79 protein-coding genes, 2 tRNA genes and 2 pseudogenes are annotated in these 103,459 nt (G+C 46.5%); 11 read left to right on the forward strand and 72 right to left on the reverse strand.

The features are described from left to right. From AC4EVX_RS04500 to AC4EVX_RS04800, 61 genes are all read right to left on the reverse strand, one after another. On the reverse strand, nt 1-233 hold a 233-nt coding region (locus AC4EVX_RS04500; RefSeq protein ID WP_490159660.1), incomplete at its 3' end, for a hypothetical protein. Next, on the reverse strand, nt 226-747 hold the full coding sequence (locus tag AC4EVX_RS04505) for a hypothetical protein (RefSeq protein ID WP_490159661.1): 522 nt from the start codon (nt 745-747) through the stop codon (nt 226-228). The genes AC4EVX_RS04505 and AC4EVX_RS04500, both read right to left, overlap by 8 nt. 454 nt (nt 748-1,201) lie before the next feature. Beyond that, nucleotides 1,202-2,491, reverse strand: a complete 1,290-nt coding sequence (locus AC4EVX_RS04510; RefSeq protein WP_490159662.1) for an IS110 family RNA-guided transposase — start codon at nt 2,489-2,491, stop codon at nt 1,202-1,204. A gap of 107 nt (nt 2,492-2,598) precedes the next feature. Continuing rightward, nucleotides 2,599-3,651, reverse strand: coding sequence for a MerR family transcriptional regulator (locus AC4EVX_RS04515; RefSeq protein WP_490159663.1), 1,053 nt, complete (start codon nt 3,649-3,651; stop codon nt 2,599-2,601). Between the two features lie 326 nt (nt 3,652-3,977). Then, nucleotides 3,978-5,273, reverse strand: a complete 1,296-nt coding sequence (gene eno / locus AC4EVX_RS04520) for a phosphopyruvate hydratase (protein WP_432629732.1) — start codon at nt 5,271-5,273, stop codon at nt 3,978-3,980. A 544-nt stretch (nt 5,274-5,817) separates the two neighbouring features. Beyond that, a complete protein-coding gene (locus AC4EVX_RS04525) occupies nt 5,818-6,477 on the reverse strand; it encodes a DUF1847 domain-containing protein (protein ID WP_490159664.1) in 660 nt (219 codons plus the stop codon). A gap of 331 nt (nt 6,478-6,808) precedes the next feature. Next, the gene (locus AC4EVX_RS04530) at nt 6,809-8,080 is read right to left on the reverse strand and encodes an SLC13 family permease (RefSeq protein WP_490159665.1); all 1,272 of its coding nucleotides are present in this window, start codon (nt 8,078-8,080) and stop codon (nt 6,809-6,811) included. A gap of 219 nt (nt 8,081-8,299) precedes the next feature. Beyond that, on the reverse strand, nt 8,300-9,214 hold the full coding sequence (locus AC4EVX_RS04535) for a LysR family transcriptional regulator (protein WP_490159666.1): 915 nt from the start codon (nt 9,212-9,214) through the stop codon (nt 8,300-8,302). Nucleotides 9,215-9,560: 346 nt separating this feature from the next. Beyond that, nucleotides 9,561-10,412, reverse strand: coding sequence for a hypothetical protein (locus AC4EVX_RS04540; protein ID WP_490159667.1), 852 nt, complete (start codon nt 10,410-10,412; stop codon nt 9,561-9,563). A gap of 129 nt (nt 10,413-10,541) precedes the next feature. After that, nucleotides 10,542-12,194: a protein kinase domain-containing protein gene (locus AC4EVX_RS04545; RefSeq protein ID WP_490159668.1), complete on the reverse strand. Its 1,653-nt coding sequence runs from the start codon at nt 12,192-12,194 to the stop codon at nt 10,542-10,544. Between the two features lie 155 nt (nt 12,195-12,349). After that, a complete protein-coding gene (locus AC4EVX_RS04550) occupies nt 12,350-12,772 on the reverse strand; it encodes a hypothetical protein (RefSeq protein WP_490159669.1) in 423 nt (140 codons plus the stop codon). Nucleotides 12,773-12,777: 5 nt separating this feature from the next. Further along, nucleotides 12,778-14,367: a protein kinase domain-containing protein gene (locus AC4EVX_RS04555; protein ID WP_490159670.1), complete on the reverse strand. Its 1,590-nt coding sequence runs from the start codon at nt 14,365-14,367 to the stop codon at nt 12,778-12,780. A 73-nt stretch (nt 14,368-14,440) separates the two neighbouring features. After that, nucleotides 14,441-15,532 carry a hypothetical protein gene (locus AC4EVX_RS04560; protein WP_490159671.1) on the reverse strand — a complete coding sequence of 364 codons (1,092 nt, stop codon included), beginning with the start codon at nt 15,530-15,532 and terminating at the stop codon, nt 14,441-14,443. Between the two features lie 82 nt (nt 15,533-15,614). Continuing rightward, on the reverse strand, nt 15,615-17,258 hold the full coding sequence (locus tag AC4EVX_RS04565; protein ID WP_308450849.1) for a protein phosphatase 2C domain-containing protein: 1,644 nt from the start codon (nt 17,256-17,258) through the stop codon (nt 15,615-15,617). A 290-nt stretch (nt 17,259-17,548) separates the two neighbouring features. After that, nucleotides 17,549-18,247: a vWA domain-containing protein gene (locus AC4EVX_RS04570; RefSeq protein ID WP_308450850.1), complete on the reverse strand. Its 699-nt coding sequence runs from the start codon at nt 18,245-18,247 to the stop codon at nt 17,549-17,551. A gap of 151 nt (nt 18,248-18,398) precedes the next feature. Further along, the gene (locus AC4EVX_RS04575; RefSeq protein WP_490159672.1) at nt 18,399-20,648 is read right to left on the reverse strand and encodes a hypothetical protein; all 2,250 of its coding nucleotides are present in this window, start codon (nt 20,646-20,648) and stop codon (nt 18,399-18,401) included. 56 nt (nt 20,649-20,704) lie between these two features. Then, a complete protein-coding gene (locus AC4EVX_RS04580; RefSeq protein WP_490159673.1) occupies nt 20,705-21,646 on the reverse strand; it encodes a hypothetical protein in 942 nt (313 codons plus the stop codon). Nucleotides 21,647-21,679: 33 nt separating this feature from the next. Beyond that, the gene (locus AC4EVX_RS04585; protein ID WP_490159674.1) at nt 21,680-22,072 is read right to left on the reverse strand and encodes a barstar family protein; all 393 of its coding nucleotides are present in this window, start codon (nt 22,070-22,072) and stop codon (nt 21,680-21,682) included. Between the two features lie 13 nt (nt 22,073-22,085). Then, nucleotides 22,086-22,682, reverse strand: coding sequence for a ribonuclease domain-containing protein (locus tag AC4EVX_RS04590; protein WP_490159675.1), 597 nt, complete (start codon nt 22,680-22,682; stop codon nt 22,086-22,088). A 103-nt stretch (nt 22,683-22,785) separates the two neighbouring features. Next, entirely contained in the window at nt 22,786-25,950 is a 3,165-nt protein-coding gene (locus AC4EVX_RS04595) for an ATP-binding protein (RefSeq protein WP_490159676.1), read from the reverse strand. Nucleotides 25,951-25,998: 48 nt separating this feature from the next. Continuing rightward, nucleotides 25,999-27,777 carry a hypothetical protein gene (locus AC4EVX_RS04600; protein ID WP_490159677.1) on the reverse strand — a complete coding sequence of 593 codons (1,779 nt, stop codon included), beginning with the start codon at nt 27,775-27,777 and terminating at the stop codon, nt 25,999-26,001. After that, nucleotides 27,774-28,538 carry a transglutaminase domain-containing protein gene (locus tag AC4EVX_RS04605; protein WP_490159678.1) on the reverse strand — a complete coding sequence of 255 codons (765 nt, stop codon included), beginning with the start codon at nt 28,536-28,538 and terminating at the stop codon, nt 27,774-27,776. The genes AC4EVX_RS04600 and AC4EVX_RS04605 overlap by 4 nt, the downstream gene beginning before the upstream one ends. A 70-nt stretch (nt 28,539-28,608) precedes the next feature. Continuing rightward, nucleotides 28,609-29,199 (reverse strand): VTT domain-containing protein, encoded by a 591-nt coding sequence (locus AC4EVX_RS04610; protein ID WP_490159679.1) that lies wholly within the window; start codon nt 29,197-29,199, stop codon nt 28,609-28,611. A 22-nt stretch (nt 29,200-29,221) separates the two neighbouring features. Then, complete coding sequence (locus AC4EVX_RS04615; RefSeq protein WP_490159680.1) at nt 29,222-30,628, reverse strand: protein kinase domain-containing protein; 1,407 nt, start codon at nt 30,626-30,628, stop codon at nt 29,222-29,224. Between the two features lie 68 nt (nt 30,629-30,696). Then, nucleotides 30,697-32,427: a PP2C family serine/threonine-protein phosphatase gene (locus AC4EVX_RS04620; RefSeq protein WP_490159681.1), complete on the reverse strand. Its 1,731-nt coding sequence runs from the start codon at nt 32,425-32,427 to the stop codon at nt 30,697-30,699. A gap of 267 nt (nt 32,428-32,694) precedes the next feature. Continuing rightward, nucleotides 32,695-33,387, reverse strand: a complete 693-nt coding sequence (locus tag AC4EVX_RS04625) for a vWA domain-containing protein (protein WP_308451392.1) — start codon at nt 33,385-33,387, stop codon at nt 32,695-32,697. Nucleotides 33,388-33,816: 429 nt separating this feature from the next. After that, on the reverse strand, nt 33,817-34,458 hold the full coding sequence (locus AC4EVX_RS04630) for a vWA domain-containing protein (protein ID WP_308451391.1): 642 nt from the start codon (nt 34,456-34,458) through the stop codon (nt 33,817-33,819). 260 nt (nt 34,459-34,718) lie between these two features. Next, nucleotides 34,719-34,790 (reverse strand) — tRNA-Arg (locus AC4EVX_RS04635). 184 nt (nt 34,791-34,974) lie between these two features. Then, on the reverse strand, nt 34,975-36,039 hold the full coding sequence (locus tag AC4EVX_RS04640) for a M42 family metallopeptidase (protein WP_490159682.1): 1,065 nt from the start codon (nt 36,037-36,039) through the stop codon (nt 34,975-34,977). 132 nt (nt 36,040-36,171) lie between these two features. Then, the gene (locus AC4EVX_RS04645; protein WP_177977961.1) at nt 36,172-36,942 is read right to left on the reverse strand and encodes a DUF1275 family protein; all 771 of its coding nucleotides are present in this window, start codon (nt 36,940-36,942) and stop codon (nt 36,172-36,174) included. Between the two features lie 102 nt (nt 36,943-37,044). Further along, entirely contained in the window at nt 37,045-37,950 is a 906-nt protein-coding gene (locus tag AC4EVX_RS04650; RefSeq protein ID WP_177977960.1) for a DUF3881 family protein, read from the reverse strand. A 252-nt stretch (nt 37,951-38,202) separates the two neighbouring features. After that, nucleotides 38,203-39,537 (reverse strand): NADP-specific glutamate dehydrogenase, encoded by a 1,335-nt coding sequence (gene gdhA, locus AC4EVX_RS04655; protein WP_177977959.1) that lies wholly within the window; start codon nt 39,535-39,537, stop codon nt 38,203-38,205. Nucleotides 39,538-39,873: 336 nt separating this feature from the next. Further along, nucleotides 39,874-41,793, reverse strand: coding sequence for a ribosomal protection-like ABC-F family protein (gene abc-f / locus AC4EVX_RS04660; protein ID WP_490159683.1), 1,920 nt, complete (start codon nt 41,791-41,793; stop codon nt 39,874-39,876). An 8-nt stretch (nt 41,794-41,801) separates the two neighbouring features. Continuing rightward, nucleotides 41,802-43,430: an ABC-F family ATP-binding cassette domain-containing protein gene (locus tag AC4EVX_RS04665; protein ID WP_177977957.1), complete on the reverse strand. Its 1,629-nt coding sequence runs from the start codon at nt 43,428-43,430 to the stop codon at nt 41,802-41,804. A gap of 171 nt (nt 43,431-43,601) precedes the next feature. Beyond that, the gene (fliB, locus tag AC4EVX_RS04670; protein WP_490159684.1) at nt 43,602-44,945 is read right to left on the reverse strand and encodes a flagellin lysine-N-methylase; all 1,344 of its coding nucleotides are present in this window, start codon (nt 44,943-44,945) and stop codon (nt 43,602-43,604) included. Nucleotides 44,946-45,123: 178 nt separating this feature from the next. After that, the gene (locus tag AC4EVX_RS04675; RefSeq protein ID WP_177977955.1) at nt 45,124-46,110 is read right to left on the reverse strand and encodes a diaminopimelate dehydrogenase; all 987 of its coding nucleotides are present in this window, start codon (nt 46,108-46,110) and stop codon (nt 45,124-45,126) included. 182 nt (nt 46,111-46,292) lie between these two features. After that, the gene (locus AC4EVX_RS04680; protein WP_177977954.1) at nt 46,293-47,060 is read right to left on the reverse strand and encodes an amino acid ABC transporter ATP-binding protein; all 768 of its coding nucleotides are present in this window, start codon (nt 47,058-47,060) and stop codon (nt 46,293-46,295) included. 19 nt (nt 47,061-47,079) lie between these two features. Further along, complete coding sequence (locus AC4EVX_RS04685; RefSeq protein WP_308451012.1) at nt 47,080-47,730, reverse strand: amino acid ABC transporter permease; 651 nt, start codon at nt 47,728-47,730, stop codon at nt 47,080-47,082. 56 nt (nt 47,731-47,786) lie between these two features. Continuing rightward, nucleotides 47,787-48,686 (reverse strand): amino acid ABC transporter substrate-binding protein, encoded by a 900-nt coding sequence (locus AC4EVX_RS04690; RefSeq protein ID WP_490159685.1) that lies wholly within the window; start codon nt 48,684-48,686, stop codon nt 47,787-47,789. A 319-nt stretch (nt 48,687-49,005) separates the two neighbouring features. Continuing rightward, entirely contained in the window at nt 49,006-53,409 is a 4,404-nt protein-coding gene (locus tag AC4EVX_RS04695; protein WP_490159686.1) for a DUF1533 domain-containing protein, read from the reverse strand. A 370-nt stretch (nt 53,410-53,779) separates the two neighbouring features. Continuing rightward, nucleotides 53,780-55,726 carry a PTS mannitol transporter subunit IICBA gene (locus AC4EVX_RS04700; RefSeq protein ID WP_490159687.1) on the reverse strand — a complete coding sequence of 649 codons (1,947 nt, stop codon included), beginning with the start codon at nt 55,724-55,726 and terminating at the stop codon, nt 53,780-53,782. A 46-nt stretch (nt 55,727-55,772) separates the two neighbouring features. Beyond that, entirely contained in the window at nt 55,773-56,534 is a 762-nt protein-coding gene (locus tag AC4EVX_RS04705) for a DeoR/GlpR family DNA-binding transcription regulator (RefSeq protein ID WP_177977949.1), read from the reverse strand. A 51-nt stretch (nt 56,535-56,585) separates the two neighbouring features. Next, nucleotides 56,586-57,857: a zinc-binding dehydrogenase gene (locus AC4EVX_RS04710; RefSeq protein ID WP_308451016.1), complete on the reverse strand. Its 1,272-nt coding sequence runs from the start codon at nt 57,855-57,857 to the stop codon at nt 56,586-56,588. 160 nt (nt 57,858-58,017) lie between these two features. After that, complete coding sequence (pfkB, locus tag AC4EVX_RS04715; protein ID WP_490159688.1) at nt 58,018-58,950, reverse strand: 1-phosphofructokinase; 933 nt, start codon at nt 58,948-58,950, stop codon at nt 58,018-58,020. A 334-nt stretch (nt 58,951-59,284) separates the two neighbouring features. Further along, the gene (locus AC4EVX_RS04720; protein ID WP_177976660.1) at nt 59,285-60,094 is read right to left on the reverse strand and encodes an urease accessory protein UreD; all 810 of its coding nucleotides are present in this window, start codon (nt 60,092-60,094) and stop codon (nt 59,285-59,287) included. Between the two features lie 107 nt (nt 60,095-60,201). Further along, nucleotides 60,202-60,813 carry an urease accessory protein UreG gene (gene ureG / locus AC4EVX_RS04725; protein ID WP_177976661.1) on the reverse strand — a complete coding sequence of 204 codons (612 nt, stop codon included), beginning with the start codon at nt 60,811-60,813 and terminating at the stop codon, nt 60,202-60,204. 364 nt (nt 60,814-61,177) lie between these two features. Further along, nucleotides 61,178-61,969: an urease accessory protein UreF gene (locus AC4EVX_RS04730; RefSeq protein ID WP_177976662.1), complete on the reverse strand. Its 792-nt coding sequence runs from the start codon at nt 61,967-61,969 to the stop codon at nt 61,178-61,180. A 92-nt stretch (nt 61,970-62,061) separates the two neighbouring features. Then, nucleotides 62,062-62,550 (reverse strand): urease accessory protein UreE, encoded by a 489-nt coding sequence (locus AC4EVX_RS04735; protein ID WP_177976663.1) that lies wholly within the window; start codon nt 62,548-62,550, stop codon nt 62,062-62,064. Nucleotides 62,551-62,862: 312 nt separating this feature from the next. Beyond that, nucleotides 62,863-64,581 carry an urease subunit beta gene (gene ureB, locus AC4EVX_RS04740; protein WP_177976664.1) on the reverse strand — a complete coding sequence of 573 codons (1,719 nt, stop codon included), beginning with the start codon at nt 64,579-64,581 and terminating at the stop codon, nt 62,863-62,865. Between the two features lie 26 nt (nt 64,582-64,607). Next, nucleotides 64,608-64,973 carry an urease subunit beta gene (locus AC4EVX_RS04745; protein ID WP_177976665.1) on the reverse strand — a complete coding sequence of 122 codons (366 nt, stop codon included), beginning with the start codon at nt 64,971-64,973 and terminating at the stop codon, nt 64,608-64,610. Then, a complete protein-coding gene (gene ureA / locus AC4EVX_RS04750; protein WP_177976666.1) occupies nt 64,970-65,323 on the reverse strand; it encodes an urease subunit gamma in 354 nt (117 codons plus the stop codon). Before ureA ends, AC4EVX_RS04745 begins: the two co-directional genes overlap by 4 nt. A gap of 36 nt (nt 65,324-65,359) precedes the next feature. Continuing rightward, a complete protein-coding gene (urtE, locus tag AC4EVX_RS04755; protein WP_177976667.1) occupies nt 65,360-66,049 on the reverse strand; it encodes an urea ABC transporter ATP-binding subunit UrtE in 690 nt (229 codons plus the stop codon). A gap of 17 nt (nt 66,050-66,066) precedes the next feature. Next, nucleotides 66,067-66,828, reverse strand: coding sequence for an urea ABC transporter ATP-binding protein UrtD (urtD, locus tag AC4EVX_RS04760; RefSeq protein ID WP_308451022.1), 762 nt, complete (start codon nt 66,826-66,828; stop codon nt 66,067-66,069). A gap of 134 nt (nt 66,829-66,962) precedes the next feature. Further along, the gene (urtC, locus tag AC4EVX_RS04765) at nt 66,963-68,078 is read right to left on the reverse strand and encodes an urea ABC transporter permease subunit UrtC (RefSeq protein WP_490159689.1); all 1,116 of its coding nucleotides are present in this window, start codon (nt 68,076-68,078) and stop codon (nt 66,963-66,965) included. Between the two features lie 147 nt (nt 68,079-68,225). Beyond that, nucleotides 68,226-69,134 carry an urea ABC transporter permease subunit UrtB gene (gene urtB, locus AC4EVX_RS04770; protein WP_177976669.1) on the reverse strand — a complete coding sequence of 303 codons (909 nt, stop codon included), beginning with the start codon at nt 69,132-69,134 and terminating at the stop codon, nt 68,226-68,228. Nucleotides 69,135-69,285: 151 nt separating this feature from the next. After that, the gene (gene urtA, locus AC4EVX_RS04775) at nt 69,286-70,581 is read right to left on the reverse strand and encodes an urea ABC transporter substrate-binding protein (RefSeq protein WP_177976670.1); all 1,296 of its coding nucleotides are present in this window, start codon (nt 70,579-70,581) and stop codon (nt 69,286-69,288) included. Nucleotides 70,582-70,818: 237 nt separating this feature from the next. Then, nucleotides 70,819-71,922: a response regulator gene (locus tag AC4EVX_RS04780; protein WP_177976671.1), complete on the reverse strand. Its 1,104-nt coding sequence runs from the start codon at nt 71,920-71,922 to the stop codon at nt 70,819-70,821. Between the two features lie 187 nt (nt 71,923-72,109). Then, nucleotides 72,110-74,722 (reverse strand): bifunctional acetaldehyde-CoA/alcohol dehydrogenase, encoded by a 2,613-nt coding sequence (gene adhE / locus AC4EVX_RS04785; RefSeq protein ID WP_177976672.1) that lies wholly within the window; start codon nt 74,720-74,722, stop codon nt 72,110-72,112. Nucleotides 74,723-75,165: 443 nt separating this feature from the next. Continuing rightward, nucleotides 75,166-75,681 (reverse strand): DUF4446 family protein, encoded by a 516-nt coding sequence (locus AC4EVX_RS04790; protein WP_177976815.1) that lies wholly within the window; start codon nt 75,679-75,681, stop codon nt 75,166-75,168. 72 nt (nt 75,682-75,753) lie between these two features. Next, nucleotides 75,754-76,818, reverse strand: coding sequence for a ParB/RepB/Spo0J family partition protein (locus tag AC4EVX_RS04795; RefSeq protein ID WP_490159690.1), 1,065 nt, complete (start codon nt 76,816-76,818; stop codon nt 75,754-75,756). After that, nucleotides 76,815-77,585, reverse strand: a complete 771-nt coding sequence (locus AC4EVX_RS04800; RefSeq protein ID WP_177976814.1) for a ParA family protein — start codon at nt 77,583-77,585, stop codon at nt 76,815-76,817. The genes AC4EVX_RS04795 and AC4EVX_RS04800 overlap by 4 nt, the downstream gene beginning before the upstream one ends. A gap of 304 nt (nt 77,586-77,889) precedes the next feature. Here AC4EVX_RS04800 and AC4EVX_RS04805 point away from each other — a divergent pair, with 304 nt between their 5' ends. After that, nucleotides 77,890-78,846 carry an alpha/beta fold hydrolase gene (locus tag AC4EVX_RS04805; RefSeq protein WP_177976813.1) on the forward strand — a complete coding sequence of 319 codons (957 nt, stop codon included), beginning with the start codon at nt 77,890-77,892 and terminating at the stop codon, nt 78,844-78,846. Between the two features lie 130 nt (nt 78,847-78,976). Here the strand turns inward: AC4EVX_RS04805 and AC4EVX_RS04810 are convergent, their stop codons facing one another. Beyond that, nucleotides 78,977-79,345: an Hpt domain-containing protein gene (locus AC4EVX_RS04810; RefSeq protein WP_177976812.1), complete on the reverse strand. Its 369-nt coding sequence runs from the start codon at nt 79,343-79,345 to the stop codon at nt 78,977-78,979. A 5-nt stretch (nt 79,346-79,350) separates the two neighbouring features. Next, entirely contained in the window at nt 79,351-80,895 is a 1,545-nt protein-coding gene (locus AC4EVX_RS04815) for an HD domain-containing phosphohydrolase (RefSeq protein WP_177976811.1), read from the reverse strand. 326 nt (nt 80,896-81,221) lie between these two features. Between AC4EVX_RS04815 and AC4EVX_RS04820 the strand changes: the two genes are divergently transcribed. After that, complete coding sequence (locus AC4EVX_RS04820) at nt 81,222-81,587, forward strand: VOC family protein (RefSeq protein ID WP_177976810.1); 366 nt, start codon at nt 81,222-81,224, stop codon at nt 81,585-81,587. 311 nt (nt 81,588-81,898) lie between these two features. On the opposite strand, the pseudogene AC4EVX_RS04825 reads toward AC4EVX_RS04820, so the two are convergent. The 9 genes and pseudogenes from AC4EVX_RS04825 to rpmH all read right to left on the reverse strand — a co-directional run bounded on the left by AC4EVX_RS04825 (nt 81,899) and on the right by rpmH (nt 91,381). After that, nucleotides 81,899-83,524: pseudogene (locus AC4EVX_RS04825) on the reverse strand (IS1182 family transposase). 139 nt (nt 83,525-83,663) lie between these two features. Beyond that, nucleotides 83,664-84,395 carry a 16S rRNA (guanine(527)-N(7))-methyltransferase RsmG gene (gene rsmG, locus AC4EVX_RS04830; RefSeq protein WP_177977289.1) on the reverse strand — a complete coding sequence of 244 codons (732 nt, stop codon included), beginning with the start codon at nt 84,393-84,395 and terminating at the stop codon, nt 83,664-83,666. A 25-nt stretch (nt 84,396-84,420) separates the two neighbouring features. Next, the gene (gene mnmG, locus AC4EVX_RS04835; protein WP_177977290.1) at nt 84,421-86,334 is read right to left on the reverse strand and encodes a tRNA uridine-5-carboxymethylaminomethyl(34) synthesis enzyme MnmG; all 1,914 of its coding nucleotides are present in this window, start codon (nt 86,332-86,334) and stop codon (nt 84,421-84,423) included. 84 nt (nt 86,335-86,418) lie between these two features. After that, the gene (gene mnmE, locus AC4EVX_RS04840) at nt 86,419-87,804 is read right to left on the reverse strand and encodes a tRNA uridine-5-carboxymethylaminomethyl(34) synthesis GTPase MnmE (protein ID WP_490159691.1); all 1,386 of its coding nucleotides are present in this window, start codon (nt 87,802-87,804) and stop codon (nt 86,419-86,421) included. A gap of 417 nt (nt 87,805-88,221) precedes the next feature. Beyond that, nucleotides 88,222-89,286 (reverse strand): annotated as a pseudogene (gene jag, locus AC4EVX_RS04845) (RNA-binding cell elongation regulator Jag/EloR); the annotation flags it as partial. 14 nt (nt 89,287-89,300) lie between these two features. Then, a complete protein-coding gene (locus AC4EVX_RS04850) occupies nt 89,301-90,611 on the reverse strand; it encodes a YidC/Oxa1 family membrane protein insertase (protein WP_490159692.1) in 1,311 nt (436 codons plus the stop codon). Between the two features lie 19 nt (nt 90,612-90,630). Next, nucleotides 90,631-90,846, reverse strand: coding sequence for a membrane protein insertion efficiency factor YidD (yidD, locus tag AC4EVX_RS04855; protein ID WP_177977293.1), 216 nt, complete (start codon nt 90,844-90,846; stop codon nt 90,631-90,633). 4 nt (nt 90,847-90,850) lie between these two features. Then, on the reverse strand, nt 90,851-91,195 hold the full coding sequence (gene rnpA / locus AC4EVX_RS04860) for a ribonuclease P protein component (RefSeq protein WP_177977294.1): 345 nt from the start codon (nt 91,193-91,195) through the stop codon (nt 90,851-90,853). A gap of 51 nt (nt 91,196-91,246) precedes the next feature. Then, nucleotides 91,247-91,381, reverse strand: a complete 135-nt coding sequence (rpmH, locus tag AC4EVX_RS04865; RefSeq protein ID WP_118532075.1) for a 50S ribosomal protein L34 — start codon at nt 91,379-91,381, stop codon at nt 91,247-91,249. A gap of 961 nt (nt 91,382-92,342) precedes the next feature. On the opposite strand from rpmH, the gene dnaA reads away from it, so the two are divergent. The 9 genes from dnaA to AC4EVX_RS04910 all read left to right on the forward strand — a co-directional run bounded on the left by dnaA (nt 92,343) and on the right by AC4EVX_RS04910 (nt 103,182). Further along, nucleotides 92,343-93,725, forward strand: coding sequence for a chromosomal replication initiator protein DnaA (gene dnaA, locus AC4EVX_RS04870; protein WP_177977295.1), 1,383 nt, complete (start codon nt 92,343-92,345; stop codon nt 93,723-93,725). 370 nt (nt 93,726-94,095) lie between these two features. Further along, on the forward strand, nt 94,096-95,214 hold the full coding sequence (gene dnaN, locus AC4EVX_RS04875; protein WP_177977296.1) for a DNA polymerase III subunit beta: 1,119 nt from the start codon (nt 94,096-94,098) through the stop codon (nt 95,212-95,214). A 337-nt stretch (nt 95,215-95,551) separates the two neighbouring features. After that, nucleotides 95,552-95,761 (forward strand): RNA-binding S4 domain-containing protein, encoded by a 210-nt coding sequence (locus AC4EVX_RS04880; RefSeq protein ID WP_177977297.1) that lies wholly within the window; start codon nt 95,552-95,554, stop codon nt 95,759-95,761. Beyond that, the gene (gene recF, locus AC4EVX_RS04885; RefSeq protein ID WP_490159693.1) at nt 95,758-96,852 is read left to right on the forward strand and encodes a DNA replication/repair protein RecF; all 1,095 of its coding nucleotides are present in this window, start codon (nt 95,758-95,760) and stop codon (nt 96,850-96,852) included. Before AC4EVX_RS04880 ends, recF begins: the two co-directional genes overlap by 4 nt. Nucleotides 96,853-96,935: 83 nt before the next feature. Beyond that, nucleotides 96,936-98,849, forward strand: coding sequence for a DNA topoisomerase (ATP-hydrolyzing) subunit B (gene gyrB, locus AC4EVX_RS04890; RefSeq protein WP_490159694.1), 1,914 nt, complete (start codon nt 96,936-96,938; stop codon nt 98,847-98,849). Between the two features lie 51 nt (nt 98,850-98,900). Then, nucleotides 98,901-101,426, forward strand: a complete 2,526-nt coding sequence (gyrA, locus tag AC4EVX_RS04895; protein ID WP_177977300.1) for a DNA gyrase subunit A — start codon at nt 98,901-98,903, stop codon at nt 101,424-101,426. Then, nucleotides 101,404-102,249 (forward strand): fumarate hydratase, encoded by an 846-nt coding sequence (locus AC4EVX_RS04900; RefSeq protein WP_177977303.1) that lies wholly within the window; start codon nt 101,404-101,406, stop codon nt 102,247-102,249. Before gyrA ends, AC4EVX_RS04900 begins: the two co-directional genes overlap by 23 nt. A 12-nt stretch (nt 102,250-102,261) precedes the next feature. Then, complete coding sequence (locus AC4EVX_RS04905) at nt 102,262-102,810, forward strand: Fe-S-containing hydro-lyase (RefSeq protein ID WP_308451041.1); 549 nt, start codon at nt 102,262-102,264, stop codon at nt 102,808-102,810. 284 nt (nt 102,811-103,094) lie between these two features. After that, nucleotides 103,095-103,182 (forward strand) — tRNA-Ser (locus tag AC4EVX_RS04910). Nucleotides 103,183-103,459: the final 277 nt, after the last annotated feature.

Below are 103,459 nucleotides of genomic sequence, written 5' to 3' on the forward strand. Positions count from 1 at the left end.
GCGCTTTCATCTCGGTCATTGAATGGCCGAGGATTCCCGCTTAGATGTCCTAAAACCGCACCACCTAGAGCCCCGATCGTACCAAATACAACCGTTCCTTTTACTCCCATCTTTCGACCAAACACAATACCGGCATGACTTCCTTTCTTAGCCCCTAAAATGGCACCACCTACGGTACCACATGCCGCTAGACCTCCTAACAAATCAGCATCAACGGATACTCTTCTACTCACAATTATTTCCTCCTTTATGGTGTGTAAAATAGTATTTTACTGCGTCTACTGCATGATTTTTAATGCTTTCATCGATCTGGTTCAAATATGCCGTATATATTATGACGTTAAGGATCATCTTCTCTTCACGCAAAAACATATCAGTGCAACATGTAACAAAATCAGCAACTTTTTTCTGAACAAAACACTGACTGACTTTCAATATTCCAGATTCTGATGTCATAGACTTTATTTCCTGAATAAAGCTAGTAGTTCTATCAATGAATGATAAAAAACTTAAATAATACATACATATTAAAGAAATTTTCTTAGCCGCCCCACTGCCACATTTTCGATCAATTTCAGAAACCATGGAGCTATTTCCCCATAGCAGAATTAAAAACCATACCAATTCCGTATTTTTAATATTATAAAGAGGACTCTGAAAAATGCTACTAAGGAATTCTTCACATATTTTATTTTTTTCATTACGCATTTCCATCGCAACCCCCAAAAGCACACTTTCATCTTCCAACTCTATATTTGCAAAGTCACTATCCTCTCCATATAATCAAGTGTTTTTTTCAATAAATTCAATACTTTTTGATACCTGTCATTGAATAGAACTAAGGTTATGGAGTGATCTTTACCTCATACAGGGCAGATATATAGTAATAATGGGTACACCAAATAAAACGTCATCACTATCCGTCCTAAATGGCCTCGATGTATACCCATCCCTATATGGCAGCTCACCTCTCATGTCCAACAGGATCATCCTCCTTACGGCGGGTCCTCACTTCCTTCGTTCTGCCTGTCCATAACCAGGACGCCAGCTTAGCTTACTTACAGGGTCATGCCCTCTGGAGAAAATTCCTGCCGGCTACCAGCTCATTCTTTGTACTTTCATTACTGATCCAAACACTCCGATTACAGCACCTTTCGGTGGACGCTTCCTGTAATCATTATGGTTGTTCTTTAGTGCTCGCTTATGCAGCCTTTAACTGCTTTCCCTGATGTTGAATATCTTTCAACATCTTTGATGCATCATAACTAATTCCCTTGGTAAGGATCACATGGAATACTCTTATCAGCTTACATGCTACTGCTATCAGTGACTGCATCTTTTTTAATGGATTCTTTTCCCTGGTGGTATAATACCTGTGGATTTCTTTGAATTCTTCATTCTTTCCCACCACCGATATCGCTGCCTCGAAAAGAAGATATCTGAGACGCTTGCGCCCTCTTTTGCTTATCTTTGTCTTTCCGTTGTGCTTACCGGAGCTATCTGACACCAGTTCCAATCCTGCCAGTTTCTGAAGTTCTTTCGTGCTATCGAAGCGCGCGATATCACCGACTTCTGCTATAAAACCAGCTCCTGTTGTTATTCCTATGCCTTTTATTTCAAGCAGCTTATCCGCATACCTGATCTGCTGGCACAGTTCTTTGATCAGGTCATTGACCCGTTCAAGGCGTTTTGTCTGGAGTTCATAATCCTCCATCAGATCCTGTATCTCCATTCTGGCTTCTGTAAGACCTGACTTTAATCCTATGCTCTTCATGGCTGCATTCAGAATCAACATAGCCTTCTTATGCCCATTTCCTCGGAGTTTAGCGTCTTTCCATATCTTTATGATACCTTCCACTCCAACTCTTACTATCTCCTCAGGAGTTGGTGCCTGTTTTAACACCAGCAACCCTCCCTTGGCATCTATGTGTGTATATATTCCCTTATATTCCGGGAAATACACTGCAATCCACTTCTGCAGACGGTTCTTCGCCCTTGTCTGTTCTTCTACAAGCACAAACCGGCGGTTTGACGCATTCCGCAGTTCTGCATATACACCTGTCGGCATATATGAATAAAAATACCGTCCATCCCTTACAAGCCCTGCTATAACACGAGGATCTTTTCTGTCATTTTTAGATGGACTGTTGTCATCTAATTCTTTGGTCTTATGCACATGGTGCGGATTTACCATCACAAACTTTATGTTCTTTTCCCCCATGAACTGCCCAAGATCAAACCAGTAATGACCGGTTGGCTCTATTCCTACCAGCGCCTCTTCAAGTTCTCTTTTCTGCATCAGTTCCACAATCGTATTGTAAAAGTTGTTGAATCCCTCCATAGAGTTTGAAAACGCTACAGGCTTTCTGGTAAGCTCAATGCCTCTCCAGTTAAACGCTCTGAAATAATGCTTTTCACTGCCAACATCAATGCCGACAATCATTGTTGTTTCTTTTACTTGATCAATCTTCTTATTTTGTGTAGAATTCATTTGTAGATACCTTTCTTATTCTGCTCATTTGCTAACTGGCCGGTCAGCAATAACAGTTTAACTTAGGTATCTATTTTTGTAAAATCATTTACTCTCTACACTTTGAATTATACAGGAAGCTTACTCCATTCTTCTTTTGTTTTATTCATATATTCAAAAATCTCTATGGCATATTTAAAGGCATTATTGCGTTCCTCATCAGATGGCCAAATTTGCAATGGCATAATGGAAAGCAAAGATCTTTCTTTTTCTATACTCTCACATCCATTCCAGTACAGGAAATAATCAAATGTTATATTTTTATCGCCAACAACTGTATCAGCTATCAAAGAAAATATATGAAATCCCATTTCACGTATTTCCTTCTCTGAATTTTTTAGTCCAATAAGACTAATCAAATGCCTGTTTACTGCCTTATCCATATCCGTTATAACATCATCGCTGATAAACATTTTATCCATCCGGTAAATACCAGGATTTATCTCTCGCATAAGTAATATAAGAAAAATTCTTGTATAGCACCTTATATATACCTGCATGGGAGATAAACTAGGATCTTTCAGTATCTCATCAAAACACCCCTTTTCAAACAAGCGATATAGCGTCCTTTTATTCATACCAGAGAGTCTTGCTAATGCAGATGAAGAATTTTTATCAGGGATTACAGGATGTATTTCTTTGGAAAAATCATATATTTCTAGTTTCTTTAAAGCTTCTGGAATTAAATCTTCTTTCTTATCTACATCCTTGTTTTCACGCATAATAGCCATATATGCAAGTGCAACTTTTGATGGTTCTTCTGTTTGCAATACATTCACAATTGACTGAAGCGTAAACAAATACTCTTCCCGATTCTCTCTTAGTTTAAAAAACAGATTACAAATTTCTTTATCATTATCCCAGATTTCATCCAACATACGGTTTATTTCTTTTATTTGAAAAACACCGATTTGCCGAAATAACGCAATTATATATAAGCGTCTTACATCCTCATAGGTATATTGTTGCTCTTTTGATTTAATCCCATATGGAGATTTCTGCGCTGGAAGATCCGGCTTAAAATCTCCGTTCAAACACCATCTTTGTAACTGTTTTGTTGGAATTCCTGTCCTTCTCGATATGAATCCAATGCGATAAAATTTTAATTCCTCCTCTAACATTTTCAGTCCCCCACTATCTTTTCATATCCCAATACTAACTTACACTAAGTCTCCTCAAGAATAAATTTAAGAGAATTTTTAATTCATTTTTGCTTTATTTTTTATAGCTTAAGCTTAATTTGCGACATGTGTCACAGCCAACAGATTTCAAAAAAAATTTTTATTTTTCATTTAGGGGAAGTAATGGGGAACATACTTTAAATAGGAATTTTTATGATTATCTATAAAAAAGGACGTGCCCAAAAATGATTTCTCATTTTTTCACACGTCCTTCTTATTACCTTATAATCTTGTGATTATTTCGTTCTCTCGCTAGTTTGCGATTCTTATCTCTTGATGTTGAATGCGCCAACGCCCGGGAACTGTGCTGCTGTGCCAAGCTCTTCCTCGATGCGAAGAAGCTGATTATACTTTGCAACACGCTCACTTCTGCTCGGTGCACCAGTCTTGATCTGGCAGGTGTTCAGTGCAACTGCAAGATCTGCAATCGTGGTATCCTCGGTCTCACCGGAACGATGAGAAGCGATTGCGGTGTATCCTGCCTTGTGTGCCATCTTGATTGCCTCAAGGGTCTCAGAAACGGTTCCGATCTGGTTTAACTTGATCAGAATGGAGTTTCCACAGCCAAGGCTGATTCCCTTTGCAAGGCGCTCGGTGTTGGTTACGAACAGATCATCGCCGACGAGCTGAACTTTATCCCCCAGCTCCTTGGTCATCATCTGCCAGCCTTCCCAGTCTTCCTCGTCCAGACCATCCTCGATGGAGTAGATCGGGTACTTCTCAACAAGACCCTTCCAGTGTGCTACAAGCTCCTCAGAAGTGAACTTCTTTCCGCATTTCGGCAGAATGTACTCACCCTTCTTGCTTCCCTTCCACTCACTCGAAGCCGCATCCATTGCCAGAACAAAATCCTTACCCGGCTCATAACCTGCTGCCTTGACAGCCTCAAGAATTACCTGAATAGCCTCCTCATCACTGCCAAGATCCGGAGCAAAACCACCCTCATCACCGACAGAGGTAGCCAGTCCACGCTTCTTTAACAGACCTGCAAGCGCATGGAATACCTCGGTACACCAGCGCAGACCCTCTTTGAAAGTCGGAGCACCGGCCGGCATGATCATGAATTCCTGAACGTCCACGGTATTTGCTGCATGTGCGCCACCGTTTAAGATGTTCATCATCGGCAACGGGAGACGATTTCCGTTTGCACCGCCAAGGAAACGATACAGCGGAATATCCAGAGCATTTGCTGCTGCGCGTGCTGCTGCGATGGATACTGCCAGAATTGCATTTGCGCCCAAATTGGATTTATCCTTTGTTCCGTCTGCATCCAGCATAGCCTTGTCCACTGCATAAGTATCAAATGCGCTGACACCCTGAAGTGCCTCGTTGATTACCGTATTGATGTTCTCGACTGCTTTGGAAACGCCCTTTCCACCGAAACGGCTCTTGTCACCATCGCGAAGCTCCAGTGCCTCAAACTCACCGGTTGATGCACCGCTTGGAGCGGTTCCTCTTCCCATCGTTCCGTCTACCAGATAAACTTCTGCCTCAACGGTTGGATTTCCTCTGGAATCAATGATCTCTCTTCCGATTACCTTCTCAATTTCCAAATAGTTCATGTTCTCGTCCTTTCTCACGGCGGATCGCCAACTTTCTTCCGATATGTTTCTAAGATATTTTCTACGATTTATTTCTACAATCTGTGATCCGTGACTCACCCGAAAATTTGATATTTATTTTCCGGAATCATCCTCATCACTTCAATCGCATTCGCTCTTCAAACATATCTTCTGCCATCAGCATACCATGCTCCTCTTGCGGAGAAATTTCTGTTGCCCTTGCATATAATTTTATGCAGTTTTCAAAGCCCTATACATGACTCACATCCACGTTTTTTATCAGCATCAGTTAAGTGTCTGTGAGACGCTTTCCGCGCACATTCATGCATGAGTAAGGCTATGCTAACTGTCGTTAATTTTATCACGCACTCGTTTGAAAGACAAGAAGCGGGGTTGAGAATCTTTCTCATGTTCCCCGCTGTTTCCTATTCATTTGTTCTTATTCATTTTTCTTATTTTCTTATTGTTCTTTCTTCATTCATTTTTATCTTGTTTTTCTTTTTTTATTTTCTTTTTCTAAAACTTGCTTATCTGCTATTCCGTTTTATTTCTCCCCCACCGGCTTTGCGAGCAGACGGCGATAATAGGATCTCGTCTGATAGAGCACCTGAACCGGGTTGTTTCCGAGGACACGGTCTTTCACGACAAGCGTCGTCGTCAAACCTTCTGCGTACTTGTAAAACAGGCTATCATGACCACAGCAAAGTCCCATCACAATGTTGAGATCAACTTTCTCCCTGTTCATCAGTTTTGCCTGAAGAATCGGATTGCACATGACATTTCCACTCTTGCAGGTGTACTTCGGATCGAGACCAATATCAGTCTTAAGCATCGCTCCGGTCTTGCAGGCAACGCTGTACACCTCAAACCCGTTTAAACGCAGAATCCTTGCGAGCACCCGGCTCTCCTCGAGCAGACCGACACAGGTCGCGATTCCGAGTTTCTTTGCGCCGATTCGGCGGGCAAATTCGATCGTCTCCTCCACTCTCGTGTAAGTTCCGTAAAATTCCCCTTCCACTTCTGCGGATGCAATCGCCACTCTCCGGTTCTCCTCATCCTGATAGAGTGCTCTGAGTTTTTCTATCTCGTCCTCCGTCAGTGCAGGAATCTCACAGAATTCCGGGTAATCGCCATTCCGCTTCCGACAACCATTTTTTCCGCAATCCACACAGCTGAATCTTCCAGTCTTTTCCGACTCTCCCATTTTTATCTTCTCCTTTTTCCTGATTTTTCTCTTTTTCTTTTCCTTCTGTTTCTTCCGTTTTCTCTTGTCGTTTTTCGTTTTATTTTTTACTGTTTGTTTCGCCTGCTATTTTCTTTTCCCCTGTGCTTCTTCTCCGCGCCCATATTTTTTCTCTTCTTTTATTTTAGCATTTTTCAACGAAATCCAACAATGTTTTCTCATTGAAAAAGAATGTGCCTTGGCAATTTCCTATCATACAAAAAAACGGAAACTCCCCTGACATCCCCTGACAGGAAATTTCCGTTTTCATCTTTCAATCAGATGATCCGATTTCTCTTTTTAATCTCTCAAATTAGAATGGGAACATCATCGGAAGCATGATAATGCTCACAATCGCAATGATGATTGCGAGCGGTGTTCCACATTTTAAGTAATCCTTGATCTTATATCCGCCCGGCTCCATGATCATGATCTGGCACGGTGCTGCCATCGGAGTCATAATCGAAACACAGCTTGCCATCAGAACACCCATCACGGCTGCTCTCGGGTCAAGACCGATCTTCACACAGGCAGAAGCGACAAGCGGAATAAAGATCGTGTACGTCGCCAGATTGGACATGACCTGAGTCAGCAAAAACGGAATCACATAGAAAACCGTCATGATGATGTACGGATTCGTCGTATTTCCAAGGAGACGAATCATCCAGTCTGCAACCACATCTCCCGCGCCGGTTAAGCGAATCGCATCGGAAAGTGCGAGAACTCCCGCAAACAAAAATACCGTCGGCTGGTGAATCGATAAGAGCGCTTCCTGCTCAGAGAGCACTCCGGTGAGAACCAGAAGCACCGCTCCAACAGACGCAGTCAGATACATATCAATTCCAATCACATTTTCAAACAGCATTCCCGCGATTGTAAGTCCAATGATCACAAACGCAATCTTCTCCTTCGCCGGAGTCAGACGGCATCCGCTCTCGGTACTGCTGACCGTGTCGTGGAATTTGCTATTGTCAATGTCTGGCATCATTTTGTATCCGATAAATACCATGTATAAAATTGCGATGATCAGAACCGGGATACGCGCAATCGTAAAATCCCAGATCTGGAACGGATGCTCCGCTCCCGCTTTGACCATGATCTCGCTCCAGGTCATGTTACTCGCACCCTGACCGAGAAACGTCATCGCCGTCGCAATGTTGGAAACTGCCATCGTCGGGTAGAGCAGTTTGCTACGACTCACACCGATCTCTGCGGAGATTCCCACAAGAAGCGGAATCATGATTGCCGCAGTTGCAGTTGCGCTGGTCACACAGCCGAGGAAACCTGCTACCAGTGAAGAAAAGAAAATCAGCACAGGAAGGTTGTCTTTATAACGAACAACCACACTCTGTGCACGGTCAAGCAGACTCGTCTTTGTGAGTCCCGCTCCAATCACAAACATTGCGACAAACATCACCACGTTCGTGTTGATAAATCCGCTCATTGCCTCTGCCGGCGTCATAATGCCCGTGAAGATCAGCGCCAGAATGATTCCGACCGAGATAATCGAAAACGGAATTTTTCCGGAAACAAACGCAATGATCGTACAGAGCAGAATGATCAGCGTAATCTGTAAAGGTGACATGATTTTTCCTCCGTATCTCTCTTATTATCTTTTGTCATGTTTCCATTCACACTCTCGTTATTCTTGTAACGATTCATGAACTACCGACTATTTTAACGCGTGAAATACTGGAAGTACATTTCCATATTCTTTACAGATATCAACTTAAACGACATGATTACACCGATAAAAATTTCGCCGAAACCGTCATGGCAATTCCTATTAGCGTGTCAAATTTTATTAACGTGTTGAAAGAAGATTTTCCATAATCCCGTACAAACACTCCGTCTCATCCTTCATCTGCGTCCATTTTGAAGAAATCACACAGAGATCCCGATAAGCCGGAGTCTCCCCGATTGAGAGTGGAACAACGCGCTCTTCCTGATAGCTGTTGAAAATCATGTGGTCCGCTGTAATCATGACTGCGCCATTGTACGCGACGCACACCAGACCTGTTCGGGTTGCCTCAAACTGGTAGACGATGTTCGGCGTGAGTCCATACGATGCGTAAAGGTTGTCCGCAAACACGCGGTAAGAAGATCCCGGCATCATCATCACATTCGGCTCACAACTGCATCGTTTCAGATCAATCCACGGATAGCGGAAACCTTCTCTTTCTTTCGCATACTCGCGGAGCGGGTGATCGACTCCGACTGCCATCACCATCTCGCAGGAGTCAATTTTCCGGTAATTTAAGCTGTCCTCTCTCTGCTCCACAATCGCGATTCCGACATCGAGCGTCTGCTTGTTGAGCATGGAAATCACCTCATCTGCACTCGTCTCATGCATACTGATCCGAATTCCCGGAAGCTGTTTTTGAAGTTTCGGAAGAACAAATCTTAATACCCGCTCTGAAAGGTTTGCCTGCACGCCGAGACGCAAAACTCCACGACTGATGCAGGACATATTCTCCATCTGTGCATCCAGCTCATGATAGAGACGCTCAATCTCCAACCCTTTCTTTATGTAACACTCTCCTGCCTCCGTCGGCACAAATGTCTTTCCCACACGATGAAACAGTTTCACCTGAAGCTGTTCCTCCAGTGCCAGCACATATTTGCTCAGCGCAGACGGTGTGATAAACAGTTTTTCCGCCGCCCGCGTGATTCCACCACATCTCGCCACTTCCAGAATATATTCTACATTTCGATCCATTTCATCGCCCTCTTTCTCTCACTCTTTCTATCAATCTTCCCACAACTCATTTTATAAACTCTCTTATCAATCTTTTTATCAAGTTGTCATTTTCAATTATTATATTAAAAATAAATCCCAACCTTCATTTTGTCCATGCAAATCTCACATTTTCTCTGAATCCTTCTCATCAAATCATCCTCTTGATTTTGATCCTCAAAATTCAACAGGCTGTGAGTGCTACCTCACAGCCCGCCGATCCACTGCTTCATTAATAATAAATTCTAAAGTCATAACCATTCATAAATAACTATTATCTTGCGACATTCCTCTCTTTATAAGAGGGGGATTGTCGTTTATTTCTCAGTTACACAGTACCGGTGATCACAAGGGTCGCACTGCCCGGATTTGTACTCCAGGTTCCATCCTCATTCTGCACATACGATGCCGAAGGCACCGTGATCTGCCCTTCGAGTGTCGCAAAGACTCCCGTATCCGCATCGTAAGTGTAGTTCACACCCTCCGTCCAAACCGTGCCATTGAAGGTGACTGTGATTGCCTTGAGCTTCGGGTTGAAGGTATCGCTGAGAACCACGCTATCCGCCTCCGTCGCCTCGACATTTCCGCTGTTCTCAATCACAAACGTGTAGGTCAGCTGTCCGTTCTCCGTCACCGTCGACGGGCAAAGTGCCTTGCTGATGCTAAGATCTGCTTTCTTCTCCATTCCGATCGTCTCCGTCACAGTCAGAGGCGCATTCAATCCTCCACCAGTGATCGTCGCAGTGTTTGTGACCACAGACTCGATTCCGAGCGGTGCATACTCCGTCACCTCTGCCTCGTAAATCAGAATCGTATTTCCCTCTGCCGGAACACTCACACCCTCAATCAACAGAGGCGGACCTGCGGTCACAGTCGGAGCGATCTGGAGCACACCATTTACATAGGCACGCAGAGAACCTTCGACATATGATAATGGATAGACCAGATTCTCTTTAAACAGATAGCCCCCAAGATCATCGGTCACCGTCAATCCGGCAAATTCCGTTTTTCCGCTGTTAATCAGCGACAGCACATACGTCACCCGATCCTTCGCTGTATACACTTCCTTCACCGCCGTCTTTGACGCAGACAGCACTTCAAGCAATTCACCCGTGACGGTATTGGAATCTGTGCTTCCGCCGTTATAAGAAAGAGTTGCATAGTTCGTAAATCTTGCCATAATCAACACTCCTGATTTTTTATTCTTTATTTCGAGAGAAGTTCCCTCTTCATTCACTTTGACTTCTGAAAAGTTCCCTTCTCCCTATCAGGATATGCGCACTGTGACAAACATGCGAATAAGCCCTCATTAACTGCCCGAACCGATCATCACGATAACAATAATACCAATAATAATGCTTACAAACACGGTAAGAATTCCAAGAATTACAGCAACAATAAACATTACAAGCGCCATTGCAAGGGCAACCACCAGCGGTACAAGTAAAGTGACCAGTCCCATAAACAGCCACGGAATCGCATTGTCTGCATAAATGTACCGATCTTTAAAATAATATGCAATCAAGGCACTGCCAATCACTCCACCAATAGAAAGAACCGCGATACATGCATTCAGAGGAATATCCATATGAAAACCCAAATCTGCGACCTCACATACGGGTTGTCCAAATACAAATCCACCGGCAAGACCAAACGCAATCAGAACGAGGTAAAAGAGTGTCGATGTTCTTCTGGGCTTACTATTGCCACCAGATCCTGCCTGCTGGTTAGTTGTCATCCCTGTTGCTCCTGTTCTCCCCGATACACCCGTTATTCCCGATAATATATTTACAGTCCCCGAATTCGGTGGCGTATAAGTAACTTGGGAATTAACCGTAGAATTGATTGTGGAAGTGCTCTGCACAGCTCTCCTCTGTCTTCCCTGTGGAACAGACGGTTGTGGTTTGGGAGGCTGATAGTTTTCACACCTGCACCACGGGCAATAAGAACTATATTTTGGATATACATGGTGCGGATTCAATGTACAAGTCTGCAAATTAGGATTTGGTTCCGCAGTAGCCAACACCACTAACGCATTGCACCACTCTGTCGCCGTTGCACGATTCTTAATCCGTCTTAGCGCTGTGCTCGCATCATAGTCAAACGTCTTTTTAAACAGTTCCTGAATATTCACAGGAAGCATATCCAAAGTGGGGGACCGTCCCGGAATTTCTTTGCCACTCACCGTTCTCACATAAGGGCATTCCCCGTTAATGATCGGTGCATTCGCAGATACAGTGCTGAGCGATCTGCTCATCGTGATCACTCCACCAAAAGGATCCTCATTTCTCATCAACAACCGGAAAATATGAATCGCAAGAGAAAAATTGTCGGTCTCCTTTGCGAATGTTCCATTTGCCAAATTTCTTACCGTCTGTAATTCTGGTGCAAGCATTTCAGGAAGACCAACTTTACATGGAAAATGTTCTCCACTTTTCGGATCTCTGATATCAAAGGAATCGCAGTCGATCAGGATCACTGCACCCGTTGAGGTATCAATACTAATATTGTTTTGATTGAAATCACCAATCACAATATTCTTATCATGAACATATTTCACAGCCACGGAAAGATTGTACGCAAACTGAACCGCATATTTCCATGTATAATTCGGATAAATCTTTTCCGCCATCTCCACTCGCTGAACATCAAAAATCTTGTACTTAGAATTGATTTTCGGCATGACAAATCCAACCATCGAACCATTTTCATAAAGGATATCCAACGGCCAGGCAAGTCGCAGTTTTCCGTCCACATAGACAGAAATATTCATGTCCAACATTGCCTTTAATTTGCGCTCCATCGTAAATCGGTCCTGATCCGTCTTAAACCTGTCCGCTTTATAGATTTTTGCGACCTTGGAATTTTCACCCTGAATCTCGCTGACGATTCCTTCCCCGCCAGTTCCAAGCTGAGCTCCTAACGTATAAACTTTACCAGAAGAACTCTTGTAAACTGCCATCTCATTCCCCCCTGACTTTTCTCTGATTGTCTTTTCTTGCTATCTATATTGTACCGATATACCCTCAAAAAGTATCTACACAAAAAACGCAAAGTTCATTCAAATTCAAACAAACTTCACGCTTTCTGCTTTTTCCACTTATTCGATTATTCCACCTATTTTACATTCAATAAAAACGATACGATCAGAAATACTGCTCCCATAATAAAGCCAGAGTTTCTGAATTTTGAAATATGATTGATCAGCACCTGTTCTTTCTTAATGCTGACCATCAAAATACAAATTGCAATGCAAACAAATGCATAAACTAGCCAAAAAAATCCAAGTCGCAAACACGTCGCTGATAATTCCAAATACCCTTTTATGCAGATACTTCTCTGCTCAAAGCTGTTTGCCAGCCACACCAGAGCGGTAAACACAAGAGATGCTCTCCTGCAAGTCTTAATGTGATTATTGATCGTCATAAAATCAATCTGCTTCGTTTTTGTCTCGACCAAATAGTTCACCGCCACAATCGCGGTTGATCCTATAGCCAGAATCGTCGCTACATACATAAATATCGTCATTATCTTTATCATACTCTCTATCTCTCCCAGATCGGAATCAGCCCTTTTATCTTTTTCATCACCATTCCCAAATAAAATGCGATGTTATTTTGTAGTATACCAAACAGATTTTTTATTTGACCAATCAAAACAGGAATCATAACCGACACATTCCAAAACTGCTCCACGCTGTGATGAATCACCAGCTGATTATTTTCAAGGAAATTCTTTCCACAGATAAACCCCAAATCCGATCGTCTCAAAAAATCAAGATTGCTACAAAACTGTGCAAACTTATCCGCAAAGATTTCGATTTCCAATTTAAAATATCCCAAATTAAGAAATAACGGATTTCCAAGCAAATTCTCTCTGATAATCAAAACATTCTTGCAAAACATACTCCACATCGTTCGATAGTCGCCTGTCGACCGATACAAACACAGATATCCCAGATACCCCAACTCGCTCAGAATCGAGAGAACCATGAGACACTGCAAAACCCTTGATAAAATCTGGAATGCTTTTTTTAAATGGTTCAAATCTATGGGATCCGGAACATAAGTTTTTCCCTCGCACACACACCAGGGACAGCGTCGATTATGAGAAGCATAGATATGCAAAGGATCGTGGGAACATTGTTTTAATCGTCGATTCTGTCCTGTTCTTGTGTATGGTCGTAACGCATTGCACCATTCTTCAGCTGTAGCTCTCCTGCGCCTGTTTCGCAATGCAGTCGTCGCGGTATAGTCAAATGTCTTTTTAAAAAGCTCCTGAATTTCAACCGGCATCGCTTCCAGCTTCGGTGACCATTTCGGAATGATCTTTCCGACATTTCTCACATATTGACATTCGCCATTTATAATCGCCTGATTCTGCGGAATACTGCTTGTGGAGGCACCAGACGCAATAATTCCTCCAAACGGATCTGCATTTCTCATGAGCAGACGAAAGATATGAATTGCAAGCGAAAAATTATCGGACTCCTTTGTGAATCGCCCATTTCTCACATTCCCAACGGTCTGAAGTTCCGGTGCAAGCACCTCCGAAAATCCAACCGTACACGGGAAATGTTCTCGCGTATACGGATCCGTAATATCAAACGAGTCACAGTCGATGAGAACGACCGCTTTTGTGTCTGTATCAACGTAAATATTGTTCTGGTTAAAGTCACCCACCACAATATCCTTTGAGTGGAGATATTGCACGACCCAGGCCAGGTGATACGCAAACTGCAACGAATATTTCCATGTGAATTCCGGATAAATTTTCTTCACTGCATCGTCCATTCTGTAAACAGAATAAATCTTCAAACTCGACGGAACTCTTGGCATAATAAATCCCACCATTCCAAGTTCTTCGTCATCTTCATACAAAATATCCTGTGGCCAGGTAAACCGAAGTTTGTCATCTACATAGCCGGAAAGCTGCATCGCCACCATCGCTTTCAGTTTGCGCTCTGCTGTATCCCGCTCGCTCTTTGTCTTAAAATAATTCTCTTTGTATATTTTTGCAACATGCTTGTCATCGTCTAAAAGACCGTAAACAATCCCCTCGCCACCTTCTCCGAGATTATGATTCAGTTTGTAAATTTTCCCTGATGAACCTCTGTAAGACAGCAAACCGATCATCTCCCCTCTCTCCCCAAAGCTCAATCTCTTTGCCCAAACATTCCCAAAATATTTCCCAAATATCACTCAAGCATCAATATCCCAGCCAGCTTCTCACCTTTTTGACAAGTCCATTGTCATGCATAATGCTCTGCGTTCCACACCAGGGGCAAGTCGTGTTGTGAATCGGATAAATATGCCTTGGATTACTACTGCATTTCGTCAGATTGGGATTCGGCTCCGCCTGTGCAAGCTTAAGAAGAATCAGATTCCATTCTTCCGCAGTGGTTCTGTCTTTTATTTTTTTCAGTGCATTTAAATGTGTGTAATTAAATGTTTTTATAAACGCATTCCGAACATCTTCCGGAAGCATATCAAATGGCGGAACCCAGTCCGGTGCCACCTTTCCCGGTACTTTTCTCACATAAACACACTCGCCATTGACAATCACTCCACTCGCATCCACCGCACTGCGGGATGATTTCTTCTTGCTGATCAATTTCGCGCCGAACGGATCTGCATTTTTCATCAGCAAGCGGAAGATGTGAATCGCAAGCGAAAAATCATCGCTCTCCTTGGAGAACTTGCCATTCGCCAGATTTCCACAAGTCTGAAGTTCCGGCGCAAGCATCTCCGGCAGTCCAACCGTGCACGGAAAATGCTCCTTCGTTTTGGGATTGGTGATGTCAAACGAATCACAGTCAATGAGGACAACCTGTCCCTTTTCATTGATATGAATATTCTTCATATTCATATCGCCAATCACAATATCATTCAGATGCATGTACCACACGATCCACGACAAATTATACGCATACTGAATCGAGTATTTCCACGTGTATCCCGGAAGAATCCGGTCTCGATCGGCATCGTCTCGATAAACCTGAAAAATTTCATATGGAGCTTCTACTAAAGGCATCACATAACCCACAAACATATCTCCATCCAACAGAATATCTTCTGGCCATGCCATGCGCAAACTTCCATCCACAACCGGCTTGATCGGCATGGAAATCATCGTCTCGATTTTTCGTCTCATGACATCTGGATTGTATTTTCCGTCATGAAATACCTTTGCGACTTTTCCATGCTCGGAGGAGATTTTAAAAACCGTTCCCTCTCCACCGGCACCAATTTTTTCACCCAACTGGTAGGTCGTTCCTTTTTTTCCATACAATGTTCTCATAGATTCCTCTCCCCGCTTTGTGCTTTGTTGTATAATCAATCACTACGGTTTTCTAAACTCCTAATGATCTAAACTTAAACTCTTAATGAAAGAAAAAGGACACAAAAATCAGCACGATTGCCACAATGATTACACCCAAAAGAAAAGTGACGGGATCAAGATCAAACCACCATCTGTCCTCATCGAAATCATAGTCATATTTCTTATAACTCTTCTTTTTACTATTGCCTTTTGAGAAATAAACGTCGTTTTTTTTTGAACTTTTTGTCGGATTCTTTTTTCCTGTTCCCTTCCTGCCCGGTTCCGGATATCTCTTTGTGATCGAGGGAATCTGAAGTTTGCCCTGCGATGTCGATGTCTGTTGATAAGAGTCTGCATACGAATCTCTATATGGTTCTCCATAGGAATCTCTGTATCGAGATGCCGTATCATAATGATCATTCTTAAATGGCAACCTCAATTCAGCACCACAATACGGACAGAATTTTGCCTTTTCCAAGGAAACTTTTTCTCCACAGTAGTCACACAAAATCTCTCCTGCATCGCCTGCATCATCTACATTATCTGAGCTCACGTCTCTGTAAGTTTCCTGCTCGGAGTACGCTGTACCTGAATTTTCTTTTTTGCGATTCTTCTCCGGCTCATTTTCCGGGTACAGTGCCGACTTGATTTGTGCTTCTCTTTCCGCAGAATATTTGTCCCAGGCATCCTTATCAAACTTAGGAAGATTTTCCGCCGTAATTTTTTTCTGATTTGCAACCACAATCATTGTGAGATCATCGGTCACCTTAGAACGATATTCCGGTCCCGCCATGTACTGATAGTAAAATTCTGCAATCTCTTTGATTTTCGCATCCGTCAACTGTCCGGGTGTCACAGCCGGTTCAATAAAAGGATAGTAAATCCGGTTTCCTTCCACCTCACCGCCGACAAAAGCATCCAGCACACCGTCTGTTGCCATAACAAATGCACTCACATTTGTCGACTTCCGCGTCTCCCAGTCTAAACCCTGAAGCGGAACTACACTGCTTGCTTCCTCTCCTTTTTTGCGAACAGTGGCAAGATCCATCGTTCCATCCTCTAAAATTGCAACGATTCCATCATCTCCCGCATGAGAGAAAAAGAGCGTGGATCCGTCATAGATTGCGAGCGTCAACGTGGACTGAAACGAATACTCCAACTGCTCAAGCTCTTCGGCTTCTTTGCGAACCGCTTCATAAGCGCACATCATCGCAGATCTCAACAGATCTCCGACATAGGCATCATCAAGACTCCCGTTGTATGCGATCAGTTCTTTTTTCAAATAATCCATTGCCGACCGCGTTGCGGTTGCGGCACCATAATGTGACAGCATACAGCTTCCCACACCATCCGCAATTCCCGCAATAATCAGTGGCGAACTATTCACCACATCAATCACACAGCGATCCTGACAAGGCGCACCATTTTTGATATGAGATTCTCCTCTCTGAGAAAATCCCCAATAAGAAACGCCACCAGTGATTCCATATACGGGGGGATCTAATTCCGGCTCCGGCGGAAGAATGACCTCGTCATCATCGCCATCACTAATCGTATCACTCACATTATCACTCTTTTCATTCTCCTCGTCTGCGATACACTCAAACGTATCGCTCTGATCGAGATTTCTCTCTTTCGGGGCGTTTTTTTTGAGCTGAAAAGATTCATGATCAGATTGCTTTTTGTCTTTATCAAAAGGCCACATTCGCAATAAACAACTCCTTTCTAAAATTGTTAGCTGATCGAAAAAGAATGTCTCAAGTATCCACTCAAGTACTCATTCTCTTTTAACCAGCTAACAATCCCGAATTGTTTTATTTCAAGTCGACGCTCGCGGAGACTTGGCGCGTGATTCTGGTCAGCTTTGCTGACATCTTCCAATCAGAATCACTGCGCTTCTCGCGGAGCGTATAACTCAGAAGGGGATTGTCTCCCCTCCTGAGAAAGTTTGCGATACCCCCACCTATAGAGGAGGGAGACATCCACTCTGAGTTATTAGATTCCCACAGTAATCATGCTCGGAGTCGGAGGCAGATTTACCTGACTCGTCGTATTCGGATCAGATTTGGAGATCAGACTGATGCTTGCACTCAACCACACAAACGCCTCTTTAAAGTTCTTTGCATCTGCCTTGAGAACTGGCTTTGCGGCTGCCTCATCCGGATAGTACTCCTGGAGCTTACGGGTGTCCGCACCATCACCGATTCCCATTGGCATGTAGGTCACCTTCTTGTTTCTGATCGCATCCTGAAGTCTGCTCTTTGCAGAAGCCTCAAGACCGGTATCTGTCGGAGCGCCGTCTGTGAGAACAAACAACCACGGTCTGTAATAGGAGACACCCTGATCTTTATATTCCTTTTTTCTCGATTCAATCGCATCAAGACCTGCCTGAATTGCTTCGTTAAAAGAAGTAAGTCCAGATGCAGAAAGTGTCGGAGCCTCATAATCAACAGCAGGACGGAATCCCATTTCCGTCTCAACGGAACTGTTGAAAGAGATAATGCAAACTTCCGCTCTTCCCAAAGCAAGTGAATCTTCCTGAAGTGCATTTCCAAACTCGCGAAGTCCCCGATTCAGTTCCTCGATCGGCGCACCACTCATAGATCCTGAGGTATCTACAAGAAGGACTGCCGGAATGTGACGCTCTCCCTGGTTTTTTGTTGGTAACGGATCTTTTGTAAACTGTACTGGCATATAAAATACCTCCCTTTCCTTTATGAACTTATGAACTTTATGAAATATAAATGTTCCTCTCTGTGATGTCTTTATTGTACTATGACGTCTCATCAAAGTACATCTCGAAAACCCGAAAAGTTGGTCCGAAATATACTCTTTTTGCTCCTGTTTACGGAACTAATAATCCGCAGTTGCAAAATGCATCCTTACATACCTCTAAGGAAATATAAGCTCTCTGCAATACCCGCCAGATTCTCTCCCTTCGAGCAGGATTTCCACTGTGAATAAACGCTGTCTTGTAGTTTTCTTCCATCAGAAATGATACCGCCCACTGGCAGTATTCAAGATCCTCCATCGTTTCGACCTCAAACAGCTTCGCCACAACTGCTTTCACAAAATATTCCACCTTTAAATCCGAAATCCCCTCAAACTCATCCTCATAGAGCTTGTTGAAAAGCAGACCTAACACATACGCAAATTCCATGCAGGAAAGACACGAAAATTCTTCCAAAAATGGCTCAGAACCGCGATCCGAAATCCTGTCCTGAAGAAGCTCTAAATAGTAATTCATCAGCACATCATAGAGATAGAGAGGAGTGCTGAATTCCAGGCTGTTTACTGTATCGCACTGTTCAAGCAGGATCGATTCTGTCTCAATGCATGACCAGATCTCATTCCACGATTCATTCTCATTTTTGACTTTCCTTGCCTGCTTTTCACTGATCGTTAATTTGCTGCTTTTCCGCTCTTTTTCTTTTCGCTCTCTCAGCGCCCGCAGAGTCAGTGATCGGAAAAACTCTGGATACTCGTCTCTGTAACGAATATATTTCTTTCTGAGATCGAGTTCCTCCTCCAGACAGGAATCCGCGATCGAATAAATGCTCTCATCATTAAGCAATGCCTGTGCATACCGAAAGAGACGTCTCGGTGTATTTACATACAACTGAACAAAGGGGTCTAACTTTATCGCAGAAGCATCGCATTCTCCCCATGTGTTTACAACCGATGACACATACGTCAGATCGGGATAGATCTCCCGCCATGCAAACTCATTATGAGAGCCATAAAAAGCCTCATTCAGTCGAAATTTTTCCGATGGCTTTAAGGTATCTGTAATCACAACAACGTGCAGAGTCAACCTCTTACACAATTCTCTGAGCAGTCTGTTAAATTCCATGATGCAATTCTCCGGTATCTTGGAATAATCATCCACGATCACTAACAGCTCTGCCTGCATGATTTTATGATTGCAGAACGCCAACAGGTATGGTTCACATTCCTGATAATGACGATAATTTATCTCTGCACCGTCCTGATTCGCTCTCGATACCATCTGTCTGAGTCCGGCACAAATAAGCCCATCTTCGATCTCCTCACATCTCAGTTCTTTGCAGTCGAGGATAATGGGCCACATCCTTCTTCGCAAATCCAGCTTGCTCGCAAGTTCTCTGTACTTGCCAGTCTCCAAAACATCATTCCCATCATTCTGGCAGATCAAAGCAATCATTTTTGCCAACGTGCTTTTTCCGCAACCAGATCTTCCCTCGACTAGGGAACGAACGGCCTGTCCACTCTCACACGTCAATATCCCCATTCGTCTATCTGAGACAATATCAGGAATGATGTAAAACTCTGACATCGGAAGTTTTTCTGCACCCGATACAGACAGACATTGCCCGTCAATCTTCCAATTTCCCCACAGTTGTTCTGCAATCATTTTTGCCTCGGCGACATTCTGAAATGCAGTAAACAACTTGGAAACCGCATCACTTTGTATAACTTCGAGAATTGTGACCGTTCCACTTTCAAAATTTTTCTTGCGGGCATTTCCATTGTTTGCCGGATATAAATACAATAAGGTGCTATACAGCGCCGAAAAGAACAGTTTCCGAAAATTCTCCTTTTCTGTTTCTTCCTCAAAACATTCTTCCGGGATAAATTCAACGTCTTCATACCCAAAATATTTCAGACAGAGAAACAGAATTTTCTTAGCCTCATCCAGACCAATATAGAAATCCTTGTTGCTCTGATCCAGTCCTACCGCAAGAGTCTCCGCAATTCCAAATGCAACCTGAGGATCTCTTGTCTCTCTTCGCTCTTTCACAAGCGCCTTAACCGTCTGCGTCTTCCACAGTTCCTGAAACTTCTCCAACGTTGTTCCTTTCGTCTTTCCCGGATGGAATTGGTTAAAGTGTTCCAAAATACAATCCTTAATTTCGGGATTGCTATCTAAAACCATAGAACAAAATCGATCCCAGTTTTCTGCAAGATACGTCATGACAATCTCATCATTGGCAGTGTTTGAAATATCATCCACGTTCTCCTGAAAGATTTCTCTCATATTTGTATTTCTGGAAATAAGGGCAAAAATCTTACACAAGAACTTGTATCCATCTAACTTTTCATATGTATGACTCATTGTTGTTCCCCCTAAAGCAAAGATAGCCCATCAGAATCTAACTGCGCTAACAGCTGTTAGTTGTTGCCCTCCTTCAAGGTATGCAGCCACTCCTCAATCGAAGCTCTCGACTCATCGTATTCTTCATCCCCACAATAGTCAAACGTTCTTTTGAACAGTGATTCAACCTCCGGACTTACACCCTGCAACGCTTCCTCAATTGTGTTCATGATGTTTGAATCTTCCCAGAAGTACAAACTTTTTCCGTCGACCATTTGCTCCCACAATTCTTCCTTTTTCACCTCAGAAATATCGCGATCGGATACAAACGGATACTTGCCCGTCAGCAACTGAAACAGTATCAGCGCATACAAAAAGGAATCGGATTTCTTGTCAAAAAGAATTCTCTCCCGGTTTCTCTGACTCAGCCATTCCGGAGCAACATACTGTGGGGAGTCGAATGCATTTACCTTTTCATAAGAAAACTGGTAGGTGAGAAACGAATAGACATCTCCCGCTTCCGATACCCAAAACTTATCCGGCGACAGCGTGCCGATAACGTGCTCTCCCTCATGAAGAATCTCAATGATCTCTGCGAGCTGGATACCAAGGTTCAAATAATACTTTCGTTCTTCGCGCGAGAGTATTTTCTTTTTCTTTCGCTCTTCTATGACTTCTGCCAGAGATACAAAAGGATTTCCTTCTACATGTGGATTCCGACTTATAAAACCGGTAAATCCAGAGTCATATTCGCCTTTCACGAGTTTTTCCGGCCACAACGTATTTGCAAATCTCTGCTCTTTTGTCAAATGTGGTCGTTCCACCAACTCATCACTCATTCTCCTGACAACGTGTCTGTTCTGATAAACTTCCGCAGCTTCAACGTAAACTTTTTCCTCGCAGTTTGTCACGCTGTAAATCTTCGTACTGTCTGAAACTGCATAGATCAGGTCACCGACCACATAAGCAGTACCTGCTTCGTCAAAAACCTGTCTGTTTTTCTTAATTGATATTGGCATTTTTCATCCTTCCCCATTCGTTCCATATCACAATCAATTTAATATCATATCAAACCGGCGTGTCTTTCCATCTTTCACACACTGAAGAACATCCTTCTCCCAAAACGGAAGAATGTTGTCGCGAAAGTCCTCGATCAGATTTTCTTTAAAAACAGGATCCAAAGAGAGAAACTTTGAATAATTATTTACAATCAGGCAGATTCCCTGATCTGCCGAGATCCAGGACAAATCTGTCATCCAGTCATCAAAACGACTGAACTTATTTTTGCAGGTTCCCGGAAACTGCATCTTAGTCTCCATCTCCTTAAAAAAAGCCGTCTTGTCGAGAATCTCATTTCCATTCAACACAACAATCAGAAATGAATTCTCCTCATAGTAGGTCACCGGATATGTCATCTCTTCCCGTCTGAGAATTCTATTTACCATTGCATTCCCTCCTCTACTTTATTTTGGTAAATGAATCATAATGATCCCCACTATAATACACCGAACCATCACTTCCGATGACGAAGCGTTCGTGATCGCGTCTGCTTCCATCTGTGGGCTTATTATTCACATCATACTCTTTATAGGTGATTGGTTTTCCCTCGTTATCCACGGTCGGCAAATCGCCATCCCGGTTTGAAAACTCTCCCCCACCTTTTGTACCTGGTGTCGCATCACTGTGAGGTCCATTCCAACCGTCCTGAACATAGCGATGATAAGACTCCTGAACGTTTGGAGGTAACTCGGAAATATCTTTTTCTGATATTTCTCCGTCCTCCACCTCACTCTTCGTACCGTCTTCTATTTTCTCCGTATGATCTTCTATTTTATCATGATTCTCTTTGCCCGTCTCCTTGGTTTCGCTGTTTTCATCTCCCGTCTCTCTTTTTTCATACTGTTCATCCTCGAACGCAAGATCCAGCTCGTCATCCGTTGCTTCTGCGTCAATTTCTGAATTGGAAGAAGTCTCTACACTGCTCTCAATGTTGCTGTCGCTCGATTCTGCGTTATATCCCTCGCTGTGTCCACCCTCGCCACTGTCTCCACCCATATCACAATACCTCCACGATCATTTATCTCATTCACTCATCTAAGCTACTTCTCTCAGCCCTTTATTTCAGTCACCTGTTTCAAGCATTTATCTATCTTATAAATCATTTCATGAAACAACTCGCACACACGGTAATCTGATCTGATTTCTTCTCCCCATCTGCCAGTAAGAGCAGTCGAAGAATCGTTTCTTTTTCTGCGTCTGTAAGAGGATAAGCATACTGATCCATTGCGATCATTGCATCGTCTTTCCAGCGCTCGCATTTCGCCCTATACTGCCTGTCCTTAGAGTACGGCTTTTGCATCGTCTTTGGGTCAACTTTTGGTAATGGAATGACTTCAAAGAAATTGACGCCATTGATCAGTTCCCGAATGATCTTTCCGTAATAGTGATACTTCACACGGTTGGAATCCCAGAATAATCGGATGCTCTCATACTCAATCTGACTCCTCTCAAACAAGGCAATATAGTCCTCGATTTTCCATTTGCTGAAATCACGGATACAATGAAGTTTTCTAATGAGTTCGTTTTTGTCGTAGACGTTCCTGTTAAACTGCCCGACAATCTCTCCCAGCAAAAATCCCCGAACTTTACACAGATCTGCATACTCCACTTCTGGCTGAAAACTCAGATCTGTCGGAGCCACCGCATATGGATTTTTATAAAAATCGAACTTCGTCAATACCGGCTCAATCCAGCCCTCCTGAAAGACAACGCCGACTCCATTATCCAATTTTGAAAGTTCCAAGACCTGCTCCCTGTCTAACGACAGCGCAGATTCCACTGCGGTCTGATCCGTCGCATCCTGAAGTCTCATGACGATCTTCGTGGAAGTGTTTTTCATCGCAGTCGGATCAAGCTCTCCCGGTGACTGATCGGCAATGATGAATCCCTCTCCGGTAAATCTCAATTCCGTGATACATTTTGTCAGAACCTCCACCGATTTACTGCCAATCGAAGGGCTATCCTCCCCCTGTGGCACAGAAGACGATTTCTTCAAGATGTTATGAGCCTCCTCCAAAACGGTAACATGGCAAAGCCTGTTCTTCTTTCCCTCATTGATTCTGTGTTCATAGAGGCGAATCAACAAGACTCCCATGATCAAAGAAAGCGTCTCCTGAGAACCCAATCGGCTCAGATCAATGATCACATTTTTGTCAAACAAATCACAGTCCGGAATATCATATCCACTGCAAAAAATCTCCTTAAAAATCCCCTCGGTCAGCATCGACAATCTCGTCTGCAAAGCCCCCTCATACGTCCCCTTTGCCTCACCGACAAACTTGCTCTTCTCGATCGCTTTCGGCAGTTCGGCAAGCACATCCACAAAGGTCGGAAATACCCGTTTTCCTTTGAGACAGATCGAATTTGTCAGATCCCACCCGCAATGAATGTACGCCATTCTCACGCAGTCTCTCAATACTGCCGGCTGAGCCGCGTACAACGGCCACGCGGTTGAGAATACACTGATCAACCTCTCCATATGATTTAAGATATGGACATTCTTCTCAAATGCAAACGGGTTTACCTTCAGCATCCGATACCGAAATGGAGTCGTCGAGTAGATATCAATTCCGGGCAGTTTTCCCCACAACTCTCCATACTCTCCCTTGGCTGGCTCAATCACGGTGAATGGAATGTTGTTTCCATGCAGTTGGTACAAAATATCTCCGATCGTTGTCGTCTTTCCCACTCCGGTCGCCCCGACAGCGAGTGTATGCGCATTCAGTTTCTGCAATTCGAGACGGGTTCTCGTATGTCCATCGATTCGCCCCATATGCATCAGATTGCCGACCGGGAAACTGGACTGTTCAAATACTTTTCTGTCTTTTCCTCCAATCAGATGAATGTTTCTTCCAAAGGTTGCCATGTGCATCACCGAGACCATACCCGCCGATTTTCGTGGCAGATTCATCATTCTTGAGAGTTCCTTTCCGGTGACAATGCTCTCCATTCTCTGAGGCGCATTTCCCACATAAAAGACTGGGGCAACTCCCATAGACAACGTATCCGTAAGATTTTGAATATTCTGATGGTTGGAATTCAAATCGCCCGGCCGTGTCGGTTGCCACAGATCGATCACCGACTGTTCCACATCCGTATTGTCTCCTGTGACAATGCTTCTGAAGGAGTTTGTCGCGACAATCGTCGTGTCATTGGCATTTGAGATAAAGTAGCCACAGCAATCCCAGAGTCCCTGGCTCTCGCTTTCCCGAAGCCGGCTGATCTGCTTGTCCAGTTTGACTCTCAAATCCTGAATCTCCTTGTTTGTCTCCGTCCGGACAATCGTTCTCGAAGATCCCGTGGATTTCTGAAGCGCTGTACTCGTCATATCTGCTTTTCCGATTGCACTCCCGCTCTGCCGTCCATAATTGATACCAACCGATCTTCCCGCCTGCATTCCATTCGCCTGCTGTTTTTGAAAAGAAATACCCAGACCCAACGGCGTGATCGTAAACGCATTTCCATTTCCACTTGAAGAGAATACGCCATTGCTGTTCGTCACGGAATACGCTTCACTGATGCTGTTACTGATTGTCTGCGACAAGGTCTGAGCCGTTGTATCGGTTAATGCCGTGCTCTGGCTCTGGGTATCATGAACCGAAATCTGTTCGAGCGGGGAGAGAGCCGTCGAGATTGCCTCAAGCGACAAGATTCTGCGGTCGATCACATCTTTTGAGTACGGAGTCGCAATAATCAGGGCGGTAAACTCTTTTCCCTGCATCGTATCCATGAATTTCTCCATTCCCTGAACATCTGCTCCCGAAAATCGTTCTTCCCTTGAGGATGGAACAACCGACACTGCGCCCACCGTTTTCAACTCATGATTCGGATTGGAGCTCATTCTGCCCATGATCTCATCAATTTTTGTGGCGTTCAAAGACTCCATAACCATTCCCGGGAAATTGCCGGTTAAAGTCTGAATCAACGCTTTCTCTGCGGTACCCGGAGCATCTGACTGAAAACCAATATAAAGGGAAATTCCATCCACAGTTCCCTGTATCATCATAAAGCAACTGTTGACTAAGGCATTCATCGTCTGATACACGGTTGTGAGGCGAGAGGTGACTTCCTCGTCACTGATTGCGATCTGCTGGATTCTCAACAACCGAATTCCCCGTTTCACCCTGACAGGATCGGAGATCCCCAGGACCTGACAGCCCGGACTCACAAAAGACTGCATGTAGGACTTGGAAAGAAAATCTTTCACCGCAGAGACAGAACTCCCCAACTGCTGTAAGCCCGTACCTGAAATCTGTGACATCATCGCCCATCCCCCTTTTCCGTTTTATAATTGCGTTATTATTTCGTTTTATTATCCCAAACTTATATAAAAAACAAGTGATAAGATACAGCCTAAAACGCCGGCGACACCTATTCCAAGTTCGATTTGATTCTGCTTCGTGCCATTCTTTTTTGAGACCGGACCTATATTCTGGGTGATCACAAGCCCGGAAATAATTCCCCCGCAGATCGTGGCTAGCAAAGACAGAATCGTTGTCGCTGTGAGAATTGTAAGAATCGCACAGACAATAATGATCGTCGAATAGGTTGGCGGTGTGATGATATCGTTTTCCGGCAAAACAATCACCTTGCAGGTCTGGCGCAAAATGATTGTTCCATTCGCATCAAATGCCGAGACTTCAAGCGTCGTGTCCCCCTCATCTATTGCAGTCACGGATTTACTGTTTGAATCCCATCTGGCAATTGATGAATCAAGCACTCTCACACTTATGCTCTTGCACCCGGAGCCAACCGGTTCTAAGGTTGCATGAAATGGCACCGGTGAAGAATTTAATTTCATCCTGATTTCGGGATCCATCCTGATTTGTTTCGGCAACGGAATGACCTGAACGGCAATGGACTGCATGACCTTATCCACCTGAACCGTGATCGTACACCTTCCCGGATTTAATGCCTCGAATCTGCCCGGTCCGAGCATTTTCAGGGAGTTTGCCGGTGAGACCGACCATCTGGCATTTGCGATGTTGGTGGCATTTGACGGCATATAGTTTGCACTCACACAAAACTGTGCGCCTTGAAGCACCGAATTTCCACTCGCAATTGACGATACAATCGCCAAATCTATTGATGTCACTCTCGGAACAACATACACCCACATCGGATGTTTACAGAGTACTTTTCCTGTCTCGGAAAAAATCTCCAATTGCGCGGAACCTGCCTGCAATGCCTTCGCCGCTCCATTCTGGATCGCAATCACCGACGGATTGCTGCTCTTTGCGGTTAAATTGGATGGTGGAAACTCATCGATAAGAATGTTTGCTGAGAGACCACATTCTAATTGCGCTGGCATTCTGCACTCGACAACCGGTTCCTCCCGGGTAAGCATTTGAAGCCTTGATCTCACATAAAAAGAGGCACTCTTGCCTGCATTGCAAAGTTTCGAATAGCAAAACATCATATATGGATAAAGAATCGTGATGTCGATCCACTCCTGAATCAAGGACAGGGCTTTTTTCTCATTTGCTCGGATCGCCAGACATTGTCCTAATTCCACTGAAAGCTCCCTGCTGCTTTCATCGATGACAACAATAAGGTCATCCTCGGATAATCCTATCTGCCTGCCCTCTGAGTAGCTGTTTAACGTCGTCAAAACAACATTTACCGCCTCTTTCCGATCTGCTGTGCATTTACATTTACCCTTAAAAAACGGATCAAGTCCGTTTAAAATCGAAGCCTTATATATACCTGCATCCACTGTAGATGTGAGTGAAAATCCGGGAATATCCGGCAACACAATTCCCATCTTATTCGATGCTTCATTCATCCATTGACATCGGGTTTTTGTGTCATACTTTCGTACGAGAGCCGTATGAGATAAATCCGTACATTCCCTGCGGTTTGCAAATACCGCTGTAAGCATCAGATATTCGATCTCAAGGCACTGGACTCTCAATGCATAGTCATCATTCACCTCAGAGTAAAGCAGTTCCGGCAAATCCTGATACCAGTTCGAGAGCGGATCAATTTCACACACCTGAAGCTGGCTCTGGGAGGACAATCTTTGACCATCTAACCAGAGATCCGCAGTCCTCGTATAAGGGCTTACTTTCATGTCAAAAATATGTTTCACCCAAACCACCCTTTCTTGAAATACGCAGTTAAATCCAGATTTTTCTTTTTTGTCAACCGACATTCCGGAATGGCTTCCAAATCCCAGGAATACCCTGCCATTTCGCTCGATTTTTTAAGAAAATTGTGTCGCCCAAATTTCCCCGAAAAGGAACTGATATCATTTGTCACATCTACAAACGAGGCCTCCTGATTGATCCATACCAGATTCCATCCATGAGGCGATCCGTTCAGCGTTCCGCCGACGTAGATGCAGGGAATATCTGAGTAATCGCAGAGGAATTTATAAGCCATTGAAATTCCCTCACACACCGCAATTCCATCCTGCACAACACCAATCAGATTGTGTGCCCGGATTCCATTCGCATCTCCATATTTGACATTATTTAAAATTACATCGTGCAACCACAATGCCTTCTCTGCAATCCCAAGATTGGATGGAGTATGAGAATAAATATATTTTCCCCAGTCTTCACATTTTTGAAGAAGCGTCTCCGCCTCCGATTTGGTATATAGATAATCCCCACGGATATTCATCCCAAATATACTTTTCGAATACGCAATCTGGTAATAATTTACATAAAACAAAAGCGGATAATCAAAATGAATCGCCTGCGCAATCTCTGAAAGGTTACAGTGAGGAACGGGTAAATGAATGTGGGACTCAAAATGCATCCACTGGCTGACCAGCGAGTCATACACAGACTGATCATGTGCATCCAGCTTACTTCTGTAATAAAGCAGGGCCTTCATCTGCATCATCCTTCACCTCCATCCATCTCCTAAATTCCTAACCTGAATACATAATCTAAATCCCTAAATCTTCAGCTTTTCAGATCTTCAAATACCGCTGAACCAAGAATACATAAATCATCATTTTCATCACTTTCCCTATCATACAGGGAATGATATATTTCGGCAGTGGCATCTTTCCGGCGCCTGCCGTGACTCCAACCAGATCAAACAATGGAAGTGGCAAAAAAGCAAACAACCATACCGTAAAAACGCCATATTTCTGCACATATGTTTGAATCCGAAAAAGAAAGGGTGTATCTTCCACAACATTTTTTCCGGCTCGACCACAGCAGTAGCTGATGAGTTCCCCGCACGCAGTTCCAACTCCACCGATTATCGTGCTAAACAGGGGATTTAATACCGTTGAGGCACTGATCGTAAAGGCAATCCCACTTGCCGGCAAAAAGACGGTGGCATTTGTCAGAAAACACGCCACAAACAGTCCTATATAACCGGCTACGGCAAGTTTTTTTATGATCTCGGGCCACAGCAAAAACGGCAATGATCCGGTTACGGCAACTGCAACTGCCAACACAATTTTTAAGAAACGGAAAGCGATTATTTTTGCAGTTTTTTTGAATTTTGTCTTGAGTTCTGTTTTGGATTCTATCTTGGGTTTTGTTTCCATCTTTATCCTTCCACGATTCCACTTAAATTCCTATGGTAATAATTTCGCTCAGATTTTCAAAAATTCCTTTTTTCTTTGCACTTTTAGGCGGGTTCTCTTTTGCACAAAGAGGACATTGATCGAGTTCTTTTCGGTACCAGTGGAAATGATTCTTTTCGCACTGTTTCAATGGTTCGTTATAGAATCTCATCAGAGCATCCATCCACTCTTTCGTGGTGGGGCGTTCTTTTATTTTTTCTAAGTAAGTTTCCTGATTATAATCAAAAACTCTGACAAATAAATCTTGAATATATTCGGGTAACATGCTAAAAGGAGGCGCCCAATCAGGAACCGTCAGTCCCTCTATCTTTTTTATGTATGGAGACTCCCCGTTCATGATTTCTACATTCGTATAGGTATCACTGACTGCTCTTGATACCAGATCTGATCGGACACCGCCAAATGGATTTGCGTTATTCATCAGCAATCTGAAAATTAAAATCGCCAGGGAAAACAAATCTGTCTCTCTCGTGAAACACGTATTTTTCAGGTATCCTGCGTTTTGAAGTTCAGGTGCCAGCATTTCCGGCAGACCGACCGCACACGGAAAATGCTCGTTTGTCGTTTTATCCACGATGTCATAGGAATCTGTGTCTATCAGACAAACCGTGCCATCCGGATTGACCACAATGTTATTCGGGTTTAAATCTCCAATTACAACTTCGTGCTCATGGATATAGGAAACCGCTTCCGCCAGGTTATATGCAATGATAATCAAACCTTTGTAATCCAACTCCGGAAAGTATTTTGTTCTGTCTGCGGAATTCCTCGACACATCATACAATTTGAATCTGGTTGTGATACCTGGCATGATATATCCAACAAAGTGATCTTCCTCATCGTAGAGTAAGGATTCTGGAATTGTGTTAATCAACACGTGGTCTAACTTTGACGGAATCTGGTTGTTGATAAGTGCCTCTATTTTTCTTTCCATATATGCAAAATCCGTTGTCGACTTAAATACCTTCACAACCTTTCCAGGCATATTCGGAACTTTGTATACAGCACCTTCTCCACCGCTTCCAAGCATGGTGCCGAGATATACCACTCTGCCATCGTTTGTATAAAATGTTTTCTCGGCGATACTTTCGGTTCTATTCTGTGAATTACTTTTTGTTTTTTCCCTGTCACTGCGGTTACTGTTGCATGCAATTTGAGAAAGCTCATTTTTTAATGTGAGTGCAGATCGTCTTTCTGTCTCTGCACTCGCCAAAAACTTGTCTAATGATGTCGCCAACGATGCCAAGGCAATCGCATCGTCGGTCGCAACATCATGGTCACTGTACACTCTTTTTAATAACTGACTAAGATATTCTCTGGTTTCCTCAAAACTGGTCTCTCCCTCAAAGGTCTGTTTTTTTTCATTTGGAGCATGATTTTTATTGCTCATAGAATCTCTCCTGTCGCCAATCACCGATTAGTACCTGTTGACGAATCTCTGTCTTTTTTATTTGTATTTCATTTATTTGTGTTTGACTTATTTGTGTCTAACTTGTCTGTATTTAATTTCTGCTGATTCTTCTGCATTCGACTCTGCCGGATTCTCTCGGCAGTCTGTTCAGACAAGACTTCCACCGTGGAAAGAATTTCTCCACTCATTTCCGTCACTGCTCCTTTTAATCCAACAGAAATATCAACAACCCCCGCAAATGTCTGTTTTACCCCATTTACAATCATCTCTCGATTCTCATTGTAATTGAATCTCTTTTCATTATAATTGAATCTTCTTTCATTGTAATTTGCATTGCAGTTTGTATTGTAGTTTGCATTATAATTTGACCTCTGCTTTGGATGATTCCCCGGATCACGCTTCGACTCACTCATTTCCCGATGCCCGTTATAATTTGAGCTGCGTCTTGGCTCACCTTCTTTTCTCTTTTCCGCCTTCTTGTCCACTGGGTTCTTTTTACTTGGACTCTTTTTGTTCTGCGAAGGATATAAGGCATTCCGTCTTTTCTTCTCGTACTCTGCCGTCTGCTTATTCCACGCTTCATCGTCAAATACAGGCTTCTGAGACTTCTGAATCGCTTTCTGATTCACAACACCGACAAAGGTAATATCATCCGTCACAGCATTTCTGTATGCTTCCGTCTTTAAGTACTCATCCCAGTCGTTGCAGTTGGATTTTGCGCTTTCCGCATCCGTCTGAGATGTGTAAAACACCGGTTCTATAAAACGATAATAGACCCGATTGTTCTCTGACTCCGGTCTCACAAATGCATCAAGAACACCATCCGTCGCCATAACGAATCCCACGGTGTTATTTACTTTTCCGTAGGTCCACTGTTTGCTCTGAAGCGGAAATACACTGCTCGCCTCTTCTCCCTTAATGCGGGCGGTAACCATCGCATAAATTCCATCTTTATCCAGTGCGACGATGCCGTCGTCTCCGGCATGCGCAAAATAAAGTGTCGTTCCATCGTACACCGCCAACGTAAGCGTGGACTGCAACGAGTAGGATAATACTTCGAGTTCCTCAGCCTGCTTCTCAACGGAATCAAATGCATACTGCATTGCGTCCGAGAGTCCCATCTTCATTCGACTTGGAGTGTCAAAAACAAAACCGGGCTGACTCATCTCCACTTTAAGAAACTCCTCCAGAAAATCCAAACTGGATTTCACGGCTGTCTCCGCACCGTAATCCGACAACTGACAACTGCCAACCCCATCCGCAATCGATGCAATGACAATCTGTTTGTTCACCCAGCGAAATCCACTCCTATCCTGACAGGGCAGGTTGTTCTTGATATGAGATTCCCCCTGCTGGGAAATGCAGAATACACTGATGTCATTTTCATATCCCGAAGTCGGATCTGGAAGATGAATCTCCGGAAGTCTTTCTTCCGTCTCGTCATTTTCTTCGTGACTTGTTTCGCCGTCTTGCTTGCTATCTGTTGTGCTGTTTTTTTCGTGATCCTTTTCAATATCTTCTTTGTTATCTTTTTTGCTATTTATTGTGTGATTCGTTTCGCCATTTTCTTTGCTATCTTTTTCGTGGTCTGCTTCGCTATTTTTCTCTTTGTGGTCTTTTTCTTCTTCCTCGCGACCCACTTTTTTCTCTTCCTCATGACCCTTCTCATGGTTCTCGGTGTCCTCGGTAACATCCGCCGTAATCTCCTCGCTCTCTGTATCCGTTACTTTAGGAGAAGCCGTTTCCATCGTGTCATTTTCTTTTTTGATTTCTTCCATTGCGATCCTCCTGAGAAATCTTGTGATACTCCCCACCTATGAAGGAAGGGAATATCTTTTTTGAGATATGTTTATTTTATCAATCCACTACCTAAAAGTACATGCCATTTCAGTCTAAAGTATCTCTGATTGCAGTTCATGCGTTGCACAAACTGCAATGGATTTTACCGATGCTTCGCATTCCAAATCGGCAAAATCAGCTCCCACCACGGTATCATACGGAATTTTCAGTTCAGAAAATTCCTATCCATGTACAGTAACCCCTCATTACTCATTAATCCCCACCGTAATAATGCTCGGTGTGGGTGGAAGATTGACCTCCTCAGATACCGTGGGATCGGACTTTGCGATAACAGTAAGGCTTTCACTCAGCCATACAAAGGCCTCTTTAAAATGTTTTGAATCCGCAGACAGAACCACTTTTGAAGGTGCATCTTCCGGATAGTACTCCCGCAATTTTTCCTTATTCGCACTCTCTCCGATTGCCATAGGCATAAACACTACCTTTTTACGATCAATATAACCTCTGAGTCTGGCCTTTGTGGCAGACTCCCTCTCCTCATCCGTGGCTTCTCCATCAGTAAGAACAAAAAGCCAGGGACGATAGTAATTAATTCCATTCTGTTTGTATAAATCTTTTCTCTCTTCAAGAACATCAAGTGCGGTGTCAATTGCTTCATTCAGAGCCGTAAGACCCTCCGCCACTAATTTCGGCGCCTGATATTCCATTGCCGGTTTAAATGGCATCTCCGTCTGCACCGTGCTGTTAAAAGAAATAATCATAATCTCCACTCTTCCCAAAGCAAGCGCATCCTGTTGCAAGGCATGTCCAAATTCTTCAAGGCCATGATTTAATTCTTCAATCGGTTTCTCCATCATGGACATAGACGTGTCCACCAACAAAACAGCTGCAAGATGCTTCTCTCCTGGATGGATTGGTGCTACAAGTGTACCTGACATAACATTTTCCTCCCTTTCCCCTTATCCTGTACTCCCACCAATTAATTTGCAATCGTATTCAACACAATACTCGCAAAGTTTCTTCCTGTCCTGAAATCGGAAGGTGTTTTGCTGATTACAAATAATTGGTTTGTCGGAAGATACAGGATCTTCCAGTGTTTCTTGCCATCCATTATCTGAAAACCACTTCGGAGCAGATATTGCCTGAGGTTGCTGTTCAGTTTTTCATAGTTACGAAACTGAGCTTTAAATTCCTGTCTCTGTATGCATCTCTCACTCATTTGTATCACCTTCCTTTCTGTAAACTCATTATCCCATAAAGGGGTCTATTACTAAAGAAAGGAAACTGGAAAAGTTGGTTGTAAAATGACCAAAGTTACGAATTTTTCTCAGATTGGCTCATGAATTTTAACCGGAACCAATTCCCACTTACAAGATTTCTCCATAGTCTTTCATATGCCCATATATTCTTCCTGTCCAGCCAAATACCTCCCTGACCTGGTCACATCGAAACAACGGACAACATGTTTTTTCTTCCGGATAATATTCCATCGCCTTTTTCACATCAATATCATCACCTATTCCAACCGGCATAAAGATTACTCTTTTTCTCCGAATTTCATTTTGTAGCCGATTTCTGACGACACATTCCTGATCCAAATCAGATGCCTTCCAATCAGAAAAGACAATCAAACACGGTCTGTAATAAAAAACACCAAATTCCCGAAACTCTCTCTTTCTTTTTTCAAGAGCATCAAGTGCAGTGCCAATTGCTTTATTAAGAACGGTTCGACCGTCAGCTACAAATTCCGGTGACTGATATTCTATCGCAGACTTAAATTTCATTTCCGTCTTCACAGTGCTGTTAAAAGAAATAACTGTAAGATCAATTCTTCCTGAAGCAACACAATCCTCATCTAATATCTGACCAATTTCCTTGAGAGTATGATTCAACTTCTCAATTGCCTTTCCCTTCATTGAGGTAGAAGTATCCACCACAATGGCAACTGCAAGATGTCTCTCTCCCGGATTTCTAATCGGATTCGTAATCTCCATCCATGTATCTGCCATAACTTTTCCTCACTTTCTCTCCTATGCTTATATTTATTGTAATCGTCCATCGAAGAAAAGTACTTAGCCAAACTCCGTAAAGTTAGCTTTCTGAAACGCTTATTATCATCGCCACAGATATAGAGATGTTTTTTTCACCTAAAATAAAAAAGAACATGCCTTGGCACATTCTCGCGCCCATACAAAAAAATCCGACAGCCACATACATGACTGCCGGATCGCAACTTGCTCTTTACTTTCACTTTTTTTATTTCATTTAACGTTCCCGACGGGAATCGAACCCATATCTGACGCTTAGGAGGCGTCTGTTCTATCCGTTGAACTACGAGAACAGCCCTTTTATTATAGAGCAAACAGACAGGTTCCGTCAAGCGGGAATTATTCCTGCGTGTATCTCTCTGCACATATGCCTGTTACAGTTCATGCATTGCACGAACTGCAACGGATTTTGCCGATGCTTCGCATTCCAAATCGGCAAAATCTGCTCCCACTACTGCATCATACGGAATTTTCAGTTCAGAAAATTCCTACCTGCGTGTTTCTCTGCACATATGCCTCCACAAGTTTCAGTGTCTGCATCATTCCGTGAATATGAGTGCGCTCCATGTGGTGAGATGCCTGAACACCCTGACCGATCAGCGCATGACGCACATTGTGACCGCCACGGATTGCAGCGGAAGCGTCGGAGCTGTATCTGCGGTAGCAGTCGACTGCGTAGTCGAGTCCAAGCTCTTTTGCCATCTCAATCATCTTTGTCGTCAGATCATAGTCATACGGACCTGCGCTGTCCTTTGCGACGATGCAGACTTTCTTTTCATCGCCCTCGAGATCGTCTCCGACCGCTCCCATATCCACAGCAAGCATCTCGGTCACATCCTCCGGAATGTAGCTTGCGCCGAAACCAACTTCCTCAAAATTTGTGAACAACATCCGGATCTTTCCAACCGGATTTACTTTTCCATCATGAATCTCTTTAAGCAGAGTCAGAAGGACAGCTGTGCTCGCCTTGTCATCAAGGTGACGGGATTTGATGTATCCGCTCTCGCATGCGACAAAACGTGGATCGAATGAGATATAATCTCCATTCTCAATTCCGAGTGCGCGCACCTCCTCTTTCGTGTGCACATCCTCGTCGAGACGCACTCTCATACAGTCATCTGTTCTCTTCTGGTCACGGCACTCCGGGAAAACGTGAACGGACGGCTCTGTCGTCAGAATCGTACCTGTATAAGAACGACCATCACGCGTGTGAACCGTGCAGTACTCGCCCTCAATGCTCTCCATCATATATCCGCCGACCGGAACAAGTTTCAGCGTTCCGTCATCCACAATCGTTCTCACCATTGCGCCGAGGGTGTCGCAGTGTGCGGCAAGAAGGCGATTTCCACCGTCCTTCACATCTCCCTCATGGACATCCACAATCAACGCCCCTCTGCTTGTGTACTCTGTGTAGAAACCAAGGTTTTCTGCCTCTGCTTTCAGCCATCCCATAACTTCTTTTGTGTAACCGGATGGGCTCGGAATGTTTACCACACTTCTCAGCTTTTCTGTCATATAGTTTTTTATCTCAAGTTCTGTCATGATAGTTCTTCTCCATTTTTTCAAATAATTTTAACAGTTCAATCCCTTCACAATCCCAAATAAACATCCATTGAAAATCACCCCAAATTGCCCTCAACTATATAGGAGTAGGACATCCACTCCAAGTTATATTCAGGACTGCTTTTCCACAAGCACATAGACAATCGCAAGCGGAATCACACAGAGCAGGGACGATTTCAGTCCCAATCCCAGCATCTTGGATGTCGCATAAGAGATCGCGATTCCGGTGTGGAAAGCGAGAAGCGTCAGACCGAAGATCGTTCCCTTCTCCTTATATTTCGGATCGCCACTGTTCCAGTAAAGGCAAAATGAGGATACCGTCTGCTTTAAATTGTTCGTGGAAAAAATCGTCGAGCAGACATATCCACATGCTCCGGTAAACGAAGTCCACTGAAATGCCATGATGAAAAATACCGGGTAGAGCGAAAGCATTCCATTCATATCTGCCGGAAAAAATGCCAGCAAAATACACACTGGAATCTCAATATACAGACAAACCTTTCTGACATTCCAACTTGTTCTCGCCGGAATCAGCGTTGCAATCGCCACTGCCAGCGCAAAGATGACAACGCTTCCGAGACGAATCAGCACACTGAGCATCTTTGCATCCTCAAGATCCATGACCATGTGAATCAAATTTCCAGTCACTGCCGAGCCGAAAATATCAAATCGGTTAAAAATCGCATATGCTCCCATAAAACCGCCGACAATCGCCATCAGGCAGTGCATCCAGAGATCGAGTCGCATCCAGATGCTCTCTTTCTTCTCCTTCTCAACCAGCACCTTCAGTTGCTCAGCTTTCGATTCCGATTTCTGCTCAGACTTTGGGGTTATTTTTTGTTGCGCTTCCTTCTGTGTTTCTCCCTTAGTTTCTGTTTCCATATTCTTTTGTATCCTTCCCGTTATTCCGTTTTCCCATATTTGTTTTTTCAGAGTGCACTTACACACCACACCTACCCGAAACAACAATGATCACGTTAAAGGTTAAACATCACTGTTCTGCCGGCTTCCCGCAAACTTTGCGACACCCTGCATCCAGATCTGTCCCTTAAATCTGCGTCCGATCTTCGGCTCTCCGATCAGATCTTTCTTCGCAATTCCGACATGAAAAATCATATCACTGCACTCAAGCGTCAGGTCATAAACGATCTCCTTCGTGATCTGATTTTTCTTCTCCTCAATCTTGCAGATCTCTCCGATCACCGAATACTGGTCACACTCGATTCCACTCGGCATAAAGCTGGAATCCACAATCGAGTACAGATCTTCTTTCATCACTCTCCTGGAAATTTGAGAATACATATCCATGTCCTCGATCGTCAGCGTCTCCATCGCATTCTCATCGCCATTTTTTGCTGCCTCAAGCAGGTGATTGCGGTCCTTCGTTGCAACCTTTGCCATCTCGATCTGTTTTCTCGTCTTGTGGAGTGGCAAAAGCACCTTTCCCTCGGTCGCAAGACCGGTCAGGCTGACTTCCTCTACCTTTGTGGAAAGGCGTCCCAAACGTGCCAAACGACGACAGCGGTACTCAAAACCGTTATCCAGATAAAAAATCAGGGAAATTCCCACTCGAAACTCGTCGAGAAGTCCCGCATAGGTCTCCTTCTCCGTGTGGCGCTGAATCGAGCAGTCCACTGTGGAGGACGGATCAGATGCCGTCAGATACGGATAATAAAACTCTCTTCGGAAACGTCCTTTCGGATCTACCTCTCCGACCATGACAATTCCCATGCCGGGAGCAACCTCCGCGCGAATCTCACAGAGATTTTCATCTTCATCAATTTCCAGACATTGACGCGCATTTCCCTTTTCCAGGTCATCGAGCAGTCTCTCTATATCTCTTTTCTTTCGGTAAGCGCCAAATCCCACACTTCTCAAAAATTTATGCATTCTCTCTCCTTACCTTACTTCATACTTCATTACTTTTTTACTTCTTTGTTTTTCTTCTGCATTATACTCTATCTATTCCGCATTTTCAATAAATGATGAACGCGAAAAAACTCCCCGGAACAGACAAAATCTGTCCCGGAGAGTTTCTGTAAGACTCCAAAAAACTTAAAAACCTTTTTGGATCTCTTTTTCGATTTATGGATTTATGAGTTTTACGGTCGTTTCGTTGGCTATATTCTGCTTCGCTTATGTTTATACAATACCCTGAGCCAGCATAGCATCTGCAACCTTCTCGAAGCCTGCGATGTTTGCACCTGCAACGTAGTTGCCCGGAACACCGTAACGCTTTGCAGCGTCATCAGCCTTTGCGAAAATATTTACCATAATGTCATGCAGTTTTGCATCGACTTCCTCGAAGGTCCAGGAAAGTCTCTCGCTGTTCTGGGTCATCTCCAGAGCGGAGGTAGCCACACCACCTGCGTTTGCAGCCTTACCCGGCATGAACAGCATACCGTTCTCTAAGAAGAAATCGGTTGCCTCTCTGGTGGACGGCATGTTTGCGCCCTCTGCAACTGCGAAGCATCCGTTTGCCTTCAGTGCCTTTGCACCATCCAGATCCAGCTCGTTCTGGGTTGCACACGGAAGAGCGATGTCACACGGAATCGTCCAGATGCCCTTGCCCTCGGTGTAAACAGCGGTCGGAACAGCCTCAGCGTACTCTTTGATACGTCCACGGCGAACTTCCTTGATCTCCTTAACAATATCCAGCTTGATGCCGTCCTTATCGTATACATAGCCGTTGGAATCGCTCAGAGCTACAACCTTTGCGCCTAACTGCTGTGCCTTCTCGGTTGCGTAGATTGCTACGTTTCCGGAACCGGAGATCACAACGGTCTTGCCAGCCAGCTCCTTGTCGTTTGCCTTCAGCATCTCGTTCAGAATGTAAACCAGACCATAACCGGTTGCCTGAGTTCTTGCAAGAGAACCGCCGTAGGTTAAGCCCTTACCGGTCAGAACGCCCTCATACAGACCAGTCAGTCTCTTGTACTGACCATACAGGAAGCCGATCTCTCTTCCGCCTACACCGATATCACCAGCCGGAACATCCTGATCTGCACCGATGTACTTGTACAGCTCGGTCATGAAGCTCTGGCAGAATGCCATAACCTCTCTGTCAGATTTGCCCTTCGGATCAAAGTTAGAACCACCTTTACCGCCGCCGATCGGAAGTCCGGTCAGAGAGTTCTTGAAGGTCTGCTCGAAGCCCAGGAACTTTAAGATGCCCTGGTTTACGGACGGATGCAGACGCAGACCACCCTTGTACGGTCCGATTGCGCTGTTAAACTGAACACGATATCCCTTGTTCACCTGAACCTGTCCCTTATCATCTACCCACGGAACACGGAAAGAGATAATACGCTCTGGCTCAACCAGGCGCTCTAACAGAGCTGCCTTACGGTATTTCTCCTCATTTGCATCAACTACCAGTCTCAGGGAATCCAGAACCTCTTTTACTGCCTGATGAAACTCTTTCTCTCCCGGATTCTGCTCCACCACTTTCGCATAGATCTCGTCTACATAAGACATGTTCATAACCCTCCTTCATCAATGATCCATCATCATTCCGTCTGATCATCTTCTCTTTTTCTCTTCAGACGTTTTTTCGTTAAAGTTCCTGCATGACACAAACTATAACGGATTTTCATAGAATGTTGAATGTTTTCAAACCAGCGTTCAGACTGCCCGAAAAGGCAAAAAGGGACCCTGCCATCTGGCAGAGCCCCTTTGCTCCTGACGTTTGAAAAAAGTATACTACTTTAATTCGTTAAAGTCAAGAACGAAATTTATAAACTTTTTTCACTGAATTCAGATTTTTTTCCTCAGTGAAATCTTATTTTATTAATAGTGCTTTATAATAACACTTTATTTTTTCTGTGCCTCAATCTGTTCTGCGAGATCGTTTAAGTAAACCCAACGATCCATCTTTTCCTCGAGCTGTGCTTCCTTCTCGGCTTTCTCAGTCATCAGCTGATTGAGTTTTCCATAGTCAGTTGCCGACACGGCAATCTGGGCGTCAAGCGCCTCGATCGCCTCCTCAAGTCCCGCAATGTCGTCCTCAATCGTCTCCCACTCTTTCTGCTCCTTGTAGGAGAATTTGAGCTTCTTCTGGTGTGCACGACCGTCCTGAGAGGACTTTACTGACGCGCCACTCTCCATGCCTGCGCCATCCGCGCCCGATGCTGATCCAGCTCCGCCATTTCCACCCTGATTACCGGAAACATTCTGACTGCCCGCACGATTACCGGAAACACCACTCATCTCACCGCCACCGCTCTGAGCGAGCTTGCGCTGGTATGCGACCTGATAATCCGTGAATCCGCCCTCGTACTGAACAACATTTCCATCGCCCTCAAACGCAAAAATCCGGCGCACAACACGGTCAAGGAAATACCGGTCATGAGAAACCGTGATGACGATTCCCTGGAAGCTGTCGAGATAATCCTCAAGAATCATCAGCGTGCGGATATCAAGATCGTTCGTCGGCTCATCGAGGAGCAGGACATTCGGTGCACTCATCAGAATCCGAAGCAGGTAAAGACGTCTGCGCTCACCACCAGAAAGGCGGGAAATTGTCGTGTACTGGACGCTTGACGGGAAGAGAAAACGCTCAAGCATCTGAGATGCACTGATGCTTCCATCCTTCGTCTGCACATACTCGGCGACATTTCGGATGTAATCAATGACCTTGAGACTCACATCCATATCCTCGTTTTCCTGAGAGAAATACCCGAGTTTTACGGTCTGTCCAATCTCAATCGTTCCGGAATCCGGCTTCACCCAGCCCGCAATCATCTTCATCAGCGTGGATTTTCCGCTTCCATTTGGTCCAATGATTCCGATGCGGTCATTTTTCAGAAAGACGTAATTGAAATCGCGCATCAGCACCTTATCACCATATGCCTTCGACAAATGCTCGATCTCAACAGTCGTTCGACCGAGACGGCTTGAGATCGACTCCATCTCAACCTGTCCGTCCGTCAGCTCCGGCGCTTCCTGATCGCGCAGAGCCTCATATCTCTGGATATGTGCCTTCTGCTTTGTCGAGCGCGCACGCGCCCCACGTTGCATCCACGCAAGCTCCGTCCGAAGAATACTCTGACGCTTGCGCTCAGACGCAGCCATCATGTCGAGACGCTCCGCTTTTAACTTCAGAAACCCCTCATAATTGCTCTGATAGCTGTAAAGTTTTCCCTTGTCCAGCTCCACAATCCGGTTCGTCACGCTGTCGAGGAAATAGCGGTCATGCGTGATCATCAGCAGTGCTCCGCGGAATTTCTTTAAATAATCCTCAAGCCAGTCCGCCATCTCACTGTCGAGATGGTTTGTCGGCTCATCAAGGATCAGAAGATCAGCAGTCGAGAGAAGCACACTTGTCAGTGCAACTCTCTTTCTCTGACCTCCGGAAAGCGTCTCTACCTTTGCCGTAAAATCATAAATTCCGAGCTTTGTGAGGATCGTCTTCGCACTCGCCTCAATCTCCTCCCTCGAGGTAAAATGAGGCTCATTGCGGTTGTCTCTCACAATGCTGTCGAGAACGGAATCCCCCGGCGTAAACTGCGGAATCTGCGGAAGATAACGGATGTAGAGATTTCTTCTGCGAATCACACTTCCGTCATCCGGCTCCTCAAGACCTGCAACAATTTTTAAGAGCGTGGATTTTCCGGTTCCATTGATTCCGATCAGTCCGACTTTCTCGCCGTCTCCAATGCTGAACGATGTGTCATCAAAGAGCAGACGCTCGGTGTAGGATTTCGTCAAATGTTCAATCGTTATCAGACTCATTTTCTGCCTTAGTCATCCTTCTCTGTCACTGCAAATACAGTACGCTTTCTTGCCATCTCATCGCTCTCAAGATACTCGTCGTAGGAAGTGATCTTATCGATGAGCTGACCGTTTACGATCTCCATGATACGGTTTGCAGTCGTCTGCACGATCTGGTGGTCACGAGAGGAGAAAATCAGCACGCCCGGGAACTTCACAAGACCGGTGTTCAGAGCGGTGATCGACTCCATGTCGAGATGGTCAGTCGGCTCGTCGAGCATCAGCACGTTTGCGCCGGAAATCATCAGCTTGGAGAGCATACAACGAACTTTCTCACCACCGGAGAGTACGCGCACTTTCTTCACGCCATCCTCACCTGCAAACAGCATACGTCCGAGGAATCCACGTACATAGGTTACATCCTTCTCCGGAGAGTACTGGGTCAGCCAGTCCACGATCGTGTCGTCGCTGTCAAACTCTGCGGTGTTGTCCTTCGGGAAGTAGGACTGAGTCGTCGTCAGACCCCACTTGTAGGAACCCTCATCCGGCTCCATCTCGCCTGCGAGAATCTGGAACAGAACAGTCTTTGCTCGCTCGTTCGGTCCAACGAGAGCAACCTTGTCCTCACGGTTCAGAGTAAAGGAAACGTGGTCGAGAATCTTCTCGCCGTCGATCGTCTTGCACAGATCGGTCACGGTCAGAACCTCATTTCCGATCTCTCTTGCCGGACGGAAATCGATGTACGGATACTTACGGCTGGACGGACGGATCTCATCAAGCTGGATCTTCTCAAGAGCACGCTTTCTTGAAGTTGCCTGCTTGGACTTGGAAGCGTTTGCAGAGAATCTCTGAATGAACTCCTGCAACTCCTTGATCTTCTCCTCTTTCTTACGGTTTGCCTCTTTCATCTGGCGAACCATCAACTGACTGGACTCATACCAGAAATCGTAGTTACCTGCGTAGAGCTGAATCTTGCCGTAGTCGATATCTGCAATGTTCGTGCAGACCTTATTCAGGAAGTAACGGTCATGGGATACAACGATGACCGTGTTCTCAAAGTTGATCAGGAACTCCTCAAGCCAGGAGATTGCATCGAGATCCAGATGGTTTGTCGGCTCGTCGAGAAGCAGGATATCCGGGTTTCCGAACAGTGCCTGTGCAAGCAGAACCTTGACCTTGAGCGCACCGGTCAGATCCTTCATCAGCGTGTAGTGGTACTCGGTGTCAACGCCCAGACCATTCAAGAGGTTTGCCGCATCGGACTCTGCCTCCCAACCGTTCATCTCTGCGAACTCACCCTCGAGCTCTGCTGCCTTGATACCATCCTCATCCGTGAAATCCGGCTTCATGTAAATGGCATCCTTTTCTTTCATCACCTCGTAAAGACGCTTGTTTCCCATAATTACGGTATCAAGCACCGGGAACTCGTCATACTTAAAGTGATCCTGCTGAAGGAAGGAGAGACGCTGTCCCGGAGTGATCACAACATCTCCGCTCGTCGGCTCAAGCTGTCCGGAAAGAATCTTCAGAAAAGTAGATTTTCCTGCACCGTTCGCACCGATCATTCCGTAGCAGTTGCCCTCGGTAAATTTAATGTTTACGTCCTCAAACAATGCCTTCTTTCCAACTCGAAGGGTTACACCATTTGCACTTATCATCTTCTAACACCTTTCTTTTTTTGAAATTTCTAATTCTGTGAACTGTTTCTTTTGTTTACCCGTTTTCCGGTTCGTTATGTTCACGCGTTGCGCAAACAGAACTTTTTTCTGCACGTTAGTTTCTGTCCTGAAAAAAGGGGGATTCTCCGTCCCCCTTCTTCTGTATCATATTTATTTTACAGGAAAATATTGAATTTGCAAGCGTTTTTGCGGATTTTCCTCAAGCGCTTCCATCCATGACATAATTCCAAACTCTGCGTTCTTCGTCAGCGCATCCTCGAGCGCATTCAGATTTTCCTCAGAGTGCTCGACCTCCCGACAGAAACGGTGCACAAGATCCGCAAGCCAAAGCTCCATTTCCTCTGCGTCTGTTGCATCCGAATTCTTTTTCACACGCTCCGCTCTATCAAGGTTCTGCGCCTTCTCCTCATGCTTTCCTCTCTGCACCCAGACTGCCTGTGCCATATCCTCAAGAAGCATCGTACACGCGAGTGAGAACTTATACTTTCCGTAAGCATTCTCATTGTAGACCGCCCCACAAAAATAAGTGAACACAAAGTAGACCATCAACTGCTCCAAAAACAGTTCCACGCGCTCTCCCATCTCAGATGCACGAAACGCCTCTCTCTGTCTGTCGTATTCCGATTTCCCGTTTTCATAGAGAGTCTGTTTCATCTTTGCGCGGTGATCCGGCCAGTGGTGATGCAGAGGTTCGAGTTTTTCAAGCGCTTCATAGAGAGCACACATCAGCTCATAGCGAGAATCGCCGTCTGTTTTCTCTAAGTTCATTTTTTTTGAGTTCATTTTTTCAGAGTTTGCTCTTTCTAAACTCACTTTTTGAGAACTTCTCTTTCTCTCAAGATTTTTGCGAAGAATTTCAACTCGCTCACTCTCTCCAAATCGCTCCAAAATCGCATCCACCTCATAGAGCTTTCCATCGCGAATCCGCCTCTGCAAATCATGCGTGAGCGCAAGACCGAGCTCCATCCGCACATGGATGCTCAATGTCCTGTCCTGAAGAATTTCAAGCAGTCTTTCCCTTGCATCCGTCAACTTCGTGTAGAGAAAGAAATCAAAATCCTCATACGCATCCTCATTTTCCTCCCTCTCATCTTCCTTTGAGAGAAAACGCACCGTCTCCGTTGTCCCGAGAACAATCTTTGCAACCTCCATACAGGACATGCAAAGCGAATACTCCCTCACCCCGTCAAATTCCTCGATATGGCGCGGATAAGTCCGGCAAGTCCGGCAGAGCGAATCCGGTCCCATCTCCGTGTAGAGATCGCAGAGATTGTCTTCATTCAAAAGCGCACAACGATGATGATACTGACTGAAAGAACCTTCCCGCCAATTGATTGAATTGTGAAGCCTGTTCCCGAACGGTCCCTCCGCTTTCTTATATTTCTCCAACGATTTTTTATCAATCATGATCTCCCAGCCGGCACAGCAGGTATCTTCACATTCTGATGCCGTGCAATGGAATTTTTTGTAATAATGAGGATATGTATAAAGCATATTTCTTTCTCCCGACCCTGTCTCTTTCTTGCTTATAAAAACGTGCCTGAAACCACTCCTCCGGTCCCAGACACGTCTCTGCACTTCTATTCGTTTCTTATTTGTCTTGTACTTGTTTTTAGCTGTTTCTTATTCGTGCCTTAGCTTCTGCTTTGCTTTTTAGCCTAAACGCCCAACCTTACAGCATATGCTTTCTCAGCTCTGCGCCATCCTGTGCACTTAAGTATGCCGGAGCGACATCAAATACGGTCTTACAACCGGTCTGACCCTCTTTGTTCATGCGGTAGGCTGCACGCGCATAAGCTACCAGAACGGAGGAGGTAAACTCCGGGTTGGAATCCAGCTTTAAGCTGTACTCGATCACATGCTTGTTCTCATCGTTCCAGCCAGTGCTTCCGGTACGGATTACAAATCCGCCGTGCGGGATACCTGCATGGTCGCGCTGAAGCTCTTCCTCGCTGATGAAATGAACGGTAGTATCATAATCAGCAAAGTAGTTCGGCATCGTAACGATCTCTTCCTCGATCTTCTTTAAGTCTGCACCCTCTTCTGCGACAACAAAGCACTCACGGGTGTGCTTCTCTCTGGTTGTCAGCTCCGGATTCTTTCCACTGCGAACTGCCTCGAGTGCGCTCTCAACCGGAATCGTGTACTGTCTTGCATCCTTTACACCTGCGATGCGACGGATTGCATCAGAGTGACCCTGGCTCACGCCCTTTCCCCAGAAGGTGTAATCATGTCCACCAGGAAGAATACAGTTTGCATACAGACGATTTAAGGAGAACATACCCGGGTCCCAACCTACGGAAATCATTCCGACATGTCCGCTCTTCTTTGCTGCCTCATCAACTGCTGCAAAGTGCTCTGGAATTCTTGCATGGGTATCAAAGCTGTCCACTACGTTGAAGTACTCAGCCAGCTTCGGGGTCTGAACCGGAAGATCGGTTGCGCTTCCGCCACAGAGAATCATGACATCAATCTCATCCTTCCACTTCGGAGCATCCTCTGCGGAACATACCTTTACACCCTCGGTGAGGATCTTTACGCTATCCGGATTACGTCTCGTAAATACTGCCTTTAACTCCAGATCCGGGTTGTGCTTGATTGCACACTCAATGCCTTTTCCAAGGTTGCCATATCCAAAAATACCAATTCTGATTGCCACTGTCTTGTCCTCCTCAAATATTATGTCAAATATTCTTTCTCGTATTTCTGCCTTTTCAGATTCTGCTCATCATTTTCAGAAACACACGCTTTATTATAATAGAACTTTAACGCAAAAACAAGATGCCACCTGCACAGCGACATCTTGTTTTTTTAGGATTTTTTTCAATAATTACCAAAAAATTATTTGAGCATCTCTCCGTATCGTCCGAGGAAACTTCTCGTTCTCTCATTGTCAGATGCAAATACCTGCTCCGGCTTTCCTTCCTCGACAATCACTCCACCTGCCATGAAAATCACGCGGTCGGAAATGTCTCTCGCAAATGCCATCTCATGAGTGACGATAACCATCGCAATGTGAAGATCCGCCAGCGATTTGATGACCTTGAGCACCTCTCCGGTCAACTCCGGGTCGAGGGCGGAAGTCGGCTCATCGAAGAACAGGATCTTCGGATTCAGCGCAAGTGCACGGGCGATCGCCACACGCTGACACTGGCCACCGGAAAGCTGGCACGGATAGGCATCCGCCTTGTCCGCAAGCCCCATCTTTTTGAGAAGCTCCATCGCCGTCTTTCTGACTTCTTCCTTGTCACGCTTCTGCACACTGATCGGCGCATCCATGACATTTTTCAGAACAGAAAAGTGCGGAAACAGGTTGAAGTTCTGGAAAACCAGACCGTAATTTTCCTGAATCTTTCTCAGCTCTTTTGTCGGAGCATAGACGACTTTTCCGTCTGCACCGGTCCAGCCCGCTTTCTGTCCGAGATAGATCAGTTCTCCGCTGTCCATCGTCTCAAGCATCGTGGCGCATCTCAGCAGGGTGGATTTGCCGGAACCCGACGGTCCGATCACCGAGACAATCTCACCCTCTCCGACAGAAAGCGAGATGTCCTTGATGACATCGAGATCGCCAAAGGACTTTTTTACATTTTTCATTTCCAGTAAATTCATAATATCCGATATCCTCCGCCTACTGATAATACGAGAGTCGCTTTTCGATGTACTCCATTGCGACTGCCACAATCAGGTTAAATACATAATAGAAAACGCCAGCCGCCACAAACGGCATCAGGCTTGTCTGTGAAGATGCAAGTGCTTTTGCAATCGCAAACATCTCGAGAACGCTGATCGAGAACGCCAGTGACGTATCCTTGACCAGAGTGATCACCTCGTTCGTGATTGACGGCAGAATCCGCTTCATCACCTGAGGAAGAATGATCTTGAAAAAGGTCTGGGGCTTGCTGTATCCCAGAATCTTTGCCGCCTCATACTGTCCTGCCGGCATTGACTGAATTCCGCTTCGATAGATCTCAGCGAAGTATGCCGCATAGTTGATGATAAATCCGATGAATGCTGCCCACAGACGGTAGCCATTTCCGATCTTGATTTTGAACAGGTAATACGGTCCAAAGTAAACCACCATCAGCTGAAGCATCAGCGGTGTTCCGCGCATCACAGAAATGTACGCTTTGACAATTCCCTGAATCACACGGTTTTTCGACATTCTACCAAACGAAATCAGAAGTCCCAGGGGCAGAGAGAAGACCAGTGTCACCACAAATATCTGTGTGCTGACCAGCATTCCTCCGGCTAACTGCGAAAACATCGTATTCCATTGCATATCTATCTCTCTGCTCCTTTTCCTCTAAAAACTCTTTTTAAAACTTTTTTCTTTTTTTATTTTGCGATCGTGGTAACGTCACGACCAAACCACTCGTTGGAGATCTCCTCGAGCTTGCCGTCTTTTGCCATCTCCTCAAGAGTTGCCTGAACCTGATCTCTCAGCTCCTCATTGCCCTTCTTGAAGCCGATTCCGTACTCCTCAGATGCGAGATCCTCATCAAGAATCTTGAACTTGCTTCCGTCATCTCTCTGCTCAATCTGGTAACCTGCAACGATGACATCCATTGCGATTGCATCAACTGCGCCCATCTCAAGATCCATGAATGCGGTGTTGTAATCCGGGGTAGTCTGAAGGGTTCCAAAGGTGGAAGAAAGCTCGGTGTTGTCCTTTAAAGCTGCCTCTGCGGAGGAGTCTGCCTGAACCTCCACGATCTTGCCTGCCAGATCAGCGAGTTTCTCAATGCCGGAATCTGCGCTTACAACAACAACCTGAGAGTTGTTCATGTACGGCTCACTCCAGGTGTAAGCATCCTCTCTGCCGTTCATCGTAAATCCGTTCCAGATACAATCAATCGTTCCGGAGTTCAGCTCCATATCTTTGGAATCCCAAGCGATCGGCTGTGGAACAAACTCCAGATTCAGACGAGATGCAACTTCCTTTGCGAGATCCAGATCAAATCCGGTATACTGTCCGTCATCTCCTACAAAGCCCATCGGCGGAAAATCCTGATCAAATCCTACGATAAATTTGCCTGCGTGATCGCCGGTTGCCTCCGCACTCTCTGCACTCTCTGCACTTGCCTCTGCGGAAGTCTCCTCTGCCTGACTCTCATCAGCCTTCGTCTCTTCTGCCTTGGTCTCTGCGGTCGTTGTCTCTGTCTTTGCGCCACCACATCCAGCTAAAGATACTGCCATCACTCCTGCCATCATCAGGCTTACCATTCTCTTTTTCATAATTTTCCTCCTCTTTCCGAATGTATGGGTATTTCTACATTCTGCGGACTGCCTATCATTTGATTTTCTTCGATTTTTTTTCACTTTTTCTTCTCTAAATTACCAAATCATATACAATCCTGTGCCGTTCTTTTCGTTCACGTTACCATATTAGCATGCTAAAGTGATTCTGTCTATCCTTTTTTTCTCAAAGCATCAACAAAATGAAAAAGAAATCGCCAGCACCGGCATTTCCCGGAACTGGCGATCCCTCAAATCTGACTGCTATTTGATTTTTTTCTACCTTATCGGCGATCTATACTTTCTCAATCTCCTTGGATTATTCCTCAACGACCTCCGTCTCAGCTTCCTTCACATCTTCCGTAGCTTCTTCATCTGCTTCGGTAGATTCTACGGCATCTGCTTTGTCCGCATTATTCTTCTTGTCGTTGATCTCCTCATCGTCTTTTGCCTGATTGTTCTGACCATCCTGATCCTCTGCAACGGTCTCATCCTCAGAGAGCTCATCGTCTGCATCTGCAATCTCATCATCCACTACATCTGCATCCTCAGTTGCGTCTGCTTTATCTGCGCTGTCTTCCTTCTCCTGATCCTCAGTCTTTTTATCCTGATTCTCATTCTCGGAAACGTCTGCGGTGATCTCGTCCTCAGAAGCGATCTTCTCCGCATCATCTGCATCCTTTGCAACAACCTCTGCGTCTGCAACCGTCGTCTCAGTGATACTGATCTCCTCATCATCTGCCGGCTCCTCGGTCAGCTTTCCGTCCTTCGTGATCCAGAGTGTCAGATCCTTATAGCCCTCAGCAGAGATCACAACTTCGTTGACATCCTCAGTGAAGCTCTCACCGCCAAGCTTTACATTTCCATCCGTCTTCGCAAGGGAGTAATGCTTATCTCCCCATACATAACCCTGCTCATAGGCATCGCCGTTTACGGTAACCTCGGTGATTGCGTTCATCCAGTCGTCATTTCCCATTCCGAATCCAATCGTATAATCGCCACCAAAGAAGCTCTTCTCAGCACTCTTAACCTCTGCCGGCTCGAGCTTTCCGTCCTCGTCTCCGATCTCGCCGTTATCGCCGTTGTCATCGGAATCTGCAAGGCTTCCATCCTTGTTGACGCTCACAGTCAGATCCTCGTAACCCTCAGCAGAAATGACTACCTCATTGACATCCTCGGTGAATCCCTGATTTCCGAGTTTGATTCTGCCATCCGTTACTGCCAGAGAGTAGCTTGTATTGTTATATACATAACCACGCTCATAGGTCTCACCATTTACAGTAACCTCAGTGATCGCCTTCATCCAATCATCATTGCCCATTCCAAAGATCAGAGAGTAATCGCCAAAGAAGTCTTTCTCTGCGCTCTTTACAACTGCCGGTGCAAGCTCATCAACCTCGCTGTCCTCATCGACAATCGTGCCGTCCTTCTGAACTTTCAGGATCAGATTCTTGTAGCCCTCAGCGGAGATCTCAATCTCATTGATGTCCTCCGTAAATTCTGCACCGCCAAGAGAAATTCTGCCATCGGTTACAGACAGAGAATACTTTGCATTATTGTATACAAAACCTGCCTCATAAGCCTTACCATTTACAGTGATCTCGGTGATTGCATTTATCCAGTCGTCATTTCCCATTCCGAAGACCAGAGTGTAGTCGCTACCCAACCAGCTCTTCTCAACCTTCTGAATCTTTGCCGGCTCAAGGTCCTCTCCGTCGATGTTGCTGTTGTCAAGCTCCACATTGAAGGAAATCTCCTGTGCCTCATAGTACTCTGCATAGATCTCTAAGCTGTAAGCACCAGCCTCGGTGAACAGATCTTTTCCGAGAGTCAGGACATTTCCGGAAACCTCATATCCAACCTTCTCATAAACGCTCTCCTGACCATCCGGCAGAACCGTCTTAACCGTTCCATCCGGTCTTGTCAGCTCTACTTTATTGATGTAGCGGAAGAAATCACCGCTCTCATCTGCGGTTGTAACCTCAACCTCGTTTCCGATCTTGAGATCGTCTGCCACGCTCAGAGTTGCATCTGCAACCGTCTTTGCAACGTTGACGTTTACTATGTTGTCCTTGTAGCCATCCAGCTTTACAGTGAAGGTATTCTTTCCAAGATTAAATACGGATGCATCAAAGATCAGCTGGTTGCCCTCCACGCGATACTTCTCGGAAGAAAGTGCCTGATAGCTTACGCCGTTGACAAAGATCTTTGCATTCTCCATCAGCAGTTCCATGTAAGTCTCATCTGCACCTGCAAAACGTACCTCGCTATTCTCCTTTGCCTCGGTCAAAGTCTCGCCGTTCTCATCAACCAGAGTCAGAACCGGAGCATCCTTGCCGAGATAAGAACCGTTCATCTGGGTCTCACCGAGCAGGTTGTCCTCCATAACCTCCTTAACTGCATACGGACGATTCGGAGTCGTCACAGCATTTCCACTCTTTACATAGTCTGCAAATGTCAGATACTTGCCTGCAACCTTTGCTTCCTCGACTGCATTGCGGTAGTCGATAAAGCTGTAAAATTCCCCGTTGCTGTCGAGAACTGCATCGTATCCGGACATGTCGCTGAGCCAACGATCTGCAACTGCGGTTGCATACTCATTGTTCACGCCAAGCTCATTGAGAAGCAGGGCATTTGTAAGCAAGTCTGCATCAAACAGAAGGTCTGCGGACATTGTATCGCTTCCGCCATCAGATGCATCGCCGCTACTGCTTCCGCTTCCGCCGGTTGTCGCACTTGACATCATATCGATTCCGTACAGATCGCTGTCTGCCTGAGTGCTCTCGACACCGCCAACCTGGAACGTTGTGCTCACATTCTTGAAGCCGTCTGCATAGATCGTCAGCGTATACAGACCGTTATCCGGAATGTTGTCGCGTCCGTTCTCAGCAGTCACATCGTTATAGAGAATGAAGCTGTCACCGATCAGATACCAGTCGGTAATCTTCTCAAGCTCTCTCGTCGTTCCATCCGGAGCAGTCAGCTCTACGCGGTAAATCGGCATCGTCACACCATAAGTCATGTTCTCCATCTTGAAGTGCACGTTCTGACCACTCTTGATCGAACCTGCCTCAGCAAGTTTCATCGACGGAGCCGTTCCATTTACCACATGGATCGGGAACAGGGTGCTCTTTCCGCCGGAGCGAACTCTCAGATAGTAACGGCCATTGGAGTAGAAGTTTGACTGACCGAGCGGAACCACGATCTGACCAACCTCATTTCCGTTGTGATCTGCCAGTTTCTTCTCATAATTTAAGTTGTCATTCAACGTGCTGTTGTTTCCGTTGTCTGCAACAAGATCAACATCGCTGATTGCGTCAAACCACTGCTTGTCTGCCTCAGAGGTGTAATTGAACATGATCACTGCCTGTCCACCGACACCGTAAAGGTTGCTCTCATCCTCTGTCAGCTCTGCATCCGGGGAATAGAACGGAATTGCATTTGACTTCTGACCCAGAGAGAAGGTGGTCTTTGTCGGATGTACACGCACATTTCCATCCTCATCGTAGTTAGTCAGATGGTAATCCCAGACATAGACAGAACCGTGTGCAAGGAAGCTTGTCGGTGCAGTGTTCTTGCTCTCAATATGCGGAGCCGTCGGTGCTACATTATCGCTCAGAGAAACGACCTGAGTTGTGCCGTCCTCAGCAACAACAGACAGAGAACCCGGATACAGATCGGTCAGTTCCCACTTTACGAAAGTTCCCTCATCGTCTACATTGCTGAATGCACTCGTCACATCAACGCCATCCACAAGAATCTTGCAGTTCTCCAGAGAATATCCCTTTGCAAATGCAACGGTCACATACTGACTCCATCCAAGATCAATCAGCTTCGTCTGGCTCTCCACAACAAGGGATGTCTCCTCCGGCTGATCCGGGTTGCTCGGCTGATCCGGATTGCCTGGCTGATCTGGGGTACTCGGCTGGTCCGGATTGCTTGGCTGATCCGGCTCGCCCGGAGTTACTGTTCCGTCATCCTTCTTATCTCCGTTATCACTGGAAGAACCATTGTTAGAACCATTATTCGCTCCGTTGTTTGAGCCATTATTGGAAGCATTGCCATTGTTGTTATCGCCAGCATTATTATTGCCATTATTGTCGTTACCATTATTTCCGTTGTCGCCGTTGTTATTGTCATCGGCATTGTCTGCGCCATTTGACGTATTGCCACCAGTCGTTCCGGAATTGGAGCTTCCGTTTGAAGAGCTTCCACCTGAGCTGCTGCCTCCTGAACCGCCTGAACTTTTAGAACCACTGCCGGAACCGCCAGAAGTCGTTCCGGTCTGCATCGGTGCGGAGTACGCGATTCCTGCCTCATTCACCCATGCTCCGTCTGCATTTACCTGATAACCATCCGGGGTTGTCTGGTTTGCCAGCATCTGACCATTCTCATTCATATAATACCAACGACCATTTACCGGCGCCCATCCGGTTACCATCGCGCCGTCTGCACCGAGATAGTACCAGACTTTGGATTCCTGATCCTGATACCAGCCGGTAAGCATCTTGCCGTTTGCATCAAAGCGATACCATTTCCCCTGGCATAAAAGCCACTCATTCTGTACAAGTCCCTGTCCCAGACGATAGCTCCACTCGCCAGTCTGAGCAGACTGCTCCCACTTACCGGTATTATCTGCAACTGCTGCAAGAGGAGACATATTTGTCACTGACAGAGAAAACATCAGTGCTGCCGCCATTCCTGTTAACCCCTTTTTCTTCACTGTAAACCTCCTGAATACGTTTTATCTTTATTATTTCTTAGAAATATTCTTGTTACCGTTCATGCATCGCACAAAATGCAACAGAATTTTCTTTTAATTTTTATCAATGATGGACATAGATCCGAAAATTGTTCACACAATTTTCACATTTTTTATCATAACAAAGCAACTCCTTCGTTTCAAGTCTGATATTGAGAATCATTTTCATTAATGTGAGATTTTTTCTCAATAAAAAAAGGAGATCTTATCCTGAAATTCAGGACAGATCTCCTTTTCTGTGTTACTTATTTGTTATTTATGCCTTTTTCTCATTCCCTCAGAATTTACTCAAAACTTTTCTCATTTACGAGCAAATCTCCTTTATACCAGTCTATGCAAGCTGTTCGAGAACCCAATCGACATCCTTCGTCGTCTTGAGTTTTTCCAGACGTTCCGGATCTTCCAACAGTGTACAGAGATTGCTCAGAATCTCCAGATGCTCATCACCGATTCCGGCAATACCGAATACCAGCTGTGCCTTCTCAGCTCCGAAATCAACGCCCTCCGGATACTGCAAGAACACGATACCGGTCTTCTTGACGGTTTCCTTCGCCTGCGTTGTTCCGTGAGGAATGGCAACGCCCATGCCGATATAAGTCGATACAAGACGTTCTCTTTCCTGCATCGCTGTGACATAAGTTCCATCGACATAGCCGAGCTTCTCAAGCAGTTCTCCTGCTGTCTGGATTGCCTCTTCCTTTGTCACCGGCTTTTGTCCCAGCTTGATTCCATCTGCAATGATGATCGACGGACGCGCAGTAGCCTTGCCCTTATCCTCAGCTATCTGCTCCGCAGAAACCTTCTCTCCTGCTCCCGCATTTGCTGTTTCTGCATTTCCATTTGCATTTTCTGCTCCACCAGTTGAATTCTTTGCGGAATCTGACTTCTTCGTCAGCTGAGCGTAAAGCTCATCGAGAGCTGGATCTGCAAGGAAGTTTCCAATCGTAATCAACTTTGCCTGCGGAGCAGATTTTCTTGCGCGGTCTGCAAGTGTTGTCTGCACAACTGCAATGTCACAGTCAGACGGAATGTTGTCAACCGACGTGTTCGACACCGAGATATCCGGGCGCTCTGCCTTGATGCGGTTGCGGAACTTCGTTGCTCCCATCGCAGAAGATCCCATTCCTGCATCGCACGCAAAGATGATCTTTTTCACACCCTCTGTATTCTCAATCTTGTCAGAAATTCCGGCACTGGCAGCTGCACTCTCCCCTTTTGCCTCTGCCTTCATCGATGCCATCTCACTCTGTGCGTTCTCGAGACTCTTTCCACCTGCAAGTTTCACGATCGGACCTGCAACTACAAATGAGATTCCGGTGGAAATCAAAACACCTGCGACTACCTTGATCAGATCGCTTCCCGGCGTCATCATCAGATACGCGATAATCGAACCCGGAGATGCCGGTCCCACAAGACCACAACCCGTCATATTAAACCAGAAAATGCCTGCTACACTGCCTAAAATGGGGGCAATAATGACAAGTGGGTTCATCAGAATATACGGGAAGTAAATTTCATGAATTCCACCAAGCAGATGGATGATCACTGCACCCGGAACAGAATCCTTTGTCGTCTTATCTTTGCAGAAGAACAGATACGCAAGAAGAACTCCAAGACCCGGACCCGGATTCGGCTCCAGCATATACATGATGGATTTTCCGGTCTCGGCAGCCTGTGCCGTTGCAATCGGTGTGAAGATACCGTGGTTGATCGCATTATTCAGGAATAAAACCTTAGCAGGTTCGATAAAGATTGCCACCAGAGGAAGCAGGCTGTTCTGAACCAGAACATTGACACCGGCAGAAAGAATCATGAGAATTCCACTCATCACCGGTCCAATAATTGTATATCCAAGCATCGCCAGAATCATACCGATGATTCCGACTGAAAAGTTGTTGATCAGCATCTCAAAGCCTGCCGGCATATGACCATCCATCGCCTCATCAAACTTTTTGATGCAGAAGCCAGCCAACGGTCCCATAACCATTGCCGCCATCAACATCGTAATGCTTGTGTTGCTCATGATTGCTCCGATCACGGCGATTGCCCCCGCAACACGTCCGCGGTCTCCGCCGATCATCCGTCCTCCGGTCGATGCGATCAGCACAGGAATCAGATACGTCAGCATCGGACCAACCATGCTGTTAAACCCCTCATTCGGCATCCAGCCTGTGTCGATAAACAGCGCTGCAAGAAAACCGAATGCAATCAGTGCGCCGATGTTCGGCATCACCATTCCCGACAGAAACTTACCGAATTTCTGTACATTATTTTTCACGAAAACCCCTCCTCCATTTTTATCAATGGGGAATGGATCAACTGTCCTATAATACCTTAACGCCGTATTTTCCGCATTCTGCTAGAAATTCATCCGGCAGTTTTCCATCCGATACAACGATGTCGATTTCTTTCAGCCCGCAAATAGAGAAACTGCTTCTTACATCAATTTTTGAGGAATCCATCATCACAATGACCTGATCCGCCTGACAGATCGCCGTCTGTTTTAAGATCGCCTCGTCGCTGATGCCACAGGTAAAACCTGACTGAGGATGATAGCCGGTTACTCCCAGAAGTACCTGATAAAAATTGACCCTCTCAAGTTCCCGAATCGCAGAAATTCCACAGACACTCTGGCTGTAACGGTTCAGTTTTCCCCCTGGAATCATCACCGTTGGACTGGAAAGTTTCGCCAGTTCCGTCGCACAGCTGAGACCTGTCGTGTAGATCAGATTAGACTGATCCGGAAACCGTCCGGCAAACATCGTCGCCGTACTTCCGGAGTCGAGAAAAATCGTCGTGTCCGGATGAATCAGACCAAGCGCCTTCTCTGCTATTTTCTGTTTTTCTGGAATATTCCGCACGGCTTTCCGGTTCAGATCATCATCTGTTCCGATGAGCACCTGCACGGATCTTGCTCCCCCGTGTACACGGAGGATTCTCTGCTCCTCATCGAGGAATTTTAAATCCGTGCGAAGCGTCATCTCGGATACCTGCGGAAATGCTTTTTTTATCTGGGAAAAACTGACTGTGCCGTTTTCATTGATCAGTTGAACAATCGCATCTCTGCGCATTTCCATTGAATCCATATATAAGTTCTCCTGTCTGTGTCAGAATCACAGACAGGATTCTGACACGAATTAATTCTGGGTGAAGTGAGACAGCAGATACTCCTCTGCCTCCGGGCACCACAGACCCTTATGTGCATCTACAATGTCTGCAAGCTCAACAAAGCGAGAATCATTCTCTCTCTCACCCTTTGCACGCAGATCAGTCAGTGCGGTCAGCGGAAGCTCCAAATGCGTGTAGATCAGCTTCTTTCCGCCCGGAATCTTCGGAAGATTCAGAGTTGTCTCTGCGGCTGCATCAAGACCTCCGATATGGGTAACCATAACAGCCGGATCGATGCGTCCCTCTGCGGTCAGCTTCAGAGACTCGATCATATCTGCGGTATTTCCACCGGTCGTTCCCATAACATGAGTAGAGTTGTAATGTACATCGTAGAAATTCATCGTAGCGCTGAACTGCTTGTCGGTCGGGCCAGCGAAAAAGTTCAAGCAGCCGTCACGTCCAAGGATTGCGCTGGACTGGGTCACTACGGATGCAACCGGTGCGTAGCACAGAACGTCATCGTAGCCGGTGCCACCGGAAATCTTCATGAGTTCTGCAACCGGATCCTCGTAGTTTCCGGTGTTTACAAAATGAAGCTCAATGCCTTCCTTCTCCATCACCTCTGCCGGCGGGAACAGCTCTCCTGCACGGTCAAGACGCTCCTGATTCAGATCGGTAACAACAACCATAGACGGACGGCGGTCGCAGTGAAGTGCATAGGTCAGAGCACCGAGTCCCATCGGGCCTGCACCTGCCATGATTGCCATCTTTCCGCCTTCCTTGATTCCCATGAAGTGCTCGTAAACACCCATCTGGGTATGGTAAGCAGCGTGGAAAGCACCGATGCTGCAGGACATCGGCTCTGCGAGGGATGCCTCGTAGTATGCACGACCCTTGTACTCGAGCAGGCAACCAAGCTCCATTACCTCGGCCGGGATTACGCAGTAGGTGGTGTCTCCGCCGAAGAACTCGTAAGAGTAACCCGGGCTCCACATCGTTCCTTTATAGTTCAGTGCCGGCTGAAGAGTGAATTTCATTCCCGGTTTGAACGTATCCTGATGGTTCTTACCAACCTTCACGATATCACCTGCAAACTCATGACCCATGATTGCCGGATGCTCTGCAACGTCCGGATGAACACGCTTGTGTCCGGTACCGAGAATGGCACACTTGTAGGTGGACATGCAGATACTGTCAGAAACAACCTTAACGAGGATCTCGTCATCGGTGATCTCCGGAAGTTCAAATTCCTCCAGTCTCAGATCATTGGCTGCGTGAAGTCTTACGCCTCTTGCTTTCATAATAAAACTCCTTTCTATCTTAATGAACTTTTGCCTGATTTGCAATCCTGCAATTTTTTCATTCTCTCAATTCTTTTCATTTTTTCTAATTTTTCCAATTACCGTTCGTTCCTGCGTTGATTCAAGTCGACGGTGGTGGATTTTCCGTTCTGTCTCCTGTTTACAGTGTGCGGAAAACTACCTTCGGCATCAGCGATTCAATCACCTCATACTCTGCTGCCTGCGTTCCACTGCACATGACATTCGCTCCGCCGGTCGCTGTCGAGAGACGAACCGTGTCCTCAAGACTGTTTCCGTTTTCCTCTGCAAATGCGAGTGCTGCGACAACGCTGTCTCCTGCTCCAACTGTGCTTCCAACCGGAACCTTCAGTCCCTCTGCGTAGATCGTCTTCTCCTCGGTCACATACAGAGCGCCATCGCCTCCCATCGAGACAACAACTTTCTTGATTCCGTAATCCTGCATCAGCTTCTTCGCTTCTGCCTCAAGCTCCTCGACGGTCTCAAGTTTGCGTCCGGCAAATCTTGAGAGCTCATGATTGTTCGGCTTCACGAGATACGGCGATGCCTTGACTCCGGTTGCAAACAGGGCTCCGTCTGCATCAAGAATGACTTTTGCACCTTTCTCCCGGCACGCCTTCGTCCACACATAGTAGGTATCTTCCGGAGATCCCTTCGGCATGCTTCCCGAGATCACCACGATGTCGCCCTCGGAAATCTTTTCAAGCAGATCATCAAGCAGGGCATCGAGGATTTCTTTTGAAACCGTGACTCCTGGCTCGTTGATGTCGGTGTTTGTGTGATTCACCGGATCAATCACCTTCATGTTGGTTCTCGTCTCGCCCTCGACAAAACAAAAGTCGGTCTCAAGTCCCATGCGCTTGAGCGCTGTCTGGATACTGCGTCCGGTGTCTCCTCCGAGAATTCCGATCGCGATGCTCTTTCCTCCCAGCTTGTCGATGACTTTTGAAACATTGATTCCCTTTCCACCCGGATCTGTCCGCATTGTGGTAATTCGATTGACGCTGTCCACCGTCAGAGATGGAATCTCAACGGTTTTATCCAAAGCCGGATTTAACGTTACCGTATAGATCATTGCAAACCTCCCACACTTTTGTTTTAACAGTTGCAAATTGTTGTTTCAACATCTTGTATCTTTAGAATATCACATTTTTCCAAAAGTCAACTGTTATTTTAAAAACAATCTATTTAATTTTTACATGATTCTACTTTTGTTTCAACACCAATCATTGTTAAAACCAACAATGTACGAGAGATTGGATTTCCAAATAAAATCTTAATGGAGATCTTGAGTTTTCAAAAACAGGTGAAAGAAGCAAACGAGACTTTCGCAAAAAAGAAAAATGGGCAAAAAAAGAAGCCCCCTCACGCAAGGGTGCTTCCCTCTTTTTCTTCATCAAAATTTTACCCTAAAGATCTGCACAGATTCGAGCGCAGATTTCCTGCAATTTCTGGGCTCGATCACCGAAGATTCGGATCACGGTATCACCATATGCCGTCGTGCTGAGTCCTCCACAGATCTCCGGATCATCCTCAAACATCTCGCGGATCTGGCTTTTCCTCTCCTCGTCTATCTTTATGCCAAATAGAAGAAGGTTTGCAAGATGAGAATGTCCCTCAAACATTCCGACCTCCTCCATCTCATAACATTTCGGATCAAACCGACAGTTCTCGCGGTAAATCAGTTTTCCCTCTCGTCTGACCTGAATTCTTGCATCGTATCTGCGGTAGGCAAATCGCTCTCCACTCGCACTTCGCCCGCAAGAGAGAATCTCCTGATAGATCATCCTGCTCTTCACGCCCGCAAGATGGATCTCTGTCCTGCTCACAAAATCCGACTGTGCAAACGGAATCACCGGAAGCGGGCGATAGATCAGCGTGGAATCATCTGCAGCCCGAATCTGCGTCTCACGCTTTGCACATCCCTCATTCATCTTGTGGATCTTTTCAAAGGACTGGGAGGTACACTCCATCACCGCACCAGTCTCTGTCTCAAGCTCGATCTGCTGGGTATCTCCCTCCATAATTCCGGCGGACACAGCGAGAATCATCACCTCAATGCTCCCGTCCTCCCGCTTAAATGGCGAGAGCACCTTGTACGGGGCGGTAAAACTCATCTCTTTCAGATAAGTCTCTGCCTGACCGCTCTGGCTACTCCGCTCTGAGACAGATGCCGTCAGATGCAGGGTGGAAATTCGCCCAAATGGATTTTCTTTCATCGGATTTCTCTGCCTCCTTGCTTTCTCTGGTTTGCACGTTTCCCTTTATGGCTTATGGCTCTGTTTTTCTACTTTTTTCTCTTAATTCTTCTACTTTCCTGCTTTTCTTATTTTGCCTCTTCCAAAAGTACACTTCGCTTGATCCAGCGCACAACCTCATCTACACCCTGATCTCCGCGGATATTGGTAAAAAGGAACGGTCTCTCGCCTCTCATTTTTTTCGAATCTCTCTCCATGACCTCAAGACTTGCGCCGACCATCGGTGCGAGATCAATCTTGTTGATTACCAGCAGGTCAGAGCGAGTGATTCCCGGACCGCCTTTTCTCGGAATCTTATCACCCTCTGCGACATCGATGACAAAGATCGTCGCGTCCGCAAGCTCCGGGCTGAATGTTGCAGAGAGGTTGTCTCCACCGCTCTCGATAAAGATAATCTGAATGTCAGGGAAACGACTCATCATCTCATCAACCGCCTCAAGATTCATTGAGGCGTCCTCACGGATTGCGGTGTGCGGACAGCCACCAGTCTCGACACCGATGATGCGCTCTCTCGGCATGATACTGTTCTTGCAGAGAAATTCCGCATCTTCTTTCGTGTAAATATCATTGGTGATGACACCGATGCTGTATTCCGATGCCATTTTTCTTGTCAGGATCTCAATTAATGCAGTCTTGCCCGATCCAACCGGACCTGCAACTCCGATTTTTACATAAGACATTACCTGTTCCTCCCGTTTCTTATTCTTCCCGTACCATCACATTTTCCATTTATAAATTCCAGCTATAAAGAATTTTCAAAATTATGTATCTCTAATTTCGATTCGGCTCCTCCGGCGGGTAAAGTCATGCAAACGCGCTCTCGCTCCGGGTTCGACGTAGCGGTGCATAAGGTCGCATAGTACGCGACCTAAACACCGACGTCTCACACGGGTTTGCCTGCACTTTCCCGCCCTCCGTCGCCTTAACACATAACATAACTGCAAAATAATTCAATGGCATTTCAAAATATATCTTCAATGCTTTCTTCTCACTTATTTTCACAGTTTTTTACTTTTATTAATTGGACTCTTTTATTTCCAAACTCTAGGACATATAAAGGCGTGAATAGAGTGCCTCATGTTGCATACAACGGATCTCAAATCCCGGTGCTTCGGCACCAAGGTCATCCTCATCCAATCCAGTCAATCGAGTCATAACTTCATCAAATAATTCCTGCGCTTCAAATAAAATCTGCTGTCCGGCAGTTTGACTAAGTGGCACGGTTTTCACGCAGTTTGTGACCATTGCGGAGGTCTGTGCATAGAGATAATGTTCCAACATCATCTGCCTGTCAATTCCTGCTCCCGCACAAAAAACTCCGTATACAACAGAATGATTCTTCGCTCCTGGAAGTTTGATATACTCATGAAAAATCTTACTTTTAAATGGAATCTCCCACGCCGAGACTGTCTTGATAAAACGAGAACCCAGCTTTTCTCCTGCTTGACGAATCTCCATCGCAACACGAGTCGCTGTCACCATCTCATCCAGTTCTGCAAGACGCGCCAGAATCTCCATGTTTTTTTCGGATGTATCATCCTGCATGACACTTTTTTCTATATCAACGTTTACACGATTTGGGTGATTTCCATTTAAAGCAAAATCAAACTGTTCTGCAAGATCATACGCCATCGCCACCGTCAACAATTCATTCTGGCAAAAACTGTGCAGGAGCATGCTTCTGATATAAGCTCGTGCGGTCTTTGCATCTTTTACAATTCCCTTTTGGATATACGTTTCCAGACCATAAGAATGAGAGTATCCTCCGATCGGAAACAACGCATCATTAATCTGCAACAGCAGGTAGTGTTTTTTCTGTTCGCTCAGATTTCTCATGTTTCTGCCTCCGTCTTCTCTCTGAATTCCTTTAAGTTGCCTCATCTATCATATCATCAGGATCAAAACTCAATTTCCAACCTTATATTCTTTTAATGAGTATGACTGCTGACTGTTGAGGAGATTGCGCGGTCAAAATCAAGTTTTCTCACTGCCTTTTCAACAGTCACTCCATGCAGTTTTGCAAGAAGCTGAAATGTCGGCTCATTGTAAGGAGTGATGAACTCATTGTCTTCCTCACCCCACATCAGAGCGCCATGTTTGTTTCCAATCTCAAAGCAGACTTTATGCGCCATCTTCGGATGATGTGCATCCACATGAATGACAATGACCTCACACGGTGGAACATCCACTGCAATGACCTCATTTCCATCCTGCCACAGCACATCTCCCTGACGCAATCCCTTCGTGAGAATCTCCGTTCCAAGGCGAACTCCGATTTCTCGTCCGCTCTGCGTCATTTTCTGGTGAATTCTCTTATATGCTTCATGCCATTCGATCTCTACATAATCAATCTTATATGTTTCACCGCAAAATTTTTCATCAGAAAGATTTCCCAGCACCGTTTCACAAAGTATCATGGCTTCCCGTCCTTTCTCTCCCCTACTTTACAAAACAAATAATATTTATTGCTGAATTTTATCTTCGATCAATTCCATAAAATTCGTTTCACACATAATAAAGCATTGATGATACAGGCGACGCAGTGCAGGGAAGTCACTGGAAACCCGTGTGAAACGTCGGTGCTTAGGCTGTGTATTTTACAGCCTTATGCACCGTTACGTTGAACCCGGAGCGAGAGCGCGTTTACAGGACTTTCTCTGCCGGAGGCGCCGTTTCTATTACGTCTATCGATCTATTTTCTATTCTATCGGTCTATTACGTCGACGCCCTTAAAACAGCGAATACATCTGCGTCAGCGGAAGTCTCTCCGCCGGTTTCGAGGTCAGCGACTCTCCATCCGCCTTAACTTCATACGTCTCCGGATCTACGGTGATCTCCGGTGTCTTATCATTCCACTTCATATCCTTCTTTGAGATATTCCGCGTGTTGTGAACCGGGAGAATCATCTTCTGAAGACCGAGTTTCTCCTTAATCCCTTCATCCAGAGCAATCTGCGATACGAAGGTCGCACAAGTCGCATACTTCGCTCTTCCGTGTGCACCAAACATGTGCTGGTACATCACCGGCTCCGTCGTCGGAATTGACGCATTCGCATCTCCCATCTTCGATGCAATGATCATTCCGCCCTTGATAATGATGTCCGGTTTTACTCCGAAAAATGCCGGATTCCAGATCACAAGGTCTGCGAGTTTTCCAACCTCAACAGAACCAACATAATCTGAGATGCCGTGTGTGATTGCCGGGTTGATCGTGTACTTGGAGATGTAGCGACGAATTCTCATATTGTCATCGTTCTCCGTATCACCCTCAAGCGGTCCCCGCTCCTCCTTCATCTTGTGTGCCGTCTGCCACGTTCTCGTGATGACCTCCCCGATTCTTCCCATCGCCTGAGAATCCGAACTCATCATACTGAAAACGCCCATGTCGTGAAGCACATCCTCCGCCGCGATCGTCTCCGGTCGAATACGAGAATCTGCAAATGCGACATCCTCCGGAATGTTTTTATCGAGATGGTGGCAAACCATCAACATATCGAGATGCTCATCGAGCGTATTCTTCGTAAATGGCATTGTCGGATTTGTCGAGGACGGAAGCACATTCGGTGCGGAAGCTGCGCGGATGATATCCGGGGCATGACCGCCACCTGCGCCCTCGGTATGATAGGTGTGGATTGTTCGCCCATTAATCGCTCTGAGCGTATCCTCAACGCATCCACCTTCGTTCAACGTATCCGTATGAATTGCGACCTGAACATCATACTCGTCTGCGACATTGAGACAATGGTCGATGACTGCCGGTGTTGCACCCCAGTCCTCATGAATCTTGAGTCCCATCGCCCCTGCCTTGACCTGCTCGATCAGCGATGCCTCATCAGAACAGTTTCCCTTTCCGAGAAAACCGAGATTCATCGGATACTCCTCCGCCGACTCGAGCATTCTCGCAAGATTCCACGGTCCCGGTGTGCACGTCGTCGCATTTGTACCGTCTGCCGGTCCGGTTCCTCCTCCGATCATCGTCGTCACGCCAGAAAACAGCGCGCAGTCAATCTGTTGCGGACAGATGAAATGAATGTGCGTGTCGATTCCGCCCGCAGTCACAATCATCCCCTCGGCTGCGAGAGCTTCTGTCGAAGCGCCGACCGTCATTCCCGGTGTGATTCCATCCATGATATCCGGATTGCCCGCTTTTCCGATGCCGACAATCTTTCCGTCCTTAATTCCGATGTCCGCCTTGTAGATTCCCGTGTAATCCACAATTAGCGCATTTGTCAGCACAAGATCGAGATCTCCGTCCGCACTCGTCGTCTTCACCGACTGACCCATGCCATCGCGAATCGTCTTTCCACCACCGAACTTGATCTCATCTCCGTAGCGCGTCATGTCGTATTCCACCCGCGCAATCAGATTGGTATCTGCAAGCCGAATCCGATCTCCGGTTGTTGGACCGTACATCATGCTGTATTGTTTTCCACTGATTTTGAAACTCATCTCGCCAGTCCTCCTTGTCTATGCATCTAAATTCCTCTCATCTGTTTTGCTCTCGCACGCTCAAGCGCCCGATCAAGATTTTCCGGAATCGCCTCCCCGACGGTCAGATCGTTGCATCCGTAGACAACTTTCTTTCCTCCAAGTGCGACGAGTCTGACAAGTCTTTTCTCTCCCGGCTCAAAACGCACAGAAGTTCCGGATGGAATATCCAGCCGGAATCCAAATGCTTCTTTTCGATCAAATTCCAAACAGCGATTGACCTCAAAAAAATGGAAATGAGAGCCAACCTGAACCGGTCTGTCTCCCATGTTCGCCACCATCAGCTCTCTCGTCTCTTTTCCCTCATTCAAAACGATGTCCCGATCAAGGGGCAAAATCTCTCCCGGTCTCATAAGCCAGCCTCCTTTGCATTTTTTCGTGCCTCCCAGCAGGACGGTCCCGGCTGAATCGGATTGTGAACCGTCACGAGCTTCGTCCCGTCGGGGAAGGTCGCCTCAACCTGAACCTCCCCGACCATATCTGCAACGCCGTCCATCACATCCTCCTCGCTTAAGAGTTTTCGTCCAAGCTCCATCAGCTCCACAACCGATTTTCCATCGCGGGCAAGCTCGAGAAGTTCTGAACTCAAGTAAGCGACTGCCTCCACGTAATTGAGTTTCAGTCCTCTCGCCCGTCGCTCCCCTGCAAGCTGTCCCGCCATATGAAGCATGAGTTTTTCCTGTTCCTTCGGTGTCAGTCTCATTTTGCAAATCCTCCTCCATCTATTCCAGTCAGCACGTTACAACGACATCGTTGCCTGAAGTTTTTCCTGATCGAGGTCTGCCGGAGCACCGTCCATGATGATGCGCCCGTTTTCCATCACATAACAGTAATCTGCAATCTCCAGAACGAATTCGAGATACTGTTCCACAATCAAGACCGCCATTCGGGATTTCAGTCCGGTGATGACTCTTCCGATCTCCTGAATGATCGATGGCTGAATGCCCTCTGTCGGCTCATCGAGAATCAAAATCTTCGGCTCTGACACAACGGCTCTCGCGATTGCCAACTGCTGTTGCTGTCCGCCCGAGAGATCTCCGCCCTTTCTCTGAAGAAACTCTTTGAGGATCGGAAACGTCTCAAAAATAAAATCCGGGATCTCGCCTTTTCCCTTCTTTGCCTCCAGTCCGAGAAGAATATTTTCCTCGACCGTCAACTGTGGGAAAATCTCTCTGCCCTGCGGGACATAGCCGATTCCCCTTCTCGCTCTCTCGTAAGCCGGAAGATGAATCAGCTCCTCCCCGTCAAGCTGGATGCTTCCCTCCGGGGTCTTCACAAGCCCCATGATCGCCTTCATCGTTGTCGTCTTTCCCGCTCCGTTTCTTCCCACCAGACAAGTGATCCGTCCGGTCGGTGCCTCGAGATCTACATGGCGCAGAACCATTCCCTCGCCGTAAGTTGCATACAAACTTTCTGTCTTAAATGTCATACCCGATCACCTCCATTTTAGCCTCTGCCCAGATACACGTCAATGACCTTCTGGTTCCTCTGAACCGACTCCATCGTTCCCTCATCAAGCACCTGTCCCTCGTGGAAAACGGTGACGGTGTCAGAGACATCCTTTGCAAACTGCATGTCGTGCTCCACCACGATGATCGAGCAGTCCTTCTTGATTTTTTTCAGGAGTTCCGCAGTCTTTTCTGTCTCTTTTCTTCCCATTCCTGCGACCGGCTCATCGAGGAGCATCAACTGTGGTTTTGCCGCCATCAGCATGCCGATTTCAAGCCACTGTTTCTCTCCATGTGAGAGACTTCCGGGATATTTAAAACGCTTGTCCTGAAGACCGATGAACTCGAGAACGTAGTTCATGTAGTCCTTTTTTTCTTTTGAGAGTTTCAGAAATGTCGTGCAGTAGATCGAATGTTTTCTCGCGACTGCAAGCTCAATATTCTCCTCGATCGTGATGCCTCCAAATACGCTCGGTGCCTGAAACTTTCGACCGATTCCGAGATCTGAGATCTTGTACTCTCGCATCTTCGTCACATCTTTATCGCCATCCTTGTCACTGTGGAAAATGATATGTCCGTCTGAGACTTTATTCTTTCCGCAGATCGCATCGAGAATCGTCGTCTTTCCCGCTCCGTTCGGTCCGATGAAAAACCGGATCTCATTTTTTCCGACGCTCGTGGAGACATCCTTGATCGCCTTAAAATCACCAAATTTTATACTCACATCCTGAATATCCAGAACCGGATCTTTTACTTCCATGATTCATTCTCCTTTCGCGTCTCTGTCTCTCTGCTCATTTCCTATCCTCAATACCAAAACCGATATCAGCAATTATCTTATCTTTCGCCCTCACTCATGAATGAGAGGAAAATCATGCCCGCACTATGAACCAATTAATGTGCACGGCTCTGCTTTTCTTCTGAGACGAAATTCTCCGTCTCCCTCGGCTTCTCATTCTTTCTGACCTCAATCGCATGACGGATTCTTCCCGGAACTTCTTTCAGGGAAACAAATCCACCCGGAAGCCACAAAATTACAACAACAAAAAGAACACCGATGAAATACGACCACAGCTCCGGGAAATTCTCACTTGCGATCGTCTTGAATCCGTTGACCGCAAGAGCACCGAGGATCGGACCTGCAAGTGTTCCCTTTCCTCCGATTGCAACCCAGATGATCATCTCAACTGACGGGGTGATGCCAACCTCGTTCGGGGAAATGATACCGACCTGACCGACATAGAGCGCACCTGCGATTCCGGCAATGACTGCGGAGAGCGCATAGACAAATACCTTGTAACTTGCGGTGTTGTAACCTGCGAATCCGGCACGGTTCTCTCCGTCACGAATTGCGATCAGCACGCGACCAACACGACGACCAGTCAGGAATCGGCAGACTCCGTAAATCAGAACCAGCGCGATCAGGGTTGCGTAAAACATCTGAATCTTTGTGATCGGGGAGTTGATGCTCTTTCCGAAAATTGTCTTAAAGTCTGTCAGACCATTCGAACCACCTGTGTACGCCTGACTTCCGATCAGAAGCGTACTCATAATCATCGCCATCGCCTGAGACAGAATTGAGAAATACACCCCGCGGATCTTATTTAAGAATGTCAGATATCCGATCAGGATCGCAAGTGCCATCGGCACAAGAATCGCCATCGCAATCGCAAAAACCGGATTTGCAAACGGTTTCCAGAAGGTCGGCAGGGCGCTCATTCCAGTCCACTGCATGAAATCCGGAAGAGCTCCGCCCGAGGCTTCGAGTTTCAGATACATCGCCATACAGTAAGCGCCAAGTCCAAAATAAACGCCGTGACCGAGACTTAAAATTCCCGTGTATCCCCAGATCATATCAAGTCCGAGGGCAACAAGCGCAAAGCACATATATTTTCCAAACAGGCTGACACGAAACATCGGCATGTAAAATGGAAGTGTGCCGAGAAACAAAAAGATCAGAAGAACCAGAATCGTGGTTCCCTTTATTTTCATCGCAGGTCTAGGTTTCATTGCTGTACCATCCTTTCCTCACCTTAACTCATTCAACGTTACCGCTCATGAATTGCACCAACCATCACGGCTTGTTCTCTTTCCCGCTGTTCCTTCTCCAAATAATAATAAATACTTGGAAATCTCGCCCTCTCAATTAATCCTCGATTAATCCTCAAGGGAGCGGGTATGTACGGCAAAAATGCCCTTAGGACGAAACTGAAGCAGGATGATGACGCACACAAAGATCAGAACTTTTCCCATCGAAGCGGTTGTCATAAACTCAAATGCGGTCTCACCGACTCCGATAAATCCAGCTCCGAATACCGAACCGATGATGCTTCCTGCACCACCCACAACAACCGTCATGAACGTGTCCACGATGTAGTTCGTTCCGAGTGTCGGTCCGATTGCTCCGATCCAGGTCAGTGCACAACCGGCAAGTCCCGCAAGTCCCGAACCGATCGCAAATGTGGAAGCATCGATCCGGCTTGTGTTGACTCCAAGACTCGCAGCCATATTTCGATTCTGCATAACTGCACGAATGTTTCTTCCCTGGCGGGTCTTGAACATCAGCGCGTAGACACCGAGGAGACAGATAACCGCAATCAGGAGAATGAAAAGACGTTTGTACGGAAGGGCGAGCATACCAGAAATCTTTAAGCTGTTCTCAAGGAAGGACGGTGCCTCCACTCCAACGTTCGGAGAACCGAAAATGCTTCGTGCTCCCTGCTGGAGAATCAGGCTGATGCCCCAGGTCACAAGCAGGCTGTCCGCCGCTCTTCCATAGAGCTTTCTAATAATCAGCTTTTCCAGAATCAGACCGCAGAACCCTGCGACGAGAAAAGAAAGAAGAATTGCCACGATGCAGTAACTGTCAAACACCGATGCCGGAAGATACTTTTTAAAAAAGTTCTGAACGACGTAGGCGGTGTAGGCCCCAATCATGATAAATTCTCCGTGAGCCATGTTGATGACTCCCATAAGTCCAAATGTAATCGCCAGTCCAAGCGCTGCCAAAAGCAGAATGGAACTGACGCTGATTCCGTTAAACAACTGCATCAGAAATAGTTCCATAGTTTTCTCTCCCTTCCAGTTTTTTCTCAAACCAAATCCTGTTTTGCTCTCACCAAAATGAATTTTGCCTCTTAACGAAGACATCCCGACCGAAGTCGGGATGCCATTATCACCATTGTCTGTGAACGATATTCTCTTTTGCTAAGTTCTTTTACTGAGTGGAAAGTCCGCTTGCCCACTCGTAAGTGCTTAAGTACGGGTCCGGCTTCACTGCCTCGTCCGTGCTCCAAACCTCATCGATCAGACCGTCTGCATTGATCTTACCGATTCGTACCGGCTTGTACATGTGCTGGTTGTCACCGTCGATTGTGATCGTGCCCTCCGGAGCGGAGAACTCAATTCCGCCTGCTGCCTCTTTTACTTTGTCAACATCGGTAGAACCTGCCTTCTCAACGGCTTTCGCCCAGAGATAAACGGCATCATAACCAGCCTCAATCGGATCATCCGTCACACGGTCCTCTCCGTATTCTGCCTTGTACGCCTCAACGAATTTCTCATTTTCCGGTGTATCGGTCGTCTCATAATAGTTCCATGCGGTCAGATGACCTTCCAGATAAGAAGCACCGATTCCGGCAACCTCCTCCTCTGCGATCGATACAGAGAGAGTCTGGATCTGATCCGGTGTCAGGCCTGCATCCTTGTACTGCTTGAAGAATGCAACGTTGGAATCACCATTCAAGGTGTTGAAAATGAAGTCCGGCTGTGCCTGCTGGATCTTGCTGATGATCGTCGTGTAATCGGTATGACCCATCGGGGTATACTCCTCACCGACAACCTCCATTCCAAGTGCCTCAGCCTGCTTCTTCACGATCTCATTTGCCGTGCGCGGGAAAACGTAATCGGAACCGAGCAGGAATACTTTCTTTCCGTAATTCTCACTCATGTACTCGATTGCCGGAACAATCTGCTGGTTCGGAGCAGCTCCTACATAAAAGATGTTCGGGGATGACTCCATGCCCTCATACTGTACCGGATACCACAGAAGACCATTGTTGCTCTCAAATGTCGGAAGCACTGCCTTTCTGCTTGCAGAAGTCCAACATCCAAATACCGTTGCAACCTTGTCATTCAGAAGAAGTTTCTCTGCCTTCTCCTTGAATGTTGCATTGTCGGAAGCTCCATCTTCCACAACCGGCTCGAGCTGTTTTCCGAGGACACCACCTGCCTCGTTGATCTCCTTGATTGCCAGAAGCTCCGCATCCTTCACCGACGTCTCACTGATCGCCATCGTTCCGCTCAGGGAATGAAGGATTCCAACCTTGATCGTATCACCCGATGATTCCGGGGTGCTCGCCTGCTCGCTTCCAGACTCTGAAGTCTTACTCTCTGTCTCAGCCGATGCACTGCTTCCTGATACCTCCGACATTGCACCACCGCTACAGCCTGCGAGGGAAAATGCCATTGCAACCGCCATGACTGCGCTTGCCACTCTGTTCATCTTCTTCATAATTGTTTCCTCCTCATCAAGTTTTTCGTTCTGGCTTTCTGCCGTATGAAAAGTCCGATAAAAATTTTTTGAAATAAAAAAATAGCCGTCCGTTCCCTCTTTTTGGAACATGACAGCTTCGTCTTTTCACACCGCTTATTTTGTTTTTCCTGCGTTTTGCAGATGAGAGAATCATACATGATTTGTGACGTAAAAAAAACCATACATTTTCGGTTTTATACCCGACATTTTCGGATTTCAGCATGATTTCCGGTATCCGGCAGGGGTGTAGCCCGTATAATTTTTGAACAGTTTTGTAAAATAATCCACGGTTGCATACCCGAGTTCCTCGCTGATTTCATAGACTTTTTTGTTTGTTCCGCGGAGCATTCCCTTCGCCTTTTCCATCCTCATCCGCATGCAGTAATCCGAGATTGTGACCCCGGTTCGCCGTCGAAATCGTTTTCCCATGTAGTCACGACTCAAGTCAAGCTGTTGCTCGAGATATTCCTGAATATTCTCCATCGAGGCATTCTGCTCCACAATTCCGGCAATCCGGTTGACAAGGGAATCCGGAGTTGCCAGCTCATACCGACGGATGCGCTCTAAAAACTCTGTGATCACCTGCTCTGCAAACTGGCGAATCTTTGCTCCCTCGCTCTCCATTTTCTGAATTTCAAGCTCTCCGAAATCTTCCTCTTTCCCACTCCATTTTTCACTGAGTTTTTTGCTGAGTTTTCCACAGAATCGCCCACTTCCGTCCGGAATATCCACAGGATCTAAGAAACGCAACCAGAGCGCTTCCTCCTCCATCTTCTGCCAGATTTGTTCGAGAATATCCAAGACCCGCCCGCGAAGCTCCGTCTCGGGATTCAAGCATCCCTTCTTTGCCTCCGCGCAGAGTTCTCGCACAAGCACCCCGACATCCGCCTGCTCCGGGTTCTCAAGCAGTTTCCGGTAAAACCGGATTCCCTTATCCTCCTCCGGCACAAGCCGACTCCTGCCCGCGAAAAACAGGGCTTCAGTCAATTTCTCCTCGCTGTACGGTTTCTCAATGTAATCGACTGCGCCGAGACGCATCCCCTCCCTCGCACAGTAAAAATCATTCTGCGGTCCGGCGAGAATCACACACGACGAATACCCGCCATCCCGGATCTGCCTGCAAAGTTCAAGCCCTCCCATCACCGGCATCGTCACATCCGCAATCACAATGTCATAGCGGTTCACCGCCATCTTTTCGAGGGCATCCTTTCCGTTCACTGCAACTCCAGCCAGCCTGTAAAATCCATGTTTCCAGAGCGGATAGGAAGATGCCTGCTCCCTCGTCCGCTCCTCATTCTCCACAAGAAGTACCTGATACACGATTCGGATTCCTCCTCTCTAAAAAATGTGCCTTGGCACAAAAAGAGGCGGCGCACCCGATCACGATATTCGCCATCGAATGCTCCGCCTCTGCTCTTATGTTGTTGGATTATACCGAATTATTTGTGAAATTGCAAGTGGTGATTGAAACTTCTCTCATTCCACCCGTATACCATAATGTGAGAATTTATTTTCCGTAGTAAGCCTTCAGATACATCTCCTTGATCTCGCTCATCAGCGGGTATCTCGGGTTTGCACCAGTACACTGGTCATCGAATGCCTGCTCGGTCATTGCATCCAGAGTGTCGAGGAAGTACTTCTCATCTACGCCGTAGTCTGCAATCGTCTTCTTTACGCCGACAGCCTCTTTGAGTGCGTGGATCTTCTCGATCAGCTTGTTTACAGCCTCCTCATCGTTCTTCGCCTGGATACCTACGAAGCGGGCGCACTCTGCGTATCTTGCGCGGGTGTGCGGATACTCGTACTGCGGGAAGGTACCCATCTTTCTCGGAACCTCTGCGGAGTTGTAAGCCACTACAAGCTCAAGCATCAGCGCATTTGCGATGCCGTGCGGGATGTGATGGAAAGCACCCAGTTTGTGTGCCATGGAGTGACATACTCCAAGGAAGGCGTTGTTGAATGCCATACCAGCCATGCAGGAAGCATCTGCCATCTTGCATCTTGCCTCAACATCGTTTCCGTTGTTGTAAGCACGCGGGAGATAATCGAATACGTTCTTCATTGCCTTGAGTGCAAGACCATCGGTGTAGTCGCTTGCCATCACGGAAACGTAAGCCTCGAGTGCGTGTACCAGAACATCGACACCAGATGCGCTCGTCAGACCCTTCGGCTGGCTCATCATGTTGTCTGCATCGACGATGGACATATCCGGGAGCAGTTCGTAGTCAGCCAGCGGATACTTGATTCCGGTCTCCTGATCGGTGATAACTGCGAAGGAGGTCACCTCAGAACCGGTACCGGAGGAAGTCGGGATTGCTACAAAGTATGCCTTCTCACCCATCTTCGGGAAGGTGTATACACGCTTACGGATATCCATGAAGCGCATTGCCATATCCTGGAAGTCTACTTCCGGATGCTCATACATTACCCACATGATCTTTCCGGCATCCATTGCAGAACCACCACCGAGTGCGATGATGACATCCGGCTTGAATGCGCTCATTGCCTTTGCACCTGCCTGTGCGTTTGCCAGAGTCGGGTCCGGCTGTACATCGGAGAAGCACTGGTATACGATACCCATCTCATCCAGCTTATCGGTGATCGGCTTCGTATAACCGTTCATGTATAAGAATGAGTCGGTTACGATGAAAGCTCTCTTCTTGCCAAGTACGTCTTTCAGCTCACTTAATGCGACTGGCATACATCCTTTCTTGAAGTATACCTTCTCAGGTGCACGGAACCACAGCATGTTCTCTCTCCTCTCAGCCACAGTCTTGATATTGATCAGGTGTTTTACGCCAACGTTCTCGGAAACGGAGTTGCCACCCCAAGAACCACATCCAAGTGTCAGAGACGGAGCCAGTTTGAAGTTGTAGATATCGCCGATACCACCCTGAGAAGACGGGGTATTTACGAGGATACGGCAGGTCTTCATTGCTGCTGCATGCTTTGCAAGTTTCTCTTTCTCGTTGACATTGACATACAGGGAAGACGTATGACCGTAACCGCCATCTGCTACCAGTCTCTCTGCCTTTGCGATTGCCTCATCGAAGGTCTGTGCCTTATACATAGCCAGTACCGGAGACAGCTTCTCGTGTGCAAACTCCTCGCTCAGCTCTACGGACTCAACCTCACCGATCAGGATCTTGGTATCTTCCGGAACATCAACGCCTGCGAGCTTTGCGATCGTGTGTGCTTTCTGACCAACGATCTTTGCGTTCAGCGCGCCGTTGATGATGATTGTCTTTCTTACCTTCTCAAGCTCATCCGGCTTTAAGAAGTAGCATCCGCGGTAGATGAACTCTTTCTTGACTTCCTCATACACCGGAGCCAGAACGGTTACGGACTGCTCAGATGCACAGATCATACCATTATCAAAGGTCTTGGAGTGAATGATCGAGTTGACTGCCAGCTTGATATCAGCGGTGTCATCGATGATTGCCGGAGTGTTTCCTGCACCTACGCCGAGTGCCGGTTTTCCGGAGGAGTAAGCTGCCTTAACCATTCCCGGACCACCAGTTGCAAGGATGATGTCTGCATCCTTCATAACGGTGTTGGTCAGCTCCAGTGACGGAACATCGATCCATCCGATGATGCCTTCCGGTGCACCAGCCTTAACGGCTGCATCCAGAACAACCTTTGCTGCTGCAATCGTAGATGCCTTAGCACGCGGATGCGGGGAAATGATGATCGCATTTCTTGTCTTCAGACAGATCAGAGTCTTGAAGATTGCGGTAGAAGTCGGGTTCGTCGTCGGGATAACGGCTGCAACCAGACCGATCGGCTCTGCGATCTTCTTGATGCCGTATGCCTTATCTTCCTCGATGACTCCACAGGTCTTCGTATTCTTATAAGCGTTGTAGATATACTCAGCTGCGTAGTTGTTCTTGATGACCTTATCCTCTACGATACCCATTCCGGTCTCTTCCACAGCCATCTTTGCCAGCGGAATTCTCATCTTGTTCGCTGCCAGTGCTGCACGGTAGAAAATCTCATCAACCTGCTCCTGAGTATAGGTAGCAAATATCTTCTGCGCCTCGCGCATTGCTTTCATCTTGGCTTCCAGAGCTTCCACGTTGTCAATGATTCCGGAAGTTACTACTTCTTCTTTCTTTGCCATCTTGATTCTCCTCCAAAAATGTTATTCTCTAACTCAATGTTTTAATGTCTGTGTCTCATAATCGATGTTAGGGTTTATGATGTTTCTTTGTTGTAATATTCTCGTTGTTTCTTGTTTGATATTTTTTTAACAACTTGATTCTATATGCATTATATCGAATCGTTAAATAATTGTCAATATGTCTTTTCAAGTTTTTTTCTATTTTTTAAAAAAATACGCCCTGATACAAAAAAGAATGTGCCAAGGCAACCATCCACTCCTGCGCCGAGTGCACATCTTCGTTCCACTGCGGTCGGTGCATAACAAGCGCCACTGGCGCTTTGCACCCTTGCGGAGCATTTTTTGTATGATAGGACGCAATTTCCTATCATACAAGAAAAAGTCCGGCATCCCGGACTCTCCTCATTTTTCGTATTTGATTTTTATATTTAACTTCTTATATCCTACTGCTCTCTCTCCTTGTATCCGAGTGCCTGCTCCAACGCTTCCTTCTCCTCGTTTCCAAGAAGAACCTCGGTCTCTCCGCGATCCACCTCTTTCAGATACAGGTAACAGCCCTCTCTGCTGTGAACCGAATTGATAACAAATCCGGTGTTCGTGTAGTCGAGGATGGCGAGAGCGAAACTCAAGTTTCCGCCCATCCCCTGAAACGCATTGTACTTTACAATTCCAATTTTCTGAAAAGCTGCCCGGCTGTTCTTGTTCGCCGTCCGGATCGCGTCCTTGTTTGCGCGATCCTGAGAGCGCAGTTCGAGAATCTCATCCATCTGCTCGGAGATCAGCTCCTCGAGAGATTCCGCATCTTTTCCTCTCATGAAATAATCGTATCCACGGTAGAGCTGTTGCATCTTCAAAACTCCCACAAACACGACAATCAGAAGGATCAGATTCAGAACTGCCAGCGCCAGAATAATATAAAACGGATCAATCCCAAGATTATTGAGAATGCTTCCTTCCATTCTGTCTTCCACTCCTATCTATTTCTGTGTATCTTTTGTCACTACTTTGTCTGCTATCCAATGTTACTGGTGTCACTGGATGGACTCAAGTAATTCGATGATCCTCTCAAGCTCAGACTGAGAATAATACGAAATCTCGATCTTTCCTCTGCTGTTGTCCTTTCGATTGATGACAACCTGAGTTCCGAGAATCTCTTTCAGACGATCCTCAAGATCTCGATAGACCATCGCAATCTGCTCATCCTCCCTCGTCTCCAAAGGTTTCTGAGCCAGATTTCCGGTCATTTTTTCGGTGATCTTCTCTTTCGCTTTCTCCGCTTCCTTCGTCGTCGAAACAGAGAGCTCCGCCATATCCGAAATCTTCTCCGTGGACTCTGCACTTACACCAGAATCCTTCCCCTCTGTACTTGCCTTGGTCTCTTCTGCCACTTCTTCCTTCTTCTCTTTTCCGAAGGTCTTGACGGCTCTCTCGACCTCGCGCACGTTGAGGTGATCTCTCTCCACGATCTTTGCCAGTTCCAGCTGTTGATCCTGATCCTGAAGGCTCAAAATCGCACGCGCATGACCGCTCGTGATTCTCTTTTCCGAAACCATTTTCTGAACCTCCGGATTCAGATAGAGCAGACGAACGCTGTTTGTGATGACGGTACGGCTCTTTGATACGCGCTTTGCGATTTCTCCCTGTGTCATGCGGAATTCGAGCATCAGGCGCTCATATGCCTTTGCCTCTTCAATCGGGTCAAGGTCCTCTCTCTGAAGATTCTCAATCAGAGCGATCTCCATCGCCTCCTGAGGACTGAACTCACGGACGACAACCGGAACTTTCTCAACTCCTGCGATTCTCGCTGCACGCCATCTGCGCTCTCCTGCGACAATCTCATAGTGGTCTCTCTTCTTCTGGACGAGAAGTGGCTGAAGAACTCCATACTGCCTGATAGACTCTGCCAGCTCATTGAGCTGTTCCTCATCAAAATATTTTCTCGGCTGATCCGGGTTCGGCTCAATCTCCGTCACTTTGACGAAAAGCTCTTTCTGAGCCTCTGCACCGTCTGAACTCTTTCCAGAAACCTCGTCTACAACTTCCTCTCCGAAAAATGCACCAAGTCCTCTTCCAAGTCCCTTTCTGCTTCTTCTCATTCCTCTCCCCCTCTGTTGATTACTTCTGAAGCAAGCATCCGATAGCTCTCCGCACCGCTCGAACGTGAGTCATAAAGATTGATCGGCATTCCGTGGCTCGGGGCCTCTGCCAGTCTCACATTTCGCGGAATGATCGTCTTATAAATCGTCTCGTTAAGGTGTTTCTTTACATTCTCCACCACCTCAAGCGAGAGATTTGTTCTCGCATCGTACATCGTGAAGACGACACCCTCCAGTTCCAGATCTGGATTCAGGCGCTTCTTCACCATTTCGACCGTCTGAAGAATCTGGCTTAAACCCTCCAGCGCATAGTACTCACACTGAATCGGGACAAGCACCGTATCTGCCGCAGTCAGTGCGTTGATCGTCAGGATATTCAGAGATGGCGGACAGTCAATGATAATGAAATCATAGGAATCCGAAATCTTCTTGAGTTCCGTGCGAAGAAGAGATTCCTTGTTCTTCACATCGAGAAGCTCAATCTCTGCCGCTGCGAGATTCATATCCGACGGCATCACATCAAGATTCTCCTGTACATCCTGATAAATGCACGCATCCAGTCCGCAGTCCCCAAGTAACAGCTCATAGACAGTCTTGTCCATCTCTTCCTTCTCAAATCCCAGTCCGCTCGTGGCATTTCCCTGCGGATCAAAATCCACCGACAGAACCTTCTGTCCTGCCTCTGCCAGACACGCTGAAAGATTGATCGCCGTGGTCGTCTTTCCCACGCCACCTTTCTGATTTGCAATCGCTATTATTCTACCCATTCTGCATCCTTTTTATTGTATCTCTCATGGGTCACCCGTGGAAAGGTTCGGATTCTCCGCGGAAACCCGTTCTTTTTTACGGGGAATAGTATAACACAATTTTTTTTGTTTTCCTATAAGAAATCAATGAAATACACGCCGGGAGTTGTCTGATAATTTGTTCCTGTGAAACTGCTCTCGCTATCTGCTTCTAATTTTCTGTCTTTTTATTGCCTATCCCGACAATTTGTACTATAATATCAACAGATCTGTTGCTCTTTACGCTCAGATCAAACCTGTCTCGCCTGCAACAAGGAGGTATTCTATGAAGGCAAAAAACAAATTATTGACCCTGCTGATCCTGTCTGCCACTACCGCTGCCTCCATCGCGGCTATCAATAAAATTATCAAAGTCACAGCTGTGTCAAAGAATCTTTTAAACGATGACAAGTCAAAATCGCTGTGCTTCAAATGGCGTCTCGGAAATGTGCATTACACGAAAGCCGGAAGCGGAATGCCCCTGCTTCTGATCCACGATCTGAATTCCGCCTCGAGCGGTTACGAGTGGAGTCGGATTGTCTCCTCTCTCCAGAACGATTACACGGTCTACACGATCGATCTGCTCGGATGTGGACGCTCTGAGAAAGCAAACATGACGTATACGAATTACCTCTACGTCCAGTTGATCTCTGATTTCATCAAATCTGAGATCGGTCACCGCACAAGCGTCATCGCAACCGGAGAGTCCGCGTCGATTCCGATCATGGCATGTGCCAACAATCCGGAGCTTTTTGACCAGTTGATGTTCATCAATCCGCTGAGCGTACAGGATTTCTGTCAGATGCCGGGAAAGGCATCAAAAATGTATAAGTTCGTCGTAGAGCTTCCGATGATCGGAACCCTTCTCTACAACATCGCGAACAGCCGTCAGGCAATCCATGAGCGTTTCGTTGAGTCCGGCTTCCAGAATCCGTATTCCGTCAAATCCTCATATGTGGATGCCTACTATGAGTCCGCGCATCTCGGCAGTTCTCCGAAATCCATGTATGCGAGCATAAGCTGTAATTACACGCGCTGTAACATCGTCAATGCGCTCCGCAAGATTGACAACAGCATGTATCTGATCGGCGGAAATGGAATCGAACACATCGAAGATCGGCTGAATGAGTACAAGGAATACAATTCCGCGATTGAGACCGCGCTGATTCCTGGCACAAAGGGACTTCCTCAGCTTGAGGCTCCGGAAGAGCTCGTCGAGTTGATCCGCACCTACATCCACTAAGTTCCGCTCACTGCGCACAGTTTTCTATGAAATTATGAAATAAAAAGGCGATTTTCCTATCCCCTCAAACGGATAGGAAAATCGCTTTTTCTCTTAATGTCCGAATATCATTCCATCTTACTTATTGCGCTTACTCATTCATTGCCTTGATTGCAGAGATTGTGCGCGCATAATCTGCCTGCACCTGTGTCCAGAGACGATCTGCCTCTGCGATGTCAACTGCCTTGTCCTCACCTGCCGGACGAAGGCACTCTGTCAGATCGGAGGAGGACTGCGAAAGACCGTCAAATCCCATATTCTGCGCAACACCTTTGATCGTATGTGCGGCGCGGAACGCCTCCTTATAATCTTCTGCCTGCATTGTCTGCTCCAGCTGTGAATAGCTCGGATCGTCCACAAATTTGAGCACAAATTTTTTAATCAATCCCTCACTGCGAAGACGAAACAGAACTGCATCAAAGTCTGCTCCCATTGCTTCATAACACTCTCTCAAATTCATTTCCTCTATCTCCTTTCATCCAGCCGGAAGACTTCTTCCGCTCTTCCAATCACACCCACGCGGAGTGCTTCCTCTCCATCAGACCATAATGTTCTCGCCACCAGACGATGTTCTTTCATCTCGCCGAACGCATGAATCTCGATCTTGAGATCGATCGACGGATTCTCCGGTGTCGTCTTTGCAAGCTCTGCCCGAATCTGTTCCAATGTATTCTGATCCTGAAGCAATGAGGATTCTTTTCTGAGATCAAGCTGATTCTTCTTCAATCCCAGAAGACGTCTGCCCCAGTTTGAAAACAGGATAACATTCGTCAGCTCGCTGTAATCAAATACCAGTGTTCTCTCATGCTCAAAGAAGAATTCCTTCTTCGCCTGCTCAATTCGCATCTGGTTGATCGAGTAGCCGTATCCGTGTAATTTCTTATGCTTGAGAATCTGCTCCACTGTCTCATGCACCTGAAATTCTCGCTCCGGTGAATTCACAGCAAGCTCTCTCTGAATATCTCCCGCAACTTCAAGCAGACAGTCCAGCAACAGTGGATTGAATGCACCACACTCTCCGTTCATGATCATGTTGATTGCAGTCTCATGCGAAAACGCCTTCTTGTAACATCGCTCACTCGTCAGTGCGTCGTAGACATCTGCAAGAGAGACAATCTGTGCGGAAATCGGGATCTCATCTCCCTTGAGTCCATCCGGATATCCCTTTCCATCGTATCTCTCATGATGCCAGCGACAGATCTCATATGCCGTTTTCATAAACGGCTCATTCTGATAAGCCGTGATCGCAGACAGCATCGAAGCTCCGACTGCCGAGTGCGTTTTCATAATCTCAAACTCTTCTTTGGTCAGTCTTCCCGATTTGTTGATGATCTCATCCGGGATACTGATCTTTCCGATGTCATGAAGTGCCGATGCCGTGGAGATTCGGATGATGTCCTCCTGAGTCAGTGGATATTTGTCCGTCTTTTCTACAAGGTGTTGAAGCAGAATCTCTGTCATCGTATTTATGTGAAGGACGTGAAGTCCACTCTCGCCATTTCGAAACTCCACAATATGACTGAGAATATTCACCATCATACTGTTGTTTCGCTCTTTCTCATAAACCTGATCCGCAACAAGACCTACCAGACGTTTTTGTTTTGCATAAAGCATGAGGGTATTTTCTACTCTGCGCCGTACAATCAGCGCGTCAAACGGCCGGCTGATGTAATCCGTTACACCAAGTTCATAGGCGCGCTCCATGTAAGAAGATGCTCGCTCTGCTGAAATCATGATGACCGGAATATTGTCAATCAGATGATACTTGTTCATGATTGCCAATACCTCAAAACCATCCATCTCCGGCATGGTAATGTCCAGAAGAACCAGATCAATAGCATCGGAATATTTGCGGATGAGTTCAACTGCCTGTACTCCATTTTCTGCTTCCAGAGTCCGATAATCTTCCTGAAGCATATCCGTCAGGATCGCACGATTCATCTCAGAATCATCTACAATTAAAATGGCCTGTTTTTCCTGAATCTTGTCATCCGTTTCTGTCTGTCTCATTCCATCCCCTCCTTTATCTTCGAATTTCAATAGATTTTTCTAATGTATCAAATGTATCAAATATATCCCATTTTCGTAACTATTCAGTTCCTTCACAGTCACGAGCAAAAATCCATTGAAAATTGCTTCGCAATGGGATTTTTGCTTGCTAGCCCATGTTTTTGTACGGTCAGCGCAGTAAATGCGCAGACCTATTGAACAACTACCCATTTTCCTATTATACGTGAAAATTCAAACGAAAACAAGCACTCATATATATAACGCTTGAGTTTTCTTCTAATTCCGGATACAATGAAAGGAAAAACAGGAAAGGAAACATTATCAGAATGATCCGATTCAATCACTTTAACTTTAATGTTCTTGATCTTGAAAAAAGCATCGCCTTCTATAAGGAGGCTCTGAATCTGACTCCGGTCAGAGAGAAAAATGCGGAGGACGGCTCCTTCAAGCTCGTCTACCTCGGTGACGGAAGCTCCGACTTCACCCTCGAGCTGACCTGGCTCAAGGATCGCACCGAGCCTTACGATCTCGGCGAATGTGAGTTCCATCTCGCCTTCACAACCGACGAGTTCGAGGCGCTCCACGCCCGCCACAAAGAGATGGATATCATCTGCTTTGAAAATGAGGCAATGGGAATCTATTTCATTGGCGATCCGGACGGATACTGGATTGAGATTGTACCTGCAAGATAAAGAATCCTAAAATATTCAAGTCGACGCTCGCGGAGACTTGGCGCGTGATTCTGGTCAGCTCTGCTGACATCTTCCAATCAGAATCACTGCGCATCCACTCTGAGTTATATTTAGGGGAAAATTTTTCCCCTAAAGCCAAAAGGGGCTGTCGCATTAGCAAATATTTTTGCTGGGCGGTAGCCCTGCTTTATGTCAAAATGGGATCGAAATCGGTTGTGATTTCGATCCCATCCCTTATAAACACAGTCCATTCCCAGACATCTCTTTCGGCATGCCTTATTTCAAACTGTTTTGTTTTCAACTACCAAAATCTATGCCGTCTTTAATGAAAAAAGATGGCTTCCCGTCCTTCCAGTCTGAATCTTGCAATGAAGCTTATTGATATTTCGTCCCATTGCCAGAAGGATGCTCTCTGCCAGTGCATTTGCCTTTCCTCGGTATAGATATCTCCGAAAATTCATGTCTTCCTTTACATCAGCAAATGAACCTTCAACTTGGATACTGCGATTCATTCGTAGCATCGTTCCATACTCACTTGTGATCCGTTCCAGATCTTCTGCGCGTTTCTGGCTCATCGTCTTTGAAACCATCAGCACCTTATTTCGTTTTTCCATAGGCGTTTTACAGTTGTTTCCCTTAATACAGTCTGTTTTATAAGGGCAACCGGTACAGTCTGGACTTCTGTAATACGTTTTTATGCTGACATATCCACTGACTGTTTTACTTCTGCGTTCATTTGTGGCAATCAATTCCCTTCCGTTCCGGCAAATGTAGCTGTCACTGTCTGCATGGTACTCCATGTTTTCTCTTCGGCTGATGTCTTTTTTGTATTTTCGTGTCTTTGAGATCTCGTAATTCTGTGGCTTTATGTAGGCGGTCTGTCCGTTTTTCTCAATGAAAAGATAGTTTTCCTCACTTTCGTATCCGGCATCTGCAACGATCTCTGAATATTTAAACCCCAGATACCTATCCATATCTTTTAAAAAGGGGATTAGAGTACATGTGTCGGTAGGATGTGAGCTGATATCGAGCTATGTGATGTATTCAGAATCTACTCCATGCTGGATGTTGTAAGCAGGTTTCAACTGTCCATTCAGCATAGCATCTTCCTTCATCCTCATGAAGGTTGCGTCAGGGTCTGTTTTTGAATAGCTGTTTCTATCTCCAAGCGTATACAGCTTTTTCGTATATTCCTTTAATTTCTCCAGATATTGATCCAGTTGTTCCAATGATTTCTGTAGCTGTGTTTTTCTGCGCCCAATTCCATGTACAAACACAATTCCTTCCCGTACTTTGATACGGCACAACTGTTTTTTTAACCGCTTTAGTGTATGTATGGATATCCGGTCATGATATACCATTTTAATTCCGTAAAGTTCTTCGCATTCAGCCACAAAAGAAGACAGCTTTGTGTATAATCGAACCTGATTTTTTGTGATAGCTCGTTTCCATACAAATGTATATTTATTTGCCACAGATTCGATCTTGGTGCCGTCAATAAATATGGTCTTCCCTGAAATCTCACCAAGAAGATAGAGCAGATCAGACATTTGGGCAAGCAAAGCTTTTGCACAGACAGAAAAGTGTAGGGAAATAAAACGTGCGATTGTTGCGTGATCAGGAGCTGGCATTCCTTCCAGCAGATACATGAAGTTGATATCCCGTTTACATGCTTTTCTGATATCCCGGCTTGAATAGATTCGATTCATTGCTGCATAGATAACGAGTTTCAGCATCTGACGCGGTGTTGCCTGATGTTTTCTGATCCTGCCGTAAGTTTTATACAGTTCAGAAAGGTCCATTTCCTCCACAAAGGCACTTACCAGACGAACCGGGTCATCAGATGGAATAGAAATCTCTAAATCCAGCGAAAGTTTGATTTGATAATACGGAGAAAATGAGGTATAATCTCTCTGTATTATTTTGTTTAGTAGCATAAACTGATTATACCACAAACGCCGGGCTTTTCGAAGCTCGGCGTTTTGTGGTTGGTACAGAAAAGGAGCTACCGCACGTTAGTGCGACAGCCCCTTTATTTTCACCTTTACCGATTCGTATTCTTGTTCTTCTCTGCAGCTACACAATCGGCTCCTTCGCCGGAACTCCGGCTTTTCTCGGAAAACGCTTCGGCGTCTTCTCTGTCTTCCTGATCATCACGAGACTTCTGTCTGCCTCTGCACCGGAAAGTGTAAATCTCACAACGTTTTCCACATTTCCACCGAGAACCTGAATCGCCTTCTCGCCGGCTTTCAGCTCCTCGTCAATCTTTCCCGACTTGTACGGCACAAAGTATCCACCAATCTTTACAAACGGCAGGCAGTACTCCGACAACGATGCCGTGTTTGCAACTGCCCGCGATACACTGAAATCATACTGCTCGCGATACTGTGGATTCTTTCCAAAATCCTCGGCTCTTCCGTGGATTGTCTCGACTCCCTCAAGACCAAGCTCCCCGATGACCTCATTCAAAAATTTGATTCTCTTATTCAGCGAATCGAGAAGCGTCACCTTGAGCTCTGGAAATGCGATCTTGAGCGGAAGCCCCGGAAAGCCCGCTCCCGTTCCGACATCGATCAGCTTCGCGCCATCGAGCGCAGACACCTCAACAGCGCGCACAAGCGCAAGGCTGTCCACAAAATGCTTTTCTGCGACATCCCCGACCTCAGTGATTCCTGTCAGGTTCATCACCTTGTTCCACTCAACAAGAAGTTCATAGTAGCGATAGAACTGTTCCATCTGCTTCTCAGACAATTCCAGTCCTGCCTCCCGAACTCCGACTTCCATTTTTTCTCTAAAAATTTCTTCCATTCCGGCTTTTTTCCCTTATCCTCTCTTAGCTTTCCTGTTTCCTTTCGTGACTGCTATGGCCGCCGTGACGCAACTGCTCCAAATGCACCAGAAGAACGGAGATGTCCGCCGGTGAAACACCGGAAATTCTGGATGCCTGACCGATCGACACCGGCTTGTAGAGATTGAGCTTCTGCACTGCCTCAATTCTCAGGCTGTTCACCGTGCTGTAATCAAAGTCCGGATCAAGGCGCTTGCTCTCGAGCTTCTTAAACTGTGCGACCTGTTGCATCTGACGCTTTAAATATCCCTCATACTTCACATTGATATTAACCTGCTCGGCAGTATCGTGCGGAAGCTCTGGACGCTTCGGGTCGATCTCTGCAAGCATGAAGTAATCAAGCTCCGGTCGTCTCAGAAGTTCTGCCATCGTCGCTCCTGTCTTGAGCTCGGTACTTCCGTGTGCACGCAAAAATGCCTGCACTCTCTCGTTTGCTCCTGTCGTCGTGTGCTCAAGGCGATCAACCTCCGCCTCAATGTCCTTCTCCTTCTGGCAGACTCTCTCATACTCCTCATCGCTGACAAGTCCGATCTCATGACCGATTCCACGAAGGCGAAGATCTGCATTGTCCTGTCTGAGGAGCAGACGATACTCGGCACGCGAGGTCATCATTCGATACGGCTCATGATTCTCCTTCGTCACAAGATCATCGATCAAAACTCCGATATAAGCCTGAGAACGGTCAAGAATCACCGGCTCCCGTCCGAGCACCTGCATCGATGCATTGACTCCTGCCATAAATCCCTGAACCGCTGCCTCCTCATATCCGGAACTTCCGTTGAACTGACCACCGCTGAAAAGTCCGTGAATCGCCTTAAATTCAAGCGAAGACTTGAGCTGGCGCGAATTGATGCAGTCATACTCAATCGCATACGCATTTCGCACGATCTTCACATGCTCGAGTCCCGGTACGGTGCGGTACATCGCATACTGCACATCCTCCGGCAGAGAACTCGACATTCCGCCAAGATACATCTCGTTCGTGTAAAGTCCCTCCGGCTCAACAAAGACCTGATGGCGGGACTTATCCGGGAACTTCACAACCTTGTCCTCGATCGACGGGCAGTAGCGCGGACCCGTTCCCTCGATCGCACCTGAAAACAGCGGGGAGCGATCGAGGTTGTCGCGGATGATCTGGTGAGTCTCCTCATTCGTGTACGTCAGCCAGCAGGATACCTGATCCTTCTGAATCGACTCCGGATCGGTCGAAAACGAGAATGGCACAACTCTCTCATCTCCAAACTGCTCCTCCATCTTTGAAAAATCAATGCTTCTCTTGTCCACACGCGCCGGCGTTCCGGTCTTAAATCGGAACATCTCCACCCCGTTTGCAATCAGGGAATCCGTCAGATGGTTTGCTGCCTGAAGTCCGTTCGGACCTGTCGCATTGCTGACTTCTCCGTAGATACAGCGCGCACGCAGGTAGGTTCCGGTTGCCAGAACAACTGCCTTTGCATGATAGACGGCTCCTGAGAACGTCTTAACTCCCTTTATGCAGTGATCCTCCACGATCAGCTCGGAGACCTCCGCCTGACGGATCGTCAGATGGTCGGTATTCTCCAGTGTCCGGCGCATATGACGGCTGTACTCCTGCTTGTCTGCCTGAGCACGCAGAGAGTGGACTGCCGGTCCCTTCGACTCATTGAGCATCTTTGACTGGATAAACGTTGCGTCAATATTTTTTCCCATTTCTCCGCCAAGTGCATCGAGTTCGCGGACGAGATGTCCCTTCGAGCTTCCGCCAACATTCGGGTTACACGGCATCAGCGCAATGCTGTCCACGCTGACCGTAAATACAATCGTCTCAAGTCCCAGTCTCGCACACGCAAGCGCTGCCTCACAGCCCGCATGTCCGGCTCCTACGACGACCACATCATAGCTTTCTTCCAAACATTTCATAACTAAATCCTTTCATTTGTTATGGGCAAAAATCTACTACCTTCAAATAACAGATCGTTTGCTTCTATTCTATTTAACACGATTTTATTTTCCCATACAGAACTTGCTGAAAATCTCGTTTACGAGATCATCCTCCACTGCCTCGCCGATGATCGTTCCAAGCTGGCGGTATGCGTCCATCAGATCAATCGTGAGGAAATCCTCCGGCATCTGATCTGCGATTCCCGTCTGAACCATCCGAAGCGAAGCCAAAGCCTGTTCGAGAGCCGTCTTGTGGCGCACATTTGTGATCAGAATCTCATCGTTGAAATCCAGATTTCCCTCATAGAACAGTTTCTCAATCTCCTGCTCAAGGCGATCAATGCCGGTCTCCTCCCTCGCAGACACACTCAGAACCGTCTTTCCGCCGGTCAGCTCTGCCAGCTCTTCTTCCGAAACCCGCATCTCAAGGTCGGACTTATTCAGCAGAACAATCGCCTTTCGGTCGCGGATCAGATCGATGATCATCCGGTCATTCTCATCGAGCGGACGCGAACCGTCGACCACATAGATAATCAGATCTGCCTCATTTGCAGCCGCACGCGCTCTGCTCACACCGATCTGCTCAACGCGATCCTCGGTCTCACGGATTCCCGCCGTATCAATGATATTGAGGCTGATTCCTCTGAGGCGAATCTGCTCCTCGAGCGTGTCTCTCGTCGTTCCCGCAATGTCCGTGACAATCGCACGCTCCTCACCCACCAGAACATTCATCAGCGAAGATTTTCCTGCATTCGGCTTTCCGAGAATGACCGTCTTGATTCCCTCTGAGAGCAGTTTTCCGTTATCCGCCGATCTCAGCAGCTTTTCGAGTTCCTCCACCATCGGCGCGAGAAGCCCATTTAACTTCTCCTCATATCCATCAAGCGAGATGTGTTCCGGATCGTCAAGGGCGGACTCAATGAAGGCAATCTGATACAGAATATCCTCCCTGAGTTTCTTCACCTTTCTTGAAAGTGATCCGCTCAACTGACTGACTGAAGATCGCATCGCATATTCACTGCGGGAGTTGATCACATCGATCACCGCCTCCGCCTGTGACAGATCCATTCTTCCGTTCAAAAATGCACGTTTCGTAAATTCTCCCGGTTCCGCCGGACGGGCACCGTTTCGGATCACAGTCTCAAGAATCCGCTTCATGACGAGAACACCGCCATGACAGTTGATCTCAACCGTATCCTCTGCCGTGTAGCTGTGCGGTCCGCGCATCACCATCGCAAGCACCTCATCGAGTGCTTCCTCCCCGTCATACACCATTCCATAATGAATCGTGTGCGTCTTTGCATCCGCCAGACAAAAGCCCTCTCTTCGGCTCTTAAAAATCCGATCCGCAACCTCAATCGCCTCCGATCCGCTGATCCGGATGATTCCGATTCCAGAACTGCTCATCGCCGTAGCAACCGCTGCGATTGTATCGGTAACATTCTCCATATATTCCTCTTTCTGTTATTTCAGTCTATAAAATAGTGAAACTTTGTTGAAGGCTCCGAAGGCAGGAAAGTTCATGCAAACCCGTGTGAAATGTCGGTGCTTAGGCTGTGTCCTTTACAGCCTTATGCACCGCTACATTGAACCCGGAGCGAGAGCGTGTTTGCATAACTTTCCCCTGCCGGAGGAGCACCAATGAATCCAACACAAACGGGGGCATCCGGCGGTGGTCAAACCCACTACCAGACACCCCCGTTTTTTCCAAAAACCGTCTGATGTTTTTTAAGTATCCTATGATTCTGTTGTCTCAGAACCCGTTGTGATCGTTTCCACAACCGTGGTCTCCGTCTTCACAAGAACAACTTCCTCCGTAGAAACAACCTGCTCTCCGATCTTCTCACTCTGCACGCTCAGACTCTGTGCATCCTGTGCATTTTTTGCACCCGGTACATGGTTCTGTGCAGAACGATTGCGAGAGCGATAAGACTTCTTTCCGCCCTTCTTGCCATCTGCCATCTCCGCTCCATTCTTGTCACGGCGTGACGGATAACGATCTTTACGGGTTGCATTTCCACTGTAAGGAACTTCCTTCTTCAGAGAAATCACAACATGGCGGTAAGGATCTTCTCCCTCGCTTCGCGTCACCACATAGCGATCATTCTGAAGAGCGGAATGGATGATTCTGCGCTCATACGGATTCATCGGCTCGAGTGCAACCGGATGCTTCGTCCGCTTTACCTTATAAGAAATATTCTTGGCAAGTGTCTCAAGCGTTTCCTTTCTGCGCTCCCGGTAGTTCTCGGTATCCAGCTTCACGCGCAGATATCCTTCGGTCTCCCGGTTTACGACAAGGCTTACGAGATATTGCAAAGAGTCAAGGGTCTGACCGCGCTTTCCGATCAGGATTCCCATATCTCCTCCCTCCATCATCACGCGAAGCTCGCGCTCAGACGGATCGTACTCTGCCTCAACAGAAACTTCCATTTCCATCGCATCAAAAACCTGACTCAGGAAATTTTTCGCCGCCGTCTTGACAGCTACCTCATCGATCTTTGCAGACGCCTTTGTCTTCTTCTCAGACTCTGCCTGCTCCGGCTTCTCAGAGTTTTCCGGCTCTGCCGTAACCTCGACATTCTCCTTTTTCTCTGATACTGCCGGCTTTGCGATCTGCCGTTCGGTCTGCACTTTTGCTTTCAGCTCTCTCTGCTGTGCCTCTCTCGCTTCTTTTGCCTTCTGGGCTTCCTCCTCGGCAATCTGAGCCGCCTTGATCGCTTTTGCCTTCTCTTCTTTCAGGGTCTGTTCTTCCGCCTCGCTCATCACTCTGGCGCGAATCACACAGGGTTTTGCAAATAAGCCAAGAAGACCTGAGCTTTCTTTCTGAACCACCTCATAGTCAAGATGATCACTCGTCGTCTGCAATTCGATCAGCGCCTTTGTGATCGCCTCATCCAAGGTCTTGGCAGAAACCGTAATCTTCTCCTCCATTGTGTCCCTCCCCCTTATTTATTATTGTGTTTCTCGTTGTACTTCGCAACCATTCCAGCCTTTGACGCAAGACTGCCAGGCTTTGCATCCTTATTGTAATAAGCAGTGGACTCTTTTACCAGCTCATCATTCTTCTCGAGCTTCTCCGCACGCTTCTTCTCTTCCTTCTCAGCCTCAATCTGCATGTTCTTTAACTTTGCAGTTGCATTCTGAGTGATCTGCTGTGGCGGAAGACCCTTCTTCTCACGCTTCTTGTTTGCCTTTGCAACATTCTCTGCGATCAGCTGATCGAGATCCATGCTGTTTAAGTACTTGTTTACGATTAACTGCTGAAGAATCTGGAACACACTGCTGGCTACCCAGTAGATACCAACTGCTGCCGGGAAGGTGAAGCAGAAGAAGACAGACATCAGAGGCATGGTTACATTCATGCTCTTCATCATCTGTGCTGCCTGATTCTCATCCCCTGCGGAAGACGGGTTCGTGTTCATCATCAGCTTCGTGCTCAGGTACTGGCTCAGACCTGCCAGAATCGGGATCAGCCATGCCAGATTCGGAACAAAGCTTCCGTCAAACGGCTGTGCTGCCAGATTGATTCCGAGGAAGGAGTTCATACCCTCAATAACTTTATAATTTTCATGAATGACGTCTGCCGCATTCGGGAATGCGCCTGCCAGATCGCCCCACTGGCTTGGGTTCATCTTGTAAAGGATGTCCACCATCTTGTTGCCAAGCGCCGTTCCGGTCACTCCGGTCAGATCACCGATGGCATTCATACCCTTTAAGTTCACACCATGCTCAGTTGCAAACTGAAGAAGGGAAGCTCCTGCTCCGTCTGCAAGGTCAGTCGCACTTGCCGCTCCGGTCAGCGCGAAAACAATGTTCATGAAGTGTGTCTTTACAGAACCTACATATGCCGGGATGTTGTAGATTACCCGGTACAGTGCCAGAAGGATCGGCAACTGGATTACCAGCTGTAAGCATCCGCCTGTCATGGAAGTGCCGTATTTCTCGTAAACAGCCTTTGTCTCCACATTCATCTTCATCATGGAGTCATTGTCTGTTTTTCCCTTATACTTATTCTGAATCGCCTGAATCTCCGGTTGCATCACAGCCATCAGCTTGGACGCCTTCTGCTGTTTGATGGTCAGCGGGAACATCAGGACCTTAACGACCAGTGTAAATAAAATGATCGACAAGCCAATGTTCTGAACACCGAACAGGCTTGTGAACTTGAACAGCGCGCTCATGATGTAGCCCATGATCTCTACAATCCACGCGAACAAGAAAAATCCCCCGGTCTTTGTCAATGCCAAGTATTCCAATCTGTTACCTCCTCATAAGCTACGGAACTGGATCATAACCGCCTTCTGCCCACGGATGACACCGCAGTATCCTCTTCGTGGCCAACCATAGTCCTTTCACCACACCGTACCTGGTGAGTGCCTCAATGGCGTATTGAGAACACGTCGGCGTGTAAATACAGTGAGTTCTTACTTTCAGCGGGGAGAGGAAAATCTGGTACCCCCGAATCATTAAAATCAAGATTTTTTTAATCATGTTCTCACTTCGATTCTCTTACAATGTTATGAAGTCCGCACAGGTGCATAAATGCACGCTCAATGGTTTTATAATCTGAGTCCTTTGCAGCAGCTCTCGCCACCACGACGATGTCACAACCAGTCTCCAACATGTCCATGTGAAGACGGAAACTCTCCCGCACCAGACGGGTGATATGATGTCTCACCACACTGTTTCCGACTTTCTTGCTGACGGAAATTCCGATTCTGGTTGCCGGCTCCTCCGTCCGCTTTACATACATCACCAACTGTCTGTTGGCACAGGATTTTCCCGTCCGGTATACCGTCTGAAAATCCCTATTTTTTCTGATACTTGGAAATCTCTTCATATTATCCCTAAATTTAAGAAAAAGGCCACAATTTCTTGTGACCTTCGTTCATTAAGCTGATAATTTTGCTCTGCCCTTAGCTCTTCTAGCAGCAAGTACTTTTCTACCGCCCGGAGTACTCATTCTGGCTCTGAAGCCATGAACTTTCGATCTCTGTCTGTTCTTCGGCTGGAAAGTCATTTTCATATCGCAGCACCTCCTCTTATTCTCTCTTATCTGATGAACACATTACGACTATTTTAATTGACATCGTTTCAATTATAATGAAAAGCCCCCACTTCGTCAAGTATTTTCTTGTGTTTTCGAGTGTTTTCCATTATTGTTTTATTCCCAATTGTTCTACCTGGTTTTATGAGGGTGATCCCCAGAACGGATTCTTCATTCTTCTTCCCTGTTCCTTATTATTATTCCATACAGTGCCATTTCTATCCCCTCTGACCAATACGACAACCATATGACAACTTTTAAGCAGAATCCCTGCGGAGTTATCCACTTATGCACAATGGTTTTCAACCACTCTCAATGTGGATAACCTCCTCGTCTGCGACAGGATCTTCCCTTTCTTCGCACAGATTCTACATTTTGGGGATAAATCCGACAAAAAACAGGATATAGTTGTTTGTGGATGAGTTATCCACAAGATGTGGATAACTCTGTTGATAATCCGCAGAAAACCTCCCCGTTTTTACTATTCCCGTTGAAAAAAACCCCATTTTGGTATACAATAATAGTAGATTGGGTTCTTATAAGTATCCACAATTTGTCCAGAGTTATCCACAAACAAAGTCTTGTTTAATTTGTCCGCTATCTATGCGAGCTCCGAGGATTATCCACAAAGATATCCACAGAGTTATCCACATTTTTTCAACTCTGGTCCACACTCTCGTAACTGCCCCACAGATTTGCAGTTACCACCTTTATCATGTCGGGGACATTCTCCCTGGCATCATTTATTTATCACGATGTAACGATTCAAGTCACTGTGTATCCTATTGAGTGGACGATCGAGTATCTTCTTATTTTATAGCGTTTTTCTATGACTATATTTATACGGATGTTATTGATTGTACCACAGGATCAGCCATCTGGCAATTTCCGAATTGCAGGCAGCACTTGTGGAGACTTGAACAGAATTAGGAGACATGGTATGTTAGAAACACTAAAAGAAAAATGGCCGGAAATTATCCACTTTCTGAAAAATGAGTACGATATTTCCGAGGTCTCCGTTGAGACATGGCTTCTCCCGCTCGAGATTTACTCTATTGAGGACGAATCGGTAGTCAAGCTCATCGTACCGGATGCCAATTTCCTTGGGTATCTCAAAAAGAAATACAGCACGATGCTGGCGGTCTCCATCGGAGAAGTCACGGGATTCAAATGCAAGGTTGATTTCGTTGTGAAAGATCAGATTCAGGAAGAACAGCTCAAGGCAAACCAGCTGATTCAGAACAATCAGCTCATGGTCAGCCAGACGACACTTCAGGAAGCCGGTCTGAACCCGAAGTACACCTTTGACACCTTCGTTGTCGGCGCTAACAACAGCTTAGCACACGCGGCATCCCTTGCCGTTGCAGAATCCCCGGGAGAGATCTACAACCCTCTTTTCATTTATGGAGGTGTTGGACTCGGCAAAACGCATCTGATGCACTCGATCGCAAACTTTATTTTGAAGAATAACCCAAACACCAAGATCATGTACGTGACCTCCGAGAAGTTCACGAACGAACTGATCGATGCAATCCGAAACAAAAACAACTATTCCACAACCGAGTTCCGCGAGAAGTACCGGAGCATCGATGTGCTTCTGATCGATGATATTCAGTTTATTATAGGAAAAGAGAGCACGCAGGAGGAGTTTTTCCACACATTCAACGCGCTTCACGATGCAAAAAAACAGATTATCATCTCCTCAGATAAACCGCCGAGAGAGATCGAGACACTTGAAGAGCGACTGCGTTCCCGTTTTGAATGGGGATTGTCTGTGGATATCCAGTCGCCGGATTACGAGACCCGTATGGCAATCCTCCGCAAGAAAGAGGAGCTTGAAGGCTACAACATCGACAACGAGGTCATCAAGTACATTGCAACAAATATCAAATCCAACATCCGAGAGCTCGAAGGCGCTCTGACAAAGATTGTCGCCCTCTCCAAGCTCGGAAATAACGGAAGCTCCAATAAGGAGATTAACCTTGCGCTCGCAGAGGAAGCACTCAAAGACATCATATCACCTGACGGTGTGCAGAGCATTACCCCGGAACTGATTCTCCAGGTTGTGGCCGATCATTTTGATCTGACTCCGCAGGAAATCCTTTCCCAGAAGCGCAACAAAGAGATCGTTTATCCGCGTCAGATCGCGATGTACCTGTGTCGCAACATGACCGCAATTCCTCTCCAGGTTATCGGAAAGGTACTTGGAGGACGTGACCACACAACGATTCTTCACGGAATCGAAAAAATCACAAAGGATCTGCAAAATAATCAGAGCCTGCAAAACACGATTGACATCTTGAAAAAGAAGATTCATCCGTAAAAAAGCATGCTTTTTTTTATCCACATTATCCACATTTTATCCACAATGGCTTGTGGATAGTGAAAAAATCGAAAAAAATGGGATGTGGATAACTCTGTGGATTGTTTGTGGATATTGTGTGGATACTCTGTGGATAACTTTTTCGCGATTTTTTGCACATTTTTCATTGTGGATAACTGTGGACAAGTCCACAAGTTATCTACATGGTTTCCACATAGTTATGCACATCGATTTTCCTTTAACCACAAGGATTTGAGGCACTTTTCCACATATCCACAACGCCTACTACGACTACGACGGAAACTTACTTATATCTTTCTATATATAAGGACCGCCCCTACTAGATCACCAAGAAAGGAAGTTATCAACAATGAAACTCGTTTTTCAGAAAGACGCACTGCTGAATGGAATCTCCATCGTCTCCAAGGCAATCCCATCTAAGACGACCATGACCATCTTGGAATGCATTCTGATCAATGCAGATGCAAACGACATTAAGCTGACCGGAAATGATATGGAACTCGGAATCGAGACAAAAGTAGAAGGCTCTATCCTCGAGCGTGGAAAAATCGCTCTTGAGGCAAAGCTGTTTTATGAGATCGTCAGAAAGCTCCCTGACGGCAATTCTCCTGTAACGATCACAAGCGACAATCGCTTTAATACCTCGATCGAGTGTGAGAATGCATCCTTCCACATTCAGGGCAGAGATGGAGATGAATTTTCTTACCTGCCATACATCGAGCGTGATCAGCACATTTCCTTAACGCAGTTCACACTTAAGGAATCAATTCGTCAGACGATTTTTTCTATCTCTCCGAACGACAGCAACAAGATGATGGCTGGTGAGCTGATGGAAGTAAAGGATGATGTATTCAAGGTTGTCTCTCTTGACGGTCATCGAATCTCGATCCGTAACATTCGCCTTAAAGATCATTATGAAGATCACAAGGTGATCATACCGGGAAAGACCCTCTCTGAGATCAGTAAAATTCTCAACGGAGACAATGAGGCTGAGGTTCAGATCTATTTCAGCAAGAACCACATTCTGTTTGAGTTTGGGGATACCGTTGTCGTTTCCCGTCTGATCGAGGGAGAATACTTCAAGATTGATCACATGCTTTCCAGCGATTATGAGACTCGCGTGAAGGTCAACAAGAGGGAGTTTATGGACAATATCGAGCGTGCGATGATCATGATCCGAGACAGCGATCGCAAGCCGATCATCCTGAATGTTACAGACAACAGCATCAATATGAGAGTCAAATCTTCTTTCGGTTCGATGAATGCCGATATGACGGCGCACAAGACCGGAAGCGACATCATGATTGCATTCAACCCGAAGTTTCTTCTCGATGCCCTGCGCGTTATCGATGACGAGGATGTCGAACTCTACATGATGAATCCGAAGTCCCCGTGCTTTATCAAGGATGAGGACGGAACTTATATTTATTTGATTTTGCCGGTAAACTTTATCGCATCTGAGGTATAATGGAGTTGAGATTTTTTCGTCAACAGACCGAATAGATATCTACAACTCAGAAGGGGTATCCCCCTCCTGAGTTATACGCTCCGCGTGGATGCGCAGTGATTCTGATGGGAAGATGTCAGCAGAGCTGACCAGAATCACGCGCCAAGTCGATGCTTGCGTCGACTTGAAGGTTATGCACATCTTATCCACATCGATGTGGATGAAACGAATAAATTCACGAAACGGGTGCATAAGAGCGAAAGATCTGTTATAATTTGCAGATAGTTTGTGAGAATAGGTATCGGTTTCGTACCTTTACCGTTACGAGGACGGAAAAATCTGTCTGGAAAGGAAAATTATGGAGACAATCAAATTAAGAGATGAGTATATCAAACTTGGTCAGGCGCTCAAAGCAGCCGGACTGTGCGAAACCGGAGTCGATGCAAAGTATGCGATCGAGGATGGTCTGGTAAAAGTAAACGGAAATGTGGAATACCAGAGAGGAAAGAAACTTCGTGACGGTGATGTCGTGACGTATCAGGGAGAGACCATCCGGATTGTATTATGATTATTGAATCCATCGAACTGAAGAATTATCGGAACTATGAAGAACTTCACCTGGAGTTTTCCCCCGGAACGAACATTTTCTACGGCAACAATGCACAGGGAAAGACGAATGTCCTTGAGGCGGTCTATGTCTGTGCGACGACGAGATCACACCGGAGCAGTAAGGATCGGGAGATGATCCGCTTCGGTGAGGATGAGTCTCATATTAAGATGACAGTGAGAAAACGAGATGTGCCTTACCGGATTGATATGCATTTGAAAAAGAATAAGGCGAAGGGTGTCGCGATCAACGGCATCCCGATCCGGAGGGCGAGTGAGCTGTTTGGAATTGTGAATGTTGTGTTTTTCTCCCCGGAGGATTTAAACCTGATTAAGAATGGACCTTCTGAGCGCAGAAAATTCATTGATCTCGAACTCTGCCAGTTAAACAAGCTGTATGTTCATTCTCTCGTCTCATACAACCGTGTTCTGATGCAACGCAACCGTCTGATCAAGGAGCTTACGTTTCATCCGGAATACGAGGAGACGCTTGATGTTTGGGATATGCAACTTGTTCAGTATGGTCAGGAGTTGATTCGTTACCGGGAAGATTTCATTTGTCAGCTCAACGAATTGATTTTGGGGATTCATAGAAAGCTGTCCGGGGAAAAGGAGACCTTGAGAATCGTCTATGACCCGAATGCACGGGCAGAGGAACTCGAGACGGCGGTTCGCCAGAGCCGAACGCAGGATCTTAAACAGAAGACGACGCTGTCCGGTCCGCACCGGGATGATATTGCATTTTTCGTCAACGATGTCGACATCCGCAAGTTTGGTTCTCAGGGACAGCAGAGGACAGCTGCGCTCTCGCTGAAGCTCGCAGAGATTGAGCTGGTGAAAAAACTGGTGAAGGATTATCCGATTCTTCTGTTGGATGATGTTCTTTCAGAACTGGACGGAAGCAGGCAGAATCAGCTTCTCGATGCGATCTGTCATATTCAGACGATGATAACCTGTACAGGACTTGAGGATTTTGTGAATAACCGTTTCCACATTGACCGGCTGTTTCAGGTTGTGGAGGGCACAGTTTCCTGTGAGAATGAAAAAGTTTGAGAAAGTTTCCGGGGATGTGAATTGAAATACAGATTTAGATTTATGTGGAATTTGAATGGAATTGAGAATGAGGAGGACATAACATGAGTGCAGAATACGGAGCAGATCAAATTCAGATTTTGGAGGGACTCGAAGCAGTCCGGAAGAGACCTGGAATGTACATCGGCAGTACCTCATCGCGGGGTCTTCACCATCTTGTGTACGAGATTGTGGATAACGCGGTGGATGAGGCATTAGCCGGTTTCTGCGACAAGATTGAGGTTACCATCAATGCTGATAATTCCATTACCGTCATTGATGATGGCCGCGGAATTCCGGTCGGCATTCAGAAGAAGGCCGGAATTCCGGCGGTTGAGGTCGTGTTTACGATTCTTCATGCCGGCGGTAAGTTCGGCGGTGGTGGATACAAGGTATCCGGCGGACTGCATGGCGTGGGTGCATCCGTTGTAAATGCACTTTCGACCTGGCTGGAAGTGCGTGTTTACCAGGACGGAAAGATTTATCAACAGCGTTATGAGCGCGGAAAGGTTATGTATCCGCTGAAGGTTGTCGGCGAGTGCGATCCGGACAAACACGGCACAGAGGTTCATTTCCTGCCGGACCCGGAGATCTTTGAGGAGACGGTCTATGACTTTGAGATTCTTCGCGTGCGCCTTCAGGAGACGGCGTTCCTGACCAAGAATCTGAGAATTGTGCTGAAGGATGACCGCGAGGAGAAAAAGGAGAAGATTTTCCACTACGAGGGCGGAATCCGTGAGTTTGTTACCTATCTCAACAAGGGAAAAGCTCCTCTCTACGAGAACGTGATCTACTGCGAGGGAACGAAGGAAAACGTCTATGTGGAAGTTGCAATGCAACACAATGACTCCTACACGGAGAACATTTACAGCTTTGTCAATAATGTCAACACGCCGGAGGGCGGTACGCACCTCGCAGGTCTGAAAAACGCTCTGACAAAGACGATCAACGACTATGCGAGAAAGAACAAACTGCTCAAGGACAGCGAGGACAATCTGAGCGGAGAGGACATCCGTGAGGGTCTGACCGCGATCATCAGCGTCAAGATCGAGGAACCGCAGTTTGAGGGACAGACGAAGCAGAAGCTTGGAAACAGTGAGGCGAGAGGCGCTGTTGACAATATTGTCAGCGAACAGCTCACCTACTTCCTCGAGCAGAATCCGACCGCTGCCAAGACGATCTGTGAGAAGTCGATTCTTTCCCAGCGCGCTCGTGCGGCTGCGAGAAAGGCAAGAGATTTAACCCGCAGAAAGACTGCGCTCGAGAGTATGACGCTTCCGGGCAAGCTTGCAGACTGTTCGAACAAAGATCCGCAGAAGTGTGAGATCTTCATTGTTGAGGGAGATTCCGCAGGTGGTTCTGCAAAGACGGCGCGCTCGAGAGATACGCAGGCGATTCTTCCGCTTCGCGGAAAGATTCTGAACGTCGAGAAGGCTCGTCTCGACAAAGTCTATGCAAATGCCGAGATCAAGGCGATGATCACAGCGTTTGGAACAGGAATCCATGACGATTTCGATATCACGAAACTGCGCTACGGAAAAATCATCATCATGACAGATGCCGATGTCGACGGTGCTCATATCAGCACACTGATGTTGACCTTCCTCTACCGCTTCATGCCGGAGTTAATCAAGCAGGGTCATGTTTATCTGGCACAGCCACCGTTATACAAGCTCGAGAAGAACAAGAAGGTCTGGTATGCATACAGCGATGAGGAGCTCAACCAGATTCTCAAGGAGGTTGGACGAGATAACAACAACAAGATTCAGCGATACAAGGGTCTTGGTGAGATGGATGCCGAACAGCTCTGGGAGACGACAATGGACCCGGAGCGCCGTATTCTTCTCCGTGTCAACATGGAGGATGATGTGACCTCCGAGCTGGATCTGACCTTCACAACGCTGATGGGCGATCAGGTAGAGCCGAGACGTGAATTTATCGAGACGAATGCGAAGTATGTGCAGAATCTGGATATTTAAGTGCATGTGAATCGAAATACGAACGGAATACCGAAGAGATAGGAGAGAAAGATGGAACCGAATATTTTTGATAAAGTTCACGACATAGATTTGAAATCCACCATGGAAAAATCGTACATCGATTACGCCATGAGTGTTATTGCTGCGCGTGCGCTTCCGGATGTCAGAGATGGTCTGAAACCGGTACAGCGCCGTGTGCTCTACTCGATGATTGAATTGAACAACGGACCTGACAAGCCACACAGAAAATGTGCGCGTATTGTCGGTGATACAATGGGTAAATATCATCCGCACGGCGACAGCTCGATTTACGGAGCACTTGTCAACATGGCGCAGGAATGGTCGACCCGTTATCCACTGGTGGACGGTCATGGAAACTTTGGTTCTGTGGATGGAGACGGCGCGGCAGCAATGCGTTACACCGAGGCGCGCCTGAGCAAGATTTCGATGGAGATGCTTGCCGATATCGGAAAGAACACTGTTGACTTTGCCCCGAACTTCGATGAGACGGAGAAGGAGCCGGTTGTTCTGCCGGCACGTTTCCCGAACCTTCTCGTAAACGGAACGACCGGAATCGCAGTCGGCATGGCAACGAACATTCCGCCACACAACCTGAGAGAAGTCATTGCTGCTGTTGTAAAAATCATCGATAACCGCATTGAGGAGGATCGCGAGACTTCGATCGAGGAGATTCTCGACATCGTGAAGGGACCGGATTTCCCGACCGGAGCGGAGATTCTCGGAAGAGCCGGAATCGAGGAGGCTTACCGTACCGGACGCGGTAAGATCCGTGTGCGTGCAGTCTCCGACATCGAGACAATGCCAAACGGAAAGAGCCGGATCGTGGTCACGGAGCTTCCGTACCTCGTAAACAAGGCGAGACTGATCGAGAAGATTGCGGAGCTTGTCAAAGATAAGCGCGTGGATGGAATCACCGACCTGCGCGATGAGTCCGACCGTCAGGGAATGCGGATTGTGATTGAGCTTCGCCGTGATGCGAATGCGAACATTGTCCTTAACCAGCTTCTCAAGCACACCCAGCTTCAGGATACGTTTGGTGTGATTATGCTTGCGCTTGTGGGTAACCAGCCGAAGGTTTTAAATCTTCTGGAGATGCTGACCTATTATCTGAGTCATCAGGAGGATGTTGTGACCCGCCGTACCAAATACGATTTAAATAAGGCGGAGGAGCGCGCTCATATCCTCAAAGGTCTGCTGATTGCTCTCGACCACATCGATGAGGTGATTCAGATTGTCCGCAGTGCATCGACTCCTCAGATTGCAAAACAGCAGTTGATGGAGAAATTTGAGCTCAGCGATGTTCAGGCTCAGGCGATCATCGATATGCGTCTGCGTGCGTTGACCGGTCTTGAGAGAGAGAAGATTGAGAATGAGTATCGCGAGCTGATGGCGCGCATCGAGGAACTCAGGGCGATCCTCGCAGATGAGAAGAAACTGCTCGGCGTGATCCGCGAGGAGATTCTTGCGATCTCTGAGAAATACGGCGATGACAGAAAGACCTCGATCGGATTTGACGAGTTTGACATGTCGATGGAGGATCTGATCCCGAATGAGAACACTGTTGTCGCAATCACGAAGCTCGGATACATTAAGCGCATGAGTGTGGATAATTTCCGCAGTCAGAACCGTGGTGGAAAGGGAATCCGCGGAATGCAGACGATTGATGAGGATTACATTGAGGATCTGCTGTTGACGAAGACGCACAATTACATTCTGTTCTTCACGAACCGCGGACGTGTTTATCGCCTCAAGGGATATGCGATCCCGGAGGGAAGCCGAACTGCGCGTGGAACTGCGATTGTGAACCTGCTTCAGCTTCTGCCGGAGGAGAAGATCACGGCAATCATCCCGATGAAGGAATTCCATGAGAGCGAGTACCTCTTTATGGCAACGAAAAACGGTATGGTCAAGAAGACCCCGATGCGCGAGTATGAGAACATCAGAAAGAACGGTCTTCAGGCGATTGTCCTTCGCGAGAATGATGATCTGATTGAGGTCAAGGCGACGGATGACACGAAGGACGTCTTCCTTGTGACGAAGAAGGGACAGTGTATCCGCTTCCATGAGACGGATGTACGTGTGACCGGTCGTGTCTCGATGGGTGTCATCGGTATGAAGCTCAACGAGGGCGATGAGGTTGTCGGCATGCAGGTGCATACGCAGGGCGATTATCTGCTGATCGTTTCAGAGAATGGTATGGGCAAGCGCACTGAGATTTCCGAGTTTACGGCTCAGAATCGTGGCGGAAAGGGTGTTCTCTGCTACAAGATTACGGATAAGACCGGCGATATTGTCGGCGCGAAGATCGTAAAGGATGAGCATGATCTGATGATCATCACGAATGAGGGAATTGTGATTAGAATTTCTGTGGACGACATCTCCGTGATCGGAAGAAATACATCGGGTGTCAAACTGATGGCGATTGATCAGGACTCTGATATTCGCGTGGCAAGCATTGCAAAGGTGCGCGACGATGGAAACAAGTCAGAAGGAGACGGAATTGAGGAGTTGAATCTCGAGACGGGAGGAAATGATGGTGAGAACAGTCAGAACTGAGGAGATCTCCAAGGCGGTAAAGGAAATGTGCATTGAGGCGAACCATTTTCTTTCCGACGATATGAGAGCCCGCTTTGAGCAGGCAGTCGAGAAGGAGGAGTCCCCTCTCGGAAAACAGATTTTGAATCAGCTTCAGGAGAACTTAAAAATCGCGGGCGAGGATATGATTCCGATCTGTCAGGATACGGGAATGGCAGTGATCTTTGCGCGTGTGGGACAGGATGTTCATGTGGAGGGCGGAAGTCTGACTGACGCAATCAATCAGGGTGTTCACGATGGATATGTAGACGGATATCTGCGCAAATCCATCGTGCGCGATCCGCTTGAGCGCGAAAATACAAAAGACAATACCCCGGCAGTCATTCACTATGAGATTGTCGAGGGCGATCAGATTGATTTGACTCTCGCGCCGAAGGGATTTGGAAGCGAGAATATGAGCCGTGTCTTCATGCTCAAGCCGGCAGACGGCATTGAGGGCGTGAAGGAGGCGATTCTGACCGCAGTGCGCGACGCAGGTCCGAATGCCTGCCCTCCTATGGTCGTTGGCGTCGGAATTGGCGGTACGTTTGAGAAGTGCGCGATGATGGCAAAACATGCGCTCACGAGAAACCTTGAGGAGGTTTCTCAGGTTGCGTATGTCAGAGATCTCGAGAAAGAGATGCTTGAGAAGATCAATGCGCTCGGAATTGGACCGGGAGGTCTTGGCGGTACGGTCACGGCACTTGCGGTCAACATTGAAACCTATCCGACTCACATTGCGGGACTTCCTGTGGCAGTGAACATCTGCTGTCATGTAAACCGGCATGCTCATCGGGTTTTGTAGGAGGAGAGAAGGATGAATCGAACTATTCAGGTACCGATCAGTAAAGAAGATGCGAAGAGTCTGCGTGCAGGAGACTATGTGCTGTTGAACGGAACGATCTACACGGCTCGTGATGCTGCCCACAAGAGAATGTATGAGGCGCTCGCAGAGGGAAAGGAACTTCCGCTTGATTGGAAGGGAAATGTGGTCTACTATATGGGACCGTCCCCGGCGAGAGAGGGTCGACCGATCGGCTCGGCAGGTCCGACAACCGCAAGCCGTATGGACAAGTATACCCCACAGCTTCTCGATCTCGGTCTCGGTGCAATGATCGGAAAGGGAAAGCGCAGTCAGGCGGTCATTGATGCGGTGGTGAGAAACGGAAGCGTCTATTTTGCCGCAGTCGGAGGAGCAGGTGCTCTGCTCTCCCAGCGAATCAAGTCTTCTGAGGTGATTGCATATGATGATCTCGGAACGGAGGCAATCCGCAAGCTCGAGGTTCGCGATTTCCCGGTGATCGTCGTGATTGACTCGGAGGGAAACAATCTGTATGAGACTGCGATCAAGCAGTATGCAAAGTAAGAGATAAAAACGTTACTGTACACGGGTAGGCATTTTCTGAAAAGAGTCCGGTTTGCCGGGCTCTTTTTCTGTATTTTCTGTAATTTCTTGTTTTTTTCTTTGGCTTTTTGAAACTTTTTATTTTGCCTTAATTAGGAAGAAAGGCAAATTTTCGGGAGAAGATTGGAAGAAAAATAAAAAACTTCAAAATACCTGTTGACAAACACGGATGGATCAAGTATAATTACTCATGCGTTTGACAACAAAATACGTTTCAAATCGCGATCATATGGAATCACAAGTTCGGAGAAATACTCAAGAGGCCGAAGAGGCGCCCCTGCTAAGGGTGTAGGTCGGGCAACCGGCGCGAGGGTTCAAATCCCTCTTTCTCCGCTCAATTCCAAATGATTCTTTTTTTCACTCTAAAGCAAATTGCTGGTAAAGAGCTTGAAAAAATAAAGTAAAAAAGTTGTTGACAAACATAACGAGGTATGATAAACCACCAAAGTTGCTGTTGAGCAACAGAGAAGCGGAAACGCTTCGAAAAAACTTTAAAAAAGTGCTTGACAAAATCAAACGGCTCTGATATAATGAACGAGTTGCTGATGAGAACAAGCAACAGACTGAACCTTGAAAATGAAAGATTGAACAGTGTTTAAAACCCTGAAAA

The sequence above is a fragment of the Brotaphodocola sp. genome, from assembly GCF_983179755.1.

Bases quoted from the DNA above. Each gene is read 5' to 3' on its own strand.
- AC4EVX_RS04790 (WP_177976815.1), bottom strand. From the start codon at position 75,681: ATGGAAGGAAGCATTCTCAATAATCTTGGGATTGATCCGTTTTATATT.
- urtE (WP_177976667.1), bottom strand. From the start codon at position 66,049: ATGACATTTAAGACAGAAAGTTTGTATGCAACTTACGGCGAGGGAATG.
- fliB (WP_490159684.1), bottom strand. From the start codon at position 44,945: ATGCTTTATACATATCCTCATTATTACAAAAAATTCCATTGCACGGCA.
- ureA (WP_177976666.1), bottom strand. From the start codon at position 65,323: ATGAGACTGACACCGAAGGAACAGGAAAAACTCATGCTTCATATGGCG.
- eno (WP_432629732.1), bottom strand. From the start codon at position 5,273: ATGAACTATTTGGAAATTGAGAAGGTAATCGGAAGAGAGATCATTGAT.
- AC4EVX_RS04555 (WP_490159670.1), bottom strand. From the start codon at position 14,367: ATGATCGGTTTGCTGTCTTACAGAGGTTCATCAGGGAAAATTTACAAA.
- mnmE (WP_490159691.1), bottom strand. From the start codon at position 87,804: ATGGAGAATGTTACCGATACAATCGCAGCGGTTGCTACGGCGATGAGC.
- mnmG (WP_177977290.1), bottom strand. From the start codon at position 86,334: ATGAAATGTTTGGAAGAAAGCTATGATGTGGTCGTCGTAGGAGCCGGA.
- AC4EVX_RS04530 (WP_490159665.1), bottom strand. From the start codon at position 8,080: ATGTCACCTTTACAGATTACGCTGATCATTCTGCTCTGTACGATCATT.
- recF (WP_490159693.1), top strand. From the start codon at position 95,758: ATGATTATTGAATCCATCGAACTGAAGAATTATCGGAACTATGAAGAA.
- AC4EVX_RS04730 (WP_177976662.1), bottom strand. From the start codon at position 61,969: ATGAGAAATCTGAGCGAACAGAAAAAACACTACCTGCTGTTGCAGATT.
- urtB (WP_177976669.1), bottom strand. From the start codon at position 69,134: ATGGAACTATTTCTGATGCAGTTGTTTAACGGAATCAGCGTCAGTTCC.
- AC4EVX_RS04525 (WP_490159664.1), bottom strand. From the start codon at position 6,477: ATGGGAGAGTCGGAAAAGACTGGAAGATTCAGCTGTGTGGATTGCGGA.
- AC4EVX_RS04820 (WP_177976810.1), top strand. From the start codon at position 81,222: ATGATCCGATTCAATCACTTTAACTTTAATGTTCTTGATCTTGAAAAA.
- AC4EVX_RS04705 (WP_177977949.1), bottom strand. From the start codon at position 56,534: ATGGATTCAATGGAAATGCGCAGAGATGCGATTGTTCAACTGATCAAT.
- urtA (WP_177976670.1), bottom strand. From the start codon at position 70,581: ATGAAGAAGATGAACAGAGTGGCAAGCGCAGTCATGGCGGTTGCAATG.
- AC4EVX_RS04615 (WP_490159680.1), bottom strand. From the start codon at position 30,628: ATGAGCAATAAAAATCATGCTCCAAATGAAAAAAAACAGACCTTTGAG.
- AC4EVX_RS04605 (WP_490159678.1), bottom strand. From the start codon at position 28,538: ATGATGCAGATGAAGGCCCTGCTTTATTACAGAAGTAAGCTGGATGCA.
- AC4EVX_RS04560 (WP_490159671.1), bottom strand. From the start codon at position 15,532: ATGAGAACATTGTATGGAAAAAAAGGAACGACCTACCAGTTGGGTGAA.
- gyrA (WP_177977300.1), top strand. From the start codon at position 98,901: ATGGAACCGAATATTTTTGATAAAGTTCACGACATAGATTTGAAATCC.
- AC4EVX_RS04630 (WP_308451391.1), bottom strand. From the start codon at position 34,458: ATGGCAGATACATGGATGGAGATTACGAATCCGATTAGAAATCCGGGA.
- AC4EVX_RS04535 (WP_490159666.1), bottom strand. From the start codon at position 9,214: ATGGATCGAAATGTAGAATATATTCTGGAAGTGGCGAGATGTGGTGGA.
- AC4EVX_RS04805 (WP_177976813.1), top strand. From the start codon at position 77,890: ATGAAGGCAAAAAACAAATTATTGACCCTGCTGATCCTGTCTGCCACT.
- AC4EVX_RS04640 (WP_490159682.1), bottom strand. From the start codon at position 36,039: ATGACAGAACTTGAGATAAAAAACTATATGACAGAAAAGCTGAGAAGT.
- rnpA (WP_177977294.1), bottom strand. From the start codon at position 91,195: ATGAAGAGATTTCCAAGTATCAGAAAAAATAGGGATTTTCAGACGGTA.
- AC4EVX_RS04690 (WP_490159685.1), bottom strand. From the start codon at position 48,686: ATGAAAAAGAGAATGGTAAGCCTGATGATGGCAGGAGTGATGGCAGTA.
- AC4EVX_RS04515 (WP_490159663.1), bottom strand. From the start codon at position 3,651: ATGTTAGAGGAGGAATTAAAATTTTATCGCATTGGATTCATATCGAGA.
- AC4EVX_RS04595 (WP_490159676.1), bottom strand. From the start codon at position 25,950: ATGATGTCACAGATTTCAGGTACGGGCTTACAGCAGTTGGGGAGTTCT.
- AC4EVX_RS04565 (WP_308450849.1), bottom strand. From the start codon at position 17,258: ATGTGGCCTTTTGATAAAGACAAAAAGCAATCTGATCATGAATCTTTT.
- AC4EVX_RS04545 (WP_490159668.1), bottom strand. From the start codon at position 12,194: ATGGCAGTTTACAAGAGTTCTTCTGGTAAAGTTTATACGTTAGGAGCT.
- AC4EVX_RS04710 (WP_308451016.1), bottom strand. From the start codon at position 57,857: ATGAAAGCAAGAGGCGTAAGACTTCACGCAGCCAATGATCTGAGACTG.
- AC4EVX_RS04585 (WP_490159674.1), bottom strand. From the start codon at position 22,072: ATGGTAAATAGAATTCTCAGACGGGAAGAGATGACATATCCGGTGACC.
- AC4EVX_RS04590 (WP_490159675.1), bottom strand. From the start codon at position 22,682: ATGGGTGGAGACAGTGGCGAGGGTGGACACAGCGAGGGATATAACGCA.
- dnaA (WP_177977295.1), top strand. From the start codon at position 92,343: ATGTTAGAAACACTAAAAGAAAAATGGCCGGAAATTATCCACTTTCTG.
- AC4EVX_RS04685 (WP_308451012.1), bottom strand. From the start codon at position 47,730: ATGCAATGGAATACGATGTTTTCGCAGTTAGCCGGAGGAATGCTGGTC.
- AC4EVX_RS04620 (WP_490159681.1), bottom strand. From the start codon at position 32,427: ATGGAAGAAATCAAAAAAGAAAATGACACGATGGAAACGGCTTCTCCT.
- gyrB (WP_490159694.1), top strand. From the start codon at position 96,936: ATGAGTGCAGAATACGGAGCAGATCAAATTCAGATTTTGGAGGGACTC.
- gdhA (WP_177977959.1), bottom strand. From the start codon at position 39,537: ATGTCTTATGTAGACGAGATCTATGCGAAAGTGGTGGAGCAGAATCCG.
- AC4EVX_RS04880 (WP_177977297.1), top strand. From the start codon at position 95,552: ATGGAGACAATCAAATTAAGAGATGAGTATATCAAACTTGGTCAGGCG.
- AC4EVX_RS04580 (WP_490159673.1), bottom strand. From the start codon at position 21,646: ATGCCAATATCAATTAAGAAAAACAGACAGGTTTTTGACGAAGCAGGT.
- AC4EVX_RS04510 (WP_490159662.1), bottom strand. From the start codon at position 2,491: ATGAATTCTACACAAAATAAGAAGATTGATCAAGTAAAAGAAACAACA.
- AC4EVX_RS04610 (WP_490159679.1), bottom strand. From the start codon at position 29,199: ATGGAAACAAAACCCAAGATAGAATCCAAAACAGAACTCAAGACAAAA.
- AC4EVX_RS04800 (WP_177976814.1), bottom strand. From the start codon at position 77,585: ATGGGTAGAATAATAGCGATTGCAAATCAGAAAGGTGGCGTGGGAAAG.
- AC4EVX_RS04550 (WP_490159669.1), bottom strand. From the start codon at position 12,772: ATGATAAAGATAATGACGATATTTATGTATGTAGCGACGATTCTGGCT.
- AC4EVX_RS04665 (WP_177977957.1), bottom strand. From the start codon at position 43,430: ATGATAAGTGCAAATGGTGTAACCCTTCGAGTTGGAAAGAAGGCATTG.
- AC4EVX_RS04680 (WP_177977954.1), bottom strand. From the start codon at position 47,060: ATGAATTTACTGGAAATGAAAAATGTAAAAAAGTCCTTTGGCGATCTC.
- yidD (WP_177977293.1), bottom strand. From the start codon at position 90,846: ATGATTAAAAAAATCTTGATTTTAATGATTCGGGGGTACCAGATTTTC.
- AC4EVX_RS04625 (WP_308451392.1), bottom strand. From the start codon at position 33,387: ATGTCAGGTACACTTGTAGCACCAATCCATCCAGGAGAGAAGCATCTT.
- AC4EVX_RS04905 (WP_308451041.1), top strand. From the start codon at position 102,262: ATGAATCGAACTATTCAGGTACCGATCAGTAAAGAAGATGCGAAGAGT.
- adhE (WP_177976672.1), bottom strand. From the start codon at position 74,722: ATGGCAAAGAAAGAAGAAGTAGTAACTTCCGGAATCATTGACAACGTG.
- AC4EVX_RS04650 (WP_177977960.1), bottom strand. From the start codon at position 37,950: ATGCATAAATTTTTGAGAAGTGTGGGATTTGGCGCTTACCGAAAGAAA.
- ureB (WP_177976664.1), bottom strand. From the start codon at position 64,581: ATGAGTTTCAAAATCAGTGGAAAACAATACAGCATGATGTACGGTCCA.
- AC4EVX_RS04745 (WP_177976665.1), bottom strand. From the start codon at position 64,973: ATGAGACCGGGAGAGATTTTGCCCCTTGATCGGGACATCGTTTTGAAT.
- rpmH (WP_118532075.1), bottom strand. From the start codon at position 91,381: ATGAAAATGACTTTCCAGCCGAAGAACAGACAGAGATCGAAAGTTCAT.
- pfkB (WP_490159688.1), bottom strand. From the start codon at position 58,950: ATGATCTATACGGTAACGTTAAATCCGGCTTTGGATAAAACCGTTGAG.
- AC4EVX_RS04570 (WP_308450850.1), bottom strand. From the start codon at position 18,247: ATGCCAGTACAGTTTACAAAAGATCCGTTACCAACAAAAAACCAGGGA.
- dnaN (WP_177977296.1), top strand. From the start codon at position 94,096: ATGAAACTCGTTTTTCAGAAAGACGCACTGCTGAATGGAATCTCCATC.
- AC4EVX_RS04575 (WP_490159672.1), bottom strand. From the start codon at position 20,648: ATGAGTCATACATATGAAAAGTTAGATGGATACAAGTTCTTGTGTAAG.
- abc-f (WP_490159683.1), bottom strand. From the start codon at position 41,793: ATGAGTCTGATAACGATTGAACATTTGACGAAATCCTACACCGAGCGT.
- AC4EVX_RS04735 (WP_177976663.1), bottom strand. From the start codon at position 62,550: ATGATACTTTGTGAAACGGTGCTGGGAAATCTTTCTGATGAAAAATTT.
- rsmG (WP_177977289.1), bottom strand. From the start codon at position 84,395: ATGGAAGAAATTTTTAGAGAAAAAATGGAAGTCGGAGTTCGGGAGGCA.
- AC4EVX_RS04795 (WP_490159690.1), bottom strand. From the start codon at position 76,818: ATGAGAAGAAGCAGAAAGGGACTTGGAAGAGGACTTGGTGCATTTTTC.
- ureG (WP_177976661.1), bottom strand. From the start codon at position 60,813: ATGTCTTATGTAAAAATCGGAGTTGCAGGTCCGGTTGGATCGGGCAAG.
- urtC (WP_490159689.1), bottom strand. From the start codon at position 68,078: ATGAAACCTAGACCTGCGATGAAAATAAAGGGAACCACGATTCTGGTT.
- AC4EVX_RS04720 (WP_177976660.1), bottom strand. From the start codon at position 60,094: ATGAAAGAAAATCCATTTGGGCGAATTTCCACCCTGCATCTGACGGCA.
- AC4EVX_RS04815 (WP_177976811.1), bottom strand. From the start codon at position 80,895: ATGAGACAGACAGAAACGGATGACAAGATTCAGGAAAAACAGGCCATT.
- urtD (WP_308451022.1), bottom strand. From the start codon at position 66,828: ATGGAAGTAAAAGATCCGGTTCTGGATATTCAGGATGTGAGTATAAAA.
- AC4EVX_RS04645 (WP_177977961.1), bottom strand. From the start codon at position 36,942: ATGGAAACAGAAACTAAGGGAGAAACACAGAAGGAAGCGCAACAAAAA.
- AC4EVX_RS04810 (WP_177976812.1), bottom strand. From the start codon at position 79,345: ATGAATTTGAGAGAGTGTTATGAAGCAATGGGAGCAGACTTTGATGCA.
- AC4EVX_RS04900 (WP_177977303.1), top strand. From the start codon at position 101,404: ATGGTGAGAACAGTCAGAACTGAGGAGATCTCCAAGGCGGTAAAGGAA.
- AC4EVX_RS04540 (WP_490159667.1), bottom strand. From the start codon at position 10,412: ATGGCAAGATTTACGAACTATGCAACTCTTTCTTATAACGGCGGAAGC.